This is a genomic window from Streptomyces sp. NPDC054842 (genome assembly GCF_053611025.1).
Genome location: NZ_JBSGZN010000002.1, coordinates 112,434 through 226,494, shown reverse-complemented (window position 1 = coordinate 226,494; position 114,061 = coordinate 112,434). Strand labels below are relative to the sequence as shown.

The following is a 114,061-nucleotide window of genomic DNA, read 5'->3' as shown; positions in this document are numbered from 1 at the left end:
CGGCGGGGGGTACTTCCCGTCGAACCGGTCATAGTGCTGGAGCGTAAACCAGTCGATGAAGCCGTACTCCGTGATCTCGTCGTCCGGGTCGAGACCGAAGTGGTCGTAGGAGTGGAAGACGAGGTTGCCGGAGAAGGAGTTGCCCTCGACCTTGTAGTCCTTCAGCGCGATCGTGTGGCCGTGGAACTGGTGGATCGCGATGGAGAGGGCGCGCTGGTTGGCGTCCCAGAGCGAGAAGTCGTAGACCGGGTACTTCACGTCCTGTCGAAGGAACTCCTGGAAGAGGAGGTTCTTGGTGAGGTCCTCCTGGACGTTGAGCTGATCGGTGCCGCCCTTGTTGTCGATGAGGGACTGCTTGATGATCTGGCTCGCCTTGTCGGTGTACGCCTTCTCCTGCGGTGAGGCGCCGACGGCGCGGGAGAGGGCCGTGCCGGAGCCGCTGTACAGGTAGCGGCCGGGGTCGAAGTTGTCGTCGACGGTGACCGTGCCCGCGCCCTGGCCGCCGCGGCCGTAGCGGAAGGCGTTGCGGAGGTCGTCGACGGACTGGGCGTAGTCGGCGTCGGCGCCGAGCTTGCCGAAGTTCATGATGTCGTTGAACTCGGCCCACATCCAGGACTCGGGCGTGATGCGGGCGACCCAGAACTCCAAGCCGAGGTCGGTGAGTTCGTCGAAGTCGTAGTCGTTGAAGGTGAGGTCGTCGGCGACGCGCGGGTCGGCCGGGACGGGCGGGTTCTGGGGGTCGGGGGCCTTGCGGTGGCCCTCGCGGAAGGACGACTGGTGGATCAGCATGTCGGTCGGGGGCGGGTCACCCGGGTCTCCGCCGTCGCCGGGGTCGTCGGAGAGGATTCGCTTGCCAGGGGCCTTGGAGCCTGCCTTGTCGAAGACGTGGCTGTCGAGGACGACGTACTTGGCGGAGCCGTCGGCCGTGGCGGTGGCGGTGATCGTGCTGCCGCTGCGCTGCTGGCCCGACTGCTTGACGAGGTGGCGGGCCTTTTCGTCGTAGCGGTAGAGGGCCGGTGCGGTGCCCTCCGTACGGTCGGGGTCGAGGCGGAAGGTTAGCCGTGCGGCGCCGTCCGCGGGGGCGGAGACCTGGAAGCCGTTGCCAAGGTAGCCCGGAGTGGACTTCGGGAACTCCCGCTGCTTGGCAGGGAGTCTGGTGACCTGGAAGCCGCCGACTTGCCCGGCGCTCAGGCCCTTGAGCGTGGCCTCGGCGACGGTGGCGCCGCCGTCCGCGCGGCGGGTCACGTCGAAGGAGGAGTTCTTGGCGCGGGGGGAGGCGTTGAGCCTCGTCTCCTCGCCGTCCTGGACGCCGTCGCCGTCGGTATCGGCCTTGGTGGGCTTCGTGCGGAGCTTCAGCTCGCGGGCGTCCGCGAGGCCGTCCTGGTCGGTGTCGGCGCGGGTGGGCGTGGTGCGGAGCTTGAGCTCGCGGGCGGCGGTGAGGCCGTCCTTGTCGGGGTCCTCGGCGCCGTCCTTGATGCCGTCGCCGTCGGTGTCGGCCTTGAGCGGGGAGCTGAAACGGTAGCCGAGCTCGGCGAAGTCGGAGAGGCCGTCGCCGTCGCTGTCCTCGGACTTGGGGTCGAGCTTGGCGCGCACCTCCAAGTCGTCGGGGAGGCGGTCGCCGTCGGTGTCCTCCGTCGGTGAGATGCCGTGCTTGGCGAAAGACGCCCAGGTCGGGGTATCGGCCTTGGTGCCTGGCTCGGCGCGGTACCAGACGCTCTCGGTCCTGCCCGGCTGGAGAGTGTTCGTGGGGCCGACGCCCTGGAGCGTCGTGCGCGCGTCCTGGGGGGCGGCGAGCTTCGCGGCGGAGGTGTCCGTGATGCGGTCGGAGAGCTCGAAGGTCAGCGACCACCTGGAGACGGGGTGATCGGACACATTCTCGAGCTGCAGCCGAGCAACGTACGAGCCCTCCGTCGCACTGCCGCGGAGGGCGGGCGGGACCTGGCTCCACGCCGCGTCGCCGGGGGCGACCTGGCGGTAGGAGACGTCGACCGTGTCGTCGTGGTAGAGCGTCGCTCCGTCGGTGGCCGCGCTGTCGCCGGGGGTTCCCGCGGCGACGGGCACGGCCGTGCCGAGGAGAAGGAGTAAGGCCGCGCCGAGGGGCACGGCGGCGCTTCTGTTCATGGGGCCTCCCATGTCTGCAGCCATGCCTGAGGACATGCCTGTTGTCACGAAGTTGCCTTTGTGTCACGGCAGTTGGGAATCAAACGGGGAAGCTAGCAGAGGTGGGGATGGTTCCCAAGGTGTGGTGGAGGCGAGATTGAAACGTTGGGGAGATTGGTAAGCCCTGTTCCGCTTGCCGGTGACGACAGAGCCTCCCGCGCCAGGCGGCCACGATCTGCGTTCCTCCTTCAGATGGGCGCTCCGCCCCAGTCGGGAGCCTCGACCGGCATCGGGCTGCCCACCCGGGCGGCGTGACCCGGGTGGAGCGGTGGCGCACCAACCTGTGGCTCGCCCGGGCAGCAGACTGACCGACCCAGACACCGGGACACTCCGCCCGGAGGTCGTGCACCGGGCCACGTGCCTTGCGGCTGCCTCCACACCCGGCCGCGGCATCAGCCGGCTCGGCTGAATCTTCGAGGCGATCGACGAGACCCCCGCAAGCTCGGCCCGCCTGCGGACAGCGGTCGCCTCCGCCCTCCGAGACGGGACTACTTCGACTTCCGATCGCCACCCTCAGCACCTGCTGGTTGGAAATCAGATCCTGCTTTCGAATCAGGTGACAGGCCGGACCGTTCAGCAGCAGGGTCCAGCCCTGCTCGAAGTGATTTCTCGTCAGTCCATCGACCGAAGTGTGATGTGCCGCCGTAGGTTCGACGCCGTCGCCGCTCACGCCGTCCGGGCGCCACTGGACGCCGTGCGCGGGGGCGGTTCACGCCCCGGCGCGTCCGGCACCCAGCCGGCGCCGTACAACCATCCGCCATGGGAAGGGGTCTGCCGTGGCATGCGAAGACTCCTCGTCGCCGGCGCCGCGCTGCCGGCCGCCCTCGTGGCCTCCGTCCTCCTGCCCCCAGCCGCCCACGCCCGCACACCAGCGCCCTTCGCCGACTTCAACGGCGACGGCTACGGCGATCTCGCCGTCTCCGCGCCCGGCGCGGCGATCGACGGTCACACCGCGGCCGGGGCGGTCGTCGTCGCCTACGGCTCGCCGGACGGGATCAAGTCCTCGCGGACGACGACCGTCAGCCAGAACACACCACGCGTGCCGGGCGTCGCCGAGGCGTTCGACCGCTTCGGAGCGTCCACCGCGGCCGGGGATTTCAACAAGGACGGTTACACCGACCTCGCGGTCGGCTCCCCCGGCGAGGACACCGCGCGCGGTGAGAACTGGGGCACCGTCACGGTGCTGTGGGGCAGCCCGACGGGACTCGGCGCGGGCGGGGCACTGAGCCAGCCGCTGGGCATCGAGCAGAGCGGATTCGGCACCGCGGTCACCGCCGGCGACTTCGACGGGGACGGTTATGCGGACATCGCGGCGAGCACGGGCAGCGGTACCCACCTGTGGCTCTACCTCAATCGAAGCACCGGCCAGTCCGGCGAAATGGCCTTCGCGCACGCCGACTTCGAGGCGTCGGCGATACCCTCCACCGGCACCGGCGTGACCGCGCTCGCCGCCGGGGACGTCGACGGCGACGGCACCGACGACCTGGCCGCCGTCACCAACCCGCTCAACGACTCCGGCGGCGCGCTCTACCTCTCCCCCGGCATCCCGGCCAATCGCCGCGCGGCGGGCGACCTGCCCCCAGCGCTCGCTCTCGCCATCGGCGACGTGGACGGCGACGGCCACGGCGATGTCGTGTCCGGACAGCCGTACGGACGCGAGGAAGTGCCCGGCGCCCACGACGGCGGCAGCGTGAGCGTGCTGCCAGGCTCTGCCCAGGGCGTCGACGGCCGACGGGCGGTCGTGATCACGCAGAACACAACCGGGGTGCCCGGGGTCGTCGAGGAGGGCGACCGCTTCGGCTGGTCCGTGGAGCTCGCCGACATCAACCGGGACGGACGGGCCGACCTGGCCACCGGCGCCGTCGACGAGGGCGTGGGCCTGGCCGGTTTCACCGGCTCCGTCACCGTCCTCCCCGGCTCCGCGCACGGCCTCACCGGCACCGGCTCGTACGCCTTCCACCAGGACACCCCAGGGGTGCCCGGCGTCGCGGAGTCCCGTGACTCCTTCGGCGAGGCCTTGGCGCTGGCCGACACCAACCGCGACGGGCGGCTCGACCTGGCCGTCGGCGCGCCCGGCGAGAACGGCTGGTACGGCGCGCTCACCACGCTGCGCGGCGACGGCGCGCGGATCACCTACACCCGCGCGGTTGGCTTCAGCGCGCAGACCATCGGGCTCGCCACCGGCGAGGACTGGTACCCCGAGTTCGGCGCACCGATCAGCGGCTGACTCCACGACTGTGCGTTGCCCGCCAGCTGCCCCTACTCGGCCCGTCTCGGTATCGCGCGCCCCTCAGGGTGCTCACCCTGGGGGAACACCCCCGCCCCACTGTGATCCAGATCACACACGGTTCCTGTCAGCAATCGAGGCGCTGTTCCGCTCAAGTCACCGGAAGCAGCCGAAACAGACAGGAGCGCTTCATGAAGCACCGCATCGTCGTCCTTGGCGCCGGCTATGCCGGGGCCTACGTGGCCGGAACTCTGGCCCGGCGGCTGTCCCCGGCGGAGACCGGGATCACTGTGGTCAACGCCGAGCCGGACTTCGTGCAGCGGCTGCGGCTGCACCAGCTCGCGGCCGGCCGCGAGATCAAAGCACCGCAGCTCACAGACGTTTTCGCGGGCACGGGGATAGGGCTGCGCGTGGGTCGTGTCACCGGCGTCGATCCCGAGCGCCAGATCGTCGCCCTATCCGGCTCCGACAGCGCCGACGGCGACAGCAACGACGGCGTGGTCGGCTACGACACGCTGGTCTACGCGCTCGGCAGCCGCGCCGCCCACGGCGTCCCGGGCGTGGCCGAGCACGCCTTCAATGTCGCCGCCCGGCCCTGCGCACTGCGCCTGCGTGAGCGTCTGGACGGCCTGAGCGGACGGGGCGAGGGCGGGAGGGTGCTGGTCGTCGGTGACGGGTTGACCGGTATCGAGACCGCCACGGAGATCGCCGAATCCCGGCCCGAGTTGTCGGTGACGCTGGTCGCCCGTGGAGAGCTGGGCGCCCAGCTGTCCGCGGGAGCCCGCAGCCATCTGCGCCGCGCCTGTGACCGGCTGGGCATCACGGTCGTGGAGCACAGAGAAGCCGAGACGGTCGAAGCGGCGCGGGTGCGGTTCACCGACGGCACCGCCCTGGCATCCGATGCGACGGTGTGGACGGCCGGATTCGCGGTCAGCCCCATAGCCGCCGTCGGCGGGCTGGAGGTCACCGACAACGGCCGGATCGTGGTGGATCGCACCATGCGGTCCCTCTCGCACCCGAACGTCTACGCCACCGGTGACAGCGCCTACGCCATCGGCGACAACGGCCGAGCGCTGCCGATGTCCTGCGCGTCGGCCGGCTACACCGGCATGCAGGCCACGGCCGCGATCGTGGCACGTCTGACCGGCCGCGAGACGAAGAAGACCAGGCTTGAGTACCTGGGCAACCACATCAGTCTCGGACGGCGGGACGCGATGGTGCAGATGGTCGACGACCAAGCGCGAGCGAAACCCAGCTTTGTGGGCGGCCGCAAGGCCGCACGCATCAAGGCGGGCATCCTCCAGATGTCGCTGTGGACCACCTCGCACCCGACGTTCGGCCTGCCCAGGCGCAGGCGCCCCCTGGCTGCCGTAATGGATGCGCCAGCCGACAAGACCCTCGCGTTCCCCGAAGAGACGAGTGTCTAGGCCCTTAGGGTGATGCGCGTGGACAGCACCGCCACTGATCGCTTCGACGCCAGCCGGTTCGAGGCCAGCCGCAACCGGCTGGCCTCGCTGGCGTACCGAATGCTGGGCTCCGCCGTGGACGCCGAAGACGCCGTACAGGACGCGTTCATGCACTGGCAGGCCGCCGACCGGCAGCGGATCAAGGTACCGGAAGCGTGGCTGACCAAGGTCGTCACCAATCTGTGCCTTGACCGGCTCCGCTCGGCACAGGCCCGCCGCGAACGCGCCGTCGGCGCATGGCTTCCCGAACCACTGCTCGACGGCGACCCGATGCTCGGCCCGGCCGACACGTTCGAGCAGCGTGAATCGGTGTCGTTGGCCGTGCTGCTCGTCATGGAGCGACTCTCCCCCGTGGAGCGGGCCGTCTACCTCCTGCGCGAGGCGTTCTCCTACAGCCACAGCGAGATCGCCGAGATCCTGGACATCACCACCTCCGCAAGCCAGCAGCACCTCCACCGGGCCCGGCACCGCATCACCGCCGCGCGCCGCCGCGGCGCCGACGTCGATCCGGCATCCGCCCGCGGCATCGTCGAGGAATTCCTCGCTGCCGCCACCTCGGGACAGACGCAACGGCTGGTGGCGCTGCTCACCGACGACGCGATCGCGATCGCCGACTCCAACGCCGCCGGCCCGGTCACAACACTGCTGCGCTACGACACCCCTGAACGCATCGCCGCCATCGCACGAGCCGGTCTCACTCCCACCCCCGCCAAACGACGCCTCGCCGGCGGCACGCTCGCCATCCACTACACGCTCCTCAACCGCGCACCAGCCCTCCTCTTCGTCCGCGACGACCACGTCATAGGCACCATGGCGTTCGACCTCGCCCACGACAGGATCGCAACCGTGCGCGGCGTGGCCTCCCCCACCCGCCTGGTCCGCCTGGCCGAAACCTGGCGACAGCACGAACCACACACCCCGCCCATCGCCCAATGGTGAGGAGGTCGGCCTTGCACCGGTCGGAGCGGGCGGTGACCGCGATCAGGACGCGGTCGTCACCGAGGTCGTTCGCGTAGGCCTGGCGCTCCTTCGCCGACCACTGCCGCTCGCCCGAGTCCCAGGCCTCGGGCGAGCGGCACCATGTGGTCGACGTCCAAGCCGCCCGCGGCGTCCACGTGGACGTCGCCGCAAGGGCTGTACCACTGCCCTTGGGTGAGCGCGCATCGCGCGTCCTGCTCAGGAGCGGTGAACGTCTCCGCCAGCAGCACTTCCGTACGGGTGTTGCAGCTGTCCTTTTCGGCGTCCGTCCCGTGCGTGATGGCGCTCCGGGTATTGCCGGTCTGCGTCTTCCCCGCAGCGGGGAGCACGTTGACCGCGTCTTTGAGCGACAGGGCAGGCGTGCCGCCCGCTTCGGCCAGCGGGCCGCTCGGCGTGAGCGGGCAGGGTCGAAGCAGCGAGCGCGACCGTGGCTGCCGCGAGAGTGGCGACAAGGCGCACCAGAGAGGCCCCTTTCGAAGGTCCCATCAGGATCGGGATCCTTACCCGCACAGCCCGACTTCGAGCCCGCGCTCACGGACCGCTTCCGCGACCGCCGTGAGCGCGGCTGGCATCGTCTGCTGGGACACGCTCGGCAAGGACGCCAACCTTTACCTTGTGCAAAGATGTACCTGTGGAGGGGGCCCGCGCTCCCTCCTGGAGCGCCGGGAAGCCTGGTCGGCATCGTGTCCGCGCGATCCCGGAGAATGCGATGCCAGACCAGCCCGCCCCACGAGACGAGACAGCCAGGGCATGGCCCGGAGGCCGCGGCAACCGCGCCGCCGGCACATTCCGTGGCAGGCGTGTGGCGTCACGCCTGTCGATCACGCCGGACATCGAGGCAGCCCTGTCCTCCCCGCTGACGTTGCACCTCACCGGGGAGCTCGACGTGGACACAGCTGCCGGGCTGCGTGAAAGCCTGGCCGTCCTTGCCGGCCGCTTCGAAGGGGGCGCGCTGGTGCTCGACCTGTCCGGAATCACGTTCTGCGACCCCGCAAGCCTCTACACCCTGCTGGGTATTCGCCAAGCCCTCCCTCTGGCTGGCGTCGAGGTGTCGTTCAGCCATGCCAGTGCCGTGACGTTGGCCGCCGCCGACCGGGTGGGACTGATCGAGAGACTGAATCTGTAGCCTCGGCGGGGCCGTTGCCGCCGCCGCGGTCGGGCCCACTGGCCGCAGGAAGCTGGAACGTTCCGGCTCGGGACCGGCTTGCCGTAGCGCTGACGGAGCACTCATTCCCTTACAAGCCGCCGCCCCACCAGGGCGCGTATCGGGTCGTGCTCGATTGCGGGATGTGCCTTCGTGGCACGCTCCGGTCCGATAGACCGTCTTGCGTGACGCGAGTGCAACTGACCGCCCCGCAATGGCAGTTCATCGAGCCGTACCTGCCGATCGGTGAGTACGGCCGGTATCTTGAGCGGCTGCGGCAGCAGTTTGAGGGTGTGACCTGGCGGTTCAAGACGGGCGCGCCGCGGCGGGAGATGCCGACGAAGTTCGGCGCCTGGTCGACCGCGTCCACAACCGCTTCCGACAGCGGCGTGACGCCGGGATCTTTGAGGCCGTTTTGGAGGGCCGAGTAGGCCTTGGCGAGGCATCGCCACTCGCTATGACAAGACGCCAGAAAGCTACCTCGCCGGCCTCCACCTGCGCGCGCGATGATCTGGCTCAAGAACCTCACGCGGACCGCCCATTGACCAAAATCGACGCGCCCTAGCCGTACGGGTTGAGTGCCCAGAAGCGGACGGTGTCGCTGCGACGGTCGAACCACAGTTTGATGGAGTGGCCGCTGCCGTCGCGGTCGAGCTCGTGCGACCGGATCCACTGAGGGTTCTCCGGCCCCTCGCCCTTGAGCGGCTTCTCGAACCACGAGGAGAACTCGTCGGCCGGTTCCTCGGAGACGAAGGCGTGGGCCGCCGTCAGCTCGGCCAATTTCCCCGGCGTCAGCCGGGCGAAACCCGAGATCATTAGCTCCGGCGACGGTATGCCCCGATCGTTGTCCCGGCTGCTCACCCACTTGGCGTCGGTGAGCGGGCCCAGCAGCGGGAATGCCCGCTCCAGCGGTGTGGTGTCGGTGTGCCAGTCCCCCTTGGCCCCGTTCGCCACCTGACGCAGGGCCCACCAGGCGGGTAGGACCGCCAGCCCCGCCCCGATCCCGATCAACTTCCGTCGCTCCAAAGCGATCCCCCTCATGTCTGACTTCAGGGGGACCGTATCTGGCTCGAGCACCTCACCCGGACCACCTATTGATCACAACTGCATACGCGCCCTAGGACCGGCCAACACCGGCCGGCCCCGTGAGCCGCTCGGAAGCGGGCCTGCCCCCCAAACGTGTGCCGGCTACGGGAAGGCTTCCGGCGCCGGCCGGGGCACCTCGAGTCTTGCGATGCCGATCTCAGTGGCTGGTGAGTTCGCCGGTGAGCTTGCCGTGGAGGTCGGCGCTCGGGTCGTTGAGGCCGATGATCTCTACGCTCTTTCCGCGCTGGGTGTACTTCGTCTCGATCGCGTCGAGGGCGGCGACGGAGGAGGCGTCCCAGATGTGGGCGGCGCTCAGGTCGATGATGACCTTGTCGGGGTCGCCCGCGTAGTCGAACTGGCCGACGAGGTCGTTGGAGGAGGCGAAGAACAGCTCGCCCCTCACGCAGTAGACGACGCTGGTGCCGCCTGGGTCGGTGACGGCGGTGACACGGGCGAGGTGGGCGACCCGCTTGGCGAAGATGACCATGGCGGTGACGGAGCCGACGACGACCCCGATGGCGAGATTGCCGGTGGCGACCACGCAGACCACGGTGATGGCCATGACTGTGATCTCCCCGGCGGGCATACGCTTCAGCGTCTTCGGAGCAATGGAGTGCCAGTCGAAGGTCGCGAAAGACACCATCACCATCACCGCAACGAGGGCGGCCATCGGGATGTCCGAGACGACCGGCCCGAACACGATGCACAACACCATCAGGAACGATCCGGCCAGGAACGTCGACAAGCGGGTGCGGGCACCGGAGACCTTCACGTTGATCATCGTCTGGCCGATCATCGCACAGCCGCCCATTCCGCCGAAGAAGCCGGTCACGATGTTGGCGATGCCCTGGCCGATGGACTCGCGGGTCTTGGAGGAGTGGGTGTCGGTGATGTCGTCGACCAGCTTGGCGGTCATCAGGGACTCCATCAGGCCGACCAGCGCCATCGCGAAGGCGTAGGGGGCGATGGTCGTCAGGGTGTGCACGGTGAAGGGCACGTCCGGCAGCCCCGGCACCGGCAGCGAGGAGGGCAGCTCGCCCTTGTCTCCCACGGTCGGCACGGCGATGCCGGCCGCGACCGTGATGACGGTGAGGATGACGATCGACACCAGCGGCGCAGGAATCACCTTGGTGATCCTCGGGAAGAGCACCATCAGCGCGAGGCCGCCGATGATCAGTGGGTAGACGGGCCAGGGCACGTCGTGCATTTCCGGGACCTGCGCCACGAAGATCAGGATGGCCAGGGCGTTGACGAAGCCGACCATCACCGAGCGGGGCACGAACCGCATCAGTTTCGCCACCCCGAGCGCACCGAGGGCGACCTGGATGACGCCGGCCAGGATGACGGCGGCGACCAGGTATCCGAGTCCGTGCTCACGATTCAGCGGGCCGATCACGAGGGCCACGGCGCCGGTCGCGGCGGAAATCATCGCCTGGCGGCCGCCGACGATCGAGATCGTCACGGCCATGGTGAACGAGGCGAACAGGCCGATCGCCGGGTCGACCCCGGCGATGATCGAGAAGGAGATCGCTTCGGGGATGAGGGCCAGGGCGACCACCAGGCCGGCGAGCACCTCGGTACGCCAGACCTTGGGGTTGTTCAGCCAGTCAGGCTTGAGGCCGCGCAGCCGCGCGGCGGGAGTCACAGCAGCAGAAGACAAGGAAATGCGTACCTGTCGTGCTCGGGCACACCGCGGGCGGGCCGGGCGTGCGGGAAGGGGAGCGGGAGACCCGATGGCATCCCGCGGGCGACCCGAGGCGGGCTGGGAAGTCGTGGGGACGTGAGCCGGGGCCTGAGTGGTGCCCGGCCGGATGGGTCACGCCTGAGGGCGAATGGTCACGGCGGGCAGGCGGCGGCGATCGGCGTCATGGGCTCGCGCACGCTTTTCTCCTGCAGGAATCGGATCTTCGCCGGGGGGCCATCTGCCTCGAAACGGCAGCGACGGGGCAGCCGAACCGCCCTCACCAACAGCAACTCTACCGTAACGTTAGAGTAGAGATCGGTGGGGTTGCGCAGACGCGACCCCTCCGCGACGGGAAAGGCCAGGGTCACGGGCGTGGACGACAAGCACATGCAGATCGGCGAGGTCGCCGCGCGGACCGAGCTGTCCCTGCGCACCATCCGGCACTACGAGGAAACCGGCCTGGTCATCCCCTCCGCCCGCTCCCAGGGCGGTTTCCGCCTCTACACCGAGGGCGACATCGCCCGCCTCATGGTCATCCGCCGTATGAAGCCCCTCGGCTTCACCCTGGACGAGATGCGCGATTTGCTGGACGCCGCCGACCGCCTCGACTCCCACGAACCGGATGGCATCGAAGACCGGGAAGCATTGCTGAAGCGGATAGAGACCTACGAGCAGGCCGCCGCGCGGAAAATCGAGGACCTGCGCGTCCAACTGGCTCGCGCCGAAGAGTTCGCCACCACGCTCCGAGCCCGACTCGGGACCGCCCCACATGAGCAGAGCACCCCGGCCCGAGCGCCCGCCGCCGGCCCGCACAGCACACCCCGGGCCCCCGAGCAGCCGTCATAAGTGTCTTGGCGAGAAGCCGACTCGGACACGGAACGTCAGTCCGTGTCCGAGCAGCCCTGACGCTCCTGCGGCGGACTGCCACACCTGGCTGACTCCCACGAGGACGAGACGGCCGAGCATGAAGACGTTCGCGCCGACGCGAGGGAAATAAGCGCCACGTCCGCGAACATCCACAACCGTACTCATTCCGCCCCCGACGGGTCACGTGCTCCCCACCCGCAGGAGCTGCGCCAACAAGTCAGCGCGGCGCAGCAGCGGTTCGACCACCTCTCGCGTGACGTGTACACCTTCCCGAGCGGGATGCAGGCTTCGGACGAGGGCCTCGCCGCGGTTGCGGGAGCACGCGGGAAGGTGCCATGAATCGTCACGACGTGCAGTCATCCCCATGCCTCCTCACAGAACGTGCTTGCTGGTCTCACTCGACGGCCGCGTCTCGAATTGGAGCGTGTGACCTCAGGGTTGCTGGGCTCTGCTCCTTGGGGCACCTGGTGCCGGTCGAGAAGGCAGTTGGTCCTTCCGGCTGCGCCTGGGAGAGGGTTCAGCCTTCGACGCCGGTGGCGTCGTGCGACGCCCCGACGGGCTTGGACTCGGGGGATCCGCGTTGCCTGAGGTAGATGGCGAAAATGGCCATGGAGGCGACCGCCAGCAGCTCGGACTGCCAATTCTGAAGCGTGCGGCTCCAGAAATCCGCAGAGGACACGTAGTGGGCCCACGTGGTCGGGGCTTCCAGTCGGCGCAACTGCTCCTCGTTGTAGGCCGCGACGCCGGTGACCGATTGGGCGAGCCAGGAGAGCAGGAAGATGGCGCCCATGACAAGTCCCAGGGAGCGGGAGAAGACCGCTGCGCGCCAGTCCTTGTGCGCTGCCCAGCGGGGTGAGTCCTTCGTGGCGTGCTCTCCGACCATCTGCTCCTTGTCGGTCTCGGTCCCGGCCTTCCCGAGCTCCTTGGACTCCGGCGAACCGCGTTGCAGCAGCCAGACGGTCGCGAAGATGTAGAGAGAGAACTGCAGGTACTCCGACTGCCAGTTCTCGGTGACGTCGACAGCGAAGTCCGAGGACGTCACGTACGCACCGAAGGAGACAGCTGCCATGCCGTCGCTGACGAGCTGATTGTTGTACTGTGCGTGGCCCGCCACGGCCTGACCCACGAGTGCGAGCACGAAGGTGGTCAGGAAGAACAGCCCCAAGCTGTTGTGCCGTAGAAAGAGCCGTACCCGGTGCCGGGGCCGGGCGGTGTTTTCGCTGGTTTCTGGTTCGTGGCTCATCGGCGCATCAGCCCCAGAGCCATGAAGTACGCCAGACCGCCGATGATCACCAGCAGGGTCACGGCGAACAGTGTCCTCATGGTCCTCACCCGCCCTTGATCTCACACTCGTAGGGTCGCTGGGGACGTGGACGACACCCAGCAGCCGTCACCTTCCAGCCCGTGGGGAAATGCGCCAGGAACACGGTGTCCCGCTCCAACACCACCCGCGCCTGATCGCCGTACACGTCCACACCCCGTACGGAACCGGCCGCTGAAAGCTCCTCTTCCTCGATCGCCAGGCCAATCGCTTCCTGGCACCGCCTCTTGTCGGACTGCTCCAGTTCTTCGCGAGTGGCAGGCGCGAGAGCCGCGCACAGTTGCTCACGGTTTTCGGCGCCCAGCGCCTGCTCGAAGCGAGTGACCTCTGTTGTCACCTGGTCACGGCGGTCGGGGAGCGTGTCGCAGGCACTGACTGCGGTGAGGACAGCCAGCACGCCCAGCCACGGCCTGTACCACGGTCCTCGCATCCTGCCTCCCGGCGGCCTGGGCGGAACCTTGTCCGCTGTGGGTCCATCAAGTGACACCGGCTACCCGCTCATAGGATCTTCACGCCTCGGAGCCCGCAACCCGAGCCGGCGCAGGCTGACCGGGCCGACCGGACATGTTGAAGGTGAGCCGTCCGAGCGGCCCGGCTGCGACGTCGACCACACCGCACTGGCGGTGCGGTCGATCGCCAAGTGGCCGGCGCCGGTGGTCCTGGTCGCCCATACGATCGCGCTCCTCTACGGGCGACACCGAACGCGCGTGTGCGGGTTCCGCTGGCTCGTGCACCGACGCCCACCGGTGCGCCCGCGCCAACCCCGTCCCCCGACGCCGCAAATCGGTGCCGGCCAGGACGTGCAGGGGCGGCGGTACGGTAGCCGGAACTTTGATCGAGGCGGGTGGTGGCGGTGGAGTGGCGTGAGTACGCCGAGCAGATGGCTCTGCTCGCGCGGAATTTGCTGGCCCAGGACTCGGTCCAGGCGACGCTGGATGAGATCGCGGCATCGGCGGTGAAGCTGGTGGACGGCTGCGACGCGGCCGGGATCCTCGCGGTGCGCAAGGGCCGGGCCGTGACGCTGGCCGCCTGCGGGGAAAGGGTCGAGGACTCCGACCGCTTGCAGGGCGAGCTGGGCGAAGGCCCCTGCTTCGACCTGGCACGTCGCGCGGATGCCGACGGCGAGCGCGTATACCGGATCGCGGACATGGCGCAGCCTCAGCCGGCCTGGGAGAGGTTCGCCGCCGGCGCCCGCAAGCTGGGCATCGGGAGCATGACCGGCGTGCTCCTGTACACCGGCCAGGCGGACTTCGGTGCGCTGAATCTGTATGCGCACGGGGGCGGGGCCTTCGGCAAGGACATCGAGACCGCGGGCTGGATGCTGGCCTCGCACGCCGCCGTCGTCCTGGCCGGCGCGCACACCATCGACCAGCTCGAGCACGCCATGGAGACCCGGCACGCCATCGGCGAGGCCATGGGCATCCTCATGGCACGCCACCAGCTGAGCGAGGACGACGCGTTCGGCGTGCTGCGCCGCCTATCCCAGCACCACAACATCAAACTCCGCGACGTCGCCCACAAGGTTCGTACCGAACACACCGGTCTCGCCTGATCCAAGGACCGCGCCCGGTCGGCGCCGCTGGGAGCGGCCCCCTGGCGCGCCGTCGTGGGCACGGCACACCCGGACAGTCGCCGGCACGTCAGCGATGTGCTTCGGCGAGAAGGCAAGGCAGGTGACCGTTCTCGGGCATCTTCATGAGGTCCCGGCCGTGGTGGGCCGGCCCGCAGCGCCCTGGTCGTGGAGGTAGCCGTAGGCGGCGTTCCGGGGGCCAAGGAACGCGCCGGCGTCCTCCTTGGCCGGCTCGCTCTCAATACGACGCTGACCTGCGGCGATGCCCCTCGTCAGGCCGGACGAACACCGTCGTCCTAAGCTGATCGGGTGCCGCCCGGTCGGTTTATGCTCCCGGCGGGACGGTGCCCCGTACGCGGCCGTTGCAGGGGCGGAAAGGGGTCCACGATGGACGACTATCCCCTGATCGAGGACCACGGTCTGATCGGTGATCTGCAGACCGCGGCGCTCGTCACCACCGACGCGACGATCGACTGGTACTGCTGTCCGCGCTTCGACTCGCCCAGCGTCTTCGGTGCGCTGCTCGATCACGGCAAGGGCGGCCATTTCACGATGCGGCCGGCCGCGGACACGTTCACGACCAAGCAGCTCTACCACCCCGACACCGCCGTCCTGGTGACCCGCTTCATGACCGAGTCCGGAGCCGGTGAGGTCGTCGACTTCATGCCCGTGACCGGCACGACCGTCACCGGCCGGCACCGGCTGGTGCGCATGCTGCGCTGCGTGCGCGGCACGATGACCTTCGAGGGGGAGATCGCTCCACGTTTCGACTACGGCCGTCAGCCGCACGAGCTGCACATCACGGAGCACGGGGCGCTGTTCACCTCACGGGACCTGGACCTGGCGCTGCACACCGTGCGTGAGCCGCAGGATGAGCGCCTGTTGAACATCCTCTCGGGCGAGGAGAACGATCTGCGGTTCTCCCTGACGCTACGGGCCGGGCAGCAGCGCGGCCTGATCCTGGAGTCTGCGCCCCAGGGGCCTCCGCAGGAGATCGGGGTGGCGGAGTTCGAGCGGCTCTTCGATGAGACGGTGCGCTTTTGGCGTTCGTGGCTGAGCCAGTCCACCTATGCGGGCCGCTGGCGGGAGGCGGTAGAGCGTTCGGCGATCACGCTCAAGCTGATGACCTACGCGCCGACCGGCGCCATGGTCGCCGCCCCCACCACGGGACTGCCCGAACAGCTGGGCGGCGAGCGGAACTGGGACTACCGGTTCACGTGGATCCGCGACGCGTCGTTCTCGGTGTACGCGCTGCTGGGACTGGGGTTCAAAGAAGAGGCGGCGTCGTTCATCAACTGGCTGCACGAGCGGGTCAAGCAGGAGGCGGGCCAGGGCAACGGCACAGGGCCGCTGAACATCATGTACCGCGTCGACGGATCCTCCGACCTCGTCGAGGAGACCCTCGAACACTGGGAGGGCTACCGCGGCTCCGCCCCGGTCCGTATCGGCAACGGAGCGGCCGGCCAGCTGCAGATGGACATCTACGGCGAGGCACTGGACAGCATCTACTTCGCGCACGAACACGGTATGCACCTCGACCACGGCGGGTGGAAGGCGCTGCACACCCTCCTGGACTGGCTGGTCGACCACTGGGACCAGCCCGGTGAGGGGCTGTGGGAGACCCGTGGCGGCCGCAAGGACTTCACCTACGGCCGCGTGATGTCCTGGGTGGCCTTCGACCGGGCCCTGCGGATCGCCTACGACGACGGCCGGCCCGCGGCGGGCGGACGCTGGATGGACGCGCGGGACGCCATCTACACCCAAGTCCTCGACCGGGGCTGGGACCCGAAGAAGCAGGCGTTCGTCCAGCACTACGGCAACGACGTGCTGGACTCCTCGCTGCTGCGCATGCCCACGGTCGGGTTCATCACGCCGGACGATCCGATGTGGAAATCCACCCTCGACGCGATGGAGAACGAACTGGTCAGCGACAGCCTCGTCTACCGCTACAACCCCGAGGCATCCCCCGACGGACTGCGCGGCTCGGAGGGCACGTTCTCCCTGTGCACATTCATGTACGTCGACGCCCTGGCCCGGGCAGGACGCGTCGACATGGCCCGCCTGGTGCTGGAAAAAATGCTCACCTACGCCAACCACCTGGGCCTGTACTCCGAGGAGATCGACCTGACCGGACGCCAACTCGGCAACTTCCCGCAAGCCTTCACCCACCTGGCCCTCATCGACGCCGCAATCACCCTGAACGCGATGATCCAGGCCGGGGAAGGAAATCACGGCCAATAGAGCCAGAACGCGCTGAGACCCGGCACACCTTCACCACCGCAGGCGTCCGGCACACCGCCACGGCTACAGCATCTCAGCGCGGTGCCCCGGCCGACCACGGGCCTGAGCAGGACGAGGCTGTCGCTGTACGCCGGCACGGGGCGGAACAGGACGGCGGTGCCACCCTCCGCCGCCGCGGGCGCGGGGCCTGCCTCAGCGGGGTGCGCCTGCGGGGACGGGGCCGAGGAGGATGACGGTGTCGCCTTGTGCCGGAACGGACTTGCGGCGTTCGGTGACGGGGTCCAGGCGGTGGTCGGCCCGTACGACGAAGAGGGTGTCGTGCTCCGGTGGCAGGGGTGTGGTGGCCGGCTGCACCACGAATCGGGAGCCTTGTGCGTAGCGATCGGCCAGGACGTGGCGGACCAGGGAGCGGCCGAAGAGGATGTCGCCGCCGGTGTAGGGAGCGACCACGCCGTGGCTGTCGTGCGGTGGGCCCACCCGATAGACGGGACCCTCGACGTTGTCTTCCATGACGATGGAGGCCAGGGCGTTGAAGTCGTCGTCGTCGGTGGCCAGGAAGACGGCCGACACGCCTTCCAACCGGGCCCCGGGGTTGATGCCGGTGGCCAGCAGGTCGCCCTTGGCCAGAGGGAGACCGGCGCCTGTGATGCGTTCCCGTTCCTCCTCGCCCCCCGCCCACATCAGGACCTCCAGGCCGGTGGAGCGCAGGGCCTTGCCCAGGTCGACCACCCATGCCTCGCCGCCCACCAGGAGGACGCGGGTGCTGGCTGCTTTGACGACGCCCAGCCGGCGGGCGACCGGGGCCGCGGTCAGCGCGTACAGCAGGACGGTTCCCACGATCACCAGGAAGGTGACGGGGAGGATCTTCGCCGCCCCGGTCACGCCCCGTTCGACCAGGCCCGCGGAGAACGTCGACGCGGTGGCGGCGGCGACGATGCCGCGGGGGTCCATCCAGGCGACGAGGGCGCGTTCGCCCTTCGAGAGGTCCGTGCGGGCGGCGGCGCCGAAGGCCACCAGCGGCCGGACCACCAGGACCAGGATCGCCAGGAGGCCGAGGGAGGGAAGGAGGACCGGCACCAGGGATGCCGGGGTGACCGTTGAGGAGATCGAGATGAACAGCAGCCCGATGATCAGCTGGACGAGGGTCTCGAAGAAGGGCCGGCGGGCGGGCATGTCGAAGCCGCGGATGTTGGCCACGGCCAGTCCCACCACGATCGCGGCGATGAGTCCCGTGTCGTCCCGCACCACGTCGCACAGCGCGGACACACCGATCACGATGGCCAGTTGCGCGAGCGTCCCCAGCGTCTCGCCGAGCCGCAGCGTGCGCAGGGTCAGCCACAGCAGCACGACGCCTACCACCCCGCCGGCCAGCCCGAAGGCGATGCTCAGCGCGAACTGGCCCAGCTGGTAGCCGCGGCCGATGTCCACCTGATGCGATGAGGCCACGGCATGGAAGGTCAGCGCCCCCAGGATGGCGCCGATCGGGTCCGTCAGCGTCCCCTCCCAGATCAGGATGCGCCGCACCTTGTCACTGGGCCGCACGAAGTCCAGCAGCGGCCCCACCACGGTGGGCCCCGAAACCACCAGGATCATGCCGAGCATCGCCGCCACCCGCAGCGGAATACCGAACAACGCCGGCCCCACCGCACCCGTCACAAGGAAGGTGAGCAGCACCCCGTACAGCAGCAGCCTGCCCACGATCCCCCGCGTGTGGTGCGCCAGCTTCCGCAAGTCCAGGCCCAGACCGGCGTCGTAGAGGATCACCGCGACGGACAGCGACACGAACGCCGAAAAATCCGGCCCCAACAGCTTGTCCGGGTGGATCACATCCGTCATCGCACCGGCCGCGAACCCGACAGGAAGCAGAATGATCAGAGCCGGGACACGCAACTTGTTCGCCACGATCTGCGAACAAGTCGCCAGCACCAAAGTCAGCGCCAGCCCGAGGAGGATCTCGTCGTCACTCACAGCGGCTTCCTTCCACGGAGTCAGAGATGCGCGGGGCGCGGAACACGGCGGGGGGGGCGGGTGGGAGTGTCAGCTGCCGGGGGTCGCTTCGTCACCGGTGGGGCCGGTACGAGGGCTCAGGTCGGAGTCGGTGAGTTCTTCCAACTCGCCGTGAGTGTCCAGCCAGTACAGGAGGACGACGGCCGGTACGACGAGGACCAGGGCCACCAGGGTGACGATCGCCAGCCACGTCAGGGTGGAGGGTGCGCCGGCCGCGTCGGCCACGCTCAGCGAGGTGGGGAGCAGGTAGGGGCGCTGGGCCATGCCCCAGGCCAGGACGGCGGACGCGATGACCCCCACCGCCGTGACGCGCACCCACCTGCCGGGGGTGCGCAGGAGCAGCCAGGCGGTTGCCAGGGCGGACACGGCGGCCGTGATGACGAAGAGCAGGCCCAGGCCGTGGCCCAGTCCGTGCCAGAGATAGGGGGCGTCGTCGTGGATGACGGCCGCGGTGACCGCCGCCAGGACGGTCAGGACGGCCAGGGCGGCCAGTGCCCGGCGTCGGAAGTAGTGGTCGAGATCGGGGGCGTGGAATCTGTGGGCGTCGCCGGTGAGGAACACTGCCCCGAGGAACGCCGCGGCCGCGACGGCAATCGTGCCGAACACGAGCGAGGTCGGGCTGGTCCACACATCCGCGGAGGCCTCGGTGCCCGGGGCCACGCGCTCGGAGGCGATACCGCCGGCCGCGGCACCGAGGAAGAACGGTGTGACGAGCGAGGCGACAGCGAAGATCGCACCGTACAGGCGCCGGCCGGCGAGCCGCTGGGAGGGTTTACGCAAGGCGAATCCGCCGCCGCGCAGGACCATGCCGACCGCGGCCAGGGCCAGGGGCAGCCACATCGCGGAGAACACGGCCTGGAACAGGACCGGGAAACCGGTCCACATGATGACCAGGACGAAGACGAGCCAGACATTGTTGACCTCCCACACGGGAGCCATGGCGTGGTCGATGAGCCACCGGGGACGACTCCCCCGTTTGGTGCCCCCGGCCGTCAGGTCCCAGAAGCCGGCCCCGTAGTCGGTGCCGCCCGCGCAGGCATAGGTCGTCACCGCAAGGAGCAGCACCACGGCGATCAGGTCCGCCCTCACAGGCCCTCACCCCCCGGCCGGCCGCTGCCCCCAGGTCCGGCGGCGGGAACCTTGTCCAGGTCCGCGCTCATGGGCGCCCACCCCCCGGCCGTCCGCCGCTCCCGGGCCCGGCGGCGGGAACCTCGCCCGCGGGAAGGGCAGGACGCGGTCCGTAGGGGCTGTCGGCCTCGGGCATGCCACCCGGCCCCCCTGTGCGGCTCTGCTCGAGGTCGGCCATCCGCCAGCGGGTGCGCATGGTCAGCAGGACGGCGAGGAAGGAGCCGAAGAGGAACACGTACACCACCATCACCACACCGAGCATGATCCACAGGCTGGTGGAGCGGGTCGCGGTCACGGCCTCGGCGACCCGCATGTTCTGGTAGACGATCCACGGCTGGCGCCCCACCTCGGTCGCGATCCAGCCGCACTCCACAGCCACCACCGAACCCGCACCGGCCCCGGCAGCGGCGCGGTAGAACCACTTCGAGGCGGGCAGACGGCGGTGGCGCAGCCACACCAGTCCGTACCACAGGGCGAGCAGCACCAGCGCGGATCCGATGAGGACCATGATGTCGAAGGCCCAGTGCGCGATCGTCGCCTGCACTGGCGTGGGGCGCTGGTCGGCGGGGACTGAAGTCAGCCCGACCACGCGCGTGTTGGGACTGAATCCGGCGAGCACCGAGTCCAGCAACGGGACCTTGATGCCGCCCGAGACGGTGCCGTCCGCCTTCAGCCGCCCGAACAGGTACTCCGGCACCCGCGTATCGGTCTTCCACACGATCTCCATCGCGGCGAACTTCACCGGCTGCTTGTGAAACACCGACCGGGCGATCGAGTCCCCGAGAAGGAACTGCAGCGGAGCCGCGACGGCGGCGATGGTGAAAGGGACCGTGAAACCCAGCCGGTGATAGTGATCCCGCCGACCGCGCAGCCAGCCCGTGGCGTAGACACCCGCCACGACGAAACCCGCGGTGAGGACCATCGCCACGACGAAATGCCAGTACTGCGGCCCGAACATCGGCGTGAAAACCGCCTTTCGGACGCTCACGCCGACCGGATTACCCTGCGAGTCCAAGGTGAAGCCCTGGGGGGTGTTCATCCACGAGTTCGCCGCCAGGATCCCGAACGCGCCCAGCAGCGCCGTCAACGGCAACGGCAGCCCCAGCAGGAAATGCGTGCGCGGCTTAAGCCGCCGCCACCCGTAGAGATAGACGGCGATGAGCACGGCCTCCAGGAAGAACGCCCACGCCTCGACACCGAACCCGATCCCGAAAACATCCCCCCACCGCCCCATCAGACCCGGCCACAACAGGCCGAACTCAAAGGAGAGCACCGTGCCGGTGACGATCCCCAGCGCGAACTGCACCGCCATCACGGCCGACCAGCGCCGCGCCAACAGCAACGCCGTGGCGTCCTTACGGCGCAGCCCCCGGTAATGCATCACCAACGTGATGAACGGAAAAGCCACCCCGAGCGGGACCAGAATGATGTGCGAGGCCAGCGTGAAAGCCATCAACTGGCGCGCCGGCAGGAGCTGAGCCGGAGCATCCGCCAACACATGCAGGAAGGTGGCCATACAAGCCTTCACCGATCAGGGAATGAGAGAGCGGGAGGTGGTCGTCCCCCGCCGACCAGAGCATGCGAAAGGTTGGGGAGGAGGTCATCCCCCGTTGACGAGATCGAAAGAGCCGGGAGGAACGGCACGCCGCCGTCGACTACGGGATGGGAAGGGCCGTGAGGTGGTCATCCGCCGGCGGCAAAACCTGGGAGGTCATTCCCTCGCCGAGCAGAAATGGGAAGACCCGGTGAGGGGATCCCGCGGAGCCGGAAAGAGCGTCACCTCGCCGTCGACCAGGCGAGGGGAAGTGCCGAGGAAAAGAGTCACCCCCTCGCGGCCCAACCGGGGTGGTCATCCGCCGGTGGCGAAGCCGGGGAAGAGGGTCATGCCGCCGTCGACGTACACGGTGGTGCCCACCACGTAGTCCATGAGGTCGGAAGCCAGCGCGACGACGGCGTGGGCGATGTCCTCGGGTTCCCCGATACGGTCGTAGGGGATCAGCCGCAGCAGGTCCTGGCGTGCTTCGGGCGTCTCCCACGCCGCACGGTTGATGGGCGTCTTGATAGCTCCGGGGGCAACAGCGTTCACGCGGATCTTCTCCGGCGCGAGTTCCTGCGCCAGGGTCTGCATCATCATCTGCACGCCGCCCTTGGAGGAGGCGTAGTTGACGTGCCCCGCCCACGGGATCAGCTGATGCACCGAGCTCATACAGATGATCTTGCCCGCGGAGCGTGACACCTCTGGGACCACGCCCCGCCGCCGGAACTCTTTGGCCGCCTCCCGCGCACACAGGAACTGCCCCGTCAGGTTGACATCGAGAACCTTCTGCCACTGCGCCAGGCTCATCTCGGTCAACGGTGCGTCACGCTGCAACCCCGCATTGGCCACCAAGATGTCGATGGTGCCGAAGTCCTTGACCATCCGGTCCGTCATGGCGACGACCTGGTCCTCATCGGCCACGTCGGCTTCGTAGGCGGCCACTCGCACCCCAAAGGAAGCGATCTCCTCGACCACTTCCTCCGCGGCCTCGCGACCGGCCACGTAGTTCACCACCACGTCGGCTCCGGCCCGGCCCAGACCGATCGCTGTCGCCTTGCCGATACCGGAGTTCGCGCCGGTGACCAGAGCCTTCTGGCCGTGCAGCAAACGTGCCGGAATCACACTCTGCGGAGCACCCACCCTGGAATCCATGCAGTCCAACCTCTTCGAGCGCGCCAAAGGTGCCAACCCGGCACGGAATATGGCCGGACGCGCTCACGCAACCACGGGCGAGAACGCCGACATCCCCCCTCCACAGCCCTTACGCCATACGGAAGCCACACCTTCCACCGAACAGAGCAACCGACGGTGCTGTTACGAAGACCGATGCGGTGTTCTGGGCTTCGCTGGAGTTTCGACGGGATCGACGACGTAAACGTCGAGGCGGTGACCGCTGCATGCGGCACGATCGATGTGGAGGCCGGGCGGCCGGGGTGGCATGTGGCGGATGGCCTTGCTTGCGCAGAGTCATAGCGTTGCTTGATCCTCAGTTTTCACGCCGCGCGTGCTGGTCCACGACCTGCTCGCCCACTCGCGGCGGGCGATGACCGGCACCTGTGCTGCGCCTCAACACCCTGCTCCGATAGGCGTCCCTCGCGCGCTGGCAGGACAGTGCCCAGCCTCGCCAGCTTCGCACTCCACATGCTGCGAGACCCCGACCCGTGACAGCCGACCTCACCCTGGAGTGGAGTTCCGGCAGGGTCGAGGGTGCTGTGAACCGCATCAAGAAGTAAAAGGCAGCACTACGGGCGAGCCGGATTCGTACGACTTCGAAGACGACCCTGCTGACATAGCCTTCGCGGCCATCAAGCAGCATGAGCCTGGCTCCTCGTCGCGTCACGCGCATGGCCGGGAACACGGCGGCCCTGCAGGGTCAGCGAGCGGTACCGAAGTGAACGACGGAGGCACGACATGAAGACAGACGCGGACATGGATTCGCTCCGCTGGGCGGTGGCCGGGATGTGCGTCACGTTTACCCGCGGTCTGAGCCCCGAGGAGGTCTTCACCCGGTACGGGGCCAACGCGGACCAGGCACGCATACTCGACTGGGACGCGGCCTCGGATCTTGTCTCGGAGGACGAAGAGGTCTCACTCCTGCGGGCCGGCAGGCTCGGTGAGTGGACGTTCTGCGTCGAGGAGAACGGCGTCATCGGCTTCAAGGACGAACCGCTCGCGCAGTTGTCCCGGGACACGGAGACGTACAGCGTGGCTACCACCGACGGTATCGACGTCTTCCAGTACTGGCGCGATGGCGAGTGCGTCGAGAACTTTGAGCCCGGCATGGAGTACACCCGGCCCGAACGGACCGCCCCCTGGTGGGACCGGGTGGAGGCGGCACTCGCCGCACACGAAGGCGAGGATGCCGGGATGGCACCCGTCGTGGCCCTCGTACTAGACCACCTCGGCATCACGCTGGACGACGCTGCCCTCGCTGAGCCCTGGCCCAGTCTGACGCTCGCTGAGGACGACGCACTGTCAGCGCCGCTGGGTGACACCTACGCGGGCGAGGGACCGGTTCCGCCCGGGACTGTCGAGATCTGGTAAGACCCCACAGCGGTCCGACCACGGCGCTTGAGTTCTAGGATCGACGATCTTGAAAACCAGGCGTCAGCGATGACTTCCCGCGTTCGCTCCCCAAGACCTGTGGCAGAACTTGGTTGCGAGACCGCCCACAGCGCATTCGTGGCACCGCCCTCGCACCTCGGGAGAGTGATGTCGCTGAGTGGAATGCGCCCGCCGTGCTTCGGGTGCCGGACGCCGCCAGCAGGTCTTGCCCGACCAGAGGGCCAACTCCCCTGTCCAGCACTCCTGCTGGTTACACGCGCTGTGGGAGCCCACTGCTAACATCCGCACACGTGTGCGAGGGCGTGTGTCCTCGCAGGGAGGGAAACACCTGTGGGCAGATACGCCCTGTCGCGCCGTCGTCTGGCGGTCGCGATCACATCAGTCTCGCTCGCCGTGGCGGGCGGCGCCGTTCTTCCGACCACGGCCGAGGCCGCTGCGCCCGCCCCGTGGGGAACGGCCACCGCCATCACCGGTACCGACGTCAGTACCTCGGTATCGGACCTCGTCACCGCCGCTGACGGCTCGGCCGTCGCACTGTGGAACCAGTTCGCGGGCACCGGCAGCAACGAACGCAAGCTGTACGCCGCCGTCCGCCCGGCCGGCAGTGACGTCTGGGGAGCGCCGACGCTGCTGGCCGTCACACCGACCGAGGCGGGCACCGAAGAGCTGCATGCCTCGGCAGACGGCACAGTCACCGCGCTGTGGCTCGAGTTCCCCCATGAAACCTCGCCGGGATCGGGGTCGGCCGACAGCCGGGTCGTCACCTCGGTGCTCGCGGCCGACCAGTCCGCCTGGTCCTCGCCCGTCGAACTCGTCGGCACCGACGCGTCCTGGGGCGACGGCGGGATCGACCTCGCGGAAGCCCCCGACGGGAGTATTACCGCCGTGTGGGGCAGCAGAGCAGGAACGGGCAACCGGTGGGAGGTCAGTGCCGCCACCCGCTCCACCGAGGGAACCTGGTCCACGCCCGTCCAGGTGAGCACCGCCACCGAGGACGGCGCCGACTCGGCGTTGGGCCCGAGCGTGGCGGTCACCTCCGACGGCACGGCAGTCGTCGTCTACAAGCAGTGGGACGGCCCCTCCGCCTCGCTTCGTACGGTGTCGCGTGCGGCCGGAGCCGACCGGTGGAGCGCTCCCGCCTCCGCCACCCCCAGCTACCAGTCGGTGGGAGAGCCAGAGGCCACGGCCGCCGCCGACGGTTCCCTGATCGTGGCCTGGCAGGGTACCGACGAGTCGGAGAAGTCTTCACTCCTCACCACCACACGCTCCGCCGACGGCACTTGGTCCGCGCCGGACGCTGTGACCGGCACCGCCAATCTCGCGGGAAGCCCCGAGCCACTCATCGCCCCCGACGGTGACGTGACCCTCGTCTGGGTCGACTACACCTCGACGTTCAGCACCCGCACCGCCACCCGCGAGGCCGACACCGGTATCTGGTCGGCCCCCAAGACACTGTCGACGTCTTACGTGTCCGAGGCATGGGACGCGGACATCAGCGACGACGGCACCGTCCGCGCGCTGTGGCCCCAGAGTGGTGGCGGCGGCCGCGTGATGATGGAATCCGTCCGCGCCGACGGCACGTGGACCACCGCCGCCCAGGTGCCCGGCACCACCAACGCGTACGTCCTGGGCCTGATCAGCTCGGGCCCGGACGGCAGCGCGACCGCCGTCTGGTCCGGCGCGAAGAGCGGCAGCGCCAACTGGCAGTTGTCGGGCTCCCGGACCTCGTGGCCGGACCTCGCCGTCACCGGCTCCGCCGTTCCCACCGGCGCCGCGCTCAAGGGCACGGACGGGACCAGCACTGTCTGGGCGCCAACCTGGAAGCTCAGCAGCCCCGCGTCGTCCTGGTCGCTGGCGCTCACGGACCGGGCCGGCAGGACGGTCCGTACCCTCACCGGCACACCGGCCGGGCTGTCAATCGCCGCCGCCTGGAACGGCCGCACATCTCTGGGGAGTTACGCCCTCAACGGGCCCCTGGCGTGGACACTGCGCGCCACCCAAGAGGGCGCCTCCACAGATTCGCACATGGCGTCCGGCACGGTGACCGTCACCGGCGGCGCAGCGGTGTCCCGCGACTTCGGCGGCGCCTCAGCCACACCGGACGGTACCGGCGACCTGCTCACCCTCAACTCCTCAGGCGCGCTGACCTTCCAGCTGGGCAACACGTCCACCGGTGCCTTCTCGGGCAAGGTCAGTGGAAGCGGCTGGGCCACCTCCGTCAAGGCCGTACCGGTCGGCGACCTCAGCGGGGACCGCTGCAACGACGTCCTTGTCCGGTACAGCAGCGGGGCCCTGCGCCTGTACAAGCCCGGCTGCGGCAAGGCACTTACCCCGTCCACGTCATACACGAGCCTCGCGTCGAGCGGCTGGACCCAGTACGACGTACTGACCTCGCCCGGCGACGTCAGCGGCGACGGACGCCCGGATCTCCTTGCGCGGAACTCATCGACGGGAGCGGTCTACCTCTTCAAAGGCACGAGCACGGGCAAGCTGTCGGCGCGCGTGAAGCTCTACGACGACTGGAAGACGTACAAGAAGATCGTGGGGGCCGGTGACCTGAACGGGGACGGCTTCGGCGACCTGCTGGTCCAGGACAAGGTGAACACCCTGTACCGCTACAACGGCAAGGGCGACGGCACCTTCTCCGCCCGCGCCAAGGTCTTCTCCGACTGGGGCAGCTCCTACAACGCGGTCGTCGGTGCGGGAGACGTGACCGGGGACGGGCGGGCCGACCTGGTCTCCCGGGACACCAGCGGCAACCTGTACCGCAACAACGGTGACGGCAAGGGGTCGTTCGGCGGGCGCGTGAAGATTGCAACCGGCTGGAGCGGCTACAAGTCCCTTTCCTGACCGGGCGCTTGATGGCTCCCGTCCCGGCGCGATGGCGTCAGCCCGCCAAATTCAGGCACCCCGCGGCCTCCTGGCATGGCCTTGGGTGTCGCTGCCGACGGCGGAGACGAGAGACACCGGTGACGAGAAACTTCGGCGACCAGGAGACGCAGCCCGCGCAAGTGAGGCACTCCTGGTCGCCGAAGATCCCACCGCGCGGGCATCAACGGCGGCACGCAGCCAGGTCGAATAGGGTCGGCCGGGTCGGGTCGGATCGGGGAACAAGCCGTACGGACGTGTACGGCGTGACCTGACGCAGCGCACCGGCCTGGCGCCTCTTCCCCCCGCATCACCCACTGTCACGTTCAGCGCAAGCAAGCGTGGTGGCAACGGTCCGAGATGCCAGGGCGGGTGGGGGCTCGCGCGCATCACCGGATCATCTCCGATCACCTCGGCTGCGACGTCCAATCGAGGCCGGCCAGCGCGAGAGATCTACCCGTGTCGCCAACCTGATCGCAGGCTATCCTCCACTAATTCGATCATGAACACGTTCAAGGGGAGGGCTAATGGAGGACCGTGCGGAGACCACGGTGGGGGAACACGTCGAGCTGGAGTACGAGGTGACGCGCGAGGACATGAGACAGGCGCTCAAAGCGCGGGCCAAGGCCTCGGGCCCTGCCCAGCGGACGCAACGCCTGGCTCTGATCGGCGTGGCCACGCTTGCCGGGGTGTCAGCGGTGCCGCTGGCACAGGGTGAGGCCCCCGACACCGGGTCGATGGTCCTCGCCGGCCTGCTCGTCCTGATGCTGTTCGTGCTGCAGCCCTGGCTCACGGCCCGCCAGTTCCACAGAATCGCCTCCCGACACGGGGTCTACCGCGCCAGGGTCGACGACTCCGGTGTCACCGTCAGCAACTCGGGCGGCTCCAGCCAGCTGAACTGGACCGCCGCACCGCACTACGCCGAAACCTCCGACACGTTCGTCCTGCTCAGCGGTGACAAGAACGTCTCGTGCCTGACCGTGCTGCCCAAACGCGGCGTGCAGGCGCCGGCGGGCGTGGACGGCATCCGCACTCTGCTGGAGCGGCACATTCGCAGGCTCTGACCACAGGTTCAAGGCCCTGCAGCGGCCCGCAAGGCGCCAGAACGCACAGCCTCCCCATCTGTAAGCCTCAGCAGCCGAAGTGGAGACGGAACGGGAACCAGATGGGCTGCCAGATCACCACGAGCATGCTCCGCAGCCGTCGGCACCGCCCACCAGGTCGGCCCCAAAAGATCCGGCGCCCGTTCCCCACCACGTCCCCCGGTCGCCGTGCCGGCGCCTGCCCGTCTCGGACGCCAGGGACCGGCGAACGAGGTTCGCCAGTTGGCTGGACAGCGCCTGACCCTCACGACGCCACCTGAGGGGCGGCCGCGCCCCAACTGCGGTCCTGCTGATGACTGCTGGGACAGCTGACGCCGCACAGAAGCGTGGGGCGGCCGCCGGTCAGTCGATCTCGCGGCGAGAAGCGGGTGATCGCGATGACGGTCTCGGTCACGACCATCGCCTGCCGGGTACCCGATGAGGCCGGCCCCGGACAGACTGCCGCCGGCCTCCAAGGCCCGTTGAAGACTCAGGACCCGCTGATGCCCATGGCCTGGCCGGGTGTGCTCGTCAAGGCCAGCCCGCGTGCGAATTCCTGCTGAGCCGCCCCGCGCTCAAGGGCGCCGAGCTCGCCCGGGCCTCTGCGGCGCAGCGCGATCAGGCACAGACCGATCGCAACCGCGAAAACGATGACCATGGCGATGACTGCCATGTCCCCACCCCGTTCCCTTTGATGGAGCCGTCTTCTGGCTCCCTGATCAGCAGTATCACCTGCCACGTGCCACTTGCACCTCAGGAAGACCTCAATTGGCTGGGCCACGAGGAGTCCCACGCCGCGCTTGATCGGGGAACCGCTCGCGGACAGACTCCTCTCCGTGGGGTCAGTAGGCGTGGCCGTCCGAGGGCTGATCGGGAACCTGCGGTGACTGCCAGCCTGCCCTTGTCTCGTCGCCGCCGGGACTCTGTGGCAAGCGGGTTCATCCGGGCGGCCGCCGAGACGTGTGCCTGCTGCAAGCGCAACGGGGATGGATCTACACGGCCACCTTCTCCACCGCACGCGAGGTCAACGGGCCTCGCTCCCCGATTGGGCTCTGGCTCAACTTCCGTAGTGCTGCCAGGCTGAGTGACGGCTGCTGCTCCGGGCCGTTCGGGGAGTTCCCCAACGGCCGGTGGGCAAAGTGATTGGGCAGACGGTTCGAGGCCGTGGGAGAGGTCGCCCTCCGGCTGAAGGAGTCGCTGTTCCCATGGATCGCGGACACTCGGGTGCTGTCGGTGGACGTGAACGTCGAGATCGTGCGCGTTGCCCCGCAACGCACTGCGCACGGTTTGCCGAACCGCCAGGTGTCGAGGTCATCTGCCGGGACCGGGCGCCGTACTTCGCTGAAGGCGCCGGCGCCCCACAGGCGATCCAGGGTGCCCGGACGCATCGAGGAACTCCTAGAGGGCCACCCTCTTGCCTGCCCGGCCCAATCACCGCAGGATGCGACGCCGGAGCAGACTCGGCGAGAACAGCCTCGGCAAGGTGTGAATCGAGTGCGTTCCCCCGCCGATCGCCGCCGAACTCATCGATGTCATCGCCGTCGGCGGCGCCTTGGTCGTGCACGTGGGCAAGTAGGCGCAGCCCTTTCGGCAATTCGTCGCCCGACACCCTTTCCCCACAAGACCGATCCAGCCACAATGGGCGCCACAAACTGGCTGGTACGTCAGGAGAAAGCGCACGTACCGGGCGCAGGGGAAGGCGGATCAACCTGATGCAGCACGACCCGGGCGGCAGTGACGTGCCGACGGAGGGCGGCGGACCGATCGACGACCCGCCCGATGCCCAACTGACGGAGCTGCTGCGCGGCGACCCTCCCACCGCGTACACGGCTCTCAAAGCGCTTCGTGGACGCCACGGCGCCTCGGTCCTCGCCTACGCCCGGCTGTGCACCACCAGCGAGTCGGCAGCCTCCCAGCTTGCCGCTCAGACCTTCACCCTCGCGGCTCGCGAGACGGCACGTGGCATCGACCCGAAGGTTCCCTGGCGGCACCAACTCCTGCTGCTGGCCGGCCAGGTGGCCACCTCGTGGGTGCGGGACCAGCGGGCAGCCGGCCTCAACCCGGGTCTGCTCCTCGTACTGAGCACCACGGGCCACGCCACCCCCGTGCCGTCTCTGCTGCCCGCCTTCCACACTCTTCCGACTCGGGCCCAGGGCCTCATCTGGTACGCGGCCGTGGAGCGCGAGCCCGCGGAACGCACAGCTGTCCTGCTCGGCCTGACCAGGGAGGAAGTCACGTACGGCACGGACCAGGCGCTTCAGTCCCTGAGCCGGGCTTGTCTGAAGCACCGGCTGGCCGAATCGGACGACCCGCGCTGCGGAGATTTCCGCCGACTGATTGAGGAGTCGGTACGGCCGGACAACCCTCGCTTCAGCACCGACCTGAACACCCACATGGCGCGTTGCGCCCACTGCTCGGCCGCCTACGCGGAAGTGACCGCCCTGCGCGACGGTCCGCGGTCCGCCCTGGCCGATGGGTTGCTGCCCTGGGCGGGCGCCCAGTACGTCGCTCAGGATGTGTCAAGCCTTGAGACCCTTGCGCCCCAAGTCTCGTATGGCCCAGAACAATTGACGGTTTCCTGGCCCTCCCGTCGCTTCGTGCTGCGCTCGGCGGCTGTGCTCGGTGTAGCTCTGGTGCCCGTGCTGCTTCTGCTGCTGTTCTCGGGTGGCGCACCGTCCACGGACCAGGGCGCAGCACCGGCCCCGCCGTCGACGTTGCCCGCGGTCACGGTGTCCGTCACCGCGACACCCACGTCCCCGACCTCGCCCGCGGCGACCTCCGCCCGTCCCAGCCATAGACCTGCGCCGTCGAGGTCGGCGGTCCCGCAACCGTCCCCGACCGTCACGTTCCGGCCGCCGGGCAGCACCTACGCGCAGGTGGTGAACGTTGCCTCCGGCCTGTGTCTGGACATCCGGAACGGTGAACTGGCCAAGGGCACGGACGTCACGACGGCTCCCTGCACCGGTTCTCGCACTCAGCGCTGGCGCGTCGATGTCGACAGCACATCCCTTCGATCGGCAGCCGACGGGGATCTGTGCCTGGACAGCCGCGGTTCGACCGACCGGGGCGTGGGCATCTGGCCGTGCTCCTCGCTGCACGGCGAGCACGGCGACAACCTGAGGTTCACTGTCGACGGGGACGGCGCCATCCGGCCGGCCGTGGCCCATGAGACAGCCGTCACCCCGGACGGCGACGACGGACTGTCGCTGGTTCCCTTCCACGACGGTCCGAGTCAGCGCTGGCAGGCAGGCGACACGTGATCGTTGCGACCCGCTTCGTCTACGTCCATCCCACGGGCATCGTGCTGGGCAGCGCGGTGGGGTGGTGACGAGACGGCGAGGTCGAGATAGGCCGCGTGCGTACGTCCTGATCCGTCGGGCTCAATTTTCCCAGGTGGAGGGAACGGCTTCGCTGGCACAATCACTGGATGACCAGCAATGACATCCGGTTCGACTGCCGCCAGCGTGGCGACGGCGGCCCGGTCGTGATCGTCCCCCGCATCGACGGAGCACCACTCACCGAGCTGATCGATGGGTTCGAGATCGCGGCCGGGATGCAGCCCGCAGGCGACGCCTACGGCGGTTTGATCCCGGAGTTCTTCCGGTTCGGCCCGATGCAGGATCACTTCCTTGGACGGTCCACCAACGCGATGGGGCCGAAGACACCCGTTCTCGGTTGTGAATGCGGGGAATGGGGATGCTGGCCCCTCTTGGCCCGCATCACCGCGACAGCCGACCTCGTGACCTGGGACTCCTTCGAGCAACCCCATCGCAAGACCCGCGAGTACACGGCATTCGGTCCGTTCCAGTTCGACCGATGCCAATACGATGACGCCCTACGCGCGCTGAACGCCGCCACCGGCCCCGACGAGACGTAATCAGCACCCGCTACCAAAAGTTGTGAGAAGCAGGCGTGTTCGTGCTGGCGGGGGGGTGCCGTAGAGGGCGTCCGCAGGAGCCGAGTTCGACCTTGCGGCGGTCGAAGTGCTCCTCGAACTCGGACCACTCGTCAGCGGTGACGTCTCGGTATTCGTCGGTGGGACGGATTTGGCGCCGGTGCTCCAGGTGTTCCTGGTAGTGGCGGATTCCACCTTCGTCGAACACCGCGTCGTAGCCGCGAGTGGTCTGGACGTTCAGGTGTCCGAGCACCGCACCGACCTCTTCGGCCTGCAGAGTCAGGCCGACCGACCCGCGGACGCGGAACAGGTAACGGACGTCGTAGTGCACGTGGGCGGGCTCGTTCTTGTCCGGCCGGGGCGCGATCGTGTGGATGTCGATGTGCACGGGCGTGCCGTCGCCGAACGCTTCCAGCTCGGTGACGCCGGTCTCTTCGGCGACCTCTCGCCGGACCGTCTGTTCGAGCGTGCGGTCCGAGTCCTCAGGGTGGCCGCCGGGCTGTATCCAGCGTCCGGAGGCGAGGTGGTGGATGAGCAGGACGTCGTCGGCGTCGTTGATGACGACGCCGGAGGCGGTGACGTGGCCGTCGAAGTCCCGCCTGTCGCTCACGTTGGCGCCGGCGGCGAGACGGTCCTGGAGTGGCTGGAGCAGCGACTGTTCGTCTGGGTGCCCGCGCAGGTAGCCGGTGACGACGTCCTGGAGGTGCGGGGCGGGAAGGGTCATGGCTCTCCTCGTGACCTCGTGCGCGGCGCAGCTCCACAAGGACGCAGCGGGGGACGGCGCGTTCGAACGTAGCGGCCGATCTGCGGGCGCGGGCACGGATCGCGAGAACACCGCCCGGGCGTGTGCCGGCCGCGTCGAAGGTGCCGATGCTAGCCGCCGTGGCGGGCGTCCAGGGGCGTGACGCTCCGAGTGCTCACCCGGCCGCGAACCAGATCGAGCCACTCTCGCGGGCGCCTGATTCCGGGCCGGCCCGGAGAGTTCAAGAATCCTTTCTCCCGCCATCACCCCAGTTCAGAGCGTTCCGTTTCGCGGGTGCCGGCTGACGGCAGGGCGGGCTCGGGATGACCGGATCACAGTGCTGGTAGCCGCGGATTGTCAGGGGTGTGGGCGAGGGTTCCGTCCGCAGAGCACAGCCACACCACACCGAAGGAAGCGGGTGCTGTCGACGCGTCATGCAATGTGCCGCCCGGGCGGCCGTCCCGCCGCCTTCCCGTACGTGTGAATCGAACGAAGCGAGAGGAGTCGCCCATGCAGACGGCTCTTGCCGTCCGCGTCCCGGTGTCGAACCCTCACTCGCCTCGTCGCCCGCGGCTGCCCGTAGCGGCCCTGGGGTCAGGTCCGTTGCCAGGTGCTCCACCCGTTTCCGCAACCAAGGAGAAACCGTGAATCCCGTCCGCTTGGTCACCCTTCACCCTGCTCTTGAGAACCCTCCTGCTGCGGCCGCCGAGGTCCTGGCGCACCGGCGGCTCGTCGATGCCCGCCGCGTCCTGTTCGCCGCGGCATCACGACCGTCATCGGGGTGGGGGGCATGACCAACCCGACCACTCCGCCCCCGGCCCTGCTCGCGTGGGCCGGCCGGGCACTCGGCGCCCGTCCCGCCGTCAAGGACGTCGGCCATCCGCGCGAGAACTCCCGCGTCTGGCGGCTCGACCTGCCCAGGGCGCGCCGCTACTACCTGAAAATCTCCCCCAAGGCCGTGATGTACGAGCGCGAGACGCTCGCGCTCCGAAGTGCCGCACCGGCCCTTGGCGCCGGCGGTGCGCCGCAGCTGCGCGCCTCGAACGCGCAGGGTCTGGCACTGCTGCTGACCGCCGTCGCAGGACGGCCGCTCAAGCAGCTGGCGCTCTCGCCCGTGGAGGAAGCACGCGCGCACCGGCACGGTGGCGCACTGCTGGCTCGCCTCCACGCGGCCGGTGATCTGTCCGGTCCTCGACGGGCCGAGGCAGCGCAATCTCTGCAGGCCGCGGCCGACGGCGCCGAGGGGCACCTGGCGGCGGCCGGGGACCGGCTGACCGCGCCGGAGCAGAAGCTCGTGCGCCGGTTGGCGGAGGAGCTGCGGGCCCTGCCGCCGCTGCCTCTCGCGTACATCCACGGCGACGCGTGGGACCGCAACCTCATGTGGTCGACCGCCCGACAGCAAGCCGGCTGGATCGACTTCGAGCGCTCCCGGGCCGCGACCGCCGTGCAGGACTTCGTGCTGATGGCCTGCTCCACCTGGACCGATCGGCCCGACCTGCGCGCCGCGTGCCTTCAGGGCTACGGCCGCAACCTCGCCGTCGAAGAGCGGCACGCCTTGACTTGCCTGGCGGCGATCGACGCGGTGAGCTGCCTGGTCTGGGGACCGAGGCTCGACGACCCCCACCTCACCGCACGCGGACGGCGCACCCTGGACCGGCTGATGGCGGGGGTGTTCGCATGACCGCACCGCACCACCGGACCGACTCCCCGTCCGCCGACGCGGCAGACGTCAGCGGCGAGACGGCGTCCCTCCCGGCCGCGCGGACGGGCCCCCCACAGCCTTCGGCGCCCCCGGAACTCGACTACAACGGGCGCAAACACCGGCGGGCGATGGACGACGCCACCTTGTTGGACATGGCCCGCCGCATCCCGGCGGCCCTGATCCAGACGGCCCGCCTGGCCTGGAGCGTCGACCGGCGCATGGCCCTGACGATCGTCGTATGCCAGCTGCTGTCCGGCCTCGGCACGGCCGTGATGCTCACCGCCGTCGCGAAGGCCCTGCCGCAGCTGATGGTCGACGACCCCCGCCAGGGCCTGGCCCATGCGTGGCCGGCGCTGACCGTCGCCGTCGTCGCGATGGCGGCCGGCTCGTCCATGTGGATCCTCGCGGACTGGGCGACCCGGCGGCTGAATCCGCAGATCGCCTCCGCCGCGGACCTGCAACTCGTGGACCTCCACATGCGGGCCGAACTCGCCGCCTACGACGCGGAGGGGTTCGGCGACCGGAGCCAGGCGGCGGAGATCGGCGCACTGCGCGCCGTCGACCTCGCCGACGACGCCAAGACCCTCACCAACGGCCTCGTCCAACTCGCCTCAGCGGCCGTGGTACTCACCACCTTGCACCCGCTGCTGCTCGGAGTGTTGCTGCTGTCCGTCGTCCCCCGCGGCCTCGGCGGCATGATCGCCGCCCGGGTCGACTACCGCGTCCACGACCAGACCATCTCCGCCCGCAACGTCCGCGGCATGATGCGCTGGTGGCTGACGACGGCCGACCTCGCCGACGAGCTGCGGGCCAACACCATGCGCGGCTACCTGCACTTTTGGTACCGGTCCATGTGTGACCGGGTCGAGTTGAGGGAGGTCGCCGGGGCGCGCCCGTATCTGCGCATCACGCTGCTGGCCGCCTCCCTCGGCGGCCTGTTCACCCTCGGCATGTGGGCCTCGCTCGCCGGCCTGGTCCTCGCCGGGGCCATGACGACCGCGCTCGCAGGCACCGCAGTCGTCGCCTCCCAGACCGCCGGCCGCGCCCTGAACTCGATCATCCGCTACTCGACGGTCATGTTCCACCACGGGCTCTACCTCTTCGACTACTACGAGTTCATCGACGAGGTCCGCGCCATGACCACAGCCCGCGGCACCGCACGGGCCAACCCCCCGCAGCAGATCCGTCTGGAAGGCGCCTCCTACACCTATCCGAGCAAGGAGGCCGCGGCAGTCCAGCCGATCACCCTCACCCTGAACCGCGGCGAAGTCGTCGCCCTCGTCGGGGAGAACGGCGCCGGCAAGTCCACGCTGATCCGCATGATCACCGGACTGACCGTCCCGACCGAGGGCAAGGTCCTGTGGGACAGCACCGACCTGGCCGGCGCCGACGCGGAGTCGGTGTGGCGGCACGTGGGCCTGGTACCGCAGAAGAACGGGCACTGGCCGCTGGCCGCCCGGGAGAACATCACCCTGGGCCAGCAACGCGAGCACGGCGACGAACGGATCTGGGACGCGGCCGAACGGGTCGGCATGACCAAGACCCTGCGTGATCTCACCAAGGAACTGGAGACGCTGCTCGCCCGGTCGGTGTGGGGCGGCCACGAGTTGTCCGGAGGGCAGTGGCAGAGGCTGGCCTGCGCGCGAGCGATGTACAGGGAGCCGGCCGTGCTCGTCCTGGACGAGCCGACCAGTGAGATGGACGCCCGAGGAGAGCACCAGATCTTCAGGGAGCTGCGGGCCATGGCCTCGGACCGGATCACCGTGGTGGTCACCCACCGCCTCGACAACGTGCGGATGGCCGACCGAGTGATCGTCCTCGACCAGGGGACCGTCCGGGAGCAAGGCTCCTTCGACGAACTCCTCGCTACCGAGGGGAGTTTGCTCGGCGAGCTGTACGCCCTCGCCCAGGACCGCTGATCCGCGGCCCCCAGTAGACCACGCGGGGCCGTGCAGCCGGCGCGGCCCCGCCACTCCCCCGACGCCAAGGAGCGCCATGGACAGAACCGAGCCCGAAGCCGTCAACGCCCGTGCCTGGACCACGTACGGCACCCACCATCTGCGACGAGGCACCGACATCCCGGAAGTCGACCGCATCTCCTGGGGATTCTGGCCGACCGGCCCCGGCGCCGAAGTCCTCGGCGACCTGACCGGCCTGCGCGTCCTGGACCTGTGCTCCGGCCTGGGCAAACACGCCGCCCACCTGGTACGACAGCACGGAGCCACGGTCGACGCCGTCGAAGCATCCGCCAGCCAGCACGCACGCGCACGCGCCCGCTACGGCGACCTCCCGGGACTCACCCTCATCCACGCCGACGCCGTGGACCACCTGCACCGGGCCGAGCCCTACGACGTGATCTACTCCATCAACGGCTTCGGCTACATCGACCCCCATCGCCTGCTGCCCGCCCTCCGGCCGGCCCTGAGGCCCGGCGGGCGCCTCACCTTCTCCGTCTTGCACACCAACTCCCGCGACCACGGGCCTTCTTCGAGCGTCACGCCGCGCGCGGAGATCCTGCCACTCACAGACGGCCAGGACCAGAGCGTCGAGATGTGGGTGCTCACCCCGAAGCTGTGGGAGGACCTCTGCGTGGACAACGGCCTTCTCATCGACGGGATCGACGCGCTCGACGCCCCCGAGGACGACGATCCGGTCTCCGTCCGCCTCTACCGCGCGCACCGCCGCACCTCCGCCGGCAGTCGGCCGCGCACGACCCGCCCGCCAAAGCCCAACGCCGCGCTTGGGGTCGGCGCGATCCTGCACGGACCCCGCGGACTCCTGCTGGGAGTCCACCGCCTCGGAACCACCGAGCTCCCGGGCGGGACCGTGGAGCCCGGCGAATCCCTGGAACACGCGGTCGTCCGCGAGCTCTACGAAGAGACTGGCTGCCGTGCCCGGGAGGAGGACGTCGTCCTGCTCGGCGTGCTCGTGGACCAGGTCGACACCGTCGTACGCACGACGGTGCCCGCGGTCGTGACCCAGTGGGAAGGTGATCCGGCGACGCAACCGAACGAGAGCGTGGGCGACTGGCGCTGGCACCCTGTCGACCGGCTTCCGGATGGTCTCTTCATCGCCAGCGCCCAGTGCCTTACCGCCTGGCGGCCAGAACTCGCGATCGACCACCCGGTGGCCACCTTCTACCCGTTCGCCGGCTCTGCCAGATCGGCGTCCGACTGCTGTACCGAGTCGCTCGGCGCCAAGGGCGGTGAGTCACGGTGAACGTGGGAAGCGGAGAGAGCCGACTCGTGGTCATCCGGGGAAACTCAGCGTCGGGGAAGTCCTCGGTGGCAGCCGGCCTTCGCGACCGGTTCGGTCGCGGTCTCGCCCTCGTGGGGCAGGACAACCTCCGGCGGATCGTTCTGCGCGAGCGGGACCGGCCCGGTGCTTCCAACATCGGGCTGATCGACACGGTTGCCCGCTACGCCCTTGATGCCGGATACCACGTGGTTGTCGAGGGGATCCTGTACGCCGATCGCTACGGGGAAATGTTGGAGACCCTCGCCGGTGACCACCGTGGCATCTCCCGCCACTACTACCTGGATGTCCCGTTCCCTGAGACGCTTGTTCGGCATGCAACGAAGCAAGATGCGGGGGACCTCGCGCACATCACCGAGCTGGAACTCAGGGACTGGTATCGCGAACGCGATCTGCTCTCAGGTGAGGTGGAGACCGTGATCCCCTGCGGACAGCTCGTTGAACGAAACGGTCGACCATGTCATGCGGGACACGGGCCTTGACCGTCTCCCTCCGCGAGACCTTTGACCCCTCGTGTCGGCTGCCCTCCTGGCGTGCGAGGCACAGCCAGGGATCGTCGATGAACGCGCACACGCCTCAGCCGGGGGAACGGTGTCATTGACCATCGCCGCCACGGTTGCGCAAGGGGCATCGGTACTGCCCGGTGACGCCTACGAGTTTGTGCGCCTCCGAGGGCTTGCAGACGCCGGGGCTCCACTGCCGGAAGCGGCGAAGAGTGCTTCCGTGCTGCTGTCGGATGAAACGCACATGGCGGGCAATTGGACGGCAGCCCGTCGATTTTTACAAAACGTTTAGTAAAAATTGCCGACGGGTGGTTGCGTAATGCAGCGCCACCCATTGACGGGCACCGCAAAGAAGGGCACCTTCATGGCGGCAAGCAATCCGTTCCACGAGATATGGAAGCTGGGATGCCATGAGAGGAATCAGGCACGGCCTTGTTTCGGCACTGACCGTAGGGGTCGTCATTGCGGCAGTGTTCGTTTCGCCGTCCGCGGAGTCTGCGCAGGCCTTTCCCGCCACTCCTAGGCAGAATGTCCTGACCTACCTGCGATCCATTTCCGGAAATCACACCGTTTCCGGGCAGCACAACAAGGAGCCCGCCACGTCGCCGGGGCAGTACACGCAGCAGGTGAAGGATGTCACCGGCCAGTATCCGGGGCTATGGGGCGGGGACCTGATGTTCAACGCTTCGGACGTGGCGAACCGCCAGCGCGTGATCGATCAGGCGAAAACCGAGTGGGCAAACGGCTCCCTCGTCGCCTTGACCTGGCATGTCTGCCCGCCGACCGGCGGCAGCACCTGTGCCTTCGAAGGTGGCGTGAAGTCGCACATCACCGATGCGCAGTTCTCGCAGATCGTCACCAACGGAACTGCGCTGAACACCGCGTGGAAGCGGCGCCTGGACGAGGCCGCCCCCTATCTGCAGCAACTGAAAAACGCGGGCATCCCCGTCCTGTTCCGTCCGCTGCACGAGCTGAATGAGTCCTGGAACTGGTGGGGCAACCGGTCCGGCGCCAACGGCAGCTCTCGCCTCTACCAAATCACGCGAGAATACCTTTCCGGGACCAAGGGCCTGGACAATCTGATCTGGGTCTGGAACGTCCAGGACAATCCGGCCGGCGGCTGGAGCAATTACTACCCGGGCAGTGGGTACGTGGACGTCGTATCCCTGGACGTCTGGTACAAGAATTACCCGAGTTCCGCTGACTACCAACAGATCAGGAACATCGCCGGGACAAAACCCATAGCCATAGCGGAGATGGGCAAAATGCCCACCGGGTCCCTCCTGGACAGCCAGCCCCAGTGGGCATGGTTCATGATGTGGTCGGAGCAACTGCGCGGCAACAACACCAACGCCGAGATCCAGGCGACGTACTTCCATCCCCGGGTTCTCAACCAGGGTGAGATCACCCTTTCATAGAGGCAACCGGGCTGCGTGTCGGAGCCGATCACGCAGCCCGAGCAGGACCCGTCGCGGAAGAGGGCGCGTGCCCGGCACTGTCCGCGGGCTCATACTCGTTACCTGTGTTGGTCATGAGCGTTGCCAACAGTGCCCGGCCCTGCACACGGCCAGGAAGGCGATGCGGCGGACCCGTCTGGACTTGTCCGTCTCGTGCACCTGGCCAGCATCTCGGTGTACTCGGGCGGCCCCCGGGTGGCGGCCGGAACCGGCGTAAGAGAGTCGAGCGGAAACACCATCGCCCGATCGACGTACCGGCCGGCTCCGCCCATTGAAGGTGCACGGCATCCACGAAGCATTCCTCGGCCGCGCCATATGTCTGATCACCAACCGCCCACGTCCTACGCCTTGGTGAGGACCTCTTGCGCGGTGTGCGGCCGGCGTTTCAGTGCACGAAGACCGCCGTCGCCACGGGCACAGCCAGCAGCAGGCTGAGTCCGATCAGGGGGAGGCGGTCCAGCCACAGGACGGCGGCGAATTCGCGCAGTGTCGCGGCCAGCCAGTAGGCGGGCGAGGTCGGCGCGCCCACGACGTGCACGGGCACGCCGACGCGGCGGGCCAGCAAGGTTGTGCGGTAGACGTGGAAGCCGCTCGTTACCACCGTGGCGCGGTGGCCGGGACTGGTGCCGTCCACGAGGGCCGCGCTGAAGCGGAGGTTCTGCCCTGTGTTGACGGAGCGGTCCTCCCGCGCGATCCGGTCGGCGGGAACTCCGCGTCCGCGCAGATAGTCGGCCATCGCGTCCGCCTCGGAGCGGATCTCGTCGTTGCCTTGGCCGCCCGAGACGACGAACACCACCTGAGGCGCGTCCGGGGCGCGGGCGGCGTCGATCGCGAGAGCGCGCTCCAGTCGGCGGGTCAGCAGCGGTCCGGGCCGGTCGCCGTGGAGCCCGGCGCCCAGGACGACGACATGGGTGGTTCCCGGCAGGGGGGTGCCGCGGCCCCGCAGGAACACGTAGCCGGCGAAAACGAGGAAGAGCAGAGTGAGGTATCCCGCGGCCGCGTTGACCGCGACCACGAAGGCACCGAGCGCCTGGCCGCCGACCACGTGGAAGACCACGTCGAGGCCGAGCACCGTCAGCAGCGCGCAGCCGGCGCCCCCCGTTGCCAGCAGGGCTGCCTGCGGTCCGTAGCGCCGGACCAGGAGGACGCCGTCAGCCAGCAGCAGCAGGCCCAGCGCGAGCGCCAGGAACAGGGCAGCGACGGAGAGGACGGTGGCGATGGCCGGGTGGGCTGGCGCACTGCGAGCGCCCACACCAAGTCCGGCGGAGGTTGCCGCCAGGCAGAACAGGACGGCGGTGGAGAACCGGTGCGGTGCCAGCAGAGCGTTGACGACGCCACCCGCGGCGAACACGACCGCGGCGAGGTACTCCGGGTACTCCGGCATGTGCCGCACCGCTCCGCTCTCCCGCCCGCCGGGCCACTGCCCGTACCCGCCCGTTCTCGCGCCGCCCGCGCGTTTCCGGACCCGTGCACTACGGGAACCCGCTACGGACGGCCGGCGGCCATCTTCCCAGACCCGCCGTAGTGCGCCGAACCCGGGCGACCGGTGGTGCGTTCGTCGCGGCCGGCCTGTCGTGCCGCCGGTGGTACTGCCCGACCGGGACGTGGACAGCGCGGTTCGTGAGCTGCGGTGATCAGCAAGGGCACCGCGAGGCGGTTGTGTGGCCGTCGGCGGACGCAGTCCCCGAGATGCCTCGTTCACGGGCACTGCGTCCGCCGGCACCGACGACGCGGCTCAGATGCCGCAGGTAGGCGCGGACCAGTACGGGGAGGGGTCGAGTGCGACATGGGTGTGGTCGTTGTGATCGGGGTAGCCCGGGCCGAGGATCTCCGAGAAGCCGTGCGTGCGGGCCTGCTGGGCGAGGCGGCAGAGGGAGGGCGAGCCGGTCAGATCGGCGGCGTCGCCGTACAGGTGGCGGCTGGTGGACGAGCCGCCGACGGCGCTGTTGCAGGCGTAGGAGCGGAAGCCACTGGAGACGGTGAGCGGGACGTCCCCGAGAGCGTGACGCATCGCCTCCAGTTTCCACATGGTCTTCAGCGCGTTCGCCTTGGCGGTGGCCGCTGCGACGGCACCGCCCGACCAGTCGGAGTTGCAGCGGTTGAGTTCGGCGTAGGAGAAGTGGATCGGCGTGCAGTCCGCGTCCTGCAGCGCGTAGAGCTTGCTGAAGGTCGCCGGCCCCGCGACCCCGTCGGCGGCGAGGCCGTACTTGGACTGGAACGTGCGCACGGCGGCGACCGTACGGGCGCCGTACTGGCCGTCGTAGGAGAGACGCTCCCCGGACGTCACCCAGCCCGCGACCCGGATCTGCAACTGGGTGACGTCGCTGCCGGAGGCGCCCTGGGAAAGGGTGCGACTCCAGGTGTAACACTCGTCGGCGTGTGCGGTGCCCGCGGTGGCGCCCACACCGACCGTCACGCCTGACGCGAGCATGACAATAACGGCGAAAAGGCGTCCGAACCGTCTCAACATCTGGACCTCCGGGTCGTCGGTGCGGCCACCGCTCTCGTGACGGCCGTCGACCCCCAGCCTGAGCCCAAGTACTACGCGCGTCAACAGTGCGCTTCTGCCAGGCGGCGAGCTTCACTTGACGGACCAGCGGCAGCAGCAGGGCGTTCAGGTCGATGGCGGCCCAGAGGACCCGGTCGACCGCTTCGGGGGTGCGCAGCTGGGCCAAAATGCGGCTCTCAAGGCAGGCGCCTATGGCCTGACTGCTGGCCACGACCCGGTCAGCGCGGAGGATGCGAAAGCACGGCTTAACGGCGCCGCCGATGCCGTCCGCTCTCCAGACCGGATTGTCACAAACGTTCAGGGGCACACGAGAACGGGACCAGCCGAAGGGGGCGGACGGACGTCATGCAGCAGTGCCGTCAAACCGCACACGCCTCACGCAGATGAACGCTTCCCATAGTCGGACCTATGCGGACCTGTGCGCTGCGGACATCGACATCGATGCGGGAGGGTAAAGATGGACGGTGGCATGACGCCGCTGAGGAATCGATACCTCGCTGCGGGCTTCATCGTCGTCATGTATCTGATGGTTGGAGCCCTGCTGGCCGGCTTGCTGGTTGCGGCGCTCTCGGCCGGCGACGTGTGGACACGGGCGGCAGCTCTCATCGGCGGGGCCCTTGGGGTCGGTTTCGGCGTATGGCGTCTCATACGGACCCCCGAGGATGAACGCGCTGACGACGACATCTACTAGACCCGGGGGGCGTCGCCGGACGTCCGCCCGCGTCACATCTCCTGTGCCGGGAACCGAGTTTGGTACTGGCCCTGCTTTCGTGCAGTGGCCACGGTTAGTGACGGCTGACCATCTCCAGGTGGTACGCAGACCCTCTCATCGTCAACATCGGTGCCCGGTGACCAAAGAGTCGGTTGCAATCACTTCCCGGCATGCAGGGTGGGGCGGTAGACCAGCTCCTGCATGCCGCCGTCGAGCGTGTGGTGCTCGATCAGCTCGAGGTCGAAATCGGCCGCCCCCCGGAAGATCGGTTCCAGTCCCGTCCGACCGGTGATCACGGGGAAGACCGTCACCTGGACACGGTCGACAAGGCCGGCCGCCATCAGCGCCCGGTTCATCGAGAGGCTGCCGTGCGAGCGCAGAGGGACCTCGGACTCCTCTTTGAGACCTGCGACGACGTCGACGGCATCGCCGCGCACGAGCGAGGCGTCAGGCCAGTCGAGGGGACCCTCCAGTGTGTTCGACACGACCGTGGCCGGCAGGTGCCTCATCCGCGTGACCCACGGGTCGCGCACATCGGAGTCCTCGGTGCTCGCGGCCAGCATCTGCGCGAACGCCCGATAGGTGTTGGCCCCAAGAACCATCCGCTGCTCCGCCTCGTACTGGGCGAGCCGGTGGTCAAGGAATTCGGGGCCCTGCTTGCCCCAGTAACCGGTCCAGTCCCCGCCGGCCGCACCGAAGCCGTCGAGGCTTGAGAAGACGTCGAACGTGTAGGTGACGGTCATGAGGCTCTCCTCGGGTGTGCTTGCGCGCCTTACGGAGATACAGACCGGCCTGCGGTGTGGAACTCATCGCTGCCGTCCCAGCGCCGCGGTGATCACCGCAGTCGGCGGCGCCGCTTCCCCGGTCGTGCCGTGACACCCGCGGGCGGAAGACATGACCACACAGATCGACTGCTGCTGATGAGCCGATCGAGACCGCCTCCAGGGAGCCGCCGACCACGCGTAGCCGGCGAACGTCAGAACGTCGACATCCTCACCGTGGGACCCGGCGGCCTGGAAGTCCGCGGCCACACCTGGACGACGTGCTCCGCCTGGAGGGCGTCCCGCCCGGCGCCCGGGGATGTCAGGGACCATCTGCGGTCTCTTCCAGGCTCGCCCGGCACCCCTTCACGTCCTCACGCGAGGGCGTCAGGCCGTGCCTTGCGGGTAGCCCGCGACCCGCTTCTCCAGTTGTTCCCTGCGTTCGGGCCATTCGTCCGCCGTGATCGAGAAAATGGCCGAGTCACGGAGGCGGGCCTCCTCCCCCGGTGCCCAGGAGCGGGACCAGTTGCGCAGGACGCCCTCCAGGGTGGCGCCGACACTGGCTATGGCTGCGCGGGAGCGGCTGTTGCGGGCGTCCGTCTTCAGGTCCACGCGAGACACGCCCCACACCTCGAAGGCATGCCGGAACAGCAGCATTTTGGCCTCGGCGTTGATGCCCGTGCCCTGGGCCGAACGGGCCAGCCAGGTGAAGCCGATCTCCACGGCGTCGAGCGTGTCGTCGGAGTGCCAGGAGCGCGGTTCTAAGTAGGCGGTGGCGCCGACCGCCCGGCCGGTGGCCAGCGACACCTGGGCATAGGGGGCGAGCATGCCGGTGGCCGCGCGGGCGTGTTGGGCGTCGATGTAGTCGGCGACCTCGCCCTTCCTCGGCACCCAGGTGTACGCGTAGGTTCCCCGGTGCTCCTCCGCCGCCTCCGCCAGGTCTGACGCGTGGCGGTGTTCGAGCGGCTCAAGGCGTACCAGCGCGCCTTCGAGGGCCGGCCCCTGCATGGAGAAACTCACCCGGTGATGTCCTTCCGGAAGTGTGCGAACGCCCTGGTAGGGCTTCGGGGGCAGTCTCGCGGATGCAGTCGTTTGCGTCGAACGATATTTGTCAGGGGTGTGCGCTCAGTCGTCACAGTCGAGCCAAGGACGATGCGTCGGTCACCGTACGCCGGGGCTGGTGCCGCCGTTCTTGGCATTGAGGCGTTGGCCGGCTTCTTCTCGCCGGCCCCTGCGGGACTCGCGGACGGCACGGTCTGGGTGATGTCGGGCAGCTCAAGGCTGTTGCTGGCCTTCTGCGGGGTCCGACCGCAGGAATTCGAGGGTGTCCAATTCGTTGACCGTCGCTTGGAGTTGGCTGATGCGGGCGCGGCCGATCCGGACGAGTTCTTCCCCCGCGGCAACCCACTGGTCAAGCTCGTGTGAAAGGGGCGGTACACCGGCGAGGATGTCAGCACTCTCCTTGAGTGTGATTCCCACGCGCTGTGCGGCGAGTGCGAGTTTGATGCGGCAGATGGCGTCGACGGTGAAGCGGCGGGCGTTGCCGCTGTTCCGGTAACCCCTGATCACGCCGTAACGCTCGTAGAACCGGACGGCGTTGGCCGTCACCCCCGCGGCCCTGGCCACCTGGCCGACCGTGAGGGAGGCATGGCTCGCTTCGCGGCCGGGGTGCTCGGTGGTGGTCATGGCGTATGCCCCACGTTGGCTGATGAATCCTCTCGGTCCAGTATCACAGGGGCGCGCCGCGGGGAGCGCAGACGCACGACCAGGGCGAGCGACATCACGACAAGAGCTGCCACGTGGGTCAGCCGCTGGGCATCCACGATGGTGGCCGCGTCGGCGGCCCTGACCTCCGCTCCTCCACCGGCCAGAGCCGAGAGCGACCCGCCACCCGTCATCGCGGCGGTCAACATGGTGAACAGCGCGCTGACCGCTACTGTGCCCATACCGTTCGCGATCGTGTTCACCAGGGACAAGAGCGCGGAGGCCGAGCCCAGCTCGGGACCCTTGAGATCGCGGCCGGCACTGGTCATCGTGGGCATCATGATCGCGCCGGTGCCCGCGCCTTGGAGGAGTGCGAGCACTCCGAGGATCAGGTAGGGGGTGTCCGGCCGGAGGATGATCGCCTGGACGAGGCCGCTGCCGATCGCGACGCCGAGCCCGGTGCCGACGACGAGCCGGGGCCCGAGCCGTTCCATGCACCGGGCGGCGAGCTGCAGACTGATTCCCATGCCGACCGCACCGGGAATCATCAACGCCGCCGTGACCGATGCGCTGTCCGCGCGCAGGATCTGCACATAGGCGGGCGTCAGCACGAACGTGCCGAAATAGGGAGCCGCATACAGGGCGAGGACCGCGGCGCCCCGGCCGAACGTCGGATTTCGCAGAACGCCGATTCGCAACAGCGGTTCGGGATGGGTCAGCGCCCGGGCCGAGAACACCGCGACCAGCACGGCGCCGATGGCAACCGTGGTGATCCGCACCGCTGCCGGGCCGTCCTGGGCACTGATGCCGTAGGCCACCGCGACCAGGCCCGGAACCAGCAGCATCGCTCCGAACAGGTCGAGCGGGACCCGCCGTCCGTTCGGCGGGTCGACCGGGAGCCAGGCCAGCGTGCCGGCACAGCCCAGCAGTGCCAGCGGCACGGTGATGAAGAACAACGGCCGCCACGATCCGGTGCCCAGGAGCAACGCGCCGAGTACCGGGCCCAGGATCGGTCCGATCAGCATCGGCAGGCCGGTGATCGCCATCATCCGACTGCGGCGTTCGGGCGCGACTACACCGAACCCGATCGCCATCCCGAGAGGCATCATCAGGCCACCGCTGAGACCCTGTGCCGCTCGCGCGGCGATCAGCCAGCCCAGACTGCCGGACGCCCCGGCGGCGCCGGAGGCGACCGCGAAACCGACCAGCGCTCCCAGGTACACGCGACGGGCGCCCCAGCGTGCGGCGAGACCGGCAGCCAGCGGCATCGTCGCGACCATCGCGAGCGTGTACGCGGTGATGATCCATTGGACGGAGGTCAACGACGCACCGAACGTCGTCATCAGGCGAGGCAGCGCCACCGCGACGATCGTGGCGTCCAGCACCGCCATCAGTCCGCCGAGCGCCAGCACGATCCCGGCGCGCAGTTCCGGCCCGGTCAGCTTGTTCACTGCCGACCGGCCAGTTCCGTGAGCCGAAGGGAACGCAACGCCCGTGCCCACGTGCGCAGTTCGTTCATCATCGCGTGCAGCGCCTGCACCGTGGCCGATGGCGGAACGAAGCGGCCGCCGGCGTCGAGGTGCTCCCACGCCATCGGCAGCAGTACGGACTCTCGTACGGTGGTGGCGCGCAGCTCCGGGAATACCGGCCGCAGTTGTTCGATGGCCCTGATACCGCCGGAACCGCCGTATCCGACGAACGCGACCGGCTTGTACGCCCACTCGGTGAGGTGCCAGTCGATCGCGTTCTTCACCGGCGCCGGAAAGCTGTGGTTGTACTCCGGTGTCAGGAACACGAACCCGTCAGCGTCCGCCAGCCGAGCGGCAATCGGGGACGCGGCTGCCCCGCCCGGCTGCATCGCGTGCATCGGCAGCGAGACCGCGGCGAGGTCGATCATGTCGAGGTCGAGCCACGTGGACGCGGTGAGCTCGCGCTCCAACCACGCGGCGAGAGGATCAGCCAATCTGGGCCTGCGCACACTCCCGATCACCACAGCGATCCGGAGCCGGCCATTGGGGTTCTCATCCGTCATGGCATCGACGCTAGGTATTCGCCTATGGGCGAACTCAAGCGCCGTACAGGACCAATTTCGGCGCGGCCCGTTGCCGGTCTTCAGCCTTCTCCCGCCGACGTGTCGCCGGATCCGACAGGTGCTTCAGCCGTGCGCGGGCGCCGATCACCCGGCTCTGTCGGCAGGTGCGGGATCGAGTTGGGCGGGTGCGGGCCCGCCGGAGGAGGGCTCCGCGCTCGCCGGGGTGTTGCTCCGCGGGCTTTGGCGTCCTCGCGTCGAGGGCAGGGATGTCAGGGCCACCCCGCCCACCAGCAGGGCCGTCGCGCACCACCGCAGGCCGCTGACACCTTCGTTGAGGAAGACGGCCGCCGATGTCATGCCGAACACCGGGACGAGGAGCGAGAAGGGAGCCACCGTGGACGCCGGGTGGCGGTGCAGCAGCCAGCCCCAGGCGCCGAAGCCGAAGACCGTCGTGATCCAGGCGACGTAGACGACCGTGCCGGCGCCCTGCCAGTCGAGTGCGCGCAGTGCGGCCAGATCCCTGGACGGGCCCTCGGTCAGGAGGGAAAGCGCGAGCAGGGGCAGAACGGGGACGGTGCTGACCCAGACCATGAAGTTCAGGGGGTCGGGTACGGACGCCTTGCGGGTGAGGACGTTGGAGGCGCCCCAGCAGGCCGCCGCCGCGACGACCAGCGCGAAGGCGCCGAGCGGTCCCGAAGCACCCTCGTCCACCGCGGCCACGCCGATGCCCGCGAGAGCCACCACCATGCCCAGCAGGCGTACCCGGGTGGGGCGTTCGCCCAGGAACGCGAAGGCGATACCGGCCGTGAACACCGACTGGATCTGCAGGACCAGGGAGGACAATCCGGCCGGCATCCCGGCGTCCATACCGACGAAGAGCAGCCCGAACTTGGCCACCCCGAGCACGAGTCCCACCGCCACGATCCACTTCCACGCCACCTTTGGACGGCCGACGAAGAACACCGCCGGCAGGGCCGCCACCAAGAAGCGCAGGGCAGAGAAGAGGAGGGGCGGGAAGTGGCCGAGGCCGATCTCGATGACGGTGAAGTTCACACCCCACAGGGCGGCGACGAGCACGGCGAGGAGGAGGTGGGCTGGTCTCATGAGTCGAGGATCACCTGCCGTGACCGTGAAGCACCAGCGATGATTGCTGCACGGTTGGATGTAGCAATGCTACTGAGAGAGGTGGGGGATCCGTGCTCGATCTCCAGCGGCTCCGCGCTCTGCACGCCGTCGCCGTCCACGGCACCGTCGGGGCGGCCGCCACCGCGCTCGGGTACACGCCCTCGGCCGTCTCCCAGCAGATCGCCAAGCTGGAACGGGAGACCAGGACGGTCCTGCTCGAACGCGAGGGCCGCGGGGTCCGCCTGACCGACGACGCCCATCAACTCGTGCGCGTCGCTGGCGAGTTGCTGGCGATCGTGGAGCGGGCGGAGACCGAGCTGGAGGAGCGCCGGGGCGTGCCGGCGGGGAGACTGAGCGTGGCCGCGTTCGCGTCCGCCGCCCGCGGCCTGCTGCCCTCCGTCCTCGCCGACCTCGCCCACCACCACCCCGTCCTGGACGCCCGTCTCACCGAAATCGACCCGCACCTGTCGGTGGACCTCGTCGCCAAGGGCGCCGTGGACCTCGCCGTCGCCCACGACTGGGACATCGCCCCGCTGCCCGCCCCCGCGGGGGTCGAGCAGGCGGTGATCGGCGATGACCTGTGCGATCTGCTGGTCCCCGCCGGGCATCCGCTCGCGGGGCGCAGCGGCGTACGGCGGGAGGAGCTGGGCGGCGAGCGGTGGATCTGCCAGCCGCCGGGCCGCGTCTGCCACGACTGGCTTGTGCGCACCCTGCGCGGCGCCGGGCACGAGCCGGACATCGTCCACCAGGCCGAGGAGAACCCGACCCTCCTCGCCCTGGTCGCCGCCGGCCTCGGCGTCGCCCTCATCCCCCGCCTCGGCCGCGGCCCCCTGCCCTCGGGCGTCGTCGAGGTCCCGCTTGACCCGATGCCGGTGCGCCGGCTGTACGCCCTGTGGCGAACAGGCGCGGCCCGCCGGCCGGCGATCGCGGAAACGGTACGCGTGCTGCGGGAGCACTGGCCCAAGGTGGCGACGGTCCATCACGGGAGTTAGCGCCTACGAGCCCCGGTTGCCGGCCTGAGCGCCGCACTCAGCGCCAGCACGCTCAGGCCGAACATCAGCACGCCCAGGGGAAGATGGACCGAGGGGACGTGTGCGATGCCAAGCACGACCTGCACCGAGGCGAGCACGAGGAAGACCGACGCGTGCACGATGGGCCGTGCCGGGCCGCCGCCCGGCTTCCACGCCAGCACCGCGGCCAGCACGTACAGCATCGACGCCCCGTACATCACACGGGCGCCGACACCATGCAGCGTCTCACCCACCGACGAGGTCAGCAGCAGCCCGGCCGAAACCGCCTGCAGGAAAATGGTCAGAGTCTGCAGAGCGATCGCGATCCGCAGGAACGAGAAACCCCGCCGCACGGGGGTCCTCGTCGCCGTCGTCGTCGCCGTCACCTCAGTGGCCATGTCACAGTCCCCGTTCCCGCCCTCGGGCAGCAGATCGATTAAGGTCTCACCAGCCCGACGACACAGGGCTGCGAAAGGTAAGGCGGGGGCCGCACCATGGAGACTGTCGGGCACGGCACGGACGCCATAGCCGGCGAACGACGCCAACTGATCAATGTGGCCTACCGGCTGCTCGGCTCGTTGACCGAGGCCGAGGACGCCGTACAGGACGCCTACACCCGCTGGTACACGCTGCCCCCGAGCCGACAGCAGGAGATCCGCTCCCCCGGCGCCTGGCTGACGACGGTGACCGGCCGCATCTGCCTCGACCTGCTCGGCTCGGCACGCTCCCGCCGCGAGCGCTACGTCGGCGCGTGGCTGCCCGAACCGCTGCCCGACCGCACCGAATGGACCCCCACGAGCAGCGCTCCCACCGGCCCCGAGGACCCCGCCGACCAGATCGTCCTGGACGAGACGGTGGCCATGGCCTTCCTCGTCGTCCTGGAAACGATGACGCCCGCCGAACGGGTCGCGTTCGTCCTCCACGACGTCTTCCGCTACCCGTTTGCCGAGATCGGCGACATCCTCGGCCGAACCCCCGCAGCCTGCAAACAGCTGGCGGCATCCGCCCGACGGCGAGTGCACCCCGCGGGCGCACCGGTGCCGGCCACCGGCCGGGCCGACGTCGTCAGACACGTCAAAGAAGCATGGGAGAACAAGGACATCGCGGCCCTGGTCGGTCTTCTCGACCCGGCCGCCGTGATGACCGCCGACGGCGGCGGCATGGTCGGCACCGTCCTGCGCCCGGTCGAGGGCGGCGCGCGTATCGCCGAGTACATGATCGCCATCGCCGACAGAGCCCCCGGACTCCAACTGCTGCAGCGCACCGTCAACGGCGTGCCGGGCCTGGTCGCCCAACAGTCCGGCATCGTGATGACCGTTGCCGCGTTCGACATCACGGACCGGCGCGTCACCCGAATCTGGGCGACCCGCAACCCGGAGAAACTGCGGCCTTGGACCCGCGACGGTTAGCCATGCCTCTTCGCAATCCGCGTACGCGCAACAGGCCGCATGGCTCAGTGCAGATTGACCGCACCTCGGCAGCGAACGGGAGTAGAAGGCGTTGCTGCGCACGGGCGTCTTGCAATCTGGGGTTCTGGCGCCTCATCAGGTTCATGTTCACAAGTGCGGCGGTGAGGACGGGAAGGCATACGCAGAGGGCGCAGGCTGCAACCGGCGGTGATGCGTTTGCTGCCTGGGCGAAGCACCAGGCGCGGTGGGAGCCGCTGCTAAATCCAGTGGCTCCCCCGCTACCAGCGGGGCACAATCCGCCGGGAAACCGGGCTGAAGGAGAGCTTGCTTGGATGTATTCGTGTGTGCCGGGTGTGGCGCGGAGCTGACGGCACCGGTCTCCCGACTCGCTCTTCCCGTCCACACCCATTACGGGGCCTGGGAAGAACTTCATCCCCCGCTGATGGAGCCTGCCACGTACGCCGTGGACCCCCGGCCGAGTGGACATCCCTGGAGGTTGTGGGAGGAGGTCGGTGAGGACGCGGCCGCCCGTCAAGGCGTATACGCCCCGGTGTACAGCGTCTCCTTCGGCGCGCGGAACAGGATAGTCATCGCCCCGGGCGACTCCCGCTCCATGGTTCTGATCCCCGAGAAGTGCGAGGGCTACTGCCGGGGCGTGGACGGTCGGGCCGGTCCCAACCTGGCGTGCGAAGGGTGCGGGCGCGCCGTGGCGACCCGCATGGACGACTGCGGGATGTGGCAGGCGGTGTGGCTGGAGCCCGATGCGGTCGTGCGCCGCCCTTCAGGGCTCCCGGCCCGTCCGTCTCCCGACTGGGACGACCTTGAGCGCACCGAGCACCGCGTCCCGCCCGTCGAGGCCGACGGGTCGTGGAGCCGCCGCTGGGAGGCGGCGGTAGGGGTAGCGCTGGCCCACCTCGTGGCGGCGACCGAGGACCGCCCGGTGACTCTCCCCACCGGGCCCGTGGCCGATCTGCTCGGCCAGGCTATTGGCCGGTGCCTCCCAGCCGGGCCCAGGGCCCGGTCCGTTGGGCTGGCCGGCCCGGGGATCCGCACGCCCGCGCCCCGCCCTGATGTGCTCCTCGTTCCTCGCCACCCCCTGACAGGTGAACCGTGGCGGCCACCCGGCGACGACAGGATTGTGGTTCCGCTGGACAGCGGGGTCTGGGCGTACCTCGCCCACCCGGGCGAGACGTCACCGCTGCCTGCGACCGGAGTGCTCCCGAGGGGCGTCCTGCGGGACGACTACCCCTCGCCCCAATACCCCTCGTACCCGCTCACGCCTCACCGCCGCGCCTTCATGGACACTCTGATGGGGCTGCCCGCCATCCGCAGTCCCCGACTGCGCAGATTCCGCGACACCTGACCACCGATGGGCCGAGCGCCGGGGGGGGGGCCACTACCCCGCCGCTGCGGCGTCGAGCGCTCACTGTCGTGGACCATGAGGGCCCGCCGCCACCGCCGCGACTACTGAAGCTGAGAGCCACGTGTGCCAGACTCAATCTCCCTGCGACACACCGAGGTCGTGGCGCATAGCGGTTCGCATGGTTCGGAGCATCTCCCAGACCGCATGCTGGGCTTGGGCCGCGGTCTCCATCGTTTCGCCTGGTTCGGGGGCACCGCGTTCGAGGCGCTTGACCTGGCCGTAGACCTTGTTCAGGGCTTGGTTGACGACACTCGCCCGGCTGAGCACCTCTTCGGGGGCGATCATCTGTGCCTCGGAGTACCGATCGCGGTGCGCGTTCTTCGCTTCCTCAAGTGCCTCGCTGTCGTGCTCCGCCACGCCGCGTTCCCTCATGACGTGCAGGTGGCGGTTGAGTGCGGTGGTGAACTGCCGTGCATCCCGGTTGAGTTCCACATAGCAGGTGCGTCGAAGCGAACGGGCCTCGCGGACTTCCTCATGGTCTCGAACGAGTTCTATCTCCAGGCGCTTCGCTCGTTCGGAGCCGCGCTGAGTGAGTAGCGCTCCTCCCAGGGTTCCTGCGACGCCTGCGACAGAGATGATCACCGAGCTGAGATCCACCGACGTACCTCGTGACACTCTTCGACCTCGTGCCCGCTGCACGTGGCCCGGCCTGCAAGTGTGCCGCTCCTCGGTACGCCGGGGCTGGTGCACCCCAACTGGTGGGTGGGGCGTGTGTATGTGGTCAGGACACTTTCCACGTCATGACGGGTGGCTGGGAGAGCGCTCAGAAGGGGGGCAAGTCGGAACTCTCAGGCGGGGCGGGAGAGACTCGGTTGCCGTTCCGCATGTGCAGAGGCCAGCGCTCGTCGATGAGCGCAACGGCCTCTCGGCACGCCTCGCAAGCACTCGGCCACTGAGGCATCCACAGGTACGCTGAGGCGGTGAGGCCCTCATGGGTCAGCCCGCACATGGTTGCACCGATTCCGTCGGCGGAGTACGCATACGCCACGTCGTACACGTGGGCGATCCCCTCCGGAAGTTGCGGTGATTCCGCCCGTTCCCACGGTCTGTAGCCGTACTGCGGCCGCGAGACCTCGCGCCAGTCGTATCCGAACTCGGTCCACGCATAGCACCAGGGGCAGAACCAGCGTTCCTTCACCACCGCGTCCCACTTCGACGTTTCACCCACCGGCATTCGCCGCATCACATGGCCACAGACATCACAGGTCACACCGCATTCTGCCTGGTCGTTGGCGACTACCGACATCGGTTGTCCACGCCGTGCCCATGAATACGGGCTGACCGCCAAAATCTGGAAGCAGCGGGTGCCATAGCCAGCAAGCGGCGGTCCCGCCGTGCCGGTACCCCGGTGAAATCGGGACCGGCCGACGGCGTGGTCGTTCAGCTCACCGGCCCGGCGCCGTGCCACGGTGTTCCCACCGCAGGTGCGGGAGTGCGGGGCCCGCAAGAGACGCGGGCACCCGCTCACCGTCTTTCCTGTCCTGCCGGCTCATCGACGCCCGCCGCCGAACCGATACGCTTCACCCGCAGGTCGAAGGCGAACGCCTCACCGCATGTGAGCTGCACCTGACGCCCCAGCACGTTGACGCTGACTTCGGCAGCCAATGGGGTCCGCCACCCCTTGCTCACCACCTTGCCCCAGGGTTCCTGGTACACATCGCGGACCCGCACGCGCGGGCCGGACAGCTCGTACGAGCCCTGGATGCGGGCGATCTGCTCCTCCCCTGCGGCCTCTTCGAGCCGGTTGTATGCCACCTGGCCAGATATGACCCCCTGGTCGAACAGACCGTCTTCGACCGGCCCGCCTCCCCCGTACTCCTGCCCGTCGGCTTCGACGGACAGGCCGATGTGGGTGCCGAAGGCGGAGTTCTCGTAGAGCTCCAACGACACCTGCATACCGTCCTCTTCGGCCTGGCACGCGACGGCGTGCCCCTTCTCCCGGGTCACGCTGAGCGACGTGTCCCGGTCGCCGGCGACTGCTGCGGGCGCCGCCACCAGCAGTGTCGCCGCGAGCGCACCGGTGACTGCTACCCGCTTCCCTGCCTGCATCCTGCGTTCTCCAAGCGTCGTGTTACCTGCGATACGTGCAGTTGGACTCGCACGGGGCGGGTGAAGTTGTAGGCAACCTCTACCCGTTTGCCGACGCCGGCAGCCGCTCTGCCATTCTTCATGAGTTCGGTCAGGGCAGGCCGCGGCAGTCCCAGCCGGTACGGGTGCGCAGCTGGCCATTTCGATCGGGCGCGGGAAGTACGCACCTGTCTCGCGACGAAATGCCCCGGCTGACCGGAGTAGTTGAGCGAGTGCGTGCTGAGCGACAAACTCGATCGACGTGGATCAGTGCGGTACCTGATCATGCGTCCATGCCTCTGACAGAGACCCTTGCCCGAGTCGATGCGGACCTGGCCACCGGCCGCGTTCCGGTCGCGCGCCAGCGCCTGCGCGGTCTCGTCTCGTCCTTCCCGTACGACCTGACGCTCCGTCGGCGTCTGGCACAGGTGTACCGCCTCTACGGCGACTCCGCCGAGGCGGGACGCTGGATGTTCCTGGAAGAGGACCGCGACGCCGACGAGACCGCCGCCTTCGAGGCCCGGTACGGAGCTGCCGCCTGGCGGATGAGGGCCCTCGCCTGGCCCGGGCCCGAGACGATGGCTGCCACCTCCTTCGCGCAGGGGCAGTTGGTCACCGTGCGCGCCACCTGCGCCGAGGAAGTGGGCCGCCCCGTCGCTTGGGACGACCCCGACTCCTACCGGGACGGACTGCGGGAGAAGTACGAAGCCCCTTCCCAGCCATGGACGGTTGGCGGTGTGCTGGCGGGCATCGGCTGTCTGCTGGCGGCTCTCGCGTTCCTCGCGATCTGGGTGATCGGAGTCGTCGCCCTCTTCAACTGACCTACTTCACCGGGGATTGTGGTAACGGACCGCAACCACGGTGAATGAGCCAGCGGACCACGAACGAGAGGTCCGCAAGGCCTTGCCCCTGATCGGGAGTTGCACCGAACGGTTCGCAGTCCCCCTTTCAGGACTGGGTGAGACGGACCTGGTCGATGACCCAGTACCAGTTGTTGCCGCCGGTGTAGCGGAAGTGGATGCGGGCGGTGCGGGCGGCGGCCGGGATCTGGAGGAGAGCGTCTCGACGCGGGAGGGGACGTCAGCGTTGTAGGTCTTGACGGAGACGGGTGTCCCGTCGTCGTAGGAGACCAGGACCTCGCCCTTCTGCGGGGCCTCGTGGCGGTAGTAGGTGGTGTAGGTGAGGGTGACGGCCTTGCCCCCGGTGACCGTCCAGGCGGGGCTGACGAGGGTGGAGTCGAAGGTGCCGGTGAAGGTCTTGTCCTGCCACTCGTCGCCGTCGGCGACCGCGACCGCGAAGACGCCCCGGGCGCGGACGTTGGACTCGCGGGACTGGTCGCGCTGGGCCTGGGTCCAGAACTCGTCGGTGGTGAAGGTCCAGCCGCGCCACTCGGTGACGCCGCCGGTGCCCATCGCGGAGTTGTCGACCGTCCAGCCGGTGGGCGGGGTGTGGGTGTAGCCGAGGACGGCGGCCGGGATGCCGGTTTCGTCGGTGCGGGTGGTGAGCTTCGTGCGCAGGGTGTCGAAGTCGTCGGGCGACGGCTGCTGGACGGGGCGGCCGTCCAGGTTCCAGGCCGGGTCCAGGGCGATGCCGAAGTGGGCGAGGGCGGAGGCGGCGACGTCCGGCATCTTGACGTCGTAGCGGACGGAACCAGGAGTGATCGTGGGGCCGGTGGCGATGAGGAAGGTGGAGCGTTCGGGGAGGGTGGAGCCGCCGTGGCCGCCGGCGTCGGTGTGGCCGTGGTCGGCCGTGACCATGATCAGCCAGTCCTCGAGGGGGTAGGTCGAGCGAGCCTTGACCGCGGCGACCATCTGGCCGACCTGGGCGTCGGCGGTGTGGATGGCGTCGAGGTACTGGGTGCTGGCGGCGCCGTAAGCGGCGTCCGGGCGGGCGACCGGGCCTCGGCGACGGCCAAGCCGCGGAGTGCCACGTCAGCTCGACACTTCCTCCGGTCGCCGGTCATCGCCGACTTCGGCGGGGATGGCGTTGTCGATGAGCACGGCGGCGACGGCGGCGGCGGTCGGGAAGGCGTCTGCGTTGAGGACTCGCGTGCGGGCCGCGGCGCCGTCGATGAGCAGCGCGAGTTGCTCGCCGAGCCCTTCAGGGTCGGTGGCGCCGGCTTCGCGGGCGGTGTCGGCGAGCCGCGCGGCGACGGCCTTCTTGTAGTCGCGTGCGTACTGGGATGCGGGGTGCTGGGGGTCGTGGAGTTCGACGGCGGCGCCGATGTAGGGGCACAGGGGGGTGGTGGCGGGAACGTCGAAGGCGGCGAGGAGCCGTTCCCGAGGCGCGAGATCGGTGCGGTCGAACACGTTGGACAGAACGGAGGGGTCGAACCTGCGCAGGTACTCGGCGACGAGTTCGTCCTTGCCGGCGAAGTGCTGGTAGGCCGTGCGCTTGGAGACCTGGGCCGCGGCGCAAAGCTGGTCCATACCGGTGCCGTTGATGCCCTGCTCGCGGAACAGCTGCTGGGACGCGCTGATGATGCGCTCGCGGGCGCCCCGGCCGCGGCGGCGGCCCGTGGGGCCCTTCTCCAACTCCGTCATGGCCTCATTCTACCGCAGATAGGTAACGACCGGTGTACATAGTTTGCGGACCAGCCGCCCGCCCCGTACGGTAAGCACACAGGGCGGTGTACATAACACCGTCGCTCCAGGTGCACACGTCACCACCGACCCGAGGGAATGACTATGGGAAAGCTCGACGGCAAGGTCGCGGTCATCACCGGCGGCACCACCGGCATGGCGCTGGCCGGTGCGAAGCTGTTCGTCGACGAGGGAGCGCACGTCTTCATCACCGGCCGCCGCCAGGACGCACTGGACGAGGCCGTGAAGCAGATCGGCCGCAACGTCACCGGCGTCCAGGGCGACGCCGCCAACCTCGACGACCTGGACCGCCTGTACGACACCGTCAGGCGGGAGAAGGGAAGCCTCGACGTACTGTGGGCCAGCGCCGGAGGAGGCGAACCCGCCCCGCTCGGCGAGATCACCGAGGCCCACTTCGACGCAGCGTTCAACCTCAACGCCCGCGGCACCCTGTTCACCGTCCAGAAGGCCCTCCCCCTCTTCAACGACGGCGGCTCCATCCTCATGACCGGCTCCAACGCCTCCCTCGGCGCCTTCCCCGGCTGGAGCGTCTACGCCGGCAGCAAGGCAGTCCAGCAGGCCTGGGCCCGCGTCTGGCTCAACGAGCTCAAGGACCGCCGCATCCGCGTCAACGTCCTGACCCCCGGCCAGGTCGCCACCGCCAAGCAGGCGGAACTCTTCGACGAGGCCACCAAGCGGCAGTTCGAGTCCCTCATCCCCCGCGGCCAGATGGGCCGCCCCGACGAGATCGCCGCCGCCGCCCTCTTCCTCGCCTCCGACGACTCCAGCTACGTCAACGGCATGGAACTCGTCGCCGACGGCGGCACCACCGCCATCTGAACCGAACAACCACAACGAGGGCAGGACATCTCATGAGCAGCATCAGCATCATCGGCACCGGCAACATGGCCCGCACCATCGCCACGCGAGCGATAGCGGGCGGCAACACCGTCGAGGTCATGGGCCGCGATCAGTCCAAGGCCGCCGATCTCGCCGAGGCTCTCGGCGGCGGCGCCACGACGGGAGAATGGGGCACCGCCCCGGCCGGGGACATCGTCCTCGTGGCCCTGCTGCACGACGGCGTCGTGCCGGTCGTCGCCCAGTACGGAGACGCCCTCGCGGGCAAGGTCATCGTCGACATCAGCAATCCCTTCAACTCCACGTTCGACGGGCTGGCCCACCGCGAGGAGACCTCGATCGCGCAGGAAGTCGCCAAGGCCGCCCCGGCGAGCGCGAACGTGGTGAAGGCGTTCAACACCGTCTTCCGCAATGTGCTGGAGAAGGGCCGGCCCGACGTCTTCATCGCCGGGGACAACGCGCAGGGCAAGGCGAGTGTGGAGGCGTTCATCAAAACCCTCGGGCTGCGCCCGCTGGATGTCGGCGGCCTGAAGATGGCGCACTGGCTGGAAGGCGCGGGCGTGGTCACGGTGGGCCTCGCCAACCACGGGGTGGGGATCCTCGACTTCTCCCTCGGCATCACCGAACTCTCCGTGTGACGGCATCCTGAAGACGCACTCCCCCGGCAGGACGGAGGACGGCTGGGGACGGGTGGATCGGAGCCTCCTCCGCGCGGACAGCCCCCACGCCTTGCAGCCGTCGCCCGCGCACGCGTGTGCCTCCCCGCACCTACACTGCTCGCCAGGAACGGGGGCTCAGCCCCCAGGGGGGAGGGCGTCGTGCGGACGAGCGACAACGAGCGCCACTGGGTTGACACGTGGCATGTCCCGCTGAACATCGCAGCGATGCACGTGAGTGGCGTTCTGCTGTTCGTCGGCTTCTGCTGGACTCCAGCGGCGTCCACGGAAACCTATGCCCAGACCTTCGAGACGATGTTCTCGGTCCTGCTTTTCCACGTCGCCATCCAGATTCCCGCCGGCTTTCTCGCCTCCCTCTGGGCAGCCCGTGGCCAGGTGGCCAAGGCTGTCCTGGTCGCACTCGGAACAGCCACGGTAGTCACAGGGGCGTTCTACCTGTGCGCGGGTCGAGGTCCAGCGACACGGGCGTTTTGCTTGCAGGCCCTGGGATGCCTCTGTGTCTCCTTGAGCACCTACGTGTGGCTGTGCACACTGCGCCTCTCCACTGTCCAGCGACTCGTCGCACCACTCAGACATTCCGTCCAGACACTCGCCATGTGGACCTTGCTCCGTCCACCACGGCGCGGTCCCCACTGAGCGGGGCTTCGCCACAGCCGTCACACATGCGGCGACGGCGACAACCGCCGCGCCTACGTGACCAGTTCGGGCACAAAGGGATCAACGGCGATTCCCAGCTGTACCAAGAGTGGGCCCCGGTCTGGGACGGTGAGGACGCCTTGCTCGCGTCGCTTGCCTGGACGACCTCGTGCTCCTTTGAGTCTGTGACCAGTTAGGTGGCTGTGTCCGCCCGCATCAAGGACGCCGTATTGTTCGGGACCGTCGTGGTGGAGAACTCCCGGGATTGGCAGTCGACATGGTGAGGGTGGAAGAGCTGGAGGCCGCGCTGCCTGCGATGACAGGGTGGCGCGTGCCAGGCGAACGCAGCGTCGACTGGGCAGCCCTCGAGGCGGGTCTCGGCACGGCGCTGCCCTCGGATTTCCGCTCTCTGGCGGAGGCGTACCCGACCCTTGTCATCGACGATTTCCTCATGGTGTCCCTTCCGACGCCTGGCGCCGAGGCGCCATGGGCGTCCGAGTCCAGGAACGACGAGATCCTTCAGGATCTGTATGAGATGGGCGACACCGAGGGCTACGTCCCCTACCCGCAGCCGGGGGGCCTGATCTCCTGGGCGTCCTCCAATTCGGGGGACACCTTCTACTGGCGGACGAGTTCTGCGGATCCGGACGCCTGGCCGGTGGTCGTCCGCACAGACAACGCCGACTGGATCGAGTTCCCGGTGGGGGCCGTCGAGTTCCTGGCCGGCGTGTACGGGCGCACCATCGACGTACCGGGCATGCCCAGGAACTTCCCCAGCGACGACCCGACGGTACTGGGCCTGAGCGACCGCCTCGACTGATCGGCAACCCAGAGGACCCTGTACGAAGTCGGCAGGCAGCGGACCGAGTCGCGCGAGCGCACGTCACCAGGAGCAGCTGTCGGACGTCCCTGCGCAGCGTCCAGTCCTCTTGAGATGACCCCAGGCCAGACCCCATGCCATCCAGATACCTACACGCGAGATTGGACCTGGCACCGCCCCCCTGGCGCACCGCCCCCTGGCCCTCTCACCGACGAGTCACAGCGTCCGGTACACCCGCTCGACCACGGGCGGGTGCTCGTAGGAACTCGGGCAATGGTAGATCTGCAACAGCTCGTCGCCCAGGTCGATCGTGGTCGGGTCGCCCAGCGGTGGGTAGAGTCGCCGGTCAGTGGTGTCCGCCTCGGCGTCCTCGACCGGGCGCCAGCCGCCCTCGTCGCCCCCGTTCCATTCAGCGAGGCCGACGGTCAAGAGGGGCTCGGTCTCCGCACCGCAGGTGCCACACGACGGATGTGAGGTCGCGTCCACGTCCGAGCTGACGACACCCCATCCCCCGGTCTTCCAGCCCGGAGCCACCGCGTGATGGACGTAGTGGCGGCCGGTCTCCTCCTCCCACGCGCGCACGCTCCCGGCCACGGCGGCCGGCAGCTGGCCGGCCGCCGGATACTCGCTCACCTCCTCGGGATGCAGGACACAGGGGACGGGCCAGTACTCCTCCCTCTCGATCACCGTCGGTTCCGGCGGCGGTGAGAGGACCGCGACGACCTGGTCGGCACTGCGCCAGTGCACCTGGACGGCCGGGATGTCGTCGTCGTGGTCCATGAACGGGCACCACAGGACCTGCAGCAGGTCCGAGCCGTCGGGCAAGGGCAGGCCGGGAACGTCCCGCGCATACAGCTGAGCCACGGGCAGCAGCGGCACCGGATCCGTGTGAGGGCTGTCGGCCTCCTTCGGACTGTTCCGATCGAAGACCGCCTGTTCCTCGGGCGTCCACGGCTCACCCTGCGGCCGTGACGCCCGCGCGACCATCAGGTGATGGGCCTCGCGCGCCGCCTCCAGTGCGACCACCTCGTACACCTCGTGCGGCTTGGTGCAGGTCGGCCACGGCTCGTCCTTCGGCCACAGCAGCGGGCCGCCCACCGAGCTGTCCGTGACCGCGGGTGCCCCCGCCCGCGGGTGCAGCCGAGTGACCCTCCTGGACATCGCGGCCAGCTCCGGGAACACCACGGCCGGATCCAGGTGCCGCGGCGGCGTCGTACGCGTCATGGTCTCCCTCTCCCCCCACAGGTACCGCAACCCATCGAAGCATCCGGCACTGACATCGCTGCTGATCCTCACGTTCCTGCCGGCTCGGGCACGAAGCTTTCGGCATGGTGGCTTCCGCAGTGATGGCCGGGGAGGTCGAGACGCGCGCCGGGGCCCAGCCCTACGCGCAGCCGGGATGAGACGCGGCCCAGCGCCGTCACTACCCCGCCGACCCGCCTCTCCCCCTGGATGCCGCATGCCGCCGGGCCGCCGAACCTGCGCACAGGGGAGAATGCGGGGAAGGAGGCATCCGAAAGGTGCGAGCAAAGGGGAATCCGTGTCCGAGGACGACGCACGCGCATCGTCCCGGCCGTCGGCCGGCGACGACTGGTCCGCGCGGCTGCACACCCTGTGGCGTGCGGCCGCGCAGATCCAGGACGTCACCGCCCTCGCGGACGGCGTGTACCCGGCTCTGCTCTCCCACCCCGACGTGCTGGTGAGCGTGGGCAGCCGCTGGGACGGCCGGGACGTCCAGTACATGCGCTACTCCAGGGACGTAGCCGGACCGACGGTCACGTTGAGGCGTGCCGAGCTCGCGGCACGAAACGAGCACCTTTGCTCTGCCAGTCGAGCCGACGCGGTCCCCGAAAGCCCGGTGGTCCTGCGCCACGTTCCCCTTTCGGCCGATCCCGCGGCCCGCGGCCCGGAGAGCCGGCTTCTGTCCTCGGCGGGCGCCGCGCACGCCCTCGAATGCGTCATCCCGTTCGGCGGATCCGACTGGGCGTCGCTGTGGGTGGGTCTCGCCTCCCCGCCGGCCGCGGACAGCGTCCTCGAAGGACGGCTGCTCCAGGTCGCGGACGTCCTGATCGCCAGCAACAAGCGGATCGTGGAGTACCGCATACACGACCGGCTTCAGGTCGAGGACGCCTTCCTCGCCGAGGCATCGCTTCAGATGGACGCCAGTCTCGATGTCGAGGAGACCCTGCGGCGGGTGGCCCGGCTCGCGGTTCCGGCCGTGGCGGAGGGATGCGTGGTGCACCTCTTCACCCCGGGCGGCGAGCTCAACCCGGTAGCTTCGGCTCACGTGGCCGCCTCGGCCCAGGACTGGCTGGCCGACGTGTCCCGCGCGGACTCCTGGTTCACGAAGATCCTGCGCGCGGGCGCCGAGGGCGGCGCGAGTGCGGTCCTGCGCGGCGGCGACCTGCTGGGCGGCCCCTTCGGTACCGGCGCCCCGGCCGAGGGCGCTCCCGTGCGGGCGCTGAGCGTCAGTCCGCTGCGGGCGCGGGGCCGCTCCCTGGGGACCCTCACCTTCCTGTACCACCGCGACGACGCCGAGATCGGCAGCCGGAGGCTCCTGGACGATCTCGCCGGACGCGCCGCCCTGGCGATCGACACCAGCGTGCTGTACGAGCAGCGCCGCCGGCACGTGGAGGTCCTGCAGCGACACCTCCTCCCCCGCGCCCTGCCGGACGTGGACGGCGTGGAGCTGAGCGCCGCGTACGCCGTCGCCGACTCCTCCCTCGACGTGGGAGGGGACTTCTACGACGCCGTGGTGGCCGGGGACCAGCTCGCCCTTCTGATCGGCGATGTCTGCGGGCGGGGCGCCGAGGCCGCCGCGCTCACCGGCCTCGCCCGGCACACCCTGCGCACCCTTCTGGAGGACCGTACGCCTCCCGCGCAGGCGCTCGCCCGACTGAACCGGGCCCTCCTCACCGAGCAGACCACGCGTTTCGTGACCGCCGTGGTCGCCGTCCTGACGCCCGCGCCGGGCGGCTGGACGGCCGAGGTGGCCAGCGCCGGGCATCCGCGCCCCCTGGTGCGCGGCGCCGACGGGCGCGTCCGTGAGGTCGAGTGCTCCGGGGTCTTCCTCGGCGTCCTCGAGGATGCCGACTACCAGTCCACGCGCGTGCATCTGTCCGAGAGCGATGCCCTGGTGATGTTCACCGACGGTCTCACCGAGGCCAAGGGGGCCGACGGCAGCTACTTCGAGGACCACCTCGTGGACGCGCTGCGCGAGAGCGGCGCCGCGACCGACCCGGCCGGACGGCTGGTGGCCATGTCGGCGGACTTCCGTCGAGCGGGCGACGACGACACAGCCGTCCTCGTGGCCAGGCTGAAAGGACGAGCGTGATGCAGCACGACCACGGAAGAGCCATCGACCACGGCCGCGTACTGGTGGTGGAGGACTCCGAGGAGGACGCGGAGGCCATCCAGCGCGCCCTGACTCAGACCCATCCCGAGCTGCGTCTGGAGTTCGCGAACCGCGGCGAGCACGTCGTCGCCGGGCTCAAGGAGGCGGACGAACTGCCCGGCCTGATCCTGCTCGACCTCAACATGCCCGGCACGGGCGGGCACGCGCTGCTCGCCGCCATCCGCTCCCATCCCGAATTCTCGGCGGTGACCGTCGTCGTGTTCACCTCCTCCACCGCGCCCGCGGAGGTCGACGCCTGCTATGCGGCGGGCGCGGACAGCTACATCTACAAACCCGTCAACTTCCATTTGTTCCGCACCGTGTTGAAGGGCGCCGTGGACTACTGGCAGCAGACGACGACTCACGCGGGTTCGGACGGCGGCTCCGGGGCACCGAGCGTGAAGTAGAAGGCGGATCCCACACCCGGCTCGCTCCGGAGCCACAGGCGCCCGCCGTGCCGCTCCACGATGCGCTTCACGACCGCCAGCCCCACCCCGGACCCTCCGCCGTGGTCGCCGGGGCCGTGCAGCCTCCTGAACAGCTCGAAGACCTCGGCCTGCCGGTCCGCCGGAATACCGAGGCCGTTGTCACGGACCACGACGGCCTGTTCGGTCCCCGCGCCGTTCGGGCCGTCCACGCTCTCCACCTCGATGGCGACCGTCCGATCGGGCCGGTCCGCGGCGTACTTGGCGGCATTGACCAGCAGGTTGACCAGGATCTCGTCGAGCCGGTCCGGGTCGGCGTTGACGTGGGGCAGCGAGGGCGGCCGAAGTACCGTCACCCGTTCTTCCGCCAGGCGCGGGCCCGCGACCTCCAGTGCCCCGTCGACGGCGTCGTCGAGTGCCAGGTCGCGGCGGCGCAGGCCCGCCCGGCCCAACCGGGCGTAGTGCAGGAGCGAGTTGAGCAGCTCGTCCATGCGGCCGGCCAGGCGCTCCATGGTCCGCAGACGGGCCACGCTCCTGTCGTCCAGGTCGGCGCCCGCGTCCTCCAGGGTGAAGGTCGCCGCGTTCGAGATGCCGCGCAGGGGCTCCTTGAGGTCGTGCGCGGCGGCGTGGGCGAACGAGTCGAGGTCGGTGTTGGTCATCCTCAGTTCCTCGTTGAGTTCTCCGAGGACGTCCGCGTGGTGCAGAACCAGCCCGGTCAGCATGCGCCACAACTCGCCTGCCGCCGCCCGGTCCTGGGGCGTCCATGGACGGCTCCGACCGCGCGTGACGGACCGGAACACCTCACTCGAACCCCTCGGCGTCAGCCGCTCTCCGCGCGGCCCCAGGCGGACGGGCACGGCCGGGTCGGCCGCCCACTTCCGCGGCAGCGGGCGCTCGTCACGCAGCCACGCCAGGAAGTCCCCGGGACGCAGGGGAATCAGCAACGCCCCAGCGGGGACGCCCCCCGACCAGCCCGGGCCGCCCGCCTTCCCCGACGAGTCTGGTTCCTCCGCCGAGTCCAGCTTCTCCGTCGAGTCCAGTTCCTTCGCCGTGCCCGGTCCATCGGCCGTGCCCGGTCCATCGGTCGCGTCCGCGTTCGTCACGTGCGCGTATGACCCGGGAGCCGTGCCCGGCTCTCCCGTCGCCCCGGGTGCGTCGGTTGCCTCCGGCGCCGTCCCGTCGGCCAACGCCTCCGGCAGCCGGTCCGTGTCCCACACCTCTCCCGGCAGCAACTCCGCGGCCCGCCGCCCGAGTTCGTCCGCCACGTCCCGGCGCACGGGCGGTCCGGCGGCGGTGAGGCGGCCGCCCCGCATCAGCAGGACCGCGTCCGCCGCCATCAGGGCCCGCACCTGTTCGGCATGTCGCACGAGCGAGGTCTCCAGGTCGGCGCCGAGCAGTTCCGCCACTGCCGCCGCGCGTCCGCCCGAGCGGGTCAGCGCGTCAGCGCGGTCGCGCTCCTCGATGGCCGCCAACTGCAGCGAGAACGCGGCGCCGAACAGCTCGCACGCCGACCGCACCTCGGGGGCCAGCCGCACGGGGTCGCCCCCGTGACAGGCGATGAGCCCCCACAGCCGGCCTTCCCGCAGCACGGACACGGACATGGACGACCGCACTCCGATGTTGCGCAGGTATTCGAGGTGGAACTCCGACACCGTGCGCAGGGCCGAGCCCGAGAGGTCCAGCGGAGCGCCGCTCACCGCCCTGGTCCGCGGGTACAGGCGGACCGTCGGGTCATCGACGTCCGCGATGACCCGGATCCAGTTCTCCTCGTACAGTCGGCGGGCCTGCGGAGGGATGTCCGTGGCCGGGAACCACAGGCCCAGCCACGGCTCCCAGCCGTCCGTCACGTCCTCGGCGACCACCTCGCCCGGCCCGTCGGCGCCGTCGAAGCGGTAGGCGACGACCCGGTCGTATCCCGTCAGCTCGCGTACCTGCTGGACGGCGACCCGGCAGCAGTCCTCGACCGAGCCGGCCGACCGCAAGCGCGCCAACGCGCGGCGGATGCCCTGGTAGAACCCGGAGAAGTGGAACGCCGTTGCTTCGTCCCGGGGCTCGAACTCCATGATGACCAGGCCGTCGCGACGGTGGGCGGTCACGTCGAACGACCGCCGCTGCGGCCCGGCCCCGGCCACGACGGGAAGTGCGGCAGCTGTGCCGTCCTCGCCGGTGGTGGCGTCGAGCACCTCCGACCAGTCGTCCGCGTCCAGCACCTCCAGGACGTCGGACCCGACCAGGTCCTCGGCCGCAATGCCGAGCAGCGCGCCGCTGTTCTCGGCCGCCGTGTCGACGATCCCCGAGCCGGCCGCGACGGCAAGGAGCGTGCCATAGGACTGGACACCGCCGAGGAGGTGGATCGGCTCACGGACGCACTCCGAGAGGTCGAAGCCACCCGGCACGGCCGCCTCGGCCTCCCGCACGCGCTGCGACAGCCAGTGGGATTCCACCTGCGACTCCTTCACCAGTCAGTGCCTTGCCTGTGCCGCATCCTCGCACCCGGAGCGGTGTGCCCGGTGACGGACGCACCGGCACGGCAGCGCTGCCCGGCCGAGCGAACGACGCCGTCCGGGTTCAGCCGCCGCGGGTGACTGCGTGGGGTGGACGGTCAACGCGGCCGTCGCTGCGGCCGGCGGACCCCAGGTCGTCGTCGGCCCGCCGCCGAGCGAGGCGCACCTGGACCGGTCTGACCGGCCGGGACCACATATCTGGCCTATCCGGAAGAAGGTGCTTATATTTTTCTCTACCTCTGCCGGGTGACGCGGTGCCATGGGCGCCGCGAGACGGAGCGCTGCCCCGAAGCGGGCGGCGACGTGATCGGCGGAGGTTCTCATGGTCTCGATCTCACCTTCTCTCCGAGGCGGCAGCCCGCCGCCCCGCTACGGCCGCCGTACCACCGGCCGGACGGGGGACGCGTCGTGAACTGGCGTGAGGCGGCGGCTTGCCGCTCGGAGGATCCGGAACTCTTCTTCCCGATCGGCGAGGACGGCTTCTTCCAGCAGCAGATCGAACAGGCACGGGCGGTCTGCCACCAGTGTCCCGTCCTGACGGAGTGCGGCTCCTGGGCTCTGCGCAACCGTGAAAGGGACGGCGTGTGGGGGGCCATGACGGCCGACGAGCGCCGACGCCGGCTCCGACGTCTGAGCGGGATCAGCCCTTGAGGAGCACCACCACGTCCTACACCCACGCCTGGCGAATCCCGCTGCTCTCGGCACCTGGCGAGCCTGGAGACGCCGCCGCCCGACCGGCACGACCGCCGTTCCAGGCGCCCCGCTCCCCCGCCGGCCGGCGTACCTTCACCATGCGGGCGGGGGCGCTGGCGGCCCTCGGTCAACTACGCGAGTGCCCTCCCTGAGTGCGTCCCCTCACTGGCGGCGGTCGCCGTCGCCTGCCATGCGCCCGGGCGCACGCCTGTCGCCTTGCGGAAGAACACCGAGAAGTTGGACGCGTCGGCGAAGCCGAGGGCGTCGGCGCAGCGGGCCGCGGAGAGGCCGTCGTGTGCGAGCAGTCGTTTGGCTTCCAGGACGGTCCGGTCGACGATGTACCCCTTCGCCGTGCGGCCGGTGGCCTGCTGCACCGCTCGTGAGAGGGTGCGCGGCGCGTATCCCAGAGCGCCGGCGTAGTAGCCGACGTCGTAATGTTCCCGGAAGTGCTCTTCGACGCTGGTCCTGAACAGCCGGAACACCGGATGCCCGGCCCGCGCTTGAGCATGTGGTGGCCGGAGACGGGCGATGAGCGCCGAGAGCAGAAGCTCGGGCAGCTCCGTCGGAACGTCCTCGGGCGAGGCTGCTGTCTCAAGGAGCAGGTGGTCGCGTGCGGCGTCGATGAACGGCCAGTGGGCCTCAGGAATCCTCCAGTTCGCGGCCGGGTCCGGGGACGCGACGAGTTCCCGGATGGTTGGGGTGACCGGCGCGGTCGGCACGAACAGGACGAGGTGTCCCGCGACGCCGGCGATGTCCTCCCACCGGTGGACCGCCCCGGGAGGAACCCACACCGCGGAACGGGCCTGGAGCGGGTGCCGGTGGAAGTCCACCGTGACGGAGCCGTGCCCGGCGTCGACAAGGGCGAGGACATGGAAGTCGGCACGCTGGGTGGCGCCGTCGTTCAGCTCGCGAAGTCGGTCGAAGGTCATCGTCTCGACCGCGGCGGCCCGGCGCCCGGCGGGCTGGTAGGTCAGCTGGCGGATCACGCTCATGTGTCCACTTTCCACCATGGGATGTCCTGCCTTGCCGATGCCCCCGCCATGGTGCAGGAGATGCAATGAACACACAGGCCGCACGCCCAGTGCACCGACGAGAGCACCGACGAGAGCACCGACCAGGAGAGCCACGTGACCACGACGCTTCGGACCCCATTGCCCGCTTACGACCATCGTCCGGGCGCCGGGCCGACGCTGGTGTTCCTGCACTACTGGGGTGGCTCCGCCCGCACCTGGGACCTTGTCGCCGACCGGCTCCCGGGCCGTGACGTGCTCACGGTCGACTTCCGGGGGTGGAGCCGCTCACGACGGATGTCCGGCCCGTACACGCTGCGCCGGCTCGCGGACGACACGCTCGCTGTGATCGCCGACGCGGGCGTCACCGACTACGTCCTGGTCGGGCACTCGATGGGGGGCAAGGTCGCGCAGCTGATCGCGGCGACCCGGCCTGCCGGCCTGCGCGGCATCGTCCTCGTGGGCAGCGGTCCGGCGAAGCCTCCCGCACACATCACCGCCGAGTACAGGGAAGCCCTTGCTCACGCCTACGACTCCGACGCGTCCGTCGCCGAAGCACGGGACCAGGTCCTCACCGCGACCGAACTGCCGCCAGCGGTAAAGGCCCGGATCGCGAGCGATTCACGCGCGTGCGCCGAAGCGGCCCGGACCGAGTGGCCCCTGCGCGGCATCGCGGAGGACATCACCGAGGACACCCGCCTGATCGACGTACCCGCCCTCGTGGTCGCCGGAGGGAACGACCGTGTCGAACCCGTCGACGTACTCCGCGACAACCTGGTGCCGCACCTCTCGCAGGCCACCCTCACGGTGATCCGGCACACCGGTCACTTGATCCCGCTGGAAGCGCCGGCCGACCTCGTCGACGCCATCACGGCCTTCGCACCGGCAAGCTGACCGTCACCCGACCGGCCTGACAACGAGACCTGCCGCAGGGCACATCGCCGCCCGCCGGCGCCACCGGGCACGAGTAGACGTCGTCACACCTCGGTACGGTGCCCCACCTCCAGTTCCGCGAAAGCGCGGAAGCCTCGTGGCGGGCGGCCGGTGACGCGCTGGACGGTGTCGGTGGTGCGGTCCTCGGCGCCGTCCGCGATGGCCCGGTCCAGGACGGCGAGCATCTCGGCGAACTCCGCGGGCATGTCGGCGGCCAGCCGGTCGACCATCTGCTCGTGCGTCAGCCGTTGGTGGACGACGGTCCGGCCGGTGACCTCGGTCAGGACGGCCGCGATGTCGTCGTAGCTCAGGGCTTGCGGTCCGGTGACGATCAGTTCGCTGTCCGGAGAGTGCGTGTCGGTGAGCGCGTGGACGGCGACAGCGGCGATGTCATCGGCGTCGACGAACCCGACGCGGCCATCGCCCGCTGCCGTGCGGATGACCCCGTCCGCTCGGACGGTGCGGGCGTGCAGGTGGCCGCCGGTGAAGTTCTGCATGAACCAGGAGGGCCGCAGCACCGCCCACTCGGGAATCATGCCCGGCAGGGCTTCGTGGACCTGTCCCACCGCAGGACCTCCCCTGGGGATCGCGGACGAGCTGAGCAGCACCGCGCGGCGGACACCGGCGGCGCGGGCCCGGCGAAGGAACGGCAGCATCACGGCGGCCGGGTCCGGGGAGCCGGGCGGCGGAACGAGGTAGACCCGGTCGGCGTCTTCGAGAGCGCCGTCGAATGATGTGGGGTCGTTCCAGTCGAAGCGCACGGGTCGGGCCCCGTCCAGCGGGGTGGCGTGCCGACTGGCGGCCTTGACGCGTCCGCCCGCAGCGGCAAGCCGCGCCACGACACGGCTGCCGGTGGTGCCGGTGGCCCCGATGACCAGGGTGTACTTCTCCGATTCGGTCATCGGTCACTCCCGGGGAGGCCAGGGGCGAGGTCCTGGACGGCGAGGGGGTTCCAGTAGTCGCGGTACCGGGTGATGAGGCCGCGCTCGACGGTGACGACGGCGATGTAGGTCATGTCGAAGGGCCTGCCGGTGGCCACCAGGCGGCCCACGCCGCGCATCTCGACGACGATGGTCTCGGGGGCATGGGTCTGGTGGATCTCGACGTTCGGGAAGTCGTGGAGGTCTATGTGGTCGGGGTAGTCGCGCATGTACGCGGCGACGGCCGCCTTGCCTTCCAACCGCTTGGGCCAGCCGTGCGGGGCGAAGGGAAACTCGAAGATCCCGTTCTCGTCCCACAGGTCGACCCAGCCCGCGATGTCCTTGTCCAGCAACAGCTGCAGTCCGTGGCGGTACAGGTCCGCCGGCGCGGTGTTCGCCTTCATGGTTGTTCCCCCATCCTCTACTATGCGGACCCAGGGTCCGCTTCACAGTTCGACGATACGGACCCGTGGTCCGCTTTGTAAAGGAGGGTCGGGAACCATGCCTGACCGCAAGCCGCGCACGGACGCCGTCCGCAATCGGGAAGCCGTCCTGGCGGCGGCCGACGCCCTTTTCGCCCGCTGCGAAAGTCCGGGGGCGGTCACCATGGCCGACATCGCGACCGCGGCCGGCGTGGGCAAGGCGACGCTCTTCCGCGGCTTCAGCGACCGCACCGGCCTGATCCGCGCACTGTACGAGATGAGACTCGCGCCGGTCAGGAGCGCCATCGAAGGGGGCGCGCCTCCCCTGGGGCCCGACACCCCGCCTCTCCAGCGCGTGCCCGCACTCCTCGACGCCGTACTGTGCTTCAAGCTCGACAACCGCCACCTCGCGCTGGCGCTGGAGGAAACGGGCAGCGGCAGCCCCTACGAGGCACAGCACTACGAGGCGTGGCACACCACACTCCGGGCCACTCTGGAGCGGATTCCCGGACTCACCGACGGCAACTTCACCGCCCACGCCCTGCTTGCCGCCACGCGCGCCGACCTCGTCGAACACCTGGTCACCAACCAGCGGATGACGCGGGAACAGATGCGGGCCGACCTCGCCGCCTTCACCGACAGAGTCCTGAATTCCCGCGGACCACAATAGACCCACCCGACCGTCCGACACCCACTCTGAACTGCGGTTCCTCGACGAGGGCTTGGGCGGGCGGGACCATGAGCCAGCCGGTGCTGCGTCGATGCTTCAGCGCCGGGCAGCAGTGGTGAACTGCCGTAGCCCACACGGGTGTTGCACGGGGTTGACGTTGACGCCAGGACGCCTGGCGCATACACCCCATGCGCGGTCGGCAAGGCGTCCGCGATCCCGGGGCCGTCGAACACCGGGCGGTCTTGTCACGCGTCCCCGGTGAGTTCCCGCAGCGTTCGAAGCAGTTCCGCACGCTGCGCCTCGTCGAGAGGTGCGAAAAGGTCCTGCAGTACGCCGATCGACAACCGTCGTCCTTCCGCGAGCGCTTCCTGCCCCGCCTTGGTGAGGGTGTGCTCCAGGCGCCGCCCGCGGCCTGCGGACCGAGTGATGAGCCCGCGGTCCACGAGGCGGCTCGCGAGGGTGCCGAATGCCTGGTCGCTCTGGAATGTCGCGACGGCGAGTTGGTGCCCCGACGCCCCCGGCATGCGGTCGATGGCGCGCAGGGCGTCCCACTGGACGAGGCTGACTCCGATCTCGCTCAGCGCGGCGTCCATCGTCCGGTGGTTCCGGTACTGCGCACGCTTGATCGCCAGCCCCAGAGCCTCAAGATCGGTCGTCATGCTGCTACGGTATCAACATCGGTATATAAACATGTTGATTCAAGGAGGAGCACCATGAACGCCTCACTTCCCGCGGACCTTCCTGTCCTTCAGGCCGGCGCCCCCGACGCCCGCAGGGCACTCGTCCTGCACGGCGGTGGCGGCCCCCGGACCGTCGCGCCCATCGTGGAACGCCTCGCGCCCACCCTGCACGCGCTCGCACCGACGCATCCCGGCTGGGAGGGCACAGCGCGCCCCGACTCCATCTCCACGGTCGCGCAGCTCGCAGCCGCCTACCTCGCGCGCCTACTGGAGCACGAGGAGCACGACGTCGTGCTGGTCGGGTCCTCGATCGGCGGGTGGATCGCCCTGGAGATGGCGGTGCAGGCCGCCCGCGACGAGCGGTACGCGGGACTGATCGGGGCCGTGGTCGACATCGACGGCGTCGGGGCGGCAGTGGAAGGCGAGCCCGTCGCGGACTTCTTCGCCCTCGACGCGCGCGGGCTCGCCGAAGCCGCCTGGCACGACCCGGAGCGCGGATACGTCGACCCGGCAGGCTTCACCGATGAGCAGCGTGCCATCCAGCAGGGGAACGGCCGCACGATGGCCGCCCTCGCCGGCACGAGCATGAGCGACCCGACGCTCCTCGATCGGCTCGGCGCGGTGACGGTCCCCACGCTCGTGGTGTGGGGTGAGAGCGACCGAATCGTCACGCCTGCGTACGGGCGGGCCGTCGCGCGTGCGATACCGGGCGCACGGTTCGCGGAGATCCCGAAGGCCGGCCACCTCCCGCACCTCGAAGCCCCCGACGCGACCTGGGCGGCCATCACCCCGTTCCTGGAGAAGTCGTAGCGCACGCCCGACGGGAAGCCACTGCCGCCGTTCCGCATCGATACCCGCCAGGTCCGCCCCGTCGGCCGCCGATCGAAGAGGCGCCGTCACGGACCACCTGGTTCGAGCTCCGTACGCCACACGCCCACACCAGCAGGGGTGTGGGCGTGCGCGTGGTCGGGCCCTGTTTGGGGGTCGTCAGCCGGCGATCCTGCCGAAGAGGTGGTTGGCGGGAGCGTCCCGCTCGTTGCCGTAGAAGAACTCCGTGAGTGCCTGGTGGAACTCGGCGCGGTCCAGCGCTCCGGAGCCGTCCCCGTCCAAGGCGGCGAAGACCGCGGCGCAGTCCTCGCCGGGGACGCCGGCGACCGCGTCGAACATCTGCTGGAACTCCGCCTGGTCGATCTTGTCGTCTCCGTTGAGATCGACCAGGTCGAAGAAGCAGTTGGACACCGGCTCGATCTGCTCCGGGTACAGGGCGGGATCGATCAGGACGCGCTTGAACCCTTCACTCATCTCCCGCAGATCGACCTTTCCGTCACCGTCCTGGTCCATCGGGGCGATCACGTTCGTCCAGAACCCGTCCATCCCCTCGGTGAGACGTCGGGCGGTCGCGGAGTCCGGCGCGGTGCCACGAGCGACGATGTAGCGCTCGCTCATCCTTCGGACGTCCTGCTGGGTGATGAATCCGTCGCCGTCGACGTCGGCGCCCCGGAACCACTGGCGGTACTTGAGGTCTTGAAGTGCAGTCACGACTGCGCACAGTATTCATCTGATTACGCAAACGCAAACTCGCCCTGAGACGCCTCTCGTCGGCCAGGGCGGCCTGCCACACGCGTGGCGATGAGGCGCATGCATCCGGCCCGGAAGAAGGCGGGAAGCCTTCGTTTCAACGTTCGAGGCCGGGTGGCGTGAAGGCGAGCACGTCAGGAAGGATCGCCGTACAACTCGACGTCGACGAGCGCGCTGAGGGCACTCGGGCCCTGGGAAAGGCGCGAGCATGGCCGATCCGCGGTGAGGACGTTCGGATTTCCGTGGCGGTCCAATGTTCCGCCCAGGCCCGGCCGGACCGGGTCCCACCACGCTCCCGTGGACAATTGCACGACGCCTGGCATGACGTCGTCCGAGAGGACCGCGCCCGCCAGACAGCAGCCTCGGTCGTTGTAGACGCGCACGACCATGCCGTTCTCGATGCCGCGCGACGCGGCGTCCACCGGGTTGAGCGTCACGGGCTCACGCCCATGAATCTTCGAACTGAGGCTGTGGCCGCCGTTGTCGTACTGGCTGTGCAGGCGTGAGGCGGGCTGATTCGAGATCAAGTGCAGCGGGAATCGTTCCGAGAGGTCGGCGTGCAGCCACTCCTGAGGTTCGAACCACGTCGGATGTCCGGCGCAGTCGTCGTAGCCGAACGAGTCGATTTCCTCGGAGTAGATCTCGATCCGGCCCGAAGGTGTCGGCAGGGGGAAGCGCTGCGGATCCGAGCGGAGCGCCGCGAAACTGCCGGGAAACGGTCCGGTCAGCGCCGGCAGCTCAGCGGTGGAGTGACGCCAGAAGTCGTCGAAGCCCGGCAGGGCGGCCTTGTCGCCGAGTTCGGCCCTCGTCTTCTCGTAGAGGTGCCGGACCCATTCGAGCTCGGAACGCGACTGTGTGAAGTCCTGCTCGTAGCCGAGCCGGGAGGCCAAGGCGGCGAAGATCTGGTGGTCGGTGCGCGATTCGCCCTCCGGCTCGCGCGCCTTGGGCATCGCGACGAGGTGGGGGTCGGAGAATCCGGCGGCGAAGTCGTCGCGCTCCAGGGTGGTGGCGACGGGTAACACGATGTCCGCGAACTTCGCCGTGGTGTTCCACCAGGCTTCGTGCACCACCACCGTGTCAGGGGTCTGCCAGGCGCGGGCCAGCCGGTGGAGATCCTGGTGGTGGTGGAACGGGTTGCCTCCGCACCAGTAGACCAGGCGAAGTTCGGGCAGCGTGAGGCGCTGTCCGTCGTAGTCGATGGTCTTCCCCGGATGCAGCAGGGTGTCGGCGATCCTCGCCACCGGGATGAAGTCCGCGACGGGGTTGGGAACACTGGGCATCGTCGCCACGGAGGGGCGGCCTGGGGCAACGCCGGTCGCGTCCATCGTCGCGTAACCCGCGCCCCAGCCGCAGCCGGGACGGCCCATCGAGCCCGCCATGGCGGCCAGCACGACGGACATCCAGATCGGCTGTTCGCCGTGGTCTGCCCGTTGCACCGCGTAGTTGACCATGATGAGCGACCGCTGAGTGGCGAGGCGGCGAGCGAGGTCGATGAGCGTCTCGCGGCTGATGCCCGTGATCTCCGCCGCCCAGGCGGCGTCCTTGGTGACGCCATCGAACTCGCCGACCAGGTACGAGGCGAAACGGTCGAATCCGACGCAGCACCGGCGAAGGAAGTCCTCGTCGTGCCATCCGTTGACCAGCATCGTGTGGGCGATGCCGAGCATCGCGGCGGTGTCGGTGTTGGGGACGACAGGCAGCCACTCCGCGTCGAGGAAGCCGGCGACGTCGCTGCGGATGGGGCTGACGTTCACGAACCGCACCCCGGCCTCACGGCACCGGCGCTGCAGGCCTTGCGTCTGGTGCCTGGCCAGCCCCCCAGGGTTGATCTGGCTGTTCTTGAGGGCCAGTCCCCCAAAGGCGACGACCAGTTCACAGTTCTCCGCGATCTCGTCCCACATCGGCATCCGGGACTGGTAGCTCCACGGATGCCCCCCGATCACGTGCGGGAGGATGACCTCCAAAGCCGCGGTGCTGTACGTGTTGCGAGAGTCGGTGTATCCCCCTCCCAGCGCCAGGAAACGCTGGAGTTGCCCCTGCGCGTTGTGGAAAGCGCCCGCACTCGCCCAACCGTAGGATCCGCCGAAGACCGCACTGTCGCCGTGCTGAGCACGCACTCGAAGCAGTTCGTCGCTGACCATCGTGATGGCGTCGTCCCAGCTCACCTCCACGAAGGCGTCCGCGCCTCTGGCCGTATCGGCGGCGCGCGGCAGGCCGTTCAGCCAGCCCCTGCGCACCGCGGGGCGCAACACGCGAGCACTGTCGTCGGCGGCCCTCACCATTCCGGGACCGATGGGCGACGGCGCTGGGTCATCGCTCCTCGGCTCGATTCGCACCAGCCGGCCGGAATCGATCACCGCGATGAAGCTGCCCCAGTGGGTCGCAACCGACATGCGCCGTTCCACCCTGAACCAACTCCCCCTGGAATACCCCTCGCTGGCGCACGACGGCTGCTGCGCATGCAACAGGGACCTCACTCGAGCCGACGGTCTGCAGGGCGGAGACTTCCCTTGTCCCCTGCTGCTCAACCCCACCGCGCGCTCACGTCCGGCCACCCAAAAAGCCCATTCCGCACTTTCGAATAACCAGAACTATGAATAAAGCGGCGGTTGATGTTGGCCAGGACGACGACTGAACGGGTGTGCGTGGGTGGCAGCGGACGACCGAAGGAGTGGGCGACTTCGCCGAGTGGCTCACCACTGAGGACTCGGACCGCACCACGCAGCTGTGCACCGTGCTCGGCGCGCTCACCCTGGCCCGAACCACCAACAGCTCCTCGCTCCGCGAGGAGATCCTCACACCACCTCGCGCGCCGCACTGACGCCACGCTGATCCGTAGCGCCCTGCCGGCTGCCCGGCCAACGGACATCCGAGCAGCGGGACCGGGCACGGCGGGAGGCGCCGGAGTGGATCTCCGGCGCGGCCGTCCACGAACACTTCGAGGACGAGGGGGCAAGCTGCCGCCGCTGCCGGAGGACCAGGTTCGTCAGTCGGCCGCAGGTCGGGGCGTGGACTCCGCTCGCCGCAACTCCTGATAGCGCTGCCACAGTTCGGGCCGGGCATCATCCATGTACCAACCGCGCAGGAAGAATTCGAGGAAGGCGCTCTCCGCCTCCCCGCTGCGCCGGCGGTAGCGCTCCGGGTCAGACTCGACCAGCGCGTCCACCAGCCGCCACCGGCCCGAGGACCCCTCGGCCACGGTCATCCGGTAGATTCCGCGTCCGGTCCAACTGCGGTGCAGCGCGAGCTGGTCGCCTTCCACGTACGCGTTCCACTTCTCGTCCATGCTCTGTGCCCGGATGCCGTGCCGGACCCGCTGCCACTGCCCGGGACTGAACTCCAGGTCCGGAACCGGTATGGGTTCGGGACGGTGCAGCGGCGTCATCTCGCGGCGGAGCGCGGCGCGGCCGAGGTCCTCGCCGAGTGCGTCCTCAGTCACCCAGTCGGGCAGTGCTTCGCAAGCGGCGCGCCATGCTGTGGGGACACCCGCCGTGCCGACCCGTGCGGCGACGATGGCACCGACGATCGCGCAGGTGGTGTCGACGTCCCCACCGGCCGATGCACATGCCCACAGTGCCTCCTCGAAGTCCTCGAGGTGCCGGGCCGCGCACCACAGGGCGAACGGTACGGTGTCCACCGCACTCACCTGCCGCCCGTTGCCCAAGCGGTGCGCCGCGTACGCGGCGTGCGGCTGTTCCAGCAGGCGGCGCGCCTCGGCCACGCCCGAGCGGACCTGCCCGGGTGGGGTCACTTCCTCCACCGTGGCGAGCAACTGGGCTCCCGTCACCGGCTGTACACGCCCGCGCGCGGCACAGGCGGCGGCCACCGCGACCGCGATCGCCCCGGCCACCGCCTCGGGATGCGTGTGTGTCACCCGCGCCGACCGTCCGGCCTGGGCAGCCGCCTCGCCCAGGTCCACGGCGAACCAGGCGCCCAGAGGTGCAACGCGCATCGCTGCCCCGTTGCCCCACGACCCCTGGCCGTCGAACAGTCCCGCCGCCAGCTCCGCCCACCGTCCGCCTTCACGGACCAGCCGCAGCAGCCTGTTCATCGCCGGACCGTAGCCCCGGTCGAAGTCGTGCCTGCGGGCGAAGCGGTGCGCCAGGTCGTACTGGTCGACGGCGCCGCGGCTGCGCAGGACGCCGAAGACCGAGCAGGCCATCTCCGTGTCGTCCGTCCACGGCCACTCGCCAGGCGGCAGCCGGCGCTCCCGCAGACACGGGAGATTGTCGGGTACGAAGAACTGGGCACCGAAGGCGTCACCCACCGCCAACCCGCGCAGCGTGTCACGAGCGATCGAACGGTGGTCGAGCGAAAGGAAGTCGGAGTGAAAGGAAGGGGAGTTGGGTTCAGTGGTCATCGCCGCCATCCTGCCAATTTCGGGGCCGCGACGGTACAGGCTTTTGCAGGGCGGGGCCGAGCGCCAGCCGAGGTGCCCGGCCGTTCCTTCGCGTCCCGGACACCGGCCATGCCTCCATTCTTGCCCGCACCCCGGCGCCGGTGCGGAGTCACTCTGAGCAAGGGCCCCCATCACAGGCTCCTCGGTCACAGGAACCGTCTGCTGGCCATCTGCGATGACGGTCATGCACAGCTACGCAACTCCCTCATTGGGGTGCTGGCAGATACCGCCACGTCAGAGCCGTGGCCTCCGCCATGCCAAAGAACGCGATGATAAGCCGCTCCACTGCGACGCCGTACTCACCAGGCCGAGGCATCCTTCCGCCCGGCAAGTCGTGCAGGGTGAAGGCGTGCTCCGGCTAGCGCGAGCGACCCGATCGAATGGATGGGCCGTTCGCGATCCTGCCGGGAGTGCTGAAGTACAACGGCAACTACTCCTCGGGATAGCGAGAGATGTGCATCGGATGACCAGGTCAGAGATCGTCTACGCGCACGTATGGCAGGAGGAACCTCCCTACACGCTCACGGCAGTCAGCCTGGCGGCCGAGAACCTCGAGGAGGCAGAGGCGCTGGCCTGGGAGGCGGTCGGCGGACTGGCCCTGCCGAAGTCCTGGGAGGCTATGCACCCGCAGGCGCGTCGTTGTCTCGTGCGGGCCTGCCGGCGCATTCCCACCGAAGGGCTCTGGCACGTCCAGGACGACCGCGCCCAGGTGTCGGAGGAACGCTCACGCCGTGACTGCTTCGCGCAGCTCAAGGACGAATGGCCTCACGCGAGTCCGCTGATGGGGCGAGATGCGGGGCCGGGGATGACGGCACTGACTCGGCTGTCGGCGCTGGTGTGCCGCATGGCCCCAGAGGTTGTGCTCGACGCCGATGAGGACCTCCTCGACATCTACGACACCTACACGGTGGGCGGCCTCGCCGGAACCACGCCGTAAGTCCGGCGCGGACTGCGCCCACATCAGCTGCCACGCCGACGATCTCGAAGCCGCCTGCGTGCGCACCCACCCCTGACATCAGGCGACGGCAACGCCTTGCGAGCGTGACCTGCACGACTGAGGTACTCAAGCCTGCTTGGTTCCACGAGTCGCCCCTCGCTTCGAGCCGGTGAGAAGGGAGGGCGTCAGACGTCCCGCGCCGCTGACGACCCATCACCGAGTGTCGTCTCAACTCGGCTGCCGCCGGGGCGCGCAGCGCACGCGCGTGGCCGTGCTTCACATACGGCGAAGCAGGCTCTGCCGAGGCGGCGTAGTAGGTTGTCGCACGCGGGCAACCCAGTTCGTCTCAGGCGCCCGACGAACGACCAGGAGGTTGACCGGTGATCACTCTGACCGCAGTCGGAGGAGTGGCCCTCATCGAATTCGGCATGGCCCTCACTCCGGGGCCGAACATGGTTCACCTCGCCTCCCGCGCCATTACCCAGGGCCGCAGGGCGGGTTTCGTCAGCCTCAGCGGGACGGCCGTGGGCTTCGTCTGCTACTTGGTGGCCGCGGCTGCGGGTCTTTCGGCGTTGTTCGCTGCCGTGCCGGTGGCGTTCATGGTGGTCAAGCTTGCCGGGGCCGCCTATCTGGCCTACCTCGCTTGGGGCATGCTCAAGCCCGGAGGCCGCTCGCCGTTTGCCCCAGCACAGGACCTGCCCCGGGTTTTGGACGCCCGGCTGTTCTCCATGGGGCTGCTCACCAACCTGCTCAACCCCAAGATCGCCCTCATGTACGCCGCGCTCCTGCCCCAGTTCCTGGACCCCCATGCCGGCCCGGCCTGGGGGCAGTTGCTCCAGCTCGGTGGCGTGCAGGTCATCGTGGGGATCTCGGTGAACGCTGTAATCATGTTGGGCGCAGCACGGGTGTCGGGCTTTCTGGCCGCCCGGCCTCGCGCGATGGCTGCCCAGCGGTTCACGTCGGGTGGCCTGCTCGGCCTTTTCGCGCTGCGCACCGCGCTGACCCGCACGCCCGCCTCGGCCTGACTCAGCCTCGCGTCACGGTGATCATGAACTTGGGTGTTCCTGGTCAGGTCCGGAAGCCCGCAGGCGGCTGCCCAGCCCTGCAAGGGCGCCTACAAGCGCCGGCACCTGGTCGGGTGGGCCGGGAACGGCCTTGAGCGTCCCCGGGCCGCCCGCTCCTCGACCACACGCGTGATCCGTTTACGCCTTCACCGCCTCGTACCTCCGAGGGACGCCCGACTCCGCCACCCTCAGCCCCCTGATCCGGCATCCGTTCCCGTGATGCGAGGCCGTTCTAGTGCTGCATACATCGTTCGGTATAGTGAACGTAGAGTTCATCAATCAATGTGAGGGTGCCATGCAGGTCCCCGCCTACTACGCGGACACGTACGAAGAGCAGGCCAAGACTCACATCGCTGCCGTAGGCGAACGGGAGGGCACACCCTGGGTGGCGGTCGAGCACGTCTCCTACAGCGCCACCCACCGGGAGCGGTGATGACGCCGCCGCCGGGAGAACGCCGGCCTGCCAGCAGCACCGCGATCGCGGTCGGCGCGCAGATCCGTCGGCGCCGGGAGCAGCGTGGCATGAGCAGTGCGGAGCTGGCCCGCAGGGCGGGCCTGGGCAAGGCGACGCTGTCGAAGCTGGAGGCCGGCCGGGGAAACCCGACGATCGAAACACTCGATGCCCTCGCGGTCGCCCTACGCATCCCGCTGACCGACCTCCTGGCCCGCGACACCGACCCGGGGCCGGTGTTCGTACCCGGCACCGACCTGGCCGACGGCGAAGTGGGCCGCGAACTGCTGCGCCGTATCAGCAGCGGCAACAGCTTGGAGATCTGGCGGCTGCGCATGCCCCCCGGCACACACCTGGACGGCGTACCGCACGCCACCGGCACCATCGAGCACCTGCTCGTCTCCTCCGGTCACCTCACTGCCGGACCCGCCGACGCCCTCACGGACCTGCACGCCGGCTCCCTGCTCGCCTTCGCGGGAGACGCCCCGCACGTCTACCGCACCGGCCCCGTGGCGGCCGACGTCACCGTCGTCATCGCCTCCCCCATCATTACCTGAAAGACACCTCTGAACATGAACGTCCTCACCTCCACCACGCCCCAGCGAATATTCACGAGCGACAACGCCGCCGGCGCCTCCCCGGAGATCGTCCAGGCCGTCACCACCGCGGCCGTCGGCCAGGAACTTCCCTACGGCGCCGACCGGTTCACCGCCAGCGCCCGCGCACGCTTCGCCGAGGTCTTCGAACGCGAAGTCGACATCCTGCCCGTGTCCACCGGGTCCGCGGCCAACGCCCTCAGCCTGGCCGCCCTCACCCCGCCCTGGGGCAGTGTGCTGTGCCACCGTGACAGCCACATCAACACCGACGAGTGCGGCGCGCCGGAGTTCTTCACGGGCGGGGCCAAGCTCGTTCCCCTGCTCGGTGACGACGCGCGGATCGACCCCGCCCAGCTGCACGCGGCGGCGACGCGGAGGATCGGCGACGTGCACAGCGTGCAGCCTTCCGTGCTCAGCATCACCCAGGCCACCGAGACCGGCGCGCTCTACACCCTGGGCGAGGTACGGGAGTTGGCCCGTATCGCCAAGGACGCGGGCCTGCGCGTCCACATGGACGGGGCCCGCTTCGCCAACGCCGTCGCCGCCCTGGGCTGCACCCCGGCCGAGCTGACCTGGCAGGCAGGCATCGACGTCCTGTCCTTCGGGGCGACCAAGAACGGCACCATGACAGCCGACGCCATCGTCGTCTTCGACCGATCCCTCACCCCGGAACTGTCCTTCAGGACCAAGCGGACCGGCCAGCTCACCTCCAAGATGCGCTTCCAGTCCGCCCAGCTCGACGCCTATCTCACCGACGGCATGTGGCTGCGCAACGCCGCCCACGCCAACACGATGGCCGAACGTCTGGGCAACGGGCTCAAGGCCCTCCCCGATGCCGAGCTGGTGCATGCCGTGGAGGCCAACATCCTCTTCTGCCGTCTGCCCCAGCCGGTCATCGACCAACTCCTGGCCGAAGGATTCACCTTCTACCACGACCGCTGGGAACCGGGTGTCTGCCGCTTCGTCACCTCGTTCTCCACCACCGAGCACGACGTCGACGCTCTCCTGGAGGCCGTACGCCGCCTCGCCACCTGACAGCCCTCGACAGAGCGGAGGCCCCGGGGCACCGTGCCCTCGGGGCAGATTGCTGACGACCGCCGTCACCGCGTCCGAAGTCGGAAGCTGACGCGACTGCCAAGCGCCTGCCCGCACGAACCCGCCGCCGAACCAGCACGGTGCGGCGGCGGTCGTGCGAACCGAACCCCGAGGGCAAAAGGGCGTGGCTGTGAAGGACGATCGTCTACGCGGCGAAGGCCCATAGTGGCTTCAGCCGTCATCCTCGCCGGGTGACGGACAAATGACAGGTCATTGAGCACGTTTCAAGATCCCTGCTCATTCGGCAGCCTCTCTTACACCAGAGGCGAAGATCGACAGCCTCTGGCTCCCCGAGAGGACATCCGGTGTCACGTCACCACAACCGCGGCCCGCTCCTGTGCGTCCTACTACTGAGCGTCGGCAGAAGTCGGCCACCCCGGGGGATCGGGACGCGAGTCATGCAGAAGTACGCGGTGATCCAGCACATCACACGGTTCTTGCGGCCCCCGCGTGGTGCAAGGCGGCAGCCGCCCACGTTCGCCCGGCAACTGGTGGACCTCTGGCTGTTCGCGCTTGCCTTCGGGGCCGGGCTCACTGCGATCGGCTGGGACGAGGAGTTCGGCATGGGACTCCTGCTCCTCTTTTATGGCGACATCATCGACGGGGTGCGGTACCGCTGGACGGCCATACTGGCCGCGGTAACCGTCCTGTCGATTGCCAGCCGGCTCACAAGAACCGTCCTGCCCGGCTCCCTCGACGATGCCTGGGCGCACGGCGTTGGCTCAGCTGTCGGTTTCACGCTTGGGCTGGCAGTGAGCGCCACGATCACACGGCTTCCGGAACGCCGACGACATCGACCCGCCGATGGAAAAGACTCCGGGTTCTGCGGGCAAGACTCTTCGTGAAGGAAGAGGGGCCGCCGACCTCGGTGACAACAAGCCTGCCTTTGTGACCGTCGCGCTTCAGCTCAGTTCGGAGCCAAGATCTTGCGGGGGCACCCCTGAGCCGGTCGGTGAGGACCCTTCTCGTGTCGGCTGCCTCTCCCTCGTTGCGCTCGGCGCACCCCTTGGCGATGGCCGCCTGAGGCCTGTCCACCAGTCGTGGGAACAAGCCGCGGTGCGGCCGCGTGTGACGAGTACCGTCGGCCCCCTCCGCCAGGCTGCCACGGCACTCTGTCGAACCGGATACATCCGTACGCCGTACGCAGTGCGGTCGCCCGGCGCCGTGCCTGGCGGTGTTCAGCGCCGGGCTGACACGGCGGCCGCTGCCGCGTCCAGGAGGCGGCGCAGAACCGGCACCGGGATCGCGGGATTGGTGACCGCCTCGCAGGCCGTGTCGCGGTCGTGCAGCAGCGCGGCAAGGACGCGGGCCGGCAATGGCCCTTTGCGCATCACGGTCTCGCGGACGTAGGCCGCTGGGTCGTTCAGCAGCCGCACCGCGTCGGCCGGTGACAGCCGGGGATCCGCGGCCGCGCGGCGGCGCACCTCGGCTTCCGGGTCTCGGACGAGACGTGCGACGTCGGCAGGCGTCGACTCGGGATCGTCCAGGGCCAGACGGCGCATCCGCCCCTCGGGGTCACCGGCGTAGCGCAGCAGGCCCCTACGGGGGAAGTTGGGGTGGCTGCGGGGGCGATCGGGGTAAGTGAAGCTGCCGTCCCACCACCGCCAGACCTCCAACAGCATCTCGGCCGGCGCGTCATCGCACGACTCGGCGAGGAACAGGCGGACCGTCCGGTCCTGGTCCCTCGCCAGCCGTTCCACGACGTCCGGTGGAAGATGCCGGGCACGAGCCACGCTTCGGCGGATGAGGGGATGGGACGATCCGGCGAGACGGCGCATGGCATCGGCGTCACCGTGGAGGCATGTGACCCAAGGCAGAGTTCGTGACATCGACCCCAGGTCGAAGTTGTAGCGCACCGCGGCACGCCGCTCCTCGTCGAGGTCGGGCCGCAATGCCACTGTCGAGCGGACGTCGTCGGTCGGGTCCTCCGCCAGGACGGCGACGCCCTGTGCACTGAGCCGCGGGTTGGCGGCCAGCGCTCGGCGTACCTCCAGGTCCCCGACCCGAACCAGCTCCGTCTCCAACTCGGGCGCGAGACGGCACCCTTCGAGAGCGAGCCGAGGCGCGGGAAGCGCGGCATAGACATCGCGAGGCATAGGAGTGCACGTGTGGTCGGCGAGCAGCGCCGCCGTACGCACCGCGTCGTCGGTGTCGGCCAGCAGCCGCACTCGCAGCGGCTCCGCCAGGTCTTCCCATCGGCCGCAGGCAACTGCCCGCACCTGGGGATCGGCGTCGTCCGCGAGGCTGGGAAGGTGGTGTGTGGGAAGCCCCGGGAGTTGGGCGGCCTGGGCGCGGGACGGGCCGGCGAGGAGGTCGTCGTACAGGTCCCAGGGAAGTTCGACGCCCCAAGCGCAGGCATGCTCGGCCCAGAGCACGCGCCGGCTCGGCGACGGTTCGGCACGGACCAGGCTTATCCACTGATCGGACGTGAGCTTGGGCCGGAAGGTGTCCGCGGGTCTTGAGCGCACCTGCGGATCAGCATGCGCAATTGCGGCGTCGAGTACTTGGGGACGGTCGCAGTCGTGCAGGAAGCCCGGATCCACATCCAGCAGCCGGATCAGCAGTTCATCAGGCGCAGCAGGATTGGATCCGATCCCCTCCGTCCAGTGCAGAGGCCATGCGGGCGTGCCGGGGACCGCCGCCCACACCTCCGTGCGCTCGGCCTCCGTCTCGCGCCCGGCAGCCGTGGCGGCCGCCTCCAGCCGCTCCGGCAGGCGGTCGATGGCCGTCACGCGAGGCCCGTCCGCACCGGGCACCTTCGCCACCAGCACCTGTCCGTCGAGGGAGAGCGCCACGAAGCCGGGGTCGCCGGTCAGCCCCGGCACACCGCCGGCGCAGCGGACCCGGGTCCACCAGGAATCGTTGCCGCCGATCCGAAGACCGAGGACAGCCACCAGGAACTCGCCGTCGGCATCTGCGAGGCGGCGCCACCAGACGGCGTCGAGCGTTTCCCGGTCCGTGCCGTCCGGGGCCGCGATTCCCCGTGCGATCCGCCAGCCGGCCTCCGGCGGGAACAGGCTGCCCGGGCGCACGTCCTCGATGACCGTGAGTCCGGCGTGCAGGAGCAGTTCGTGAAGTCTCTCTCGGTGTCGCACGCAGTGATGATCCCCGCCGACTCGCGTGTGGAACAAGGCTCGCAGGCCAAGCGAACCAGTCCTCACGACGTGCACCTCATCAGCCGCGATGCCGTTCGGCCCGCCCGACGGCGGTCCTCACCCGTCTCGTTGTCGATGCTCGTCATCGAGACGGTCGTCGTCGCGGCGGCTTCAGCGGGGCATGCGCGGCCGGACTACCCCACCCGGACGAGTACGGCTGGCCGCCGAGGATTCCGGCGCATAGAGGAGCGCCCTACTGGCAGCGAGTGAGGCATGGGCGTACTGGCGTGTCACACCAGTCGCCGAAACCCTGAGCAGCACAAAGAGCGCATTTCCGCCGGGGTGCCTAACGTCGGTGATGTCGATACCGTCTGAGGGAGGCATGGCCCGTGAAGATCACTGTCCTTGGTACCGGTGGTGGTGCCCGCGCACACACCGCGAGGCTGCTCGAACTCGGCCACGAGGTATGCGCCGGCACCCGCGATGTGGAGGCCACCCTGGCTCGCAGTGAGCCCGACATGATGGGTAACGCCCCCTACAGGGAGTTCCTTGCCCAGCACCCGGACCTCACCCTGCTGCCTTTCGGGGACGCTGCCGCCGCCGGCGAGCTGGTGATCAACGGCATCGACGGCCACAACGCTGTCGCTGCCCTCTCCGCCATCGCCGACCAGGTCGCGGACAAGACGCTCATCGACTATGCCGTCCCCTACATGTACGAGCACCGGACCGAGCACCCCTGGCCCACCCCCTGGGGAGTCATGCCGAAGCTGGAGCCGTGCGACACCGACAGTCTCGCCGAGCAGATCCAGCGCGCCCTGCCCCGCACCCATGTCGTGAAGTCCTTCGTCACCCAGGAGCAGACCACCGTCGTGAACCCGAAGGCGCTCGCTCAGGGCGAGCACACCATGTTCCTCGCCGGCGACCACCCCGAGGCCAAGGAAGAGACCACCGCCCTGTTGAAGGACTACGGCTGGTCAGACATCCTCGACCTCGGTCCGCTCGTCAGCGCCCGCGGCATGGAGATGTACGCCCACCTGCACTCCGCCATCGGTTTCGCCCTCGGCTACCAATTCGGCGGTCACTTCGGCCTCAAAGTGGTCCGCTAGGGTCCTGCTCACCCCACCCGGCCGCCAGGCGGCTCCGACAGGTCGCGCACTGGCTGAGACGGACAACGTCGAGATGGCCCAATGCCCGACGAACACCTCCTGGCTGAAGCGGCGGCAGGCTCACTGCACGCCCCTTCACTACTTCGCTACTTCGTTCTGGGCGGCAACGGCCACCCCGCTCCGCCCACAAGGCCCAGGACAGCATGATCCGCCGCCACATGATCTGGCCGGACGAGCACGCCACCGGCAAGCGCCTGAACGATGTCATAGCCAGGGCGAGCGCTGTCTGACTCTCGCTGTGACAGCTGCCCTCACCACAGATGCAGGAAGCTCCGGGCGTCATCAAGGCCGTCGAGGGCCCGACCGTCCACGTCCTTGGGATCCGCCTCGGCCCGCGCAGCCAGCGACTCCACGAGCGCGACGGCCTCGGCGCTGAGATGTCCGAAGCGCCGGGCGGTATGTCCGAGGCAGAGGCCGGCCAGGCCGAGTAGAGGACTCCCCGGCACGGCCCGCGTTCCGACCTGCACGCACCAATGCTCGACGAACTCCCAGTCCTCGTCGTTCAACGCGCTCCCGACCAGGACACTTGCCGCTTCACCCTCGTGCGAGGAGTCGCGAAGCGCCCTCTCCAACGTCTCGACCACCATCTCGTGAGGCAGCGCGGGCGGGTTCTCGAAGCGTCGATGCGAGTGCATTCGACGAGGATACGGACCTGCGACCACGGCGAGAAAAGGGCCAACGTCGCCTGATGCGACGCGAGGGCTGGTCCGGCGGATCATGGGCGGGGCCAAGGGCCGGACCGAGGCGAGGGCCGGCCGGTGCCCTAATCGTGTTGACCGCCCCCGGCAGGCAGTGCTGGAGTCGGCACGTGGACAGCATCCCCGCCAATCGGCGGCTCTGGAACCGGATCAGCAGCACCTACCAGGACAAGCACGACCCGCAAATCGGCGCCGCACCACGGCTTTGGGGCATGTACTCCATCCCCGACACGCACCTGCACGCCCTGGGCGACGTCACCGGCAAGCGCGTCCTCGAACTCGGCTGCGGCGCCGGCCAGTGGTCCAGGGCGCTCGCCGCCGAGGGCGCCACCATGGTCGGGATGGATTTGTCCGAAGCCCAACTCGCCGCCGCAGCAAGAGCGATGGGACCGGCACGCTTCCCGCTGGTGCAAGGCGCAGCCGAACAACTCCCCTTCGCCGCCGACAGCTTCGACCTGGTGTTCTGCGACTTCGGTGGGCTCAGCTGGGCACCCCCGCACCTCGTCGTCCCGCAAGCCGCTCGTGTCCTGCGCCGAGGCGGGCGCCTGGTGTTCAACGTCGCCAGCCCATGGTTCGAAGCTTGCTACGACGAAGCCGCCAGCCGCGTGACCACGACGCTGCAGCAGGACTACTTCGGGCTGAACACCATCGCCGAAGGCGACGGCGCGACGAGCTATCAGCTCACCTACGGCGACTGGGTCAGGGTCCTGCGCGGCGCGGGTCTCGTCATCGACGACCTCATCGAGCCGCGACCCGAACCCGGAACACCCAACGGCTACAACGAGACCGACCCACCCGACTGGGCACACCGCTGGCCGGCGGAACTGCTCTGGGTGACTCACCAACCGTGAGTTCCGCCGCGCCGAGACGTGAAGGCATCCCCGCATCGGCAGGAACAACCGTGTCCGCGATGTCAGAGAGGTCAGAGAGGTCAGAGTTGCAGGCCGAAAACAGAGTTGCAGGCAGGCCGTGATGATCATCGCCTGGTAGTGGCAAGCCCGTTCGCCCTGGAGAGTCGCGGGACTTGACGTAGTCGCTACCTCCGCCGGTCGGCAGTCACCGGGATCACACCCTGGGGTGCGGTACACAGCAAGAGGCCCGTCATGACGCGCCGTTGAGGAAATCGGTGAGTCGGTCGTTCAGCTGGTCCGGTGCCGTGAGGGGCAGGGAGTGGTGGGTGGCCCCCGGGAGTACGGTCACCTCGGCCTTGGGCAGCGCTCGCTGGGCGCGGTCGGCCACGCGGCGGATGTCGTGGGCGCGGCTTCGTTCGGCGAGGAGGACGAGTACCGGCATGCGGAGGTCGGCCGCCCGAGGGCGCCTTCCGGTGATGATCTTGCGGCCGGGGACGGTGGCGGCCAGAGCGTAGAGGCGCCGCCAGGTCTCATCGGGATGAATGGGGGCTGTCTCCCACGACAGGAACGAGCGGGCCCGGTCCTGAGTGGGGTGGATGAGCGCGGGCAGCGCCCGCAGCAGGTAGCCGGGGCGGAAGCCGGCGAAGACCTGGGTGGGATCGAGGAGGGCGAGGCGGCTCACCCGGTTCGGCGCGTGCAGAGCGTAGTTGGCGGCTATCCAGGCACCGTAGGAGTGCCCGCACAGGTGTGCACTGTCTGCCCCGAGCCGGTCGAGCAGCGCGTCCAGCCAGAGATTCAGGTCATCGGCGTTGCGCAGGGCATTGCCACGGCGTTCGGTGCGGCCGGCGTCGCCCATGAGGTCGACGGCGTGGATCCGGTGGCTCCGGCCGAGGACCCGCGCGTTGGCGAACCAGACCAGGCCGGTGGCCAGGCCGCCGGGCAGCAGCACCAGCGGGGTGCCGTCGGCCGGCCCGTACGCGTGGACTCGGGTGCGTCCGTATGGCGTGTCGATGTCGCGTTCCTCGGTGGACTTCGGCCAGCGGGCGCGGAGTTGATCGTAGGCGAGGTCGAATGCGGTCCGGGACACTGGGCATTCCTCTCGTTGGGCGATACTCTCGCTCATCGAGATAATAAGCCGGATTTCCTGGAGTGTGCGTGGACGAACAGAAGTCGCCGATGGATCTGGTTCACCTGTTGCGCGCGGTGACCGTGGAGTTCGACCTGCTCGGTGCCGAGTTCGCCGCCCGCAATGGGTTGCACCCCACCGACGTGCGCGCGCTGATCCATCTGCTGGACGCGGCCCGCGAGGGTGTCCTCGCGACTCCTGGATGGCTGGGCCGGCAACTGCGTCTGAACTCGGCCGGGACCACCGCCCTGGTCGATCGGCTCGAGCGGCTCGGGCTGGTCCGGCGCAGCCGGGACACCGCTGACCGACGACGCGTCCTGCTGGAGGTGGAGGACAAGGCCACCGAGATGGGGTGGGCCTTCTTCGGGCCTGTCATCGGCGAAGTGGTGGCAGCGGCGGACGGCTTCGCGGCGGATGAGCTCGACACGGTACGTCGCTTCCTGACCTCGGTGTTGCACGCCACCGGGCAGCTGCGCTCACCCTGACCGCCGCGAGCAGCCTGCGGGCTTTCGGGCATCGGGTCATGCTGGGTGCGGAATCCCCATGCCAACGCCCCATCGTGCAAGGCGGCTTGTCCGACAAGGACGGCCCATCCGCGAGCGGTCGCGGACGTCGTGGCCGGGGCACGTCGTTGCCGGGGCACGGAAGCGGTCACTGATCGCACGCTGCCGCCCTGCCTCGTTGTCCTCCCTCGTACGACCGATGGAGAGTTGGGGCCATGGGAGGCGCCCGATGACCGGACGGACGATGGCTTTGGCCCGCGACACAGGCGGACGACCGAGCGGTGAGGGCGCTGATACGCGGCCTTCGCGCCGGGCACGGTTCGTCGGTGTGCTACTGCTCCTGCTCTCCCTGGTGCCGACCGCCGCGTGCTACGCGGTCTTCGCCTGGTGGCTGCCTGCCGACAGGGAGCTCTACCGGGACTACCGCGCGGCCGAACCGTGCAGCGCCGGTGCGCTGGAGCAGGGGCAGACGGACTGTCTGAGCGCGTGGCACCTCACCGTGGAGAAGACGGTGAACAAGACTGCTGGCAAGAGGAGCGTCTACGAAGCGACCCTCACGGATGAGGGCTCCCGGCGGAGGACCGTCTCCTTCGGAGACGCCGGGCCGCTTCTGGAGCGTCTGCGGCCCGGTGACCGGGTCGAGGCGACCGCCTGGCGCGGCTACATCCGGACGCTCAGCAAGGACGACGTGCGACAGGACACCGCGGACGCCCCTCGGGACGAACTGCAGATGAACGCGGCCATCGGCGTGCTCGCCGGGCTGTCCGGGGCCCAGCTGTTCTTGTTCGGCGCGATGCGGCTGTCCAAGCCCCACAACTACCAGCCCTTCACCTGGAAGCCGTACGGCAAAGCGCTGCTCTTCATCACCTTGGGGGCATGTTTCGGCGTGGGACTGCCGGCGGTGTGGATGGGCGTCCCGTGGTGGACCGTGCCTGCCGTCTCCGTGCCCGTGGTGGTGGGTGCGGCGTGGGCACTGCGTTCACACCTGAGCCGTACAGCCGCCTGCGCGGAGCATTCGGCGTCGGGCGACAGCAGACCCGACCGGCCTCAGCCCACGGCGCCAACCGGCCATTGACCTGGGGTTTCAGTAGCGGGGTCGTCAGCGCCTAGGGCTGGCGATCATGCCGCCCACGGCGGAGATCCTGTGCTTGCCCAGCGCCAGGCTGACCCTGGCCGAAAGCGGACACGCGACCGGCGTCCCGGTCCCCCGCCGTTGCCACACCCGCCCCTGTGACGCTGCTGAGCGTGCCGTGCCGGAGCGCCGCATCCCCGGCCGCTACCGGCGCTTCCCCGGGCGGAAGCAACCCTGGGCAGGCTGGAAGTCCGCTTGAGACCGGCACGGTGTCCGCCCGGGGTTTGGATCCGATCGGCCGTTCACGCGTCGACTGGCATCTCGAGGACGGCATGCGCGGCCCGGGCCACTCGTTTCGGGATGGAGTCTCCGTCCGGCGTCGGCAACAGCAGGTGGCTGATGGTCAATCGGACGACCAGATCCGCGGCCTCTTCTCTGCGGTCCCCCGGGGTGTCAGGGACTGCCGCGTCGAGCCAGGCCCCGACCAGCTTCCGCGCCTCGGAGAACACCGGCTCGGGTCTGCTGCTCAAATACGGCAGCAGAGCCTCCGTGCCGCCTTGCGCCGCCGACACCACGGCAGCGACGAACGGGTTGCTCCTCGCCTCGGCCAAAGTGTGACCCACGCCTGCTTCCAGTGCGGCCTTCACATCCCCACGGTGACTGTCCAGAACAGCGCCGACTCCGAGCAGGAAACGCTCTGTTTCGCGCTGCACGAGCGCCCGTCCGATACCGGCGCGGTCACCGAACTCCGCGTAGATGGACGGCCGGGACACCTCCGCCCGCTGCGCCAGGTCCGCCACCCTCACCCGGTCCCAACCCGCCTGCGTGGAAAGGAGCCACGCTTCCCGCAGGACCCTCTCCCGCATCTGTTTGCGCCAGGCGATCCGTGGCGGATCGGGTGGCAGGTCATCGAGGGCTTCGGTCACCAGGGTCCTCCTTCACTGTCCATTGACTGCCCATCAGAACTTTTACACGGCGCAGTGTTTGTCAGTCGAATACCGAGCTGGCACGCTCGGCATTCTCCCAAGGTGCCTCCGTCGAGACCGTAAGCCGGCGAAACCGCGGGAGCGTGCCGCTCGCTGCCCAAGGAGGCTTCATGTCCCACCGCGACTCCCGTGCGCCGCTCGCATGGCGCGACCGCAAGCGCCACTTCTGGCCTTTGGCGCTCGCCGTTCCGACTCTCCCCTTCCAGGCGCTGGGACTGGTCGATCTGACCGGTAGCGGCCTTCTCTGGTGGTGGGGACCTTTCTTTGCTTTCGTCCTCATCCCGATCTTCGATCATCTGCTGGGCTCGAACGAGTCGAACCCGCCGGACGAGGTGATGAAGGCTTTGGAGGCGGACCGCTACTACCGCTGGTGCACCTACCTCTACCTGCCGCTGCAGTTCGGCGCCCTCGTATGGGCCTGCGGTAAGTGGGCCGGCGGCACCCTCTCCCTCGCACAAGACCTGGGACTGACCGCCACCACCGGAGTCGTGGCCGGCGTAGCCATCAACACCGCCCACGAACTGGGGCACAAGCGGGAGCAGTTGGAGCGCCGCCTGAGCCGCATGGCGCTCGCGCAGACCGGTTATGGCCACTTCTACGTCGAGCACAATCACGGGCACCACATTCGCGTGGCCACCCCCGAGGATCCGGCCAGTTCACGCCTGGGTGAGAGCTTCTGGCGATTTCTGCCCCGAACCGTAGTCGGCAGTCTGCGGTCAGCCTGGCACCTGGAGCAGCGAAGGCTGCGGCGGCGCGGCAGGGCCGTGTGGAGCAGGCACAACGACGTCCTGACCGCCTGGTCCACAACCGGGGTCCTGTTCGGCACCTTGACCGCGGTATTCGGCCTCAGGGTGCTTCCCTTCCTGCTCCTGCAGGCAGTACTGGGTTTCTGTCTTCTGGAGACCGTCAACTACCTCGAACACTATGGGTTGCTTCGCCGGCAGAGGCCCGATGGCCGCTACGAACGCGTCACCCCGCGGCACAGCTGGAACAGCGACAACACCATCAGCAACCTTCTGCTGTTCCAGCTCCAGCGGCACTCCGACCATCACGCGAACCCACTGCGCCGCTACCAGACCCTGCGCCACTTCGACGATGCGCCGCAGTTGCCCTCCGGGTACGCGACGATGATCGTCCTGGCCTGGCTGACACCCCTGTGGCGCAGGGTCATGGATCCACGGCTCACCGACCACTACAAGGGTGACCTGTCCCTGGCCAACGTCCATCCGCCCCTGCGGCACACTCACCCCTCCCGGTACAAGCCGGCACCACCGGACACACCGACCTCTCGCCACAACGTCTGAGGCGACCACTGCGCCTCGCGCGGAGCTCTTCCGGCGCGGCTGCCGTGCACCTCGTCCGTGACGGAACCACCGGCATCTCCGACCCCGACACGGTCACTTCGGCACACGTCGAGCGGGAACTCGACGTGACGCGCGCCTCGGCAGCTTCCCGACCCGGCCCCACCCCGAACACGGCCCCGCGCACGTTGAGTTCACCGGCCACCGCCCCGGCTCCCCATGCCGAGCCCGGCCGGCATCCCGCTCGGAGAACCCTTGACACTCCGGGCGGCACCGCGGTCGCCACAATGCTGCCCGATGCCGATGCCGATGCCGATGCCGGTGCAGGCTCCGGGCCGGCTCCGCGTTCCGGCCTCTCGCCGGCGGGCACAGCCGGGAGGGACACGGCCTTTCCGTCCTGCGGCACATGTGCCCACCCGAGTCGGCTCAACGGCAAGGCCAACATCGGGGTGCCCCACGGGCTCAGGCGAGGGCGGTCGCCAGACAGGCGAAGGCGGCGATGATGACGGCGACGCGGACGTAGTGCCAGCGATCCCAGCGGTTCATCTGCTCCTTCCAGTCCGCCGGCCGGTTCTCGGGAGTCCACGTCTTGTTCCGGTTGTTGATCGGGACGAGCAGCAGGAGCGACATGACCACGCTGAGGATCAGCAGCCCCGCCGCGGTGACGACGAGGCCGGTGCCGGGACGGTCCCAAGCGGCGACGGCCCAGATCGCGGCGAGGACGAGCGAGCCGATGTACCAGACCGGCATCACGGCGCCGAGCATCCGGCCGCCATGGGCGCGGCCCAGCTGGCCACTGTCCTCGGGCAAGGCGTTGAGGATCCGATTGATGACGAAGGCGACGGAGAACTCGACTCCCACCATCACACCGACCACCACGGTGGTTACGACTTCCAGAGCGTTGAGCATGACGACCCCTCCAGGATCTAGCGTTGCTAGCTTCTAAGGTGACGCTAGTACTACTGCCGCTCGCTTGTCTAGCGGTGCTAGTATTCAGTTATGTCGGTCAAGGAACGCAAGGAGCGCGAACGGGCGGAGCGCGAGCGCCTCATCGTGTCGACAGCCCGCGAACTCGCCGAGGACCAGGGCTGGGACGCGGTCACCACCCGCCGGCTCGCCGAGCGCATCGAATACAGCCAGCCCGTCCTCTACAGCCACTTCCGCGGCAAACGCGAGATCATCGGCGCCGTCGCCCTCGAAGGCGCCACCGAGATGGCCGTCGCGCTACGGGCCGCGACCTCCTCCGCGAATGGTCCACGCGCCCGGGTCACCGCTCTCGCCCGCGCCTACCTCGATTTCGCGGAGCGCAACCGGGCTGTCTACGACGCCCTGTTCCAGCTCGACGGCGGCCTGGCGTACGCGCAGGAGGACACCCCCGAACCGCTCAAGGACGCCTTCGCCGCACTGCAGGAATGCCTCGGCGAAGTCGCGGGGAACGGGGTCCACCCGGGGCTGTTCACTGAGGTGTTCTGGGCGTCCCTGCACGGGATCGCGACCCTGACCCGGGCGGGACGGTTGCCGCCGGAAGACACCGAGCAGAGGGTGGAACTGTTGGTGGACCGCCTCGCCGTGCTTTGACGCCAACCCGGCGCTCCCCATCGGCGTGGGCCTCGTTGATGTCGATGACGAAGTGGCTGCACTCCTCGGAGGAGGGCTGATTCGTGCGATCAGGCAGCCTGATCCGCCTCGGCCGGCACAGACGATTGCAGCCGGTTGGGCAGTCCGTACCGCGCCGAGGTGATGCGGATGCCGGCTGTCACCGCGCCTCCATGCTGGATACTCAGGCACTCAGGACGGTGTCATTCACCGGTGCCGCCGTCGATCAGCTCGCGGGCCACGTCGAGCTGCCCGACGTGGCGCGTACTCCTGCAACTGGCGTCCACCCTGATCCGGTCTTTCCGCTCGACGCGTTGATCAGAGCAGCTCGTGCACAACCAGCCGCGACCGTTTCCCCGAGAAGGCACTTCTCAAGGCTCGGGACTCTCGGTTCCGGGCGGCGAAGAGTCCTCGCTTGTCCGCGTGCACGACCAGGACGTCGTAGCTGTCGATGACCTCGGAGACGCCTCGTGTCTGGATGGTGTCCCTCCAGGCTTCCGTGTTCCGGCCGAACAACTCCGGCAGTCCGCAGGGCTCAGTCACGGCGTCCCAGAAATCGTCGAGCGTCTGGATCGACCTGTCTCGCAGGTCGACCACCAGCTCTGGTTCCGTCCTTCTGGCCATCACGACAGCGTAATCAACCGTCGCCCATGGCGGTGAAGCTGCAAAGGGACAGCCCTGGCCAACTCACCGATCGCCCCGCCGCCTGGCCTCAAAGAGAACACCGGCTCCGCCCGGCCTCCGACGGTGAAGTCACAAGCCCGCATCCGTGAGAATCCGGTACATCCGGGCGGGCGGCAACACCGCGTTGGCGGCGGCGTCCTCGGCCACCTGGGGATCCGGGTCTGTGAGCAGCTGCTCCAACAACGCGTCCGTGATGTTGGGATGGCGTGCGACCCCGCGGCGCAGGAAGGGCTCCGCAGCGGCGGCGAGTTGCTGCAGGTCTGGCTCAGCTAGCTCCGGCTCTTGCAGGGCGAGGTAGCGCACGCTCGGGCTGGTCTCGTCCATCAGCGTGCGCAGCACCCGACGGGGGAAGTTGGGGTGGTCGACGAGGAGCGGCCGGATGTGGAACACGTCGCCCTGTGCGCGTACAAGCCGCTCCAGGACCTCCGGGGGCGCGTCCGGGCGGCGGGCGGCAGCTCGACGGACCAGGAGATCCGGGTCGTTGTCCAGCCGACGCCATGCCTCTTCAGGTAGGTCGCGACAAGAGGCCAGTACCCGGCGGAATGCCGGGTGTTGGCAATCAAGGTAGGTCAGCCGCTCGTCGAGGGGCGCTTCCCGCAGCCATGTCGGTTCGGCGAAGTTCCAGCTCAGGGCTATCTCGGCATCGATGCTTCCGTTCGCGCGCTCGGCTTCCACGAGCGCATACAGCCGGTCCCGGGTTTCTGCGTCCACATGGCGACTCTGCGCAGCCGCGACCCACACGAGCGGGTCGTCCACGTCCAGTAGCCGGGCCACCATCTCCGCCGACAGATGAGGGTTCTCGGCGACAGCCTGGTGAACCTCCTCGTCCTCGCTCCGCATCAGCTGCGCGAACTGTTCGGACGTGAGCGGGACGCAGCGCGCCACGTTGACGCGCACAGCAGGGTCGGCAAGGCAACGTTGCCTCCACTCCGGCGGGACACCCGGTTGCGGATGCTCGGTGGCGGCTGCGCGGACCTGCGGCTCGGGATCCGCGAGTAGGCGCACTTGGACGTCGAGGGGCCGGTCGTGCCAGGCGCGGGCGACCGCGGCGCGCACGCGGGGACTCGGTGCGCTGACGAGTGCCGTCCGAGGCCGACCGTAGGCTTCCTCCAGGTCCTCCACGCCGACCGGCACCTCACGGTCCACCATGTCGCGGACGAAGTCCGGGAAGGCGTCACGGATCGCCGGATCGGGATGCTCCGCGACCCTTCGGCGCAGCTCAGGCGAAATCCGGTCGCCGTGAAGGCTTACCGCGGTGATGTCATCGCCGTGCGTCAGCAGAACCTCTACGACGGCGTCGTCCAGCCGCCCGCGACGCAGCGATATGCCGTGTTGGCCGGCCTTATGGGTGGCCAGGCGCATCAGGACGTCCTGGGGAGCCGCTGGGTTGCGTGCCAGGCCGGACAGCTGCGGATGCTCGAGGCTCGTCATGCGGCCAACCTAGTCCCGCGTCCACCGGCCTACGGAGCAACCCAGGGCCAGGAGCGATGCGGTACGACAGGGCTGGGCAGGCCGGATCCCCCAGTGACTACGCGGCCAGCGTCTCATCCTGTTGGGACATCCCCATACGGCTCGCGCTGTACTGATCCAGCAGCGCGTCGGCCGCGAGCAGAGCTCGTTCGGCAGTGCGGGCTCCGGTCATCACGCACAGCGTGTACGTGGAGTCCTCCAGGTCCCGGCTGGTGCGGCCGGTGGGGCGCACGTCATGTTCGATGCGTGCCTGAGCGAACCGGGCCAGTACAGCGCGCAGTTCCTTCTCCGCCGGAATGATCACCGGTGCTCCTTCTCCCTCAGAACCCCTCCCGCAGCGCGGCCTGTCGCACTGCGAGGAACGGGCTGCATCCAGCCACTGGCGCCACAGCTCACCACCGGGCACGTCAAACAGCCCCCATGTGCCCCGCGCCGTCGGTTCCATGCCACCGTGCTCGCCACGCCCCGACCCGCCCACGTATGGCGGGAGGCATAGAGCCGGCGATCGGGGTGCGCTACGTCGACGGCGGTCCTGGTCTGCCCGCCGGCCGGCACACCTGCCCGCCCCTGAGCCGCAACGCCCGAGCCCGCTGATCACAGCAGCATGTACGTCGCCGGCTGCCCCTCGCCACGGGATCGCTGGGCCAGTCAGGCGGGAGCCGCACTCCTCGCCAACCGGCAAAGCCGGCCGCTGTGCATCCGCGCTCAGCGTGCAGCTGACGCGCACCGCGCAGCGGCCATGGACTGCCCCTGACGCGCACCGCGCGGCGGCCACGGGCCGTGCCTGGTGCACACGCTCAGCGACGAGTCATCGTCACAGCCAGCGAGACAGGAGCAGGTCAGCGCCAAGTTGCCCCTGTCCCCGTGATTGCCCGTGCGGCACTTGGGCACCCGGCGCTCGTGGCAAAGGCACATCGCATCCTGCTGACCGGGTGGTTCAGCTTCCTGGACGGGGAGGCCACCGCGGGGGACGTGCTCGCGCTGCACCGGGTGCAGGAGGTACTCCGACAGGCGGGTCTGGACCACGACACCGCGTGGAGTCCCGTCTTCCGGCCGTCGGGGCCGTCCCTGGATCAGGTCCGTCCGGAGGACTACTCTCACCTGGTGTTCGCCTGCGGCCCCGTGCACGGTCCGCAGATCGAGGAGCTGCACCGGCGATTCGCGCACTGCGTACGGATCGCTGTCGGCACCTCCGTCATCGACGCGGCCGGCCCCGCGGTCACCGGCTTCCACCGCGTTCTGGCGCGAGACGCCCCCGACACCAAGCCGACGCCGGACCTGGCGGTCGACGCGCCCGTCTCCCCCGCCCGCCCTGTGGTCGGTGTCATCCTCACCCACGGGCAGCAGGAGTACGGGGCACGCCGCCAGCACGCACGGGTCGCGAAAGAGGTGACACGCTGGCTGGCCGGCCAGGACTGCGCGCGTCTCGAACTGGAGACCCGGCTCGACGTGCGCGACTGGCGGTTGTGTGCGACACCCGCCCAACTGGAGTCGGTACTCTCCCGGCTCGACCTGGTGGTGACCGACCGGCTGCACGGCATGGTGCTCGCTCTGCGGGTCGGGGTCCCCGCAGTGGTCGTCGACCCGGTCGAGGGCGGCGCCAAGGTGACGGCGCAGGCGCGCGCATGCGGCTGGCCCGCGCTCGTCCCCGTCGAACGGCTCAGCGATGACGCTCTGGATCACTGGTGGGACTGGTGCGCGGTCTCCGGTCGCGGGGTCGCCCGTGACATCAGTTCCGGCTGGCGCCGGAGTGCGGCGGCGGACCGCGCCGAGGAACTCGTACAGACTCTCCAGTCCGTGTCACCGGTCAGTCAGGAAGGGTGACCACGGCGGCCGGTCCGGTCCGCAGTACCGAGGGATCGGGCTCGCCGGGTGCCGGGGCTGCCATCGACGAACGGCACCGGGGCAGGCCCGCCCGGGTCAGCGACGCCGGTCCTTGCCGGGGCGCACGGCGCGCGGATACCGAGGACGCCGCAAGTGACGTTGAGCCGCCTCGTGGAGCTGTACGCGGGACGCTTTCTTCGCCGCACGATGCACGATGCGCAGCGTACGGCGCCACGCTGGGCCGGATGGATCGCCCGCTGGCCTCGGCCGGCCGGGCCCCTCCGTACGCTAGCAGTGCCGTTCCGGCCCCCTACGCGGCCTTCCGAACCCGGCCACCCGGGCGGCGCAGTGGAAGCCATCAATGGCTGCGGGGCGCGTACATGATCACGGCCATGCCGGCGAGGCAGATCAGCGCGCCGATGACATCGAAGCGGTCGGGACGGTAGCCGTCGGCGACCATCCCCCAAGCGATCGACCCGGCGACGAAGACGCCACCGTACGCGGCGAGGATCCGTCCGAAGTCGTCGTCGTTCTGGAAGGTCGCGACGACACCGTAGAGCCCCAGAGCGATCACTCCGGCGCCGATCCAGATCCAGCCCTTGTGCTCGCGGATGCCCTGCCACACCAGCCACGCTCCGCCGATCTCGAACACGGCGGCGACGACGAACAGGGCGACAGAGCGAGCGACGGTCATACCGGCTGACCCTACCGACGGACCGTGCCGATGATCTTCAGCGAAGCCTGGGGCGCAACGCATCCGCAGCTGCTTCACCCGCAGTCCGCGGCGTGCGGGAGCAGGAGCTACGACGCCGGCCCCTCCACCACGTTCCGCCGGCGAGCACCGCGAGGACGACGGCGAGGGCCGGCAGCCGGCCCACCACCGCCCGGGCGCCGGCGCCGACGACACCCGCCGCGATCAGGACCGGCAACGCGCAGCACGCCACGCACGCCAGGGCGGCCAGACCCCCGAGCGCCTCCGGAGTCCGATGGGGGCGCGCGTCAGCAGCAGGGGCCGGCATGGCGGTTCTCCTCGGCGAGGTCGGTGAAGGGGATGGGACAGCAACCGCTGGACGCGCACACCGTCAGGTCGTCGCAACCCGCGTCGACGGCGGCGGCCAAGGCCGTACGGATGGCGGTGAGGTCCGCGATCTTCGCGTCGACCTCGGCGAGCTTCGCGGCCGCACGCCGTTGCAGCCCGGCGGCCGGGCGGCCATGGCGGTGGCGGCCCGTTTCCAGCAGCTCGGCGACCTCTTCCAGGGTGAAGCCGAGTCGCTGGGCGGCCTTGATCACCCGCAGGACGGTCACCGCCTCTCCCCCGTACAGGCGGTGGCCCCCCGGGCTGCGCTCGGGTTCGTGCAGCAGGCCGCGGCGCTCGTAGTAGCGCAGGGTCTGGATGTTCACCCCGGCCGCCCGGGCGACCTGCCCGCTGCGCAGCAGGTCGTCACTCACCGCGGTCCTCCCTCACCGGTGGCGCCCGACCGTGCTGCCAGCGCGTTCAGGACCGGTGCGTGCACCTCGTCCACCGTGACGTCGAGCAGCAGGGCCCCGGTGTGAGTGGTGACGGTGAAGGTGAAGAAGGAGCAGCAGCCGCTCTCCTTCTCCACCAGGGCACGGATCGGCCCTTCGACGCTGGTGTCGCTGCCCAGGTCCAGGCGGAGCCGCAGTGGGTGCGGGCGGGACACCTCCCGCAACCGTTCGGCGAACAGCCCGTCCCATTCCGCCACCCGCAACGGCCGCTCCTCCTTGGGCAGCGTGCAGGACTGCGGAACCCGGTCCAGGTCGGTCATCGCACTCGCTCCCGTCGTCACGTCCTCCGGCTGGGGACACCTCCGACGGTAAACCTGTACCTGGGTACAGGGTGCAAGGCCCACCAAGCCCTTGGAGCACCCCGTCGCCGGGTCTTCCACGTCCACGATTCTTCGGTAGCGGTTGGAGGAGCGCACCTCCCGGCAGCCCGGCACTTGATGGGCCAGGCAGTCGGCGGTCAGGGAAGAAGGCAGGACTTCACCCGCGCCCGATACGCCGGGGAGCGAGCTGACCGAGCACGGCCACCGCTCGCGAACGGACCGGGGCCAGGACCTGGCGAGGACAAGGCCGGGTCAGTACAGCACCCTCAGGGCGCCCGGCAGCACCCGCGCGGTGACGGGGAGGACGGCGTCGACCTCGCCGTCGGCGCCGTACGGGACCTCGCGGTCCGCCTCGATGCGGATCTCCCGGCCCTGGAGGACGCGCACTTGGGGCCGTCGGACGTGGGCGCCCGAGGAGAGTTCGTTCATCAGGGCGAAGAACAGCCGGCGCGGTGCTTCCCGGATCAGCACCACGTCGAGCAGCCCGTCGTCCAAGCGCGCACCGGGGGCGATCATGCGACCGGAGCCGTAGTACGGGGAGTTGGCGGCCACGACGGTGTAGCCGCGGTGGGTGTGCTCCTCGCCGTCGACGGTCACGCGGTAGGTGGCCGCCCGCCAAGTGGCCACGGCGCGCAGCCCGCCGGCGTAGTAGGAGGCGGCGCCGCGCAGCAACTTCGCCTCGTTGGCGTGGCGGTTGGCGAGCGCGTCGACTCCGGCGTACACGCTGCCGAGGACGGTCGTGCGGGGATGGACGGCCGACTCCACCTCGACGGTGTCCACCGCGCGCGGTGGCGCGTGCAGCAGGATACGGGCCAACTCCATGGGTTCGGAGGGGAGTCCGAGGGCCCGCGCGAAGTCGTTGCCGCGGCCCGCGGGGACGAGGCCGAACAGCACGTCGGTGCCGCTGAGGGCTCCGCCGATGCCGCCCGTGATGCCGTCGCCGCCCACGGCCAGGACGACGCGCTGCCGCGCGCCCGCCGCTCGGGCGAGGTCCTGGGCGTGGGCCAGGCTGCGGCTGTACTCGGTCTCCAGCTCGGCCCCTGCCTCCCGGAGCAGCCTGGCCACCCGCAGCAGCGCGGCGGCTGAAGTGGAGCCGCCCGCGCTGGGGTTGACGATGGCGGTGAACTGTCGCATCGGTGGGCCTCCGGGACGCGGGGTGGGTGGGGCGGGTGAACCGGCAAGGTGGTCGGGTCAGTCGAGCGGCAGGAGGACGCCGGGGTTGAGCAGCCCGGCCGGGTCGAGCCGCTGCTTGACCGCCCGCAGTGCGGCGATGCCGAGTTCGCCGGCCTCCCGGACGTACCAGTCGCGGTGGTCGGTGCCCACACCGTGGTGGTGGCTGATGGTGCCGCCGGCCGCGCCGATCGCCTCGTTGGCGGCGTGCTTGGCCGGTGCCCAGTGCGCCACGGGGTCCTCCCCCTGGGCGGAGACCACGGTGAAGTACAGCGAGGCGCCGTTCTCGTAGACGTGGGAAATGTGGCACATGACCAGCGGCGGGGTGCCGGCCTCGGTGAGGGAGGTGGTGAGCGCCTCTTTGACGGAGGCGTAGAGCTCGGGGATGCGGGACCAGAACGCCGCGGTCTCCAGGGTCTCCGCGAAGGCCCCCGCGTCCAGGAGCGCGTCGCGCAGGTAGGGCGCGGAGTACCGGCCGTGGGCCCAGCGCCGGCCCGGTTCCTCGCCGAGACAGGTGCCGCCGCACTCGCGCAGGACCGCCTCGCCCTGCCGGCTGCGCAGTTCGGTGTCCTCCTCGGTGCCCTCGTAGCCGACGACGGCGACGCATCCGGCGTCCTGCGGTGCGTCCTGGGCGCCGATGGCGTCGGGCTGGGCGAGGCCGACGAAGGTCTCGGTCTCGTCGGACAGGCGCAGCACCGTGGGGCGCGGTCCGTCCTGGGCCAGGCGCCTCAGGGCCGCGGCGCCCTCTTCGAAGGAGGCGAAGCGCCAGCCCTCGTAGCGCCGTGCGGCGGGCTGCGGGCGGACGCGGACGGTGACGGAGGTGATGACGCCGAACGCGCCCTCGGACCCGAGGATGAGCTGGCGCAGGTCGGGGCCGGCGGCCGAGCGGGGGGCGCGGCCGACGTCGAGTGTGCCCTGGGGGGTGGCGAGGGTGAGGCCGAGGACCATCTCGTCGAAGCGGCCGTAGCCGGCGGACGCCTGTCCGCTGGAGCGGGCCGCGGCGAACCCGCCGATGGTGGCCCATTCGTAGGACTGGGGGAAGTGGCCCAGGGTGAAGCCGTGTTCGGCCAGCAGGGCCTCCGCCCGGGGGGCGCGCAGACCGGGCTGCAGGGTGGCGGTGCGGGAGACGGGGTCGAGGGCGAGCAGGCCGTCCATGCGGCGCAGGTCCAGGGCGACGAAGGGGCGGGACCGCTCGGGGGTCAGCCCGCCGACGACGGAGGTGCCGCCCCCGAAGGGGACGAGGGCAAGGTCGTGTGCGGCGCAGGCGTCCAGGGCCGCGAGGACCTCGTCGTGGCTCGCGGGCAGGACCACCGCGGCCGGGATGTCGGCGACGTCGCCGGCCCTGATGTGGAGCAGGTCGGGGGTGGACTTGCCGCGGGTGTGCCGGATACGGGTCTCGGCGTCCGTACGGACGTGATCCGGGCCGCCGACCGCGACGGACAGGGCGTCCAGGGCCGCCGCGTCGAGCGGTGAGGCGGGCACCGGGATGGCGTCGAGGGCGACCGGTGCGCTGCGGGCGGGCTTGACCCCGAGCAGGTCGCGCAGGAGCCCGATCACCGAGTCGGGCAGCTCAGTGGCCTTGGCGGGGTCTCCCCACCCGCTCCACAGCATGTCCATGGGGTTGTTCCTCACCGGTCGGATGCAGGGGGTGCCGCAGTGAGCGGCATGAGGCCGTGGTGCGGACGAGGTGCTGTCCCACGACCTCGTGGCGCGTTACACTGTGACACATGACGCCTATTCGTCACAACGGTCCGGACGGCACCTCCGCCGGAGACCCCGTCCTGGACGCCGTACGCGACTGCGTGCTGGCCGTCGGAGTACGCCGCACGACCCTCACCGACGTGGCCCGGCGCGCCGGGGTCTCCCGGATGACGCTCTACCGGCGCTGGCCGGACGTGCGGACGCTGGTGGGAGACCTGATGACCCGCGAATGGGTCGAGGCGGCCACCAGCGCGATGCCCGAGCGGCGGGCCGGCACCTCCGCCCGCACGCTGATCGTCGACGGTCTGGTGGCGGGCGTGCGGGCGTTCCGCGAACACCCGCTGTTCCGCAAGATCATCGACGTGGACCCCGAACTGCTCCTGCCCTACGTGCTCGACCGGCGCGGAGCGAGCCAGGAAGCCCTCCTGGAACTGATCCTCGGCACCCTGCGCGAAGGCCACGCGGACGGCTCGGTGCGCGCCGGCCACGCCGACCGGCAGGCCCGGTCCCTGCTGCTGATCGTGCAGTCCTTCACGCTCTCCCTGCGCACCATGACCGACGAGGACGACCCCGACCTGAGCAGCGACGCGTTCCTCACGGAGCTGCGGACCGTCCTGGAGAGGATTCTGACGCCATGAGCACCAGCAGGAGCGCGTCCGACACCGCACCGACGCCCGGCTCGTCCCTGACCGCCGCACGGCGCGCCGACGAGCTGGCCCGGATCGTGGGCGGAGCCCCCGTCGACCTCCTGGTGGTCGGCCTCGGCGCCACCGGTGCCGGTGTCGCCCTGGACGCCGCCGCACGCGGCCTGACCGTCGCCGCGATCGACGCGCACGACCTGGCCTTCGGCACCTCGCGCTGGAGCTCCAAGCTCATCCACGGCGGCCTGCGCTACCTGGCTTCCGCCCAGCTCGACGTGGCTCACGAGAGCGCCGTCGAGCGCGGGATCCTCATGGAGCGGACCGCCCCCCATCTGGTGCACGCCCAGCCCTTCGTCCTCCCCCTCACTCCCCTGGTGTCACGCGGTCAGGCCGCCCTGGCGCAGGCCGGCTTCCACGCCGGTGACGTCCTGCGCCTGGCGGCGCGCACGTCCCGCGCCACCCTCCCGGCGCCGCGCCGCCTGTCCGCCGTGGAGACCCGCACACTGGCCCCGGCGCTGCGCTCCACCGGTCTGCGCGGCGGCCTGCTGTCCTTCGACGGCCGGCTCACCGACGACGCCCGCCTGGTCACCGCGATCGCCCGTACGGCCGCCGCCCGCGGCGCCCGTGTCCTGACGCGGGTACGTGCCCTGGAACTCACCGGTCGCGGCGCCCGCGTCCGCGACGAACTCACCGGCGAGGAGGGCGAGATCCGGGCCCGCGCCGTCGTCAACGCCTCCGGCGTGTGGGCCGGCGGCCTCGTCGACGGCATCCGCATCCGGCCCTCGCGCGGCACCCACCTCGTCCTGCGCGCCGAACACCTGGGCGCGGTGCCGGCGGGCATGCACATCCCGGTGCCCGGCGAGACCAACCGGTTCGTACTGGTCCTGCCGCAGGGCGACGGCCGCGTCTACGTCGGGCTCACCGACGAGCCCGTGGACGGCGGCATCCCCGACGTGCCCGACGTCCCCGACACCGACATCGGCTTCCTCCTCGACGTGCTCAACTCCGCACTGGACGTGCCCGTCCACCGCGACGACGTGGTGGGCGCCTTCGCCGGGCTACGCCCACTGCTGGACACCGCTCCGGCCGGCAGCTCGGGTGCCAGGACCGCCGACATCTCCCGCAGGCACGCGGTGCACACCTCGGCCGACGGTGTGATCACCGTGGTCGGCGGCAAGCTCACCACCTACCGGCGCATGGCCCAGGACGCCGTCGACGCCGCCGTAGCCACACACGGGCTCGGCGCGGGCCCCTCCCCCACCGCCACGCTGCCCCTCATCGGCGCCGCGCCGCCGCACGTCCTCGCCGCCGTCCAGGCGCCGTCCCGCCTCATCCGCCGCTACGGCACCGAGGCGGCGGCCGTACACGCCCTGAGCGCCGAGGACCCTCGGCTGGGCGCCCCCGTACTGGAGGGCCACCCCGTCACGCAGGCCGAACTGGCCTGGGCGGTACGCCACGAGGGCGCCCTGGACGAGGCGGACCTCCTCGACCGCCGGACCCGCATCGGTCTGGTCCCCGAGGACCGCGCGAAAGCCGTACCGGCGGCCCGGGAAGCGCTCGGCGAGAGCGTGAGCAGCGCATGAACGCCTCCCCTGCGCCAGGCCACACCCTGGCGCGGCGCAGGGGGGCAGGGGGGCAGGCCGAGGAAGCCTCACCGGTCGGGCGTCCCGTGGCCGCGGCGGTGCGCATCGACTGCGGGTGAAACCCACTCCTGCCGCGAACGCGCGCATTCTGGGACCACTCGCCGAAACAGCGCCCACAGCCCTTGCGGCAGCGACCGCTGCGCCAGCAGCAAGAGCGAATGGACGTCCGGCTGTTGCGTTGGAGGCGTCGGGCCCGTTGTCAGTGGTTGGACCTACCGTGATGTGGACCAGCCCGGCGTCAGTAGAGGATGATCATGACAACATTGGAGAACCGGCCGAACACCGCGCTCCTTGTCGTTGACGTGCAGCGAGGTGTCGTCGAAGGGGCATACCGGCGCGACGAGGTCGTCGCGAACATCGCCGGCCTCGTCGAGCGAGCACGGAACGAAGGAACGCCGGTCGTCTGGGTCCAGCACTCGGACGAGGGCCTCACGAAGCAGAGCGAGGAATGGCGGATCGTCCCGGAACTCACTCCGGCGACCGCCGAGCCGCTCGTCGGGAAGAGCTACGGCGACTCCTTCGAGGACACCACTTTGGAGGACGTGCTCCTGGGCCTCGGTGTCGGACGGCTCGTCGTCGTCGGCGCCGAGACGGACGCATGCATCCGCTCGACGCTTCACGGCGCCTTCACCAGGGGCTACGACGCGACCCTGGTCGGCGACGCCCACACGACGGGCGACAAGACGGCATGGGGTGCGCCGCCGCCCGACCAGGTCATCGCGCACACGAACCTGTACTGGACCTACCAGACGGCGCCAGGGCGGACGGCCGGGACCGTCGAGACCAAGGACGTCGACTTCGGCGGCACGTCCTGACGAACTGGTGATTCCCCAAGGGCTGGCCGCCGGACGGCCCTTGGCTTCGATCGACCGCAGGGCCCCGGATTATCGGGCACGCCTCCATCGCAAGGGCGGCAGCCCGAAGGGGTCCTGCATTTCCTGAGTGCCGGAGTACTCGACGGGGCGGGGGCGCGGGGCCTGCCTGTGCGGGAAAGTTTCGGGTGTTGCGCAGAGCGGTCGGGCCGGGCCCTCGGTGTCTCAGGCGCCGTGGGTCCCTGGCGCGCCATACCGGGCGAGCATGGTCAGCACCGCTTGGTCGACCGCGTTGGTGATGGCGGAGTCGTCGGGCTCCCAGTGCGCGAGCAGCATCCGCGGCCAGAACACGAAGTTGGAGATCATCCCGAGGAACTGGGTCGCCGCCGTCTCGGCATCGTCGAGCCGGGCCGTACCGGCGGCGTTCTCCGCTGTCAGGTAGCGGCGGACCGATTCGAAGTAGGGCATCTTGCCGAGCCTGAACTGGGTCTCGCCGAGCTCCGGGAAGCGCGGCGCCTCGGCGATGACGATGCGGAAGAGGGCGGCCATGCCGGGCTGGGTGAGAAGGGCCACGTATCGGCGTCCGATGGTCTCAAGCCCCGCGCGGAGGTTCCCTGGCTCAGGAAGGGGCGCCTCCTCGTCGCCGACCTTCCAGTACTCGGTGACGATCGCCTCGAACAGGGCCGCCTTGGTGGCGAACTGCTTGAACAGAGTCGCCCTCGACACTCCGGCCGTCTCGGCGACGCGGGCCAGTGAGGTGCCGTCGTAGCCGGAGTCGAGGAACAGCTTCGTCGCCGCCTCGATGATGGACGTCCGCTTCTGCGCTGCCACGCGCCGGTGGTACTCCGAAGGCTGTGCCGTCATGCCCTCCAGTATGCCCCAAGCTGCGAGGTGAGTCACTTGACTCACCTTCCATCCTGCTCCTACCTTGAGAGGAGAGGTGAGCCACTCGGCTCACCATCAGGGAACGCCTGGGAGGAATGCGTCATGGGACGCTTTGAGGGCCAGACCGTCGTCGTCACCGGCGGCAGCGGGGGCATGGGAAGCAGCCATGTGCGGGGCTACCACGCCGAGGGGGCGAACGTCGTCATCGCCGGCCGCGACGACGACGTCGGCCGCGACCTCGCCTCTCAGCTCGGCCGTCGCGCGCTGTCCGTTCACCTGGACGTCACCAGCGAGGACGACTGGGCGGCGGCGGTGCGAGAAGTCGAAGGCCACTTCGGGCCGATCACCATCCTGGTGAACAACGCGGGAGTCCAGAACCCGGCGGCCCCTGTCGAGCACACCGAACTCCGCGCCTGGGAGCACACCTTCAGCGTCAACGTCACCGGCCAGTTCCTCGGCATCAGGGCCGTGACCCCGTCGATGCGCAGGGGCGGCGGCGGAGCCATCGTGAACATCGCCTCGACCATGGCCCACGTCGGCACGGCCTACTACGCCCCCTACACCGCCAGCAAGTGGGCCGTACGCGGGCTGACCAAGACGGCCGCGCTGGAGCTGGGGCGGGACAACATCCGGGTCAACTCCATCCACCCCGGCGTCGTCTCCACACCGCTGATCAACGAACCCACCGTCGCGGGCCGGCCGGCCATCGCCGACTTCTACTCCCCCGACCCCTTCGCCATCCCCCGCCTCGCCGAACCCTCCGACATCACCCACCTGTTGCTCTTCATCACTTCCCAAGAAGCGTCGTTCGCCACGGGTTCCGAATTCGTCCTGGACGGGGGCCTGCTGCTCGGCCCCGCGCTAAAGACCGAAGCCGATGTCGCGGCGTGAGCCTGCGTTGCGGTACGACGTGTGCGCCGGCGGACGCCCGCTACGACGATCTTGTGCAAGGCGGAGCGATCCCGCCGTGCACGAGTTGGCCACGGACAGCGGCCGCCCTATGCATGCAGACGGCTCATGCCGAGCGCGGCGGAGGACCGACTCCGATGCGGCGGCCAGGGATCGTCGCCGCATGACGCCGGCCAGGCCCCGGACCGGAGCGGGCGGCCAGTGCGTCGGCGACGACGCCGGTGGCGAACCCGTAGACGGTCTTGTGCAGCACGTCCACGGGCTGCTCTGCCCGCGGCCAGGTCTGCGGCGGCGCGCCGGTGCCGGTGGCGTTCTCCAGGATCTGGTCGGCGGTCAGGCGCACGACCGTGAATGTGCCTGAGGACAGGGGGCCGCGCAGACCGGCGTGAGCCATGACCGAGCGCAGGATGCCCATGGCGGCCGCCTGCCCCGCGTGCATGGCCCAGTTCGTCGCCACCGGCGCCGTTTCGTCCGGCATTCCGGCCAGCCGCTTCAGGGTCCGGCCAGGGACGTACGAGTCGGGTCGCCCGGTGAGGCGCTGCTCCGCCTTCTCCCCGAGCGTCATCGCTGCCACGCCGACCGCCCCCGCGAGCAGTCCCTGCCACCATGCCTGCTTCATCATGCGCGGCGAGTACCCGACGTCTGTCTGCCGTCACCACGCTCGCCGAAACGTCTCCCCGCCGGGCTCTCCCAGCCCGCTGAACCGGCTGGTGACATGGTCAAGCCGTTGCTCGCCAGTACTCCGGAGACGGAACGGATCGCAGACTTCGCAGCGGCCCTTCGCGAGCGATAGCCATGGGGCGGGATCCTCGTCGTCCGGTGGCGAGAGGACGAGTCACGGCGGTCGGTGCTGTCGCGCTGTGAGCCCTGTGCCGGCAGGGACGCCGAGGCGAGACCGGGTCTTCCCTCACGTCGGCGTCCGGCACACGACTCCGGCGGGCGGGCGGGCGGACCGGCCTCGCCGGGCCAGAGGTCACTTCCTCTGCCGGCGGGCCTCCTTCACCTCGCGGTCGACGGCCCAGGCGTCGGCGACCGGCCCGAGGTGGCCGAGCTTGTCGGGGTTGATCACCGAACGAATGGTGTGGATCCGACCGTCGAGCACCTCCAGAGAGAGGACGTACAGCACCTTGGCGTCCCGGTCGCGGAAGATCGCGCCGGGGAGGCCGTTGATCTCGTGCGGCTCGCACGTCACGTCGACCCGGGCCATCAGGGGGAAGACGGATGCGAGCAGCCGGGCCACGTTTTCGGTTCCGCTGACGGCCTTGGCGAGCTGCGGAGCCTTGCCGCCGCCGTCCCCGACCAACTGCACGTCGGCCGCCAGCAGGTTGCGCAGCCCTCCTACGTCACCGTCCTTCAGCGCGTCGAAGAACCGCGTCGCCAGCTCCTGCCGCTCCTGACGGTCCGCTTCGAACCGGGGCCGTCCGGACTGCATGTGCCGCCGTGCCCGTACCAGCAGCTGCCGGCACGCCGGCTCCGACCGCCCCACCGCTTCGGCGACCTCGTCGAATCCGAAACCGAAGACGTCACGCAGGACGAACACCGACCGCTCCAGCGGGCTGAGTCTCTCCAGCAGCAGCAGTGCCGCCATCGACACGGAGTCGGCGAGTTCCGCTGAACGCGCTGGATCCTGGTAGGGGTCGCTGAGCAGCGGCTCGGGGAACCAAGGGCCCACATACTCCTCCCGCCGCACCCGTGCGGAGCGCAGTACGTCGATGGAGATCCGTGTCACCGTCGCCGACAAGAACGCCTTCACCGAGGTCACTTGGGTCGCCGACCCGTCGAAGCGCAACCACGTCTCCTGCACCGCGTCCTCGGCCTCACTCACACTGCCCAGAATCCGGTAGGCGATCGAGAACAGCAGCGGCCGCAGCTCCTCGAACTCCTCGACTTTGTTCACGTCGCGTCCTCTCCCCGTGCCCAGCGCCGCGCGGCCGCGCCCACCGGCGGCGGACGCCTCTGTGATCATCCGGGCCGCCGGTGGTGACATCAAGACCCCGGAGTCCGGCCCGAAGCTCCCCGGCGGACCCCGGGACGGTCGCTGATGCCGTTCAGTGGAACTGGCCGGGCTCGTAGTCGCCGGCCGGCTGCTGGGTGATGATGTTCAGCCGGTTCGCCGTGTTCATGAAGGCGACCAGGACCGCCAGGGCGGTGAGCTGTTCCTCGTCGTAGTGCTTGGCGGCCTTCGCCCACACCTCGTCACTGACGCCCCCGGCCGCATCCGCGACGCGGGTCCCTTCCTCCGCCAGTTCCAGCGCGGCACGCTCGGCCTCGGTGAAGACCGTGGCCTCGCGCCACGCCGCGACCAGGTGCAGCCGCACCGATGCTTCGCCGGCTGCGGCGGCATCCTTGGTGTGCATGTCGATGCAGACGGCGCAGCCGTTGATCTGACTCACGCGCAGGGCCACCAGCTCCTGGGTCGCGGCCGGCAGCGGCGAGTCCTTGAGCGCCTTGCCCGCCGACATGAAGTGCTTCAGGACCTTGCCGGCGGTCGGGCTGGCGAACAGGTTCAGTCGGGCGTCCATGGCGTTCTCCCCTTGTGGCTCGTCGGTGGCTACACCCCTGAGACGAGGCGGCCCGGCCCCCTGTGACACGGACGCTTGTGACCCACGTCTCGCTGCCGTCGGCGCACACCAGGGAGCGGAGGGGCGAACTGTCCGCGGCGCAGCTTGGAGAGGCGGCATGGCCGGTGGGTGGCTGCGTCACCGGCGTGATCCGTGTCGCCGACGTAAATCCGTCGGCAGGCCGTCGAGAAAGAGAATCGGATACGCCTGGGGACGGCATCCGAGGCGTGTCCTCACTGGACCGCGGCGCTCGCGACGCTTCCGGGTGCCGTCAGGTCTCTTCCAGCATCAGTTGCAGCAGCTCACGCAAGGACTCGCGCTGCTCCGCGGTGAGTCGTTCCAGGGGCGCGCCGGCGAAGGGCATGCGGCGGCGGAGGTCTGCGATGACGGCGCGGCCGGCCGTCGTGGCGGCGACGAGCTTGACGCGGCGGTCGTCCGGGGCGGGACGGCGCTCGACCAGACCACGGCGCTCCAGGCGGTCGATGATCGCGGTGACATTGGAGGGCTCCGCGTGCAGATGGTCGGCGACACGGCGCATCGGGACCGCTTCCTCGGTGGCGAGGAGCGCCTTGGCCTGAAGCGTGGTCAGCTGGTGGGCGGTGGCCGCGGCCTCGGACTCCTGCGCGTAGCGGCGGTTGATGGCCGCGAAGAGGCCGACAACCTCGCTCGTCATCTCATCCGGAGGCTTGGACATGAGAGGAGTCTATCCAGGAGCTTGACAACGTGAAATATCGGGGCCCATAGTTATCGACTATAGTAATTATGATCCATAAGTAAGGCGGAGAGATGAGCACCAAGACCGTCCTGATCACCGGCACTTCCTCCGGTATCGGCCTCGCCACCGCCGTCGCAGCCGCACAGGGCGGCTGGCGCGTCGTCGCCACCATGCGCGACACGACCAAGGCGGGCGCACTGCTGGCGGCAGCGGAGGCAGCCGGGGTCAGTGTCGAGATCCGCGCGCTGGACGTGACCGACCCGGCCTCGGTCTCGGCCTGCCTGGCCGGCCTCGACCGCCTTGACGCTCTGGTCAACAACGCCGGATCCGGCCACCTGGGCACGCTGGAGCAGCAGAGCGTCGAGGATGTGCGCGCCGTGATGGAGGTCAACTTCTTCGGGGTCCTGCACGTCACCAAGGCGGCCCTGCCCCTGCTGCGTGCGGCCAAGGGTCGCGTCGTGACCGTGACCAGCGTCGGAGGCGTGGTCGGCCAGCCGTTCAACGAGGCGTATTGTGCGGCCAAATTCGCGGTGGAGGGCTTCATGGAGTCGCTCGCCCCGGTCGCGGCGGCGGTCGGCGTGGCCGTCAGCGTGGTCGAACCGGGCGCGGTGGCCAGTGAGTTCTTCAGCAACGTGGCCGGCCGCGACTCCGCGGTCGAGCAGGCCGGCCCCTACGCGCCCGCTCTCGCCGCGTACCTGGCACGCACCCGCGACGCCTTCGCGGCCGCGCAGACTCCGCAGGGCGCGGCGGCACCGATCGTCGCGCTGCTGGCGGCCGAGCACCCCGCCTTCCGGGTACAGACCTCGGACGCCGCGCGCGCGTTCACCGCCGTGAAGCTCGCGGACGGCGACGGCTCGGCCGTGCAGTCGGTGACCAGCGCGTGGATCGCACAGCCCTAGCCGACAGGGCCACTTGGTCCAGGTACTGCCAACTCGGCGGGCCCGGCCCTGTGTTGTCGAGGTCACGCCGGCGGCTTCGGCATCGGGTGGAGACCGAGGCGTTGCCAAGCTCACGCCCCAATCCCGGTACCGAGTTTGGGGCCCACCGGCTCCCAGCGAGCGGCGGAGTCCCCGGGGCTCGAAAAGCCGACGTCCGCAGTCGGCACCGTCACTGAGCCGGCTCGGCGGGAGCGGGCAGGTCACCGTCCGCGCCGGATGGATGCACAGCGCGGTGGCTGGATCAGGCAGAAGCAGAGGGTGAGATAATCCGGCTGGACATGGACGCTTCGGCATTGAGGCGGGCGGGATGGATCTGGCCGGGCAGGATGAGGGGCAACAGCCGGTGGTGGAGCGCGGCCTTCGGACGTCGGCCGCTTTCGAGGGCACCGAGGGGATCGCGGCAGCACGCGCCATGGCCCGCGAGTTCCTCGCGCAGTTGCAGGCCGTGCACGGCCTGCCGGTGTCGAGCAGGGCGATGGGCATGGTGCAACTGGTGGTCAGTGAGCTGGTGACCAACGCGCGCAAGTACGCGCCGGGCCCGTGCATGCTGACCCTGGAGGCCCGCGAAGGCGCCGTGGAGGTGACGGTGTGGGACAGCAGCACCGTCCTGCCGACGATCCCGCCCCCGGACCCGGCCCGCGTCGGCCAGCACGGGCTGGAGATCGTCATGGCGGTGTCCCGCAGCTTCGAGATGCACCACGATCCGGTCGGCAAACGCCTCAAGGCGACCGTCGTCCTGGCCGACGACCCCGGCGGAGACCCGGCCGGGCATCAGGCGATGTGAGTCCCGGAGACTACGGGGCACATGAACTCGGGGACGGCTCCGGACAGAGGTCCACGCGCGGCTTCCAGCAGGAAGGGCCCTGTATCGAGCCGGGCGGTTGTGTGTTTAGGCTGAGGGTGAGTGCTTAGGCCACAGGCACACCGCGGGACGCGTCGCGAACAAGCGTGCGTTCCTGCGGTCCTTCCGTGTCCTTACGCCCTCAGGAGGTGCCGCTGTGATCGACGGAAACCAAGGGAAGTCCGACCCCTTGTCTGCCGCTCCCCACGCGGACGAACGCCTTCGGGACCCATCCACCGTCGCGGCGGGTCCACTTGAGGTACGCAACCGGCAGCTCGCGCGGGCCGCGGTCGAACCGGCGCAGCGGATCCTGGTCCACCGCTACCGTCTCGCCTCCCCCACCGCCGCGTTCGAACTGCTCAAGCAGACATCCCAGCGGTTCAACATCAAGCTGCACACGCTCGCTGACGCCGTGGTGCGTATCGCCGGCCCGGACGCCGGTGCCGGGCAGTGGTTTCCGCGCCGGGCCCGTTTCGTCGCCCCCGCTCTGCCCGGCCTTGCCCTGCAAGGGGCGGGAACCGAAAGCCACTCACTGGTCCTTCGGACCGCGCTGCGACGGGTCCTGCACATCACCGAAACCGACATGGGCAACGTCCAGCTCGCCGAGCACGGGATGCTGCGCCTGGAGAAGCACACCGGTCTTAACCGGCACTTCACGGACTTCTTCGCTTTCGTCCAGGACTCGACCACTTCGTGTGCGCAAGCAGCCGAGCAGCGTCAGCAGATCACGGTGAAAGACGTCGAGTCGGCCGACATCTTCGATGACGATTCCCGCCACGCCATCCTCCAGGCGGGGAGCCGCGCCGCGCACAGCCTCCCCCTGACCAGCCGCGGCCACGTGCTCGGCATGATCTCCTCCCACCACGAACGGCCCCTGACGGGCCTCAGCCAGACACAGCTCACCGCCCTGGAGAGGACCGGAACCGTCGTGGGCCGCTGGCTGCACTGGCACCGCCACACCGTCGTCCTCGACGCCCTCGAACACCTCCACACCACCGCACGCGATCACCGCTGATCCGGTCGCCTCCCAGCGCGTGTCCAAGACGCAGGCCGGGCGCGCTGGCCAAGACACCGCTTGTGATGACAGTCTGGGCGAGCGGGTGCAGGCTCTGGTCGAAACAGAGACGGTCCCTCGCGAACGGGGCTCGCTTAGGCAACCAGGCGGGAGCCGTCAACTCTTCTGAGGTGGACGGCTGTGTGTCCGCTCGACCGTGCCCAGTGCCTGGCCCCGCAGATACATCCCCAACCACCGCGGCACCCATGAGTCCCTCGTCCGCCCGCGCACCCCGGTTCGAGGGCCGAGCTGATTCCTGCTTGTGCCGACGTGGGCACGCCAGCGCGATCCAGTGCGATGACGCGCGGCCCTTTCGGCCTTGGCGCACAGCAGTACATGTGTACGGTCCGTTGCGTCGGCCTGTTCCTGGAGAACCCGCCGCGGCGCCGTG

Annotated in this window: 101 protein-coding genes and 3 pseudogenes (1 of these 104 running past the window's edge); 53 read left to right on the top strand and 51 right to left on the bottom strand. The window is 69.5% G+C overall.

The genetic code is table 11. The features are described 5' to 3' along the window. Window positions 1-2,121 carry the 5' portion of a DUF3289 family protein gene (locus ACWGIS_RS02745; protein ID WP_453360619.1) on the bottom strand. Its footprint begins 45 nt before the window's first position, so 2,121 of the gene's 2,166 nt are visible here — the first part of the coding sequence; its start codon is at window positions 2,119-2,121; its stop codon lies off the left edge, out of view. A gap of 820 nt (window positions 2,122-2,941) precedes the next feature. Here ACWGIS_RS02745 and ACWGIS_RS02740 point away from each other — a divergent pair. The 5 genes and pseudogenes from ACWGIS_RS02740 to ACWGIS_RS02720 all read left to right on the top strand — a co-directional run. Then, on the top strand, window positions 2,942-4,387 hold the full coding sequence (locus tag ACWGIS_RS02740) for an FG-GAP-like repeat-containing protein (RefSeq protein WP_453360618.1): 1,446 nt from the start codon (window positions 2,942-2,944) through the stop codon (window positions 4,385-4,387). 191 nt (window positions 4,388-4,578) lie between these two features. After that, entirely contained in the window at window positions 4,579-5,814 is a 1,236-nt protein-coding gene (locus ACWGIS_RS02735) for an NAD(P)/FAD-dependent oxidoreductase (protein WP_453360617.1), read from the top strand. A gap of 18 nt (window positions 5,815-5,832) precedes the next feature. Next, window positions 5,833-6,792, top strand: a complete 960-nt coding sequence (locus ACWGIS_RS02730; RefSeq protein ID WP_453360616.1) for a sigma-70 family RNA polymerase sigma factor — start codon at window positions 5,833-5,835, stop codon at window positions 6,790-6,792. Between the two features lie 841 nt (window positions 6,793-7,633). Beyond that, window positions 7,634-7,957 carry an STAS domain-containing protein gene (locus tag ACWGIS_RS02725; protein ID WP_453360615.1) on the top strand — a complete coding sequence of 108 codons (324 nt, stop codon included), beginning with the start codon at window positions 7,634-7,636 and terminating at the stop codon, window positions 7,955-7,957. A 203-nt stretch (window positions 7,958-8,160) separates the two neighbouring features. Further along, window positions 8,161-8,414 (top strand): annotated as a pseudogene (locus ACWGIS_RS02720) (transposase); the annotation flags it as partial. A 122-nt stretch (window positions 8,415-8,536) separates the two neighbouring features. On the opposite strand, the gene ACWGIS_RS02715 reads toward ACWGIS_RS02720, so the two are convergent. Both ACWGIS_RS02715 and ACWGIS_RS02710 read right to left on the bottom strand, forming a co-directional pair. Next, window positions 8,537-8,986, bottom strand: a complete 450-nt coding sequence (locus tag ACWGIS_RS02715; RefSeq protein ID WP_453360614.1) for a hypothetical protein — start codon at window positions 8,984-8,986, stop codon at window positions 8,537-8,539. Between the two features lie 232 nt (window positions 8,987-9,218). Continuing rightward, window positions 9,219-10,721, bottom strand: a complete 1,503-nt coding sequence (locus ACWGIS_RS02710) for a SulP family inorganic anion transporter (RefSeq protein WP_453360613.1) — start codon at window positions 10,719-10,721, stop codon at window positions 9,219-9,221. Window positions 10,722-11,117: 396 nt separating this feature from the next. Between ACWGIS_RS02710 and ACWGIS_RS02705 the strand changes: the two genes are divergently transcribed. Further along, window positions 11,118-11,591, top strand: a complete 474-nt coding sequence (locus ACWGIS_RS02705) for a MerR family transcriptional regulator (protein ID WP_453360612.1) — start codon at window positions 11,118-11,120, stop codon at window positions 11,589-11,591. A 538-nt stretch (window positions 11,592-12,129) separates the two neighbouring features. Here ACWGIS_RS02705 and ACWGIS_RS02700 read toward each other — a convergent pair. Both ACWGIS_RS02700 and ACWGIS_RS02695 read right to left on the bottom strand, forming a co-directional pair. Next, entirely contained in the window at window positions 12,130-12,855 is a 726-nt protein-coding gene (locus tag ACWGIS_RS02700) for a DUF6766 family protein (RefSeq protein ID WP_453360611.1), read from the bottom strand. 85 nt (window positions 12,856-12,940) lie between these two features. Beyond that, on the bottom strand, window positions 12,941-13,330 hold the full coding sequence (locus tag ACWGIS_RS02695; protein WP_453360610.1) for a hypothetical protein: 390 nt from the start codon (window positions 13,328-13,330) through the stop codon (window positions 12,941-12,943). 483 nt (window positions 13,331-13,813) lie between these two features. On the opposite strand from ACWGIS_RS02695, the gene ACWGIS_RS02690 reads away from it, so the two are divergent. Beyond that, window positions 13,814-14,485, top strand: coding sequence for a GAF and ANTAR domain-containing protein (locus tag ACWGIS_RS02690; protein ID WP_453360683.1), 672 nt, complete (start codon window positions 13,814-13,816; stop codon window positions 14,483-14,485). Window positions 14,486-14,890: 405 nt separating this feature from the next. Beyond that, the gene (locus tag ACWGIS_RS02685) at window positions 14,891-16,744 is read left to right on the top strand and encodes a glycoside hydrolase family 15 protein (RefSeq protein ID WP_453360609.1); all 1,854 of its coding nucleotides are present in this window, start codon (window positions 14,891-14,893) and stop codon (window positions 16,742-16,744) included. Window positions 16,745-16,936: 192 nt separating this feature from the next. Here ACWGIS_RS02685 and ACWGIS_RS02680 read toward each other — a convergent pair whose 3' ends face one another. From ACWGIS_RS02680 to ACWGIS_RS02665, 4 genes are all read right to left on the bottom strand, one after another. Then, window positions 16,937-18,712, bottom strand: a complete 1,776-nt coding sequence (locus ACWGIS_RS02680) for a cation:proton antiporter (protein WP_453360608.1) — start codon at window positions 18,710-18,712, stop codon at window positions 16,937-16,939. A gap of 69 nt (window positions 18,713-18,781) precedes the next feature. Then, the gene (locus ACWGIS_RS02675; protein WP_453360607.1) at window positions 18,782-19,840 is read right to left on the bottom strand and encodes a cytochrome d ubiquinol oxidase subunit II; all 1,059 of its coding nucleotides are present in this window, start codon (window positions 19,838-19,840) and stop codon (window positions 18,782-18,784) included. Between the two features lie 67 nt (window positions 19,841-19,907). After that, the gene (locus tag ACWGIS_RS02670) at window positions 19,908-21,395 is read right to left on the bottom strand and encodes a cytochrome ubiquinol oxidase subunit I (protein ID WP_453360606.1); all 1,488 of its coding nucleotides are present in this window, start codon (window positions 21,393-21,395) and stop codon (window positions 19,908-19,910) included. A 333-nt stretch (window positions 21,396-21,728) separates the two neighbouring features. Further along, window positions 21,729-22,568, bottom strand: a complete 840-nt coding sequence (locus ACWGIS_RS02665; RefSeq protein WP_453360605.1) for an SDR family oxidoreductase — start codon at window positions 22,566-22,568, stop codon at window positions 21,729-21,731. 759 nt (window positions 22,569-23,327) lie between these two features. Here ACWGIS_RS02665 and ACWGIS_RS02660 point away from each other — a divergent pair. The 3 genes from ACWGIS_RS02660 (at window position 23,328) to ACWGIS_RS02650 (ending at window position 27,913) form a co-directional block, all read left to right on the top strand. Further along, complete coding sequence (locus ACWGIS_RS02660; protein WP_453360604.1) at window positions 23,328-23,960, top strand: DUF6461 domain-containing protein; 633 nt, start codon at window positions 23,328-23,330, stop codon at window positions 23,958-23,960. 351 nt (window positions 23,961-24,311) lie between these two features. Beyond that, complete coding sequence (locus ACWGIS_RS02655) at window positions 24,312-26,831, top strand: FG-GAP-like repeat-containing protein (RefSeq protein WP_453360603.1); 2,520 nt, start codon at window positions 24,312-24,314, stop codon at window positions 26,829-26,831. A 545-nt stretch (window positions 26,832-27,376) separates the two neighbouring features. Next, window positions 27,377-27,913, top strand: coding sequence for a YcxB family protein (locus ACWGIS_RS02650; protein WP_453360602.1), 537 nt, complete (start codon window positions 27,377-27,379; stop codon window positions 27,911-27,913). A 508-nt stretch (window positions 27,914-28,421) separates the two neighbouring features. Here ACWGIS_RS02650 and ACWGIS_RS02645 read toward each other — a convergent pair. Beyond that, a complete protein-coding gene (locus ACWGIS_RS02645; RefSeq protein WP_453360601.1) occupies window positions 28,422-28,604 on the bottom strand; it encodes a hypothetical protein in 183 nt (60 codons plus the stop codon). 1,039 nt (window positions 28,605-29,643) lie between these two features. Here ACWGIS_RS02645 and ACWGIS_RS02640 point away from each other — a divergent pair. Further along, a complete protein-coding gene (locus ACWGIS_RS02640) occupies window positions 29,644-31,191 on the top strand; it encodes a ricin-type beta-trefoil lectin domain protein (RefSeq protein ID WP_453360600.1) in 1,548 nt (515 codons plus the stop codon). A gap of 167 nt (window positions 31,192-31,358) precedes the next feature. Further along, window positions 31,359-31,808, top strand: a complete 450-nt coding sequence (locus tag ACWGIS_RS02635; protein ID WP_453360599.1) for a hypothetical protein — start codon at window positions 31,359-31,361, stop codon at window positions 31,806-31,808. Between the two features lie 10 nt (window positions 31,809-31,818). Here ACWGIS_RS02635 and ACWGIS_RS02630 read toward each other — a convergent pair whose 3' ends face one another. Next, window positions 31,819-32,550, bottom strand: coding sequence for an NUDIX hydrolase (locus tag ACWGIS_RS02630; RefSeq protein ID WP_453360598.1), 732 nt, complete (start codon window positions 32,548-32,550; stop codon window positions 31,819-31,821). 808 nt (window positions 32,551-33,358) lie between these two features. On the opposite strand from ACWGIS_RS02630, the gene ACWGIS_RS02625 reads away from it, so the two are divergent. From ACWGIS_RS02625 to ACWGIS_RS02605, 5 genes and pseudogenes are all read left to right on the top strand, one after another. Then, on the top strand, window positions 33,359-34,249 hold the full coding sequence (locus ACWGIS_RS02625; RefSeq protein WP_453360597.1) for a phosphotransferase: 891 nt from the start codon (window positions 33,359-33,361) through the stop codon (window positions 34,247-34,249). Next, window positions 34,246-36,189, top strand: coding sequence for an ATP-binding cassette domain-containing protein (locus tag ACWGIS_RS02620; protein WP_453360596.1), 1,944 nt, complete (start codon window positions 34,246-34,248; stop codon window positions 36,187-36,189). Before ACWGIS_RS02625 ends, ACWGIS_RS02620 begins: the two co-directional genes overlap by 4 nt. Window positions 36,190-36,265: 76 nt before the next feature. After that, complete coding sequence (locus tag ACWGIS_RS02615; protein ID WP_453360595.1) at window positions 36,266-37,489, top strand: NUDIX domain-containing protein; 1,224 nt, start codon at window positions 36,266-36,268, stop codon at window positions 37,487-37,489. A gap of 2 nt (window positions 37,490-37,491) precedes the next feature. Beyond that, window positions 37,492-38,032 (top strand): annotated as a pseudogene (locus ACWGIS_RS02610) (AAA family ATPase). Between the two features lie 406 nt (window positions 38,033-38,438). Then, window positions 38,439-39,446 carry a glycosyl hydrolase gene (locus tag ACWGIS_RS02605; protein WP_453360594.1) on the top strand — a complete coding sequence of 336 codons (1,008 nt, stop codon included), beginning with the start codon at window positions 38,439-38,441 and terminating at the stop codon, window positions 39,444-39,446. 424 nt (window positions 39,447-39,870) lie between these two features. On the opposite strand, the gene ACWGIS_RS02600 is transcribed toward ACWGIS_RS02605, so the two are convergent. Both ACWGIS_RS02600 and ACWGIS_RS02595 read right to left on the bottom strand, forming a co-directional pair. Next, window positions 39,871-40,869: a YdcF family protein gene (locus tag ACWGIS_RS02600; protein WP_453360593.1), complete on the bottom strand. Its 999-nt coding sequence runs from the start codon at window positions 40,867-40,869 to the stop codon at window positions 39,871-39,873. A gap of 351 nt (window positions 40,870-41,220) precedes the next feature. Further along, window positions 41,221-41,955 (bottom strand): D-Ala-D-Ala carboxypeptidase family metallohydrolase, encoded by a 735-nt coding sequence (locus tag ACWGIS_RS02595; protein WP_453360682.1) that lies wholly within the window; start codon window positions 41,953-41,955, stop codon window positions 41,221-41,223. A 496-nt stretch (window positions 41,956-42,451) separates the two neighbouring features. Between ACWGIS_RS02595 and ACWGIS_RS02590 the strand changes: the two genes are divergently transcribed. Continuing rightward, window positions 42,452-42,685 carry a hypothetical protein gene (locus ACWGIS_RS02590; protein WP_453360592.1) on the top strand — a complete coding sequence of 78 codons (234 nt, stop codon included), beginning with the start codon at window positions 42,452-42,454 and terminating at the stop codon, window positions 42,683-42,685. Between the two features lie 179 nt (window positions 42,686-42,864). On the opposite strand, the gene ACWGIS_RS02585 is transcribed toward ACWGIS_RS02590, so the two are convergent. The 6 genes from ACWGIS_RS02585 to ACWGIS_RS02560 form a co-directional block, all read right to left on the bottom strand. Beyond that, complete coding sequence (locus ACWGIS_RS02585) at window positions 42,865-43,449, bottom strand: dihydrofolate reductase family protein (protein WP_453360591.1); 585 nt, start codon at window positions 43,447-43,449, stop codon at window positions 42,865-42,867. 405 nt (window positions 43,450-43,854) lie between these two features. Then, the gene (locus ACWGIS_RS02580; protein ID WP_453360590.1) at window positions 43,855-44,487 is read right to left on the bottom strand and encodes a GNAT family N-acetyltransferase; all 633 of its coding nucleotides are present in this window, start codon (window positions 44,485-44,487) and stop codon (window positions 43,855-43,857) included. A 255-nt stretch (window positions 44,488-44,742) separates the two neighbouring features. After that, window positions 44,743-45,153: a MerR family transcriptional regulator gene (locus ACWGIS_RS02575; RefSeq protein WP_453360589.1), complete on the bottom strand. Its 411-nt coding sequence runs from the start codon at window positions 45,151-45,153 to the stop codon at window positions 44,743-44,745. After that, window positions 45,150-46,622 (bottom strand): DHA2 family efflux MFS transporter permease subunit, encoded by a 1,473-nt coding sequence (locus ACWGIS_RS02570; protein ID WP_453360588.1) that lies wholly within the window; start codon window positions 46,620-46,622, stop codon window positions 45,150-45,152. Before ACWGIS_RS02570 ends, ACWGIS_RS02575 begins: the two co-directional genes overlap by 4 nt. Then, complete coding sequence (locus ACWGIS_RS02565) at window positions 46,619-47,203, bottom strand: NADPH-dependent FMN reductase (protein WP_453360587.1); 585 nt, start codon at window positions 47,201-47,203, stop codon at window positions 46,619-46,621. The genes ACWGIS_RS02570 and ACWGIS_RS02565 overlap by 4 nt, the downstream gene beginning before the upstream one ends. Before the next feature lie 144 nt (window positions 47,204-47,347). Next, complete coding sequence (locus tag ACWGIS_RS02560; protein WP_453360586.1) at window positions 47,348-48,307, bottom strand: EamA family transporter; 960 nt, start codon at window positions 48,305-48,307, stop codon at window positions 47,348-47,350. A gap of 92 nt (window positions 48,308-48,399) precedes the next feature. On the opposite strand from ACWGIS_RS02560, the gene ACWGIS_RS02555 reads away from it, so the two are divergent. Then, a complete protein-coding gene (locus tag ACWGIS_RS02555; protein ID WP_453360585.1) occupies window positions 48,400-49,320 on the top strand; it encodes a LysR family transcriptional regulator in 921 nt (306 codons plus the stop codon). Here ACWGIS_RS02555 and ACWGIS_RS02550 read toward each other — a convergent pair. Then, window positions 49,317-49,736 (bottom strand): hypothetical protein, encoded by a 420-nt coding sequence (locus ACWGIS_RS02550; protein ID WP_453360584.1) that lies wholly within the window; start codon window positions 49,734-49,736, stop codon window positions 49,317-49,319. The genes ACWGIS_RS02555 and ACWGIS_RS02550 overlap by 4 nt on opposite strands. A gap of 96 nt (window positions 49,737-49,832) precedes the next feature. Between ACWGIS_RS02550 and sigJ the strand changes: the two genes are divergently transcribed. Further along, the gene (gene sigJ, locus ACWGIS_RS02545; protein WP_453360583.1) at window positions 49,833-50,747 is read left to right on the top strand and encodes an RNA polymerase sigma factor SigJ; all 915 of its coding nucleotides are present in this window, start codon (window positions 49,833-49,835) and stop codon (window positions 50,745-50,747) included. A 328-nt stretch (window positions 50,748-51,075) separates the two neighbouring features. Further along, complete coding sequence (locus tag ACWGIS_RS02540; RefSeq protein ID WP_453360582.1) at window positions 51,076-52,110, top strand: hypothetical protein; 1,035 nt, start codon at window positions 51,076-51,078, stop codon at window positions 52,108-52,110. A gap of 132 nt (window positions 52,111-52,242) precedes the next feature. Here ACWGIS_RS02540 and ACWGIS_RS02535 read toward each other — a convergent pair whose 3' ends face one another. Both ACWGIS_RS02535 and ACWGIS_RS02530 read right to left on the bottom strand, forming a co-directional pair. Further along, a complete protein-coding gene (locus tag ACWGIS_RS02535) occupies window positions 52,243-52,767 on the bottom strand; it encodes a hypothetical protein (protein ID WP_453360581.1) in 525 nt (174 codons plus the stop codon). An 867-nt stretch (window positions 52,768-53,634) separates the two neighbouring features. Next, the gene (locus ACWGIS_RS02530) at window positions 53,635-54,219 is read right to left on the bottom strand and encodes a hypothetical protein (protein ID WP_453360580.1); all 585 of its coding nucleotides are present in this window, start codon (window positions 54,217-54,219) and stop codon (window positions 53,635-53,637) included. Window positions 54,220-54,530: 311 nt separating this feature from the next. Here ACWGIS_RS02530 and ACWGIS_RS02525 point away from each other — a divergent pair, with 311 nt between their 5' ends. Then, window positions 54,531-55,058: a DUF6584 family protein gene (locus ACWGIS_RS02525; protein WP_453360579.1), complete on the top strand. Its 528-nt coding sequence runs from the start codon at window positions 54,531-54,533 to the stop codon at window positions 55,056-55,058. A gap of 6 nt (window positions 55,059-55,064) precedes the next feature. On the opposite strand, the gene ACWGIS_RS02520 is transcribed toward ACWGIS_RS02525, so the two are convergent. Then, complete coding sequence (locus tag ACWGIS_RS02520; protein ID WP_453360681.1) at window positions 55,065-56,078, bottom strand: alkaline phosphatase family protein; 1,014 nt, start codon at window positions 56,076-56,078, stop codon at window positions 55,065-55,067. A gap of 90 nt (window positions 56,079-56,168) precedes the next feature. Continuing rightward, window positions 56,169-56,780, bottom strand: a complete 612-nt coding sequence (locus ACWGIS_RS02515) for a TetR/AcrR family transcriptional regulator (protein WP_453360578.1) — start codon at window positions 56,778-56,780, stop codon at window positions 56,169-56,171. Window positions 56,781-56,924: 144 nt separating this feature from the next. Here ACWGIS_RS02515 and ACWGIS_RS02510 point away from each other — a divergent pair, with 144 nt between their 5' ends. The 3 genes from ACWGIS_RS02510 to ACWGIS_RS02500 all read left to right on the top strand — a co-directional run bounded on the left by ACWGIS_RS02510 (window position 56,925) and on the right by ACWGIS_RS02500 (window position 59,810). Then, window positions 56,925-57,659 carry an SDR family NAD(P)-dependent oxidoreductase gene (locus tag ACWGIS_RS02510; protein ID WP_453360577.1) on the top strand — a complete coding sequence of 245 codons (735 nt, stop codon included), beginning with the start codon at window positions 56,925-56,927 and terminating at the stop codon, window positions 57,657-57,659. A gap of 32 nt (window positions 57,660-57,691) precedes the next feature. Continuing rightward, window positions 57,692-58,315 (top strand): NADPH-dependent F420 reductase, encoded by a 624-nt coding sequence (locus tag ACWGIS_RS02505; RefSeq protein WP_453360576.1) that lies wholly within the window; start codon window positions 57,692-57,694, stop codon window positions 58,313-58,315. Window positions 58,316-59,321: 1,006 nt separating this feature from the next. After that, window positions 59,322-59,810 (top strand): hypothetical protein, encoded by a 489-nt coding sequence (locus ACWGIS_RS02500; protein ID WP_453360575.1) that lies wholly within the window; start codon window positions 59,322-59,324, stop codon window positions 59,808-59,810. A gap of 216 nt (window positions 59,811-60,026) precedes the next feature. On the opposite strand, the gene ACWGIS_RS02495 is transcribed toward ACWGIS_RS02500, so the two are convergent. After that, on the bottom strand, window positions 60,027-61,034 hold the full coding sequence (locus ACWGIS_RS02495) for a hypothetical protein (RefSeq protein WP_453360574.1): 1,008 nt from the start codon (window positions 61,032-61,034) through the stop codon (window positions 60,027-60,029). Window positions 61,035-61,350: 316 nt separating this feature from the next. Between ACWGIS_RS02495 and ACWGIS_RS02490 the strand changes: the two genes are divergently transcribed. Together ACWGIS_RS02490 and ACWGIS_RS02485 are read left to right on the top strand one after the other, a co-directional pair. Continuing rightward, the gene (locus ACWGIS_RS02490; protein ID WP_453360573.1) at window positions 61,351-63,144 is read left to right on the top strand and encodes a PP2C family protein-serine/threonine phosphatase; all 1,794 of its coding nucleotides are present in this window, start codon (window positions 61,351-61,353) and stop codon (window positions 63,142-63,144) included. Beyond that, window positions 63,144-63,611, top strand: a complete 468-nt coding sequence (locus tag ACWGIS_RS02485; protein ID WP_453360572.1) for a response regulator — start codon at window positions 63,144-63,146, stop codon at window positions 63,609-63,611. Before ACWGIS_RS02490 ends, ACWGIS_RS02485 begins: the two co-directional genes overlap by 1 nt. On the opposite strand, the gene ACWGIS_RS02480 is transcribed toward ACWGIS_RS02485, so the two are convergent. Next, the gene (locus ACWGIS_RS02480) at window positions 63,566-66,073 is read right to left on the bottom strand and encodes an ATP-binding protein (protein ID WP_453360571.1); all 2,508 of its coding nucleotides are present in this window, start codon (window positions 66,071-66,073) and stop codon (window positions 63,566-63,568) included. The two genes, ACWGIS_RS02485 and ACWGIS_RS02480, sit on opposite strands and share 46 nt — an antisense overlap. A 468-nt stretch (window positions 66,074-66,541) precedes the next feature. Here ACWGIS_RS02480 and ACWGIS_RS02475 point away from each other — a divergent pair, with 468 nt between their 5' ends. After that, entirely contained in the window at window positions 66,542-66,784 is a 243-nt protein-coding gene (locus ACWGIS_RS02475) for a WhiB family transcriptional regulator (RefSeq protein ID WP_453360570.1), read from the top strand. Between the two features lie 173 nt (window positions 66,785-66,957). Here ACWGIS_RS02475 and ACWGIS_RS02470 read toward each other — a convergent pair whose 3' ends face one another. Then, window positions 66,958-67,818 carry a helix-turn-helix domain-containing protein gene (locus tag ACWGIS_RS02470; RefSeq protein WP_453360569.1) on the bottom strand — a complete coding sequence of 287 codons (861 nt, stop codon included), beginning with the start codon at window positions 67,816-67,818 and terminating at the stop codon, window positions 66,958-66,960. A gap of 135 nt (window positions 67,819-67,953) precedes the next feature. Between ACWGIS_RS02470 and ACWGIS_RS02465 the strand changes: the two genes are divergently transcribed. Continuing rightward, window positions 67,954-68,730 (top strand): alpha/beta fold hydrolase, encoded by a 777-nt coding sequence (locus ACWGIS_RS02465; RefSeq protein ID WP_453360568.1) that lies wholly within the window; start codon window positions 67,954-67,956, stop codon window positions 68,728-68,730. Window positions 68,731-68,813: 83 nt separating this feature from the next. Here ACWGIS_RS02465 and ACWGIS_RS02460 read toward each other — a convergent pair whose 3' ends face one another. Together ACWGIS_RS02460 and ACWGIS_RS02455 are read right to left on the bottom strand one after the other, a co-directional pair. Beyond that, a complete protein-coding gene (locus ACWGIS_RS02460) occupies window positions 68,814-69,671 on the bottom strand; it encodes an NmrA family NAD(P)-binding protein (protein ID WP_453360567.1) in 858 nt (285 codons plus the stop codon). Then, window positions 69,668-70,093: a nuclear transport factor 2 family protein gene (locus tag ACWGIS_RS02455; RefSeq protein WP_453360566.1), complete on the bottom strand. Its 426-nt coding sequence runs from the start codon at window positions 70,091-70,093 to the stop codon at window positions 69,668-69,670. Before ACWGIS_RS02455 ends, ACWGIS_RS02460 begins: the two co-directional genes overlap by 4 nt. A gap of 97 nt (window positions 70,094-70,190) precedes the next feature. On the opposite strand from ACWGIS_RS02455, the gene ACWGIS_RS02450 reads away from it, so the two are divergent. Then, a complete protein-coding gene (locus ACWGIS_RS02450; RefSeq protein ID WP_453360565.1) occupies window positions 70,191-70,781 on the top strand; it encodes a TetR/AcrR family transcriptional regulator in 591 nt (196 codons plus the stop codon). A gap of 245 nt (window positions 70,782-71,026) precedes the next feature. Here ACWGIS_RS02450 and ACWGIS_RS02445 read toward each other — a convergent pair whose 3' ends face one another. Then, window positions 71,027-71,440 carry a MarR family winged helix-turn-helix transcriptional regulator gene (locus ACWGIS_RS02445; RefSeq protein ID WP_453360564.1) on the bottom strand — a complete coding sequence of 138 codons (414 nt, stop codon included), beginning with the start codon at window positions 71,438-71,440 and terminating at the stop codon, window positions 71,027-71,029. A 54-nt stretch (window positions 71,441-71,494) separates the two neighbouring features. Between ACWGIS_RS02445 and ACWGIS_RS02440 the strand changes: the two genes are divergently transcribed. Further along, window positions 71,495-72,271 carry an alpha/beta fold hydrolase gene (locus tag ACWGIS_RS02440; RefSeq protein WP_453360563.1) on the top strand — a complete coding sequence of 259 codons (777 nt, stop codon included), beginning with the start codon at window positions 71,495-71,497 and terminating at the stop codon, window positions 72,269-72,271. A 177-nt stretch (window positions 72,272-72,448) separates the two neighbouring features. Here the strand turns inward: ACWGIS_RS02440 and ACWGIS_RS02435 are convergent, their stop codons facing one another. Both ACWGIS_RS02435 and ACWGIS_RS02430 read right to left on the bottom strand, forming a co-directional pair. Further along, window positions 72,449-73,000, bottom strand: coding sequence for an EF-hand domain-containing protein (locus ACWGIS_RS02435; protein WP_453360562.1), 552 nt, complete (start codon window positions 72,998-73,000; stop codon window positions 72,449-72,451). Window positions 73,001-73,173: 173 nt separating this feature from the next. Beyond that, a complete protein-coding gene (locus tag ACWGIS_RS02430; protein WP_453360561.1) occupies window positions 73,174-75,432 on the bottom strand; it encodes a molybdopterin-dependent oxidoreductase in 2,259 nt (752 codons plus the stop codon). A 278-nt stretch (window positions 75,433-75,710) separates the two neighbouring features. On the opposite strand from ACWGIS_RS02430, the gene ACWGIS_RS02425 reads away from it, so the two are divergent. Next, the gene (locus tag ACWGIS_RS02425) at window positions 75,711-75,860 is read left to right on the top strand and encodes a hypothetical protein (protein WP_453360560.1); all 150 of its coding nucleotides are present in this window, start codon (window positions 75,711-75,713) and stop codon (window positions 75,858-75,860) included. Between the two features lie 612 nt (window positions 75,861-76,472). On the opposite strand, the pseudogene ACWGIS_RS02420 reads toward ACWGIS_RS02425, so the two are convergent. Then, a pseudogene (locus ACWGIS_RS02420) lies at window positions 76,473-77,399 on the bottom strand (ADP-ribosylglycohydrolase family protein); the annotation flags it as partial. A 502-nt stretch (window positions 77,400-77,901) separates the two neighbouring features. On the opposite strand from ACWGIS_RS02420, the gene ACWGIS_RS02415 reads away from it, so the two are divergent. From ACWGIS_RS02415 to ACWGIS_RS02390, 6 genes are all read left to right on the top strand, one after another. Next, window positions 77,902-78,375 carry a hypothetical protein gene (locus tag ACWGIS_RS02415; protein WP_453360559.1) on the top strand — a complete coding sequence of 158 codons (474 nt, stop codon included), beginning with the start codon at window positions 77,902-77,904 and terminating at the stop codon, window positions 78,373-78,375. Between the two features lie 380 nt (window positions 78,376-78,755). Then, complete coding sequence (locus tag ACWGIS_RS02410; protein WP_453360558.1) at window positions 78,756-79,400, top strand: LysE family translocator; 645 nt, start codon at window positions 78,756-78,758, stop codon at window positions 79,398-79,400. 334 nt (window positions 79,401-79,734) lie between these two features. Next, window positions 79,735-79,872, top strand: coding sequence for a hypothetical protein (locus ACWGIS_RS02405; protein WP_453360557.1), 138 nt, complete (start codon window positions 79,735-79,737; stop codon window positions 79,870-79,872). Further along, complete coding sequence (locus ACWGIS_RS02400; RefSeq protein WP_453360556.1) at window positions 79,872-80,447, top strand: helix-turn-helix domain-containing protein; 576 nt, start codon at window positions 79,872-79,874, stop codon at window positions 80,445-80,447. The genes ACWGIS_RS02405 and ACWGIS_RS02400 overlap by 1 nt, the downstream gene beginning before the upstream one ends. Before the next feature lie 15 nt (window positions 80,448-80,462). Beyond that, the gene (locus tag ACWGIS_RS02395) at window positions 80,463-81,521 is read left to right on the top strand and encodes a threonine aldolase family protein (RefSeq protein WP_453360555.1); all 1,059 of its coding nucleotides are present in this window, start codon (window positions 80,463-80,465) and stop codon (window positions 81,519-81,521) included. 458 nt (window positions 81,522-81,979) lie between these two features. Beyond that, window positions 81,980-82,426: a hypothetical protein gene (locus ACWGIS_RS02390; protein WP_453360554.1), complete on the top strand. Its 447-nt coding sequence runs from the start codon at window positions 81,980-81,982 to the stop codon at window positions 82,424-82,426. 333 nt (window positions 82,427-82,759) lie between these two features. Here ACWGIS_RS02390 and ACWGIS_RS02385 read toward each other — a convergent pair whose 3' ends face one another. Further along, entirely contained in the window at window positions 82,760-84,742 is a 1,983-nt protein-coding gene (locus ACWGIS_RS02385) for a hypothetical protein (RefSeq protein ID WP_453360553.1), read from the bottom strand. A gap of 323 nt (window positions 84,743-85,065) precedes the next feature. Between ACWGIS_RS02385 and ACWGIS_RS02380 the strand changes: the two genes are divergently transcribed. Further along, window positions 85,066-85,782 (top strand): NADPH-dependent F420 reductase, encoded by a 717-nt coding sequence (locus tag ACWGIS_RS02380; RefSeq protein ID WP_453360552.1) that lies wholly within the window; start codon window positions 85,066-85,068, stop codon window positions 85,780-85,782. A 311-nt stretch (window positions 85,783-86,093) separates the two neighbouring features. Here the strand turns inward: ACWGIS_RS02380 and ACWGIS_RS02375 are convergent, their stop codons facing one another. Beyond that, window positions 86,094-86,477: a hypothetical protein gene (locus ACWGIS_RS02375; protein ID WP_453360551.1), complete on the bottom strand. Its 384-nt coding sequence runs from the start codon at window positions 86,475-86,477 to the stop codon at window positions 86,094-86,096. 173 nt (window positions 86,478-86,650) lie between these two features. On the opposite strand from ACWGIS_RS02375, the gene ACWGIS_RS02370 reads away from it, so the two are divergent. After that, a complete protein-coding gene (locus tag ACWGIS_RS02370) occupies window positions 86,651-87,391 on the top strand; it encodes a class I SAM-dependent methyltransferase (protein ID WP_453360550.1) in 741 nt (246 codons plus the stop codon). A 250-nt stretch (window positions 87,392-87,641) separates the two neighbouring features. Here ACWGIS_RS02370 and ACWGIS_RS02365 read toward each other — a convergent pair whose 3' ends face one another. Further along, complete coding sequence (locus ACWGIS_RS02365) at window positions 87,642-88,478, bottom strand: alpha/beta fold hydrolase (protein ID WP_453360549.1); 837 nt, start codon at window positions 88,476-88,478, stop codon at window positions 87,642-87,644. Between the two features lie 89 nt (window positions 88,479-88,567). Between ACWGIS_RS02365 and ACWGIS_RS02360 the strand changes: the two genes are divergently transcribed. Then, window positions 88,568-89,002 (top strand): MarR family winged helix-turn-helix transcriptional regulator, encoded by a 435-nt coding sequence (locus ACWGIS_RS02360; RefSeq protein ID WP_453360680.1) that lies wholly within the window; start codon window positions 88,568-88,570, stop codon window positions 89,000-89,002. A gap of 346 nt (window positions 89,003-89,348) precedes the next feature. Further along, window positions 89,349-90,095: a hypothetical protein gene (locus ACWGIS_RS02355; RefSeq protein ID WP_453360548.1), complete on the top strand. Its 747-nt coding sequence runs from the start codon at window positions 89,349-89,351 to the stop codon at window positions 90,093-90,095. Window positions 90,096-90,394: 299 nt separating this feature from the next. Here the strand turns inward: ACWGIS_RS02355 and ACWGIS_RS02350 are convergent, their stop codons facing one another. Then, window positions 90,395-91,018, bottom strand: a complete 624-nt coding sequence (locus tag ACWGIS_RS02350) for a TetR family transcriptional regulator (protein ID WP_453360547.1) — start codon at window positions 91,016-91,018, stop codon at window positions 90,395-90,397. Between the two features lie 170 nt (window positions 91,019-91,188). Between ACWGIS_RS02350 and ACWGIS_RS02345 the strand changes: the two genes are divergently transcribed. Continuing rightward, complete coding sequence (locus tag ACWGIS_RS02345; protein ID WP_453360546.1) at window positions 91,189-92,382, top strand: alkane 1-monooxygenase; 1,194 nt, start codon at window positions 91,189-91,191, stop codon at window positions 92,380-92,382. A 459-nt stretch (window positions 92,383-92,841) separates the two neighbouring features. On the opposite strand, the gene ACWGIS_RS02340 is transcribed toward ACWGIS_RS02345, so the two are convergent. Then, a complete protein-coding gene (locus ACWGIS_RS02340; RefSeq protein WP_453360545.1) occupies window positions 92,842-93,288 on the bottom strand; it encodes an anthrone oxygenase family protein in 447 nt (148 codons plus the stop codon). 90 nt (window positions 93,289-93,378) lie between these two features. Between ACWGIS_RS02340 and ACWGIS_RS02335 the strand changes: the two genes are divergently transcribed. Further along, window positions 93,379-93,957: a TetR/AcrR family transcriptional regulator gene (locus tag ACWGIS_RS02335; protein ID WP_453360544.1), complete on the top strand. Its 579-nt coding sequence runs from the start codon at window positions 93,379-93,381 to the stop codon at window positions 93,955-93,957. A 336-nt stretch (window positions 93,958-94,293) separates the two neighbouring features. On the opposite strand, the gene ACWGIS_RS02330 is transcribed toward ACWGIS_RS02335, so the two are convergent. The 3 genes from ACWGIS_RS02330 to ACWGIS_RS02320 form a co-directional block, all read right to left on the bottom strand. Further along, window positions 94,294-94,599: a barstar family protein gene (locus ACWGIS_RS02330; RefSeq protein WP_453360543.1), complete on the bottom strand. Its 306-nt coding sequence runs from the start codon at window positions 94,597-94,599 to the stop codon at window positions 94,294-94,296. 129 nt (window positions 94,600-94,728) lie between these two features. Next, window positions 94,729-96,090, bottom strand: coding sequence for a hypothetical protein (locus ACWGIS_RS02325; protein ID WP_453360542.1), 1,362 nt, complete (start codon window positions 96,088-96,090; stop codon window positions 94,729-94,731). A gap of 97 nt (window positions 96,091-96,187) precedes the next feature. Beyond that, entirely contained in the window at window positions 96,188-96,433 is a 246-nt protein-coding gene (locus ACWGIS_RS02320) for a DUF5133 domain-containing protein (protein ID WP_453360541.1), read from the bottom strand. Between the two features lie 596 nt (window positions 96,434-97,029). Between ACWGIS_RS02320 and ACWGIS_RS02315 the strand changes: the two genes are divergently transcribed. Then, on the top strand, window positions 97,030-97,953 hold the full coding sequence (locus ACWGIS_RS02315) for a polysaccharide pyruvyl transferase family protein (RefSeq protein ID WP_453360540.1): 924 nt from the start codon (window positions 97,030-97,032) through the stop codon (window positions 97,951-97,953). A 358-nt stretch (window positions 97,954-98,311) separates the two neighbouring features. Here ACWGIS_RS02315 and ACWGIS_RS02310 read toward each other — a convergent pair whose 3' ends face one another. The 5 genes from ACWGIS_RS02310 to ACWGIS_RS02290 form a co-directional block, all read right to left on the bottom strand. Then, the gene (locus ACWGIS_RS02310) at window positions 98,312-98,647 is read right to left on the bottom strand and encodes a YnfA family protein (RefSeq protein WP_453360539.1); all 336 of its coding nucleotides are present in this window, start codon (window positions 98,645-98,647) and stop codon (window positions 98,312-98,314) included. A gap of 305 nt (window positions 98,648-98,952) precedes the next feature. After that, window positions 98,953-99,402 carry a MerR family transcriptional regulator gene (locus ACWGIS_RS02305; protein WP_453360538.1) on the bottom strand — a complete coding sequence of 150 codons (450 nt, stop codon included), beginning with the start codon at window positions 99,400-99,402 and terminating at the stop codon, window positions 98,953-98,955. After that, entirely contained in the window at window positions 99,399-99,740 is a 342-nt protein-coding gene (locus ACWGIS_RS02300) for a hypothetical protein (protein ID WP_453360537.1), read from the bottom strand. Before ACWGIS_RS02300 ends, ACWGIS_RS02305 begins: the two co-directional genes overlap by 4 nt. 312 nt (window positions 99,741-100,052) lie before the next feature. Further along, window positions 100,053-100,934 carry a YegS/Rv2252/BmrU family lipid kinase gene (locus ACWGIS_RS02295; protein ID WP_453360536.1) on the bottom strand — a complete coding sequence of 294 codons (882 nt, stop codon included), beginning with the start codon at window positions 100,932-100,934 and terminating at the stop codon, window positions 100,053-100,055. Window positions 100,935-100,991: 57 nt separating this feature from the next. Then, the gene (locus ACWGIS_RS02290) at window positions 100,992-102,587 is read right to left on the bottom strand and encodes an FAD-binding oxidoreductase (protein ID WP_453360535.1); all 1,596 of its coding nucleotides are present in this window, start codon (window positions 102,585-102,587) and stop codon (window positions 100,992-100,994) included. A gap of 110 nt (window positions 102,588-102,697) precedes the next feature. Here ACWGIS_RS02290 and ACWGIS_RS02285 point away from each other — a divergent pair, with 110 nt between their 5' ends. From ACWGIS_RS02285 to ACWGIS_RS02275, 3 genes are all read left to right on the top strand, one after another. Next, on the top strand, window positions 102,698-103,309 hold the full coding sequence (locus ACWGIS_RS02285; protein WP_453360534.1) for a TetR/AcrR family transcriptional regulator: 612 nt from the start codon (window positions 102,698-102,700) through the stop codon (window positions 103,307-103,309). Further along, on the top strand, window positions 103,306-104,895 hold the full coding sequence (locus ACWGIS_RS02280) for a glycerol-3-phosphate dehydrogenase/oxidase (RefSeq protein WP_453360533.1): 1,590 nt from the start codon (window positions 103,306-103,308) through the stop codon (window positions 104,893-104,895). The genes ACWGIS_RS02285 and ACWGIS_RS02280 overlap by 4 nt, the downstream gene beginning before the upstream one ends. 314 nt (window positions 104,896-105,209) lie before the next feature. Then, window positions 105,210-105,770, top strand: coding sequence for an isochorismatase family protein (locus ACWGIS_RS02275; RefSeq protein WP_453360532.1), 561 nt, complete (start codon window positions 105,210-105,212; stop codon window positions 105,768-105,770). Window positions 105,771-105,992: 222 nt separating this feature from the next. Here the strand turns inward: ACWGIS_RS02275 and ACWGIS_RS02270 are convergent, their stop codons facing one another. After that, window positions 105,993-106,631: a TetR/AcrR family transcriptional regulator gene (locus tag ACWGIS_RS02270; RefSeq protein WP_453360531.1), complete on the bottom strand. Its 639-nt coding sequence runs from the start codon at window positions 106,629-106,631 to the stop codon at window positions 105,993-105,995. Window positions 106,632-106,754: 123 nt separating this feature from the next. Here ACWGIS_RS02270 and ACWGIS_RS02265 point away from each other — a divergent pair, with 123 nt between their 5' ends. Further along, a complete protein-coding gene (locus ACWGIS_RS02265) occupies window positions 106,755-107,543 on the top strand; it encodes an SDR family oxidoreductase (RefSeq protein ID WP_453360530.1) in 789 nt (262 codons plus the stop codon). 124 nt (window positions 107,544-107,667) lie between these two features. Here ACWGIS_RS02265 and ACWGIS_RS02260 read toward each other — a convergent pair whose 3' ends face one another. From ACWGIS_RS02260 to ACWGIS_RS02245, 4 genes are all read right to left on the bottom strand, one after another. After that, window positions 107,668-108,183: a hypothetical protein gene (locus tag ACWGIS_RS02260; protein WP_453360529.1), complete on the bottom strand. Its 516-nt coding sequence runs from the start codon at window positions 108,181-108,183 to the stop codon at window positions 107,668-107,670. Window positions 108,184-108,534: 351 nt separating this feature from the next. Beyond that, complete coding sequence (locus ACWGIS_RS02255) at window positions 108,535-109,458, bottom strand: RNA polymerase sigma-70 factor (protein ID WP_453360528.1); 924 nt, start codon at window positions 109,456-109,458, stop codon at window positions 108,535-108,537. 151 nt (window positions 109,459-109,609) lie between these two features. Further along, window positions 109,610-110,083, bottom strand: a complete 474-nt coding sequence (locus ACWGIS_RS02250) for a carboxymuconolactone decarboxylase family protein (protein ID WP_453360527.1) — start codon at window positions 110,081-110,083, stop codon at window positions 109,610-109,612. A gap of 310 nt (window positions 110,084-110,393) precedes the next feature. After that, entirely contained in the window at window positions 110,394-110,816 is a 423-nt protein-coding gene (locus ACWGIS_RS02245) for a MarR family winged helix-turn-helix transcriptional regulator (protein WP_453360526.1), read from the bottom strand. 92 nt (window positions 110,817-110,908) lie between these two features. Between ACWGIS_RS02245 and ACWGIS_RS02240 the strand changes: the two genes are divergently transcribed. The 3 genes from ACWGIS_RS02240 (at window position 110,909) to ACWGIS_RS02230 (ending at window position 113,631) form a co-directional block, all read left to right on the top strand. After that, window positions 110,909-111,736, top strand: a complete 828-nt coding sequence (locus ACWGIS_RS02240) for an SDR family NAD(P)-dependent oxidoreductase (RefSeq protein WP_453360525.1) — start codon at window positions 110,909-110,911, stop codon at window positions 111,734-111,736. A 346-nt stretch (window positions 111,737-112,082) separates the two neighbouring features. Further along, window positions 112,083-112,559, top strand: coding sequence for an ATP-binding protein (locus ACWGIS_RS02235; protein WP_453360524.1), 477 nt, complete (start codon window positions 112,083-112,085; stop codon window positions 112,557-112,559). A 247-nt stretch (window positions 112,560-112,806) separates the two neighbouring features. Then, entirely contained in the window at window positions 112,807-113,631 is an 825-nt protein-coding gene (locus tag ACWGIS_RS02230; protein ID WP_453360523.1) for a GAF and ANTAR domain-containing protein, read from the top strand. The last annotated feature ends 430 nt before the right edge of the window (window positions 113,632-114,061 follow it).

Bases quoted from the DNA above. Each gene is read 5' to 3' on its own strand.
- ACWGIS_RS02235 (WP_453360524.1), top strand. From the start codon at position 112,083: ATGGATCTGGCCGGGCAGGATGAGGGGCAACAGCCGGTGGTGGAGCGC.
- ACWGIS_RS02455 (WP_453360566.1), bottom strand. From the start codon at position 70,093: ATGAAGGCGAACACCGCGCCGGCGGACCTGTACCGCCACGGACTGCAG.
- ACWGIS_RS02470 (WP_453360569.1), bottom strand. From the start codon at position 67,818: ATGAGCGTGATCCGCCAGCTGACCTACCAGCCCGCCGGGCGCCGGGCC.
- ACWGIS_RS02650 (WP_453360602.1), top strand. From the start codon at position 27,377: ATGGAGGACCGTGCGGAGACCACGGTGGGGGAACACGTCGAGCTGGAG.
- ACWGIS_RS02430 (WP_453360561.1), bottom strand. From the start codon at position 75,432: ATGTCGGTTGCGACCCACTGGGGCAGCTTCATCGCGGTGATCGATTCC.
- ACWGIS_RS02250 (WP_453360527.1), bottom strand. From the start codon at position 110,083: ATGGACGCCCGACTGAACCTGTTCGCCAGCCCGACCGCCGGCAAGGTC.
- ACWGIS_RS02440 (WP_453360563.1), top strand. From the start codon at position 71,495: ATGAACGCCTCACTTCCCGCGGACCTTCCTGTCCTTCAGGCCGGCGCC.
- ACWGIS_RS02300 (WP_453360537.1), bottom strand. From the start codon at position 99,740: ATGACCGACCTGGACCGGGTTCCGCAGTCCTGCACGCTGCCCAAGGAG.
- ACWGIS_RS02620 (WP_453360596.1), top strand. From the start codon at position 34,246: ATGACCGCACCGCACCACCGGACCGACTCCCCGTCCGCCGACGCGGCA.
- ACWGIS_RS02670 (WP_453360606.1), bottom strand. From the start codon at position 21,395: ATGGCCACCTTCCTGCATGTGTTGGCGGATGCTCCGGCTCAGCTCCTG.
- ACWGIS_RS02700 (WP_453360611.1), bottom strand. From the start codon at position 12,855: ATGAGCCACGAACCAGAAACCAGCGAAAACACCGCCCGGCCCCGGCAC.
- ACWGIS_RS02400 (WP_453360556.1), top strand. From the start codon at position 79,872: ATGACGCCGCCGCCGGGAGAACGCCGGCCTGCCAGCAGCACCGCGATC.
- ACWGIS_RS02415 (WP_453360559.1), top strand. From the start codon at position 77,902: ATGACCAGGTCAGAGATCGTCTACGCGCACGTATGGCAGGAGGAACCT.
- ACWGIS_RS02335 (WP_453360544.1), top strand. From the start codon at position 93,379: ATGTCGGTCAAGGAACGCAAGGAGCGCGAACGGGCGGAGCGCGAGCGC.
- ACWGIS_RS02405 (WP_453360557.1), top strand. From the start codon at position 79,735: ATGCAGGTCCCCGCCTACTACGCGGACACGTACGAAGAGCAGGCCAAG.
- ACWGIS_RS02390 (WP_453360554.1), top strand. From the start codon at position 81,980: ATGCAGAAGTACGCGGTGATCCAGCACATCACACGGTTCTTGCGGCCC.
- ACWGIS_RS02285 (WP_453360534.1), top strand. From the start codon at position 102,698: ATGACGCCTATTCGTCACAACGGTCCGGACGGCACCTCCGCCGGAGAC.
- ACWGIS_RS02495 (WP_453360574.1), bottom strand. From the start codon at position 61,034: ATGACGCGTACGACGCCGCCGCGGCACCTGGATCCGGCCGTGGTGTTC.
- ACWGIS_RS02615 (WP_453360595.1), top strand. From the start codon at position 36,266: ATGGACAGAACCGAGCCCGAAGCCGTCAACGCCCGTGCCTGGACCACG.
- ACWGIS_RS02600 (WP_453360593.1), bottom strand. From the start codon at position 40,869: ATGCCGGAGTACCCGGAGTACCTCGCCGCGGTCGTGTTCGCCGCGGGT.
- ACWGIS_RS02375 (WP_453360551.1), bottom strand. From the start codon at position 86,477: ATGCACTCGCATCGACGCTTCGAGAACCCGCCCGCGCTGCCTCACGAG.
- ACWGIS_RS02585 (WP_453360591.1), bottom strand. From the start codon at position 43,449: ATGACCGTCACCTACACGTTCGACGTCTTCTCAAGCCTCGACGGCTTC.
- ACWGIS_RS02625 (WP_453360597.1), top strand. From the start codon at position 33,359: ATGACCAACCCGACCACTCCGCCCCCGGCCCTGCTCGCGTGGGCCGGC.
- ACWGIS_RS02290 (WP_453360535.1), bottom strand. From the start codon at position 102,587: ATGGACATGCTGTGGAGCGGGTGGGGAGACCCCGCCAAGGCCACTGAG.
- ACWGIS_RS02590 (WP_453360592.1), top strand. From the start codon at position 42,452: ATGGACGGTGGCATGACGCCGCTGAGGAATCGATACCTCGCTGCGGGC.
- ACWGIS_RS02510 (WP_453360577.1), top strand. From the start codon at position 56,925: ATGGGAAAGCTCGACGGCAAGGTCGCGGTCATCACCGGCGGCACCACC.
- ACWGIS_RS02515 (WP_453360578.1), bottom strand. From the start codon at position 56,780: ATGACGGAGTTGGAGAAGGGCCCCACGGGCCGCCGCCGCGGCCGGGGC.
- ACWGIS_RS02310 (WP_453360539.1), bottom strand. From the start codon at position 98,647: ATGACCGTCGCTCGCTCTGTCGCCCTGTTCGTCGTCGCCGCCGTGTTC.
- ACWGIS_RS02360 (WP_453360680.1), top strand. From the start codon at position 88,568: ATGGATCTGGTTCACCTGTTGCGCGCGGTGACCGTGGAGTTCGACCTG.
- ACWGIS_RS02595 (WP_453360682.1), bottom strand. From the start codon at position 41,955: ATGTTGAGACGGTTCGGACGCCTTTTCGCCGTTATTGTCATGCTCGCG.
- ACWGIS_RS02395 (WP_453360555.1), top strand. From the start codon at position 80,463: ATGAACGTCCTCACCTCCACCACGCCCCAGCGAATATTCACGAGCGAC.
- ACWGIS_RS02630 (WP_453360598.1), bottom strand. From the start codon at position 32,550: ATGACCCTTCCCGCCCCGCACCTCCAGGACGTCGTCACCGGCTACCTG.
- ACWGIS_RS02280 (WP_453360533.1), top strand. From the start codon at position 103,306: ATGAGCACCAGCAGGAGCGCGTCCGACACCGCACCGACGCCCGGCTCG.
- ACWGIS_RS02660 (WP_453360604.1), top strand. From the start codon at position 23,328: ATGAAGACAGACGCGGACATGGATTCGCTCCGCTGGGCGGTGGCCGGG.
- ACWGIS_RS02325 (WP_453360542.1), bottom strand. From the start codon at position 96,090: ATGACGAGCCTCGAGCATCCGCAGCTGTCCGGCCTGGCACGCAACCCA.
- ACWGIS_RS02505 (WP_453360576.1), top strand. From the start codon at position 57,692: ATGAGCAGCATCAGCATCATCGGCACCGGCAACATGGCCCGCACCATC.
- ACWGIS_RS02330 (WP_453360543.1), bottom strand. From the start codon at position 94,599: ATGGCCAGAAGGACGGAACCAGAGCTGGTGGTCGACCTGCGAGACAGG.
- ACWGIS_RS02295 (WP_453360536.1), bottom strand. From the start codon at position 100,934: ATGCGACAGTTCACCGCCATCGTCAACCCCAGCGCGGGCGGCTCCACT.
- ACWGIS_RS02690 (WP_453360683.1), top strand. From the start codon at position 13,814: ATGGCTCTGCTCGCGCGGAATTTGCTGGCCCAGGACTCGGTCCAGGCG.
- ACWGIS_RS02460 (WP_453360567.1), bottom strand. From the start codon at position 69,671: ATGACCGAATCGGAGAAGTACACCCTGGTCATCGGGGCCACCGGCACC.
- ACWGIS_RS02270 (WP_453360531.1), bottom strand. From the start codon at position 106,631: ATGACGGCACAGCCTTCGGAGTACCACCGGCGCGTGGCAGCGCAGAAG.
- ACWGIS_RS02575 (WP_453360589.1), bottom strand. From the start codon at position 45,153: ATGACCACCACCGAGCACCCCGGCCGCGAAGCGAGCCATGCCTCCCTC.
- ACWGIS_RS02340 (WP_453360545.1), bottom strand. From the start codon at position 93,288: ATGCTCAACGCTCTGGAAGTCGTAACCACCGTGGTGGTCGGTGTGATG.
- ACWGIS_RS02345 (WP_453360546.1), top strand. From the start codon at position 91,189: ATGTCCCACCGCGACTCCCGTGCGCCGCTCGCATGGCGCGACCGCAAG.
- ACWGIS_RS02275 (WP_453360532.1), top strand. From the start codon at position 105,210: ATGACAACATTGGAGAACCGGCCGAACACCGCGCTCCTTGTCGTTGAC.
- sigJ (WP_453360583.1), top strand. From the start codon at position 49,833: ATGGAGACTGTCGGGCACGGCACGGACGCCATAGCCGGCGAACGACGC.
- ACWGIS_RS02260 (WP_453360529.1), bottom strand. From the start codon at position 108,183: ATGATGAAGCAGGCATGGTGGCAGGGACTGCTCGCGGGGGCGGTCGGC.
- ACWGIS_RS02525 (WP_453360579.1), top strand. From the start codon at position 54,531: ATGCCTCTGACAGAGACCCTTGCCCGAGTCGATGCGGACCTGGCCACC.
- ACWGIS_RS02240 (WP_453360525.1), top strand. From the start codon at position 110,909: ATGAGCACCAAGACCGTCCTGATCACCGGCACTTCCTCCGGTATCGGC.
- ACWGIS_RS02740 (WP_453360618.1), top strand. From the start codon at position 2,942: ATGCGAAGACTCCTCGTCGCCGGCGCCGCGCTGCCGGCCGCCCTCGTG.
- ACWGIS_RS02640 (WP_453360600.1), top strand. From the start codon at position 29,644: ATGCAGCACGACCCGGGCGGCAGTGACGTGCCGACGGAGGGCGGCGGA.
- ACWGIS_RS02245 (WP_453360526.1), bottom strand. From the start codon at position 110,816: ATGTCCAAGCCTCCGGATGAGATGACGAGCGAGGTTGTCGGCCTCTTC.
- ACWGIS_RS02550 (WP_453360584.1), bottom strand. From the start codon at position 49,736: ATGGCCACTGAGGTGACGGCGACGACGACGGCGACGAGGACCCCCGTG.
- ACWGIS_RS02605 (WP_453360594.1), top strand. From the start codon at position 38,439: ATGAGAGGAATCAGGCACGGCCTTGTTTCGGCACTGACCGTAGGGGTC.
- ACWGIS_RS02560 (WP_453360586.1), bottom strand. From the start codon at position 48,307: ATGAGACCAGCCCACCTCCTCCTCGCCGTGCTCGTCGCCGCCCTGTGG.
- ACWGIS_RS02485 (WP_453360572.1), top strand. From the start codon at position 63,144: ATGCAGCACGACCACGGAAGAGCCATCGACCACGGCCGCGTACTGGTG.
- ACWGIS_RS02645 (WP_453360601.1), bottom strand. From the start codon at position 28,604: ATGGCAGTCATCGCCATGGTCATCGTTTTCGCGGTTGCGATCGGTCTG.
- ACWGIS_RS02635 (WP_453360599.1), top strand. From the start codon at position 31,359: ATGACCAGCAATGACATCCGGTTCGACTGCCGCCAGCGTGGCGACGGC.
- ACWGIS_RS02530 (WP_453360580.1), bottom strand. From the start codon at position 54,219: ATGCAGGCAGGGAAGCGGGTAGCAGTCACCGGTGCGCTCGCGGCGACA.
- ACWGIS_RS02445 (WP_453360564.1), bottom strand. From the start codon at position 71,440: ATGACGACCGATCTTGAGGCTCTGGGGCTGGCGATCAAGCGTGCGCAG.
- ACWGIS_RS02450 (WP_453360565.1), top strand. From the start codon at position 70,191: ATGCCTGACCGCAAGCCGCGCACGGACGCCGTCCGCAATCGGGAAGCC.
- ACWGIS_RS02685 (WP_453360609.1), top strand. From the start codon at position 14,891: ATGGACGACTATCCCCTGATCGAGGACCACGGTCTGATCGGTGATCTG.
- ACWGIS_RS02665 (WP_453360605.1), bottom strand. From the start codon at position 22,568: ATGGATTCCAGGGTGGGTGCTCCGCAGAGTGTGATTCCGGCACGTTTG.
- ACWGIS_RS02735 (WP_453360617.1), top strand. From the start codon at position 4,579: ATGAAGCACCGCATCGTCGTCCTTGGCGCCGGCTATGCCGGGGCCTAC.
- ACWGIS_RS02565 (WP_453360587.1), bottom strand. From the start codon at position 47,203: ATGACGGATGAGAACCCCAATGGCCGGCTCCGGATCGCTGTGGTGATC.
- ACWGIS_RS02265 (WP_453360530.1), top strand. From the start codon at position 106,755: ATGGGACGCTTTGAGGGCCAGACCGTCGTCGTCACCGGCGGCAGCGGG.